Here is a 115,343-nt window from a genome sequence, read left to right as displayed (position 1 = left end):
CGGTCCGCGCGTCACCAACGATTGGGCGGGACTCGAGCACAGCCTGCGCACCGCGCTGTCCATCGGCGCCAGCGGCCTGCCGGTGCAGACGCACAACCTGGGCGCCATCGACGCCCCGCTCGAGGGCATGAGCGCCGAGCTGTACGTGCGCTGGCTTGCCGCGTGCGTGTTCTCGGCCAACTTCAGCTTCCAGGGCGTGCCCGGCCTGATGCCGTGGGCCTTCGGCGAAGAAACGCTCGGCCATGTGCGCACCTGGATGAACTGGCGCTATCGCCTGATTCCGTATGTGCTGGGCGCCATCGAGGACTCCGTGCGCACCGGCCTGCCGGTGCAGCGCTCGATGGCCCTGGCGTTCCCGAACGACCCCGAGGCCCATGCCTGGGACCTGCAATACCTGCTGGGTCCGGCGCTGCTGGTGGCGCCGATCACGCAGCCCGGCAACGAGGTGCGCGTCTATCTGCCCAAGGGAGAGGCGTGGTGGGACCTGAGCACGGGCCATCGCTACGAGGGCGGCTCCACCTGGACGCTGACCTGCGGTCCCGACAAGTTCCCCGTGTTCGGCCGCGAGGGCCACATGCTGTGTCTGGGGCCCATGGCGCAGCATGCGGGCGAGTTCAATTCGGCGCGCATCCTCGACGAAGTGTGGATGTTCGGCATGCCGGTGCACAACCCGGTCGTCATGCGCAACAAGATCCGCGTCATGCAGATGCAGGGCTCCAGCTACATCAAGGGGCTGGAAGGGCTGCGCATCCTGCCCTCGGAAGGGCTGGAGGTGAAGCGCCGCGGCGCCGAGGTGCGTATCTCGCGCGCACGTTGATCCCACGCGGCGGGCGGCCGTCATTCCCTCCGCCCTGACGGCCGGTCGTCCGCGGCCGCCGTCGTACGACCGCATGCCGGCCTTTCGCTGCCGCCTGTCCGGGGGCGCGCGCCCGGCTTTCATATTTCCAAAAGTGATTAAAGACGGAATAAACAGTCGTTCTCTTTAGAAGGACGGCGTTGGACAATTCCCCGCCATGATTCATATCGAAAATCTGTACAAGACGTACGCTACGCCGCACGGACGGTTCGAGGCGCTGCGAGGCATCGACCTGCGCATCGAGCAGGGCGAGGTCTTCGGCATCATCGGCCCCAGCGGCGCCGGCAAGAGTACGCTGGTCCAGTGCATCAACCTGCTCGAGCGGCCCGACCAGGGCAGCATCACCCTGGGCGGGCAGGCGCTGACCGGCCTGTCCGAGGCGCAACTCCGCGCCCAGCGCCGGCGCATCGGCATGGTGTTCCAGGGCTTCAATCTGCTGTCGCGCCGCACGGTGTACGCCAACGTGGCGCTGCCGCTGGAGATCGCCGGCGTGCCCGCGGCAGAGATCCCGGCCAAGGTCGAGCGGCTGCTGGCGCTGGTGGGCCTGGAGCATCTGCGCGACCGCTATCCCAGCCAGATCAGCGGCGGCCAGAAGCAGCGCGTGGGCATCGCGCGCGCGCTGGCCAACGATCCCGACGTGCTGCTCAGCGACGAGGCCACGTCGGCGCTCGACCCCGAGACCACGCACAACATCCTGGCGCTGCTGCGCGACATCAATCGCAAGACCGGCGTCACCGTGGTGATGATCACGCACCAGATGGAAGTGGTGCGCGAGATCTGCGACCGCGTCGCGGTGCTTTCCGAGGGGCAGGTGGTCGAGATGGGCCGCACGCAGGACATCTTCGCGTCGCCGCGCAACGAGGTCACGCGCGCGATGGTGTCGGCGGCCACGGCCACCGACCTGACCGACGGCACGCTGGCCGCGGCGCGCCAGCGCATCGCCGAGCGCGCCGCCGCGCGGCCCGGCCAGGCCGTGCGCCTGCTGCGCCTGTCGCTTACCGGCGGCGGCGCCGAGACCCTGCTGTCCGACCTGGCCCGCGTGCACGCGCTGGACATCGGGCTGGTGCAGGCCCGCGTCGAAGACATCCAGGGCGTGGCGGTGGGCACCTTGTTCGTGTTCGCCGAAGGCGCCCGCGAATCCATGCACGACGCGCTGGCCGAGCTGGCCCGCCGCAACATCCACGTAGAAGAAATCGCCAATGAGTCCGCAACTGATCGACCTGCTCATCACCTCGCTGCTTGAAACCCTGCTGATGGTGGGCGTGTCGGGCGGCATCGCGGTGCTGGCCGGCGTGCCGCTGGGCGTGACGCTGATCGTCACCGCGCGAGGCGCCATGCTCGAGAACCTGGCCGTGAACCACCTGTTGGGCCTGGTGGTGAACGCCACGCGCTCGGTGCCGTTCGTGATCCTGATGGTGGCCATCATCCCGTTCACGCGCTGGGTGGCGCAGACCTCCATCGGCACCACCGCCGCGATCGTGCCGCTGTCGGTGGCCGCCATCCCGTTCATGGCGCGCATCGCCGAGAACGCCATGCGCGAAGTCGATCCGGGCCTCATCACGGCCGCGCGCGCCATGGGCGCCTCGCCGCTGCAGATCATTCGCAAGGTGCTGCTGCCCGAGGCGCTGCCGGGCCTGATCGCCGGCGCCATCGTCACCCTGGTCAGCCTGATCGGCTATTCCGCCATGGCGGGCGCCATCGGCGGCGGCGGCCTGGGCGACCTGGGCATCCGCTACGGCTACCAGCGCTTCCTGCCCGAGGTGATGCTGGCCGTGGTGGTGGTGCTGATCCTGCTGGTGCAGGCCGTGCAGAGCCTGGGCGACTGGGTGGTGCGGCGCATGTCGCATCGCTGAATCCGTCTTCTTCTTCCTTCCCGTCTCGGAAACTTTCCATCATGCGTATCTCGTTCATCAAGTCCCTGGCCGTGGCGGCCTTGGGCGCCATCGCGTTCGCCCAGCCCGCGCTGGCGCAGGACAAGCCCATCAAGGTGGGCGTCACCGCCGGCCCGCACGCGCAGATCTTCGAAGTGGTCAAGCAGGAGGCCGCCAAGCAGGGCCTGAACGTGCAGATCGTCGAGTTCAGCGACTACGTGCAGCCCAACATGGCGCTGGCCGCGGGCGACCTGGACATGAACAGCTACCAGCACCAGCCCTATCTGGACAATGCCAACGCCGACCGCGGGTTCAAGCTGGTCAGCATCGGCAAGACCGTCATCTATCCCATCGGCATCTACAGCAAGAAGGTCAAGGACCTGAGCGCGCTGCCGCAGGGCGCCAAGATCGGCATCCCCAACGACCCCACCAATGGCGGCCGCGCATTGCTGCTGCTGCAGTCCAAGGGCCTGATCAAAGTGCGTCCCGAGGTCGGCCTGAAGGCCACCCCGATCGACGTGATCGAGAACCCCAAGAAGCTGCGCTTCATCGAACTGGACGCCGCCCAGTTGCCGCGTTCGCTGGATGACACCGACGCGTCGGCCGTGAACACCAACTTCGCCATGGAAGCCGGCCTGGATCCGCGCAAGGATGCCATCGCGCAGGAGTCCCCGGATTCGCCGTACGCCAACGTGCTGGTCGTGCAGGAGAAGAACAAGGACCGCGCCGACCTGCAGAAGCTGGTCGGCATCTATCACAGCCAGCCCGTGAAGGACTTCATCCTCACCAAGTACAAGGGCGCGGTGGTCGCGGCCTGGTAGGGCACGTGGGCCGGCGTTGGCGGAATTTCAGGACGTTTTGACTGACGTAACCTGAATGTGCCATAATCGCTGGCTTCGGTTGGGTCGATAGCTCAGTCGGTAGAGCAGCGGACTTTTAATCCGTTGGTCGCGAGTTCGAGTCTCGCTCGACCCACCATTACCGACCGAAGAATCAAGAATCTACGCCGCTCTCACGAGCGGCGTTTTTTCTTGTCCGAACGGAATTGATCCAGAGACGAACGTCCTTCGGTTCTTCATGTGCAGGCCTGTGGCCATGTTGTGCATCATTCTCTTGCAAGACTGGGACGGAGCGGCGATTGCACGCTCCGCGTCTGTCGGCTGCTTGCGCATGCGGGCCGCTGATAGGCCGGCATAGCATTCAAAGCTATGCGCGGACAGTGGTTCGGCTAACATCGGACGCATCACGTTACGTCTGGACTCACCGTTGAGTCAGCGAGGCCCGCGCGAGCCGGGTTCACCACACGAGTCGAAGTCGATGATGAGAAGGACTGTGATGTTCTGCGCCGCGGCTTCGGCGCTGGCCCGGCACGTTTTCCAGGCAACCATGTTGCTCTTCCTGATTTCGCTCGCGGCCGGCGCCGCAGCGGCGAACACTCCTTGCTCCGGCAGCAAGGGCGGCGTGTCTCATTGCGCCGCCGGCAAGTTCGTCTGCAATGACGGATCGATCAGCGCGTCCAAGCGCGTCTGCGACATGCCGGGCGGAGCGTCTGGAAAACTGATGTCGAAGCCGAGGGAGAGCGGCGCGTCGTGCCCGTGCCGAGACGGAAAGTTCTGCACTGGACCGCGCGGCGGCACGTTTTGCTATTCGGACAGCGGGAACAAGAGCTACATCAAACGATGATGGCTGCCGGACGATAACCGCGCCGTCCGGAACCTCGGGCGCAGTCGGACAGAGGCCCGCCACAGCGGCGATCATTACGAAAAGAGCCGCGTCCCAGGACAGGACGCGGCTCGTCAGCCGGCAGCCGCCGCCAGAGTCATCACTCCGCGTTACCCATCGCCGGATCGCTCACCGAATGCTCGCCCGTTTCGACACGACCGGCGAAGCGGCGGCGGTACGTGGCGTCGGTGTTCACCTCGACCTCGAAGTCGTACCAGCGGCCGCTGTCGGCCAGTTCCCAGTGCAGCTGCTCCTGGGCGCCGGCCGGCACGGTGACGGTCCAGGGGCCGTCCTCGCGGTAGGCCCTGGGCGTGACCGTGAACGTGCAGGGCTGGGTGCCGCCGTTCATCAGCTCGGCGTAGACGTTGCCATTGGCGATGTCGTAGCAGACGCGGATCTCGGGCTGCGTGCCGGTGTCGGCGATGCGCGCCGTGTCGCCCACGAAGTGGCGGTGAAAGCCGTTGGGGCCCAGCACCCACAGGTCGTAGCGGCCCAGGTTGTCCAGGCCGGCGTTCCAAGTGTCGTCCAGCGTCTTGCCGGCTTCCACCGTGTAGCGGCGCGGGACGCGGTCCAGGTGGTGGCGATCGTAGGCGTGGAACACGGCCGCCTGCGTGCCGGTGTTCGCGAACAGCAGCTGTACCTGGCCATCCTGGCCGGCGCGCGCGCTGGTGTGCAGTTCGTAGGGCAGGGCCCGCGACGGGCGCGTGCCGCTGGCCTGGATCGGCATCTGCAGGTCGGTGGGCAGGGGCACCGCGGGCAGCGCGGCCTGCGCATTGCGCAAGCTGTCGGCGGCGGCGCGCGTCAGACGTCCGTTCAGCGCGGGCAGCACTTCCTCGTTCGGCGTCGCGAAGTTGAACGCGCTGGTCAGGTCGCCGCACACGGCGCGGCGGAACGGGCTGATGTGCGGCTCTTCCACTTCGAAGCGCGCTTCCAGGAAGCGCAGCACCGAAGTGTGGTCGAACACCTGCGAGTTGACCCAGCCGCCGCGGCTCCAGGGCGAGATCACATACATGGGCACGCGCGGGCCGGGGCCGAAGACGCGGCCGTCCGGCGCGGGCTGGCCGGAACTGCCGGCCGGCGAGGCCTGCGTGTAGTACTCGTAGCCCATGTCCGCGTCCGGCAGCGTGGTCTTGCCCGCCAGTGTGCCATCCGCGTTGCGCGACGGCGCGGAGGGCGAAGGCACGTGGTCGAAGAATCCATCGTTCTCGTCGAAGTTGACGAGCAGCACGGTCTTGCTCCAGACCTCGGGATTGGCCGTGAGCGCGTCCAGGATTTCCTGGAGGAACCAGGCGCCCTGTACCGGGCTGGACGGGCCGGGGTGCTCGCAGTAGATCGAGGGCGCGTTGACCCAGGCTACTTGCGGCAGCCGGCCCTCGAGCACGTCGCGGCGGAAGGCGTCCAGGTAGGTGTCCGGCGTGGTGCCGGGCAGCGTGTTGGCGACGCCCTTGTACAAGGGGTTGCCCGCATTGTCCGTCGCCGGATCGTAGGCGTGATAGGGCAGCGCCTGTCCCGTGTCGGCGTAGGGCGAGTTCGGCGAGCCGCCGCTGGACACCGGAAAGCCGGAAGCCAGGTTGGCCTGGCGGAACTGGCGGAAGGCGCCCAGCATGTTGTCGCCCCATTCGTCCGGCATGTTCTGGTAGCAGATCCAGCTGACGCCCGCTTCTTCCAGGCGCTCGGCGTAGGTCTTCCACGTGTAGCCGGTGTTCACGTCGGCGGACAGACCGCTGATCCAGTCCCACTCGTTGTTGACGTAGGCCACGTTCTGCGCCGTGGGCCCGTTGGTGCCGGTCAGGTGGAACGAACGGTTGGCGTCGGTGCCCGTGTGCATCGAACAGTGGTAGGCATCACAGAGCGTGAAGGCATTGGCCAGGGCGAACTGGAACGGCACTTCCTGTTCCTTGTAATAGCCCATGGACTGGTCCTGCTTGTGGCGCGGCCACTGGGTCATGCGGCCGTTGTCCCAGGCATCCTGGCTGTCGACCCAGGTGTGGTTCGTGCCCGCGACGCGCTGCGCATTGTTGGCCGTGCTGTCCAGGTGGTAGGGCGTGAGCAGCGCGCCGCTGGCGCGCTCCTGCTGCCATACCTTGCGGCCGTTGATCATCGGGATGGTGAAGCGGTCGCCGAAGCCGCGCACGCCTTTCAGCGTGCCGAAGTAATGGTCGAACGAACGGTTCTCCTGCATGAGGATCACGACGTGTTCGACGTCCTTGATGGTGCCGGTCTTGTTGTTGGCGGGGATGGCCAGCGCGCGGCGGATGCTGGGCGGGAATGTCGCGAGCACGGCGGCGGCGATGCCGGCGCCCGTGGTGGTCTGCAGGAATTTGCGGCGGGAAGTCATGGTGATCCGTTGCGTGAGTCGTGGAGCGTCGTGGGCGTTACGGCGCGCAGCGCAGTTCGGGCTTCGGAGGGGCCGGCTGTTCGGTGCCGGGGTCGGGCGTCGGCGTGGGGTCGGACGACGAATCGTCGTCGCCGCCACAGGCCGCCAGGATCGCGGCCATGGCGAGAGCCACGGCGAGGGCTCGCGCAGAGGTCGAAGTGAGCATGGAAGGATAGTGGAAGTAGAGGATGCGACGGGCCTGACACGACATGCGTGCAGGCGTTGCAAGCCTAAAAAGCGCAAATGACAGCGGGGTGACTCGCGGTCGCCGGATGCGCAACGAAATGCAATGGTCCGCAGCGGTGTTGCAAAGAAGGGGTCACGCGGGCGTGAGATTCATGCGCGGGCTTGCGCGCGGAACACGCACGGCCGACAAGACAACGGCCGCGCCCAGGCGCGGCCGTGTGTGCATCTCGGATTGCAAGTTTTCGCTGCGGCGTAGAGGCTGGATGCTCGCCAGCCAGTTGAATCGCCTGCGGCTGCTTATTGCGGGTCGAACGGCCCCGTGACGGCAAACTTGCCGCCTTGCAGCGTCATCGAAGGGTCGTCCGGCGGGGGCGCCGGTTGCGCCTCGATCTTGTCTCGATAGATTTCGGAACTGTCGCGCGGCGTGAAGCCAAGCTTGGCGGCATGGCGGTTGTCCCACCACACCTTGCGGTTGTCCGACATGCCGTAGACCACGATGTGGCCGATGTCGGGCGTGTACAGGCAGCGGCGCAGCAGGTCGTCGAAGTCGTCGAGGCTGATCCAGGTGGACATCATGCGGCGGTCGGCAGGTTCGGGAAACAGCGAGCCGATGCGGATGCTGGCCGTTTCGATGCCGTAGCGGTCGAAGTACAGCTGCGCCATGTCTTCCCCGAACGATTTGGACACGCCGTAATAGCCGTCAGGGCGGCGCGGCGCGTGGGCGTCGATGACCTCGTCCTGCCGGTAGAAGCCGGTGACGTGGTTGGAGCTGGCGAACACCACGCGCTTGATGCCATGGCGACGCGCGGCTTCGTACAGGTTGAAGACTCCCTTGATGTTGGCCTCGAGGATTTCCTCGAAGGGGCGTTCGACCGAGACGCCGCCGAGGTGGACGATGGCATCGCATCCCGCGGCCACTTGCTCGAATGCCGCGCGGTCGGAGATGTCGCACGGCGCCGCCTCTTCGTGCGCGGCCAGGGCGGCGACTTGCGTTTGCAAGGGGCCGGCCAGGTCAGAAAGTCGCACGTGTCGGGCGTAAGCCGACAGGCGCGGCCGAATGGCACGTCCCACGCCGCCTGCGGCGCCAGTAAGCAGCAGCCGGTTGTACGGTTGGGTGGATGTATCGCTCATGGCATTGTCTCCGGTCGCTGCTCGCTGTCGTCGCGGCCGGGGTGGCGGCGCAACGGAGGTGTTGTCTTGTATGTCGTCGTACGAGTATCGGGATTCTAGCCCCGCGCTTGCGCCTGTCAATAGCGGCCTATGGGGGACGACGGTTCCGATGCCGCATCTCGGGTTCCGCGTCGAATGGGCCGGGCTACTTCCATCGTCATGTTGTAGGACGACTAGCCTCCGGCGCGATGGTGGATTTCCGGGGCGGGTTCCGGGCCGAACACGCTATGGCCGCCGTACGACGCGGAATCCTGGCGTTCCTGTTCCACGAAGTCCGGAAGCGACGGGCCGCGAGCGTCGCGTTCCAGCCGCCGCGCCTGGGCGTCCAGTCGCCGCAGGGCGTCCAGGCGTTCGTCGTTGCCCAGCCTGGCCTTCGCCACCGCCGATTTCAGCACTCCTATGGTCTGGTCGTAGACCGCCAGGGGCACCGGATAGGGGTGACGGTCCTTGCCGCCGTGCGCCAGCGAATAGCGCGCCGGATCGGTGAAGCGGCAGGGCGCGCCATGGATCACTTCCGCTACCAGCGCCAGCGACTGGATGGTGCGCGCGCCCACGCCCGGCACCAGCAGCAGTTCGCCGAAATCGGCCGGGCCGCGCTCGGCCGCCGCCGCCAGCGCGCCGTGCAGCCGCTTCAGGTTCACGTCCTTCGGGCGCACGTCGTGATGGGCCGGCATGACCAGATGCGGCAGGGCCAGCTGCGTCGGCTCGGGCTCCGGCGCGCGGGCCTGCGGCGCGCCGACCGCGCCGATCGCCGCGGCCTCGGCGGCGATGAAGTCGGGGCCGCGGTCGCGCAGCAGTTCCAGCTGGCCATGGCGCGAGGCCTCGGCGCGATGATCGGTCAGGTTCAGGATGCGCCCTTGGTTCACGCCGTCGATCGCGGCGTGCGGCGCGTCCACGAAACTCTTCAGCTCTTCGGACAGCCAGTGATAGCGTCGCGCGAGGCGGCTGTCGCCGTTCATGCCCTGCTGCACGACGGTCCAGCGGCCATCGTCGGAGACGATGAAACCGTGCAGGTACAGGTCGAAGCCGTCCTGGACGGCAGCGCTGTCCACCTTGGCCACCAGGCGGCTGGCGGTGGCCAGCGCCGCGCCATCCAGGCCGACGCGTTCGCCGATGTCGGCCAGTTCCTGCGGCGTCTTGCGCGAGTGCGCGCCGCGGCCGCCGCACACGTGCAGCCCCAGTTCGCCGGCCAGCGGCGAGAGGCCGCGCTTGAGCGCGCCGATCACGCTGGTGGTGATGCCGGACGAATGCCAGTCCATGCCCATGACGGCGCCGAAGGACTGGAACCAGAAGGGATGCGCCATGCGGCGCAGGAACTCGTCGCGGCCGTAGTGGTGCACGATGGCCTGCGCGATGACGGCGCCCAGGCGCGACATGCGCTGGCCCAGCCAGGCCGGCACCCGGCCGCCGTGCAGCGGCAGATCCGCACTGCCTGCCCGTCGCATTGCTCGCTCTCCGATGAAACCTGGGCGTTATCGTACTGCCGTCGCCGGCGTCGCGTTCAGGTGGGCGCGGCGCGCCATTGCGGCGCCGAGTTCGCGGTGCGAGGTTCGCCCCGGCGCCCAGCCGACGGCTTGCGCAGGAACACGAACTTGTGCCGCGACTTGTCCTCGATGCTGTGATGCGCGCGGCGTACGCCCTCGATGGCCGGCGTGAATTCCTCGAACAGGCGATAGCCGGCCGCCTGCTCGGCCCGGAACGGCAGCCGGTCGGGCCGGTCGTTGTAGCCCAGGACCAGCACGCCGCCCGGCACGAGGACGTCGCGGCACGCCTGCATCATGCGGTCGAAGTCGGCCTCCCGGTTCAGGCCATATCCGATGAGGCCGTTGGCCACGACGGCGTCGAAGCTTTCCGGGGAGTAATGCCGTGCCAGCTCAGTCGCGCATCCCACTACGTGCCGACCGGGCTGCCCGTACACGGCGTTTTCGGGCTTGATGTCGATGGAATGAAAGCCCGGTCCCAGCTTGCGGTGATAGTGCCAGTTGTAGCGGTCGACTCCGATGAAAAGGCAGCGGCCGCCGGTGCGGCCGGCCGCCAGGTGCCCGACCAGAAAGTTGAAGATCTCGTTCTCGAGAAACTCGCGGTTCGGCAGTTGCAGGCGGAATTCGACCTTGTATCTTTCCGCCAGTGCCGGCGATACCCTGAACAGCAGCCGTTTGCCCTTGTGCGCAAGCTTGTCTAGAAATCGGTTCATCTGCGGCTATCCCCTTTGGTTGCTGTTGATCTCAGCCGAAGTGCTGTAATCGTATCCGCCAAAAGGCGGGAGCCGTTGTAAAAAATGGCCCCTCTGTGCAACCGGGTGCGGCCGTTGTCAGGTCAATTGCGGGGCCCCGACTTCTTTTCGAGAATCGCCGGCGTATCGTCGCGCGGCTTGAACAGGCGCGGTGGCGCGTCCGTGCCCGGATTGGGGTTGCCGTCGAACTGGGTGGCCTTTTCCTCGGGGCTGTCCAGCTGGGGGCGCGGCCGGCCGCCGTGCGCGGGATCGTCCTTGCTGTTGGCCTCGCCCAGTCCCTTCTGGACGTCATGGCCGATGTCGGGCTGGTCCCGCTGGGTCTTGGTCGATGTGCTCTGGTGATCGGGGTCCTGCGGAGTCGGGGAGCGTTTTTCCATGATGATTCTCCTGAGTGGTAGACCGCTCGCGCAGCATTCCCCATGCCTGCTATCGCGCGACCACTTCGTCCTTGCACCGCAACTTCCTGCCGTCGCGCTTGCAGACGGTGCGGCGCTCGGCCCATGCCGCGCGCTCCGCCGATTCCGCGGCGCGGCGCGTGGCCTCGGCCGCCTCGGCGGCCCGCTCCTGGGCCGCCACGATTTGCAGCTGTTGCCGCAGTTCGACGCTCTCGCGCTCGTACAGGGCCACTATTTCCTGCCGGCCCTTGTTGTACTGGCCGAAAGTGAGCTTCCCCGCCCACAGCTCGGACAGCAGGGCACGTGACCGTTCGGCGCCGGCGACGTGGGCTGGGTAAGTGACCGACGAGTACCGGTTCTCAAGCCAGCCCTGTTTGATGCGGCAGTCCTGCAGCAGCTCGTCCAGCGCCTTCAGCGCGGCCTTCTGCCTGGCGTTGGGCCTGGTCTTGTCGGCCATCTGCACGATGGTCGGTTGCTGCGTCAGCGGCGGGATCTTTTGCCTCAGCACCGCGATCTCCGGGCGCTCGAACGGCTGTTCGCACGCCACCCGCACTTCCTCGTGGTCATCGACTTTCTGCTGGTAGGCCGCCAGCCGGCGGGCCTCCTGCTCCGCACGGTACTGCTCGATCAGGGCGCACCCGGGCAGTGTCAGGCACAGTGCGGCTGCCGTCAGGGAAAGGACCATTCTCATCGTTCTTCTCGCCTCGGATTTTCAGTGTGGACCGCGTGAGGACACTCTATGCAGGCGGTCCACGTCGCTCCATAACAGAGCCATTACGCGCAGCGCCCACACGTTTCGCTGCGTTACGATGCGGACAACGATGTTCCTTCCCGATCGCCATACCGATGACGTCTTCCCCGAATCCCGACCAGCTGTACCGCACTGCCACCGCGTGGTTGGCGCGCCGCCAGTCCTCCGGCTGGAACGATGCCGACGAACGTGAGCTGCAGGCCTGGCTGCAGGCCGATCCCAGCCACGAGCAGGCCTATCGACGCATGGTGGCCGCGCAAGGCGGGCTGGGCGATGCAGCGTCTTCCCGCGGCGCGGGCGGCGTGCCCGGCGGACGCAGCGTGCCGACGCAACGCAGGAGCGGCTGGGGCTGGGGATGGTGGCTGGCTTCAGCCGTGGGCCTGGCATTGGCCGTGTGGCTGACCGTGAGCTTCGTGCTGCGCGAGAGTTCGCCCCAGTTCACCGAGCGCGTGCGGGTGGAGGGCGGCCAGGCACGCGACTGGAAGCTTCCGGATGGTTCGGTGGTCTCGCTGAACAGCGGCACCGAGGCCGGTGTCGGCTTCTACTCGCGCCGCCGCGAACTGGTCATGTCGCAGGGGCAGGGGCTGTTCCGGGTGGCCTATGTGCCCCGCACGTCGTTCATCGTGCGGGTCGGCAATGAGGACGTCACCGTCGACGGCGGCCGCGTGCCGATTCCGGACACGGTGTTCGATGTGCGCTCGGCGCCCGGGGTGCTGGAAGTGGGGGTCGCGACCGGCAAGGTCAAGGTGCGCACGGTCAGTGCGGGGGCGCGCGAAGAGGTGGTGCTGGAGGCGGGCAATGTGATCCGCATCGACCTGGCCCAGCGCCGTCATGAGATCGCGCCCATCGCGCCGGAGGCCGTGGGCGCCTGGCGCACGCGTTGATACCGCCACGGGCATGCCGGCGGCGCGTCACGTCACGTATGAGCCCTCGATCGTTTGATCCGCCTGCCGGCGATGTCCGGTGATGCGGACTCGGCGCCAGCCGTGGTGCGTCAGGCCGCCTTGGGCTGATTCGGGTGGGCCGGGCCGTTGGGGTCATTTTCGGCCGGAGGCCGGGGAGGCAGGGCGGGCAGGCCCAGTTTCAATCGCAGGCGCTGGCAGTCGGGATTGACACTGCCGTCGGGCAGCCAGGTCTCGAACTCGCGGCAAGGCGTGGGGCGCAGCGGATAGATGTCGCAATGGATGCCAGGCCGTCCCAACTCGCCGCGCAAGGCCACGCAGCGCCCATGGCCGAGTTCGGTGCCGCGCATGCAGGCGCGCAGCGGGCCGACCTGGGCAACCAGGTCTTCGGGCACCGTGCCGCCATTGGCGCCGGCCACTTCGCCGCAGTAGAACGACACGCGGAAGTGCGCGCAGCAGGCGCCGCAGTCCAGGCAGGGGTTGGCCGCGATCGGCTGCGCGCCGGACGCGTCCAGAACGGGAAAGGCGGAGGTGACGGACATGGAAGCGGGCAGTGGGGCCGGCATGGAACCCGGCGGGCGCCGGGAGGCGGTCATCTTAGCAGCGGCCGCGGGAACATCAAGCCGGTCTTGCCGCCCATCGGCGCCGCTCTCGGGCGCTGGCGTGACGCCCGGAGCGCACTTGTCCGCTCGTCGCGCCGCTGCCTGGGGTAGGATCGCCGGCAATAACAATTCACCAGGGAATCCCATGGACGTACGTACCGATTTTCCGGATGGGCTGGCGCGCTGCGGCTGGGTCGATGGTTCGCCGCTGTACACGGCCTATCACGATGAGGAGTGGGGGCGGCCCGTGGCCGACGACCGCGCGCTGTTCGAGCAGTTGTGCCTGGAAGGTTTCCAGTCCGGGCTGAGCTGGCGCACGATTCTCAACAAGCGCGAGGGCTTTCGCAAGGCCTTCGAGAATTTCGACATCTCGCGAGTGTCGCGGTTCGACGCCGCCAGGGTGGAAGCGCTGCTGCAGGATGCCGGCATCGTGCGCCATCGCGGCAAGATCGAATCCGTCATCAACAATGCGCAACGCGCCCAGGCGCTGCTCGACGAGGCCGGGTCGCTGGCCGCGTTCATCTGGCGCTACGAGGCCGGGGCGCCGGCCGCCGGGACCATCCATGCGCCCGTGTCCGCCACCGCCGAATCGACCGCGCTGTCCAAGGCCTTGAAGAAGCGTGGCTGGTCATTCGTCGGCCCCACCACCGTGTATGCCTTCATGCAGTCGGTCGGCATGGTGAACGACCATCACCCGCACTGCCACCATCGTGGCGCCTGCGAGCATGCGCGGCAGGCATTCCAGCGGCCCGCCTGATGTGCCCCTTGCCACGCGCCGACACGAGAACGTCGCCGGAATTTGCGTTTTGTATCCATAGGGTGCTGAGGGTTCCGTCCCGCTTGCCCGCGCGCTACCCTGAGGCGAGCAGGCCGGATTAGACAGACCGACAGTATGTCCGGCCAAAGGAAGGCGGGCATGACACGCAAAAAGAAGGTTTTCCTCGGCGTCCTGGCGACCTTGGCCGTGCTGGTGGTCGCGGCTGTGATCGTCGTGGCCACGCTGGACTGGAACCGCTTCAAACCGACCATCAACGCGCGAGTGTCCGAGGCCATCGGGCGGCCCTTCGCCATCAACGGCGACCTGTCCGTGGCCTGGCGGCGCGAACCCGACGAGACGGGCTGGCGCGGCTGGGTGCCTTGGCCGCGGGTCACCGCCGAGGACATCACCGTGGGCAATACGGAGTGGGCCCGCAAGCCCGTCATGGCCAGCCTGCAGCGCGCGGAGTTCAGCCTGTCGCCGGTGCCCCTGCTGGCGCGTCGCGTGGTCATCCGTCACATACAACTCACGGGGCCGGCAGCCGACCTGCAGCGCATGGCCGACGGCCGCGCCAACTGGGTGTTCACGATGCCGGAAAGCGGCGGCGAGCCTTCGCCCTGGGAAATGGACATCGACCAGGTCGGTTTCGACAAGGGCGTGATCGGCTACCTGGACGAGGTGCAGAAGGCGGACGTGCAGGTGCAGATCGATCCGCTGGGCAAGCCCATTCCCTTCGCCGAACTGGCTGGCAAGGCGGCGGAGCCGGCGGACAAGGGCGCGCAGAAGAAGGAATCCGAAGGGAAGCGCCCGCGCCAGGAAGCGGCCGATGAAAAGGCGGCCCAGGCCGGACGGGACAAGGGCGGGAAGTCCGACGGCGCGGACGCCGACGAGGACGGCATGCCCGACGACGCCAACGCCAAGGCGCTGGAGCAGGCCGAGCGTGCGGGCGCCGTGCCGCGTCAACCGCCGCGCGACTATCGATTCGCCTGGCAGGTGGAAGGCCGCTACAAGGACCTGCCGGTGAAAGGCGAGGGCAGGGTCGGCGGCCTGCTGGCGTTGCGCAACGCGGATGAGCCATTCCCGGTGCAGGCCGACGTGTCGGTGGGCCGCACGCGCGCCACGGCGGTGGGGACGCTGACCGATCCCATGCGCCTGGGCGCGCTGAATCTGCAAATGTCGCTGTCCGGCTCCTCCATGGCCCACCTGTATCCGCTGATCGGCGTGGCGCTGCCCGATACGCCGCCGTATTCGACGGATGGCCGCCTGATCGCCAGTCTGCAGAATGCCGGCGGGGCGGTGTTCGAGTACCGCCGCTTCAACGGCAAGGTCGGGCAAAGCGACCTGCATGGCAGCTTGCGCTTCACCACGCAGCCTCCGCGGCCCAAGCTGGTGGGACGGCTGAGGTCCGATCAACTGCGCATGGTCGACCTGGGCCCGCTGATCGGCGTGCAGCCCGAGTCGGCGCAGAAGGCCGCCGCCAAGTCCGAGAAGTCGGCAGACGAGAAACAGGCATCGGGCAAGGTTCTGCCCACGCAGGAATTCCGCACGGAGCGTTGGCGCAGCATGGACGCCGACGTGCGTTTCGCCGGCGGGCGGATCATACACGGCAGCAAGCTGCCGCTATCCGACCTGGACACGCACGTCGTCATGGAGGACGGCAAGCTGACGTTGGACCCGCTGCGCTTCGGCATGGCGGGCGGCAGTATCGGAGGCACGGTGTCGCTCGACGGGTCGCGCACCCCCATGGGCGGACGGGTGCATGTGCGGGCACGAAGCCTGAAGCTGCGGCAGCTGTTTCCGCAGCTCGAATCCATGGAAAGCGCGCTGGGACAGATGCATGGCGAGGTGGCGCTGGCCGGGCGCGGCAATTCGGTGGCGGCGCTGCTGGGCACCGCAGACGGCGAGGTCCGCATGCTGGTGAATGACGGCGTCATCAGCCGCAGCCTGATGGAGATCGCGGGCCTGAACGTGGGCAACTACCTGGTCACCAAGATGTTCGGCGACGACGAGGTGCACATCAATTGCACGGCGGCCGACCTGGGGATGAAGAACGGCCTGATGCAGACGCGCGCGTTCGTCATCGACACCGACAACGCCGTGGTGACGATCGACGGTTCGGTGAACTTCAAGGATGAGTCGATGGACCTGGACATCTCTCCGGAGAGCAAGGGGTTCCGCGTGTTCTCGCTGCGTTCGCCGCTATACGTGCAGGGCACCTTCGCCAATCCGAAGGCCGGCGTGCAGACGGGGCCGCTGCTGGCCCGCGGCGCCGGCATGGTGGCGCTGGGCGTGGTATTGACTCCGGCGGCGGGCCTGCTGGCGCTGATCGCCCCCAGCTCGGACGAGCCGGAGAACCAGTGCTCGTCGCTGCTGGCGGAAGCGCGCAAGCCGGCCAAGGCGCCGGCCAGCAAGTAAGAAAGAAAAGGCGGCGCCCGCGTTTTTCCCGGGGCGCCGCCTTTCGTGCGGACGGCAGGCGCGTCACACGCGCTCAGTTCGCCGTCAATTCAAGCCGTTCGATCAGCGCGTCGATGCGCTTTTCCAACTCCGCCGTGGCCGGCATCATGGGCAGGCGATGTTCGTTCTGCTCGATGAGTCCGAGCCGCTTCATCATGTATTTCAGCGGGATAGGGTTGGTGTCCCAGAAGATCATCTTCATCAGGTCGAACAGCTTGAAGTGCAGCGCGCGCGCCTCTTCGAGCTTGCCGTCGCGCACCAGATTGCACAGCCGCGCGACCTCGGCCGGGGCCACGTTCGCCACCGCGTTCATGGTGCCGCCGGCACCCAGGCACATCATCGGGAAGGTGAATTCCTCCAGGCCGACGAACACGCGGAACTCGGGTCCGAAGCGATGCAGCATCTCGGTCACGAACGAATGGTCGTCCAGCGCGTGCTTGATGCCCACGAAATGCGGCACGGCCTCTGCGATCTGTTCGAGCGTGGCCAGGTCCGTCTTGAAAGCCGTTCGGCCGGGGATGTGATACATCATCAACGGCACGTCCACGCGCCGACCCAGGTCGACGAAATACGCCGCCACGCCGCGCTGCGGCGGACGGATGTAGTAGGGCGTGACGACCAGCAGGCCGTCCACGCCCGCGCGCGCGGCGTGCTCGGTCAGCACCACGCTTTCGGCGTGCGACTGCGAGCCGGTGGCGGCCACCACCTGCAGGCGGCCCTGCGCGGCCTGCACGGCCACGGTGACGGCCTGGTTGCGTTCTTCGGTGGTCAGCGTGGAGGGTTCGGAAGTGGTGCCGTTGATCAGCACGCCGTGCGTGCCGTTGCGCGCCTGGAAGTCCACCAGACCGGCCAGCCGGTCGTAGTCGACCTTGCCGTTCCTGAACGGCGTGACGAGGGGCGGGATGGAGCCTCTCAGGGCGTCCTTCTGCAGATCGATCATGCGTGTGTCCTCAGGCTGCCTTGCGGTTGGTGATGAAGCCTTCCTGCTTGCCCAGCACGGCGGCCGGGTGGTGCAGGTCTTCCTGCCACAGCAGCGATTCCATGTAGATGTTCAGCGGCTGGTCCTGCACGGTCAGTTCGTACACGTAGTCGTCGTACGAAGCGTGGTTGTGCACCGCCCAGCCGGGCGCGGACAGCATCAGGTCGCCGGCCTTCCACTCGTAGCGATTGCCGGCGACGCTGCTGTAGCCGCTGCCCGAGAAGTAGTAATTGATAGCGGCGGACACGTGGCGGTGCGGACGATCGATGATCTTCGGCGGCCGGATGGTCATGGTGGCGAAGAAGTTCGGCGTGATGCCGTTGAAGCGGCCGGTGGCCGGGTTGTAGTACATGTACAGGCGGCGGCCGACATACTCCTTGCCCAGCGCTTCCAGCTTGTCCAGCTGAGGCTTCACCTTCTCCCACGCGAAGTGCAGCGTGCGCGACTCGACGGCCGTGGGGTTGATCAGGGTCTCGTACGGCATCAGCAGCCCGCCGTCGTCGGTGATGGGAAAGATGCCGAACGGATTGCGGCGGCGGGGATCGTCCGACTCTTCGCGCTGTCCGGTGCCGATGGGCGCGCCGGCCGGCGGCTGCGCATCGGCGACGTACACGTCCATGAACTGCAGCAGCGGCACGTTGGAGTAGGTGAGCCGTACCTGCAGGTCGTTGCCGTCGTTGTAGTGGCTGTAGGGCGTGTAGCTGGGATGGTTCCAGACGTCGTACTGCCTGAAGCCGATGCGCTGTCCGCCCACGTCGGTCACGCCCTGGCCGCGGATGCAGAAGTTGACCTCGGTGGCGTTGTGGCGGAAAGGCGCGCTGCGTTCGCCGGGCTTCAGCACCGACAGGCGCACCTGGATGCCCGGCGCCATGCCGGGCGCGAACTCGCGCGCGGACGGATGCGCGATCAGCGACTCGCGGCGGCCGGATGCCGGCAGCGGCGACGAGGCCAGGCGTTCGACCTCGGCGTCGATCTCTTCTTTGGTGACGACGATGGGCGCCCACTGGGTGTTGTACGAGACGGGCGGTTCGCCGCCGCAGTCGATGAAGCGGCCGTTGACGCGCTCGAAATCGCGGTGATACTGGCTCATGGTTCAGTCTCCGTGTGTCGGTGTTCGATGTGTACGGGATTCGGCAATCACGCCTGCGCGGTGGCGGGCGCCGCGAAGAAGCGTGGCTTGCTCTTCACGGGCGCCGGCACGGCGCGTCCGATGCCCTGGGTGCGGGCCCGTCGCAGAATCTCCACGCCCAACGCCAGGTCGGACAACCCCATGCCCATGGCCTTGAACAGCGTCAGGTCGGCGGTGTCGGGGCGGCGCACCCCGTCCTGGATGCGCTGCGACAGCGTCTGCACGGCATCCCAGTTCTCGCCATAGCGGGTGCGGAACTCGCGCGACAGGCGCTGTACGCTGGACAGGTCATCGACCGCCACCACGTCGGCCCGGTCGAACACATCCTGGTGGAACTCTTCGCGGTCGGGGGCGATGGCGCCGATGGCATTGACGTGCGCGCCGCGCGCCAGCATGCCGGCATCCACGAAGGGTTCGCGAGCGCGCGTGGCCAGCGTGACGACGTCGGCGCCGTCGCAGGCCCGGCCCATGGTGGCGCAGGCCTCGGTGCGCAGGTCGCGCTCGGGAAACGTCTCGGCGATGCGCGCGGCGAAGGCCTCGCGCGATGACGCGGTGGGACTGTAGACGCGCACCTCGCGGATGTCGCGCACCGCCAGCACGGCGGCGACCTGCGACATGGCCTGCTTGCCCGTGCCGGCCATGGCCAGCACCCGCGCATCGGAACGGGCCAGCCAATCCGTGGCCACGCCGGTGGTGCCGCCAGTGCGCATGTTGCCCAGCGCGAAGGCCTCGATGATGGCGGCCAACTGGCCATCGGCCGCATTCCACAGCAACAGCAGCGGGCAGGTGCCGCCCTCGGTGTGCGCCCAGGTCTTGGTGCCCACGTAGTCGCCCAGCCGCGCGCCCAGCGCATGCAGGTTGTTGTGCCCGAACTGCAGCATGGTCTTGGGCATGCTGGCGGCCTTGCCCTGCGCTTGCAGGCTCAGGCCCTGTCCCAGCGCGGGAATGGCCTCGGCCAGCGTCAGCAGCGACGTGACCTGGGATTCCGTGATCCACACGGGTTCTGCATTCGTCATTGTTGCGATCCTTCTTTGGGGGCTGCGCCGGCGTTCGCCCGCGGCTCGCCGAAACCGTCTTCCCAGATGGAAGGAACGGGCGGCTTCAGGCCGAAGGTGTTGACCACCAGTGCGTGGGTGACATAGCGGCCGGCCAGCATGGCGACCGCCACGGCCTGCCCGGCGGGCAGTAGCGCCGCCAGCCGATCGAATTCGTCGCGGGCCTGCAGGCCGCGCGTGCGTACTGAAGCCATCACGTAGCGCTGCACGGCGCGCTCTTCGTCGGACAGCCCGCCGGCGGCGTCGGGGTCGAGGCGCTCGACCTCGCGTATCCACTCGCGCTTGAAGCCGATGCGCACGCACAGCCGCTCGTGCTGGTGGCGCTCGTAGGCGTTCTCCATCAGCGTGGCGGTGGTCAGCACGGCCACCTCGGCCAGGTTGTCGGGCAGCGCGTCCTTCAGGGCCTCGGTGAAGCGCATGAAGTGCAGCAGCACGTCGGGCGCATGGGCGCCGACCTGGAACAGTTCGCCCAGGTACCCGAGGCGCTTCACGCGCGGCATCAGGTACTCGGCCAGGTCCGGACGCATGTCGTCCAGTTTCAGGCGGGGAATGGCAAGACTCATGGTTCGACTCAATCGATGGTGATGCGGTATTGGTCGGCCAGCTTCTTCCACTTCACCAGGTCGTCGGCGACCTGCTTCTGCAACTGCGGACCGTCCATGGCCATGGGCACGAACAGGCGGTCGGAGAGGTCCTTGCGGGTCTTTTCCTCGCGCGCCATTGCCATGAATTCCTTGCGCAGCTGGTCGACGATGGGCTGCGGCGTTCTCGAGGTGACGAAGAAGCCCAGCCACACCGCGAAGTCGTAGTCCTTGAAATTGGGCAGTTCGGCCAGCGCCGGCACGTCGGGATGGAAGGGCACGCGATGCTTGGTGGCCACCGCCAGCAGCTTGATCTTGCCGGTCTTCAGCTGCGGGCTGATGTTGGAGATGGCGTTGAAGATCACCGGCACCTGGCCGCCCAGCCCGTCGGTAAGGGCCGGCGCGCAGCCCTTGTAGGGCACGTGAACCATGTCGATGCCCGCGCGGTTGGCGAACTCGACGCCGGCGAAGTGCTGCGCCGTGCCCGTGCCGCAGGACGAGAAACTGAGCTTGCCCGGGTTGGCTTTGCCATAGGCGATGAGCTCCTGCACGGTGTTGACCGGCAGGGTGGTGCTGACGGCCAGTGCCACGGGCGTCTCGGCGATGGCCATGATGGGCGTCAGGTCCTTCTGCAGGTCGAAGTTCTGCTTCACGCCCAGGGCCGCGTTCACGGTCATGGTGTTGTTGCCGATCAGGATGGTCTGGCCGTTGGGCTCGGAACGCACCACATACTCGCTGGCGATGTTGCCCGATGCGCCCGCGCGGTTCTCCACCACGAAGGTCTGCTTGAAGATCTCGCCGAGCCGGGGCGACAGCATGCGGCCGATGACGTCTGTGCTGCCGCCGGGCGGGAAGGCCGACACCATGGTGACGGGGTGTTCGGGATAGGCGGAGTAGGCGGCGCCGGCCAGCGCCAGGGACAGGCCCAGCCAGGCGGCATAGCGGCTTGCGAGGTGCAGCGGGCGGATGCGGCGATGAAGCATGTTTGTCTCCTGAAGATTCTCTGGTCTTGGTATGAATCCTGGGAGTATCGTAGGAGCCAAATCAATGTATGTATAGCTTGATTTACAATCAATCAACCATCACGATCTGGGCTACCATTTCGTCATCGCATTGGGCTCCGTGGGGCCCGCACCGGACAGTTCGCATGGAAAACCGACGCAGAAAGGTGGCCAGGCCGATCGCCGACCACCACCCCGAGGGCCACGGCGCCGGCGCCACGCTGGTCGATGCGCGCGCGGCCATCGAGCGCCTGGGCATCAAGATGCAGACGCTGTACGCCTACGTCAGTCGCGGGTGGGTGCGGGTGGTGCCGGCCGTGGGCGGCAAGGGCAACCTGTATTACGTCGAAGACCTGGACGCGCTGGCCGCGCGCGGCCGCGGCCGCTCGATGTCGGGCGCCGGCGCCGAACGCATGATCCGCTGGGGCGGCAACGCGGTCATGCAGACGTCGATCACGGCCATCGGGCCCGAGGGGCCGCGCTATCGCGGCAAGCCGGCAGCCGAACTGGTGCATCATCATCGTTCGTTCGAGGACTGCACCGAACTGCTGTGGAACGGCATGCTGCCGGACACCTCGGTGGCATGGCAGCCGGCGCGGCCCGGTGCGGGATTCCAGGCGCTGGCCGAAGGTATCGTGCAGGTGGCGGGACGCAATCACTCGCGCCGCCTGCTGTCGGTGGCGGTCGAGGCCTATGCGGCCAGCCTGGGGCGCAATCCCGAACTGGCGCTGGGCGCGCCCGCGCTGGCGGCGCGTCAACTGATACAGGCCATGGCGGCGGCCACCGGCTTGCTGACTTCCGAGCCCACCTACGTGCTGAACGATGCGCCGCAATCCATCGCGCAGATCGTGGCGCGCAATCTGCGCGTGGATGACAAGCCGGAGCGCTTGCGCATCATCGACGCGGCGTTGATTCTCAGCGCCGACAATGAACTGGCGCCTGCCACCTTCGCGGCGCGCATAGCGGCGTCGGCGGGGGCGGACCTGTTTTCGTGCGTGACGACGGCGCTTGGGGCGTTCGAGGGCATGCTGACCGGATTGGGATGCGAGCAGGCCGAGGCGGCGCTGGCGCAGTCGCAGTCGCCCGACGCGTATCTCGCGCATCTGAAAAGCCTGCTGGCGCGCAAGAGCCCGGTGCCGGGATATGGGCACCCGCTGTATCCGGACGGCGATCCGCGAGCCGTGCTGCTGCTGGAGTTGATACGCGAGGCGGGACCATTCGGGGCGCGCGGCAAGCGTGCATTGCAGGGCGTCGAACGTGCGGAAAGCGAACTGGGATTGAAGCCCAACCTGCCGATGGCGCTGGCGGTGTTGTCGGCGGTGCTGAATGCGCCGGTCGGGGCGTCGGGGGCGTTGATGTCGGTGGGCAGGGCGGCGGGGTGGGTGGCGCATGCGTTGGAGCAGCGGTTGGCGGGGTTTCTCGTGCGGCCGCGGGCTCGGTATATTGGGCCGTCTTAGGCGGGTGCCCTTGCACCCCGTCGGATGGCGCTTCGAAGGCGTCCTCGGTCAGGGGTGCTCGCCCGCGCCGGCCAAGTCGCTCGGCTCGGGCGCGCCATCAGGCGCCCTCGGTCCCCTTCGGGGACTCCCCTCGCTCCAATTGGCCGTCGGGGGCGACCACCCCTGACCGAGGACTCATTGCAGCGGCATGCGAGAGGTTTGTGGGTTGCGTCATGCGGAGGGCGGTGCGAGTGGGGCCAGTGGTGCTAGTGGCGCCGGTGGTGCCCGTCGTACGGTCTCGTCAATGGCCTCTGCCTAGCGCCTTTGCCATGGTTTTCGCGTATTCGCGAGCGACGTGTGCATCGATGACGGCGACCTGGCCGGCGCGTACGGCGGCGATGGCCTGGGGCAGGGTCTCGGCCAATTGGGCTGTTGTTCGTACCGGACCCCATGCTTGCGCGCCCTGGGCGCGCGCCATGCCTGCGATGTCGATCTCGGGACCTTCGATGCGTTGGCCGATCCACTTGTTTTCGACGGGGCGCGAGCGGATCTGCGCGACTTTTTCCTGGTGGACTTCGTCGTTGAAGAAGGAGCGGTTGTTGGCGACGATGATCAGCAGCGGGATCTTGTAGCTGACCGCGGTCCACAGCGCGGTCGCGCCCATCAGGAAATCGCCGTCGCCCAGCACCGCCACCGGCAGACGGGACGAGTCTTTGAGCCCCAGCGCCGCGCCTACGGCCATGCCGGGGCCCGACCCGATGCCGCCGCCGCCGTCGTAGCCCAGGTAGTCCAGCGGGTGCGCCAGCGGATGCGCGTCGCCGGGCCAGCCCAGGTTGGCGCGGATCAGGCAGGCGGGGGCGTTGCGGCGCAACTGATGGCTGATGGCGCCGGCGAAGGCGGCCAGCGACATGCCCTCGGGCGTGTCGGCCGACGGGCCGGGATTCCAGTCGGGCTCTTGCGGCAGTGGCTGCGGCGCCATGCGCGGCGCGCCGAGCGCACGCATGGCCTCGAGGGCCTGCGCGGCGAACTCGTCGGGGTCGCACATCAGATAGGTGTCGGCGCCCGCCAGGCCCTGGTGCTCGCCGCCGAAGCCGTTGTGCAGCACCTGGTCCAGCGACACCTGCACGACGTGCGCCGCCGCGCTTTCGGCGCCCCATGCGGTGCGCAGTGTGCCGGCCAGGTCCACCCAGTCCAGGCTCAACACCACGTCGGCCTGGCGCAGGGCCTGCAGGCCTTCGTCGGCCATGAAGAACGACGGCACGGTGCCGTGCAGCGGATGGCGGGTGGGGAAGGCAGCGCCGACCTTGAAGTCGGTCAGCACGGTCGCGCCGCAATGCTCGGCCAGCGCCACGCGGCGGCGCCAGTCGTCTTCGTCGCGCGAGACGCGGCCGGCCAGGATCACCGGCCGCCTGGCGGAATACAGCCGCTGCGCGACCTCGTGGGCGACGCGGTCGGCCACGCCGGGCCGCCGCGGCGGCGCATAGCGGTCCAGGGACAGGTAGGGCGGCGCCTCGCGGCATGCGGCTTCCTGCAGCGCGCTGTCGAAACACACGTACACCGGGCCCTGCGGCTGCGTGGTGGCGATCTGCCGGGCGCGCAGCACCGCATCGCGCGCGCCCTCGAGAGACGACGGTTCGGCGTCCCATTTGACGAAGGTGCGCACCAGCGCGCCCTGGTCCTTGGACGTGTGCAGCCAGTCGATCCAGGGACGGCGGCGCGCCGAGTCCACCGGACCGGTGGCGCCGAACACCATCACGGGCACGCGATCGCAGTACGCGTCGAAGATCGCCATCGATCCGTGCATGAGGCCCACGTTGGCGTGCAGGATGGCGCCCATGGGCCGGCCCGTCACCTTGGCGTAGCCATGCGCGATGGCCACGGCGTGCTCTTCGTGCAGCACCGTCAGCATTCTGGGGGATTCGTCGCCCAGGTAGTTGACCAGGCTGTCGTGCAGGCCGCGGTAGCTGGCGCCGGGATTCAGCGCGACATACTCCAGGCCGATGTGGCGCATCAGGCCGGCCAGATAATCGCTGCCCCATTGGGGCGTGTGTGGCGTGTCGATCGACATGGGGGCAATCAATCCAGGGTGACGTTGACGTTCTTCGTCTGGGTGAACTCGAACAGCTCTTCCTTGCATTCCTCGCGGCCGATGCCCGAGTGCTTGTAGCCGCCGAACGGAGCGCCGATGAAGTGCGCGGACGAACCGTTGATCCACACATAGCCGGCCTGCACGCGGGCCGCGGCGCGATGGGCGGTGCGCAGGTCGGTGGTCCAGATCGAGGCCGTCAGGCCGTAGTCCACGCCATTGACGGCGTCGTACAGCTCGTCCTCGCTCGACCACTTCAACACCGACAGGACTGGGCCGAAGATCTCTTCGCGCGCCACGCGCATGGCGGGCGTGACGCCCGACAGAATGGTCGGCTCGACGAAATAGCCCTGCGCCAACGCGGCATCCGCGCAGCGCCGGCCGCCGTGCGCGACCAAGGCGCCTTCCGACACGGCGGACCCGACGAAGGCCAGCGTCTTGTCCATCTGGTCGCGCGACACCAGCGCGCCCATGGTGGTGCGCATGTCGGTGGGCGGGCCGGGACTATGCATCTCGGCGGTCAGCGCGACGATGCGCGCCAGCACCCGGTCGTGGACGGACTCGTGCAGGAACAGGCGGCTGGTCGAGCCGCACGACTGGCCGCACCAGGTGAAGTTCATGCCGCGCACCGCGCCCAGCGGCACCTTCTCCAGGTCGGCGTCCGGGTACACCACCATCGCGTTCTTGCCGCCCAGTTCCAGCAGCACCTTCTTCAGGTCTTCGGCGGCCGTGCGCATCACCGCCTTGCCGGCGTTCACGCTGCCGATCAGCGCGACGGCGGCCACGGCGGCGTGGGCGGACAGGGCTGCGCCCGTGTCGCGATCGCCGCTGACGCAGTTCAACACGCCCGGTGGAAACAGGCCGCCTATCAGTTCGAACAGGCGCAGCGTGGACAGCGGCGCCTGCTCGGGCGGCTTGACGATGACGGTATTGCCCGCCGCCAGCGGCGCCGCGATCTTGCCCGCCGCGAACATGAAGGGATGGTTGAACGGGATGATGCGCGCCACCACCCCCAGCGGCTCGCGCAGCGTGTAGTCCAGCGAGCCGTTCATCGTGGGGATGGTCTCGCCCTTCAGCTCCATGACCAGGCCGGCGAAATACTCCAGCTGCGTGGCCGCGATGACGGCGTCGTCCAGCATCTGGCGCACCGGATTGCCGCAGTCGGCGGCGTCGATCAATGCAAGTTCCAGGGCGTGCTCGCGCACGACGGCGGCGGCCTGGCGCAGCAGGGCGGCGCGGGTCAATGGGGGCGTGTCGCGCCAGGCGGGGAAGGCGGTACGGGCTGCCGCGACGGCCGCGGCGACGTCGTCCGCGTTGCCCACCGCGTAGCGTCCGAGCTCGGCTTGCGAACCTGGGCTGATGCTGGATTGATATACCCCCGACAGCGGCGCGTGCCAGGCGCCGCCGTAATAAAGATCGCGCCGCGTGGGAAGCGCGGCGGCGACGTGCGATGAGAGGTCCGGGCCCTGTTCGGAAGTGATCATGAAAGCGCTCGCTGGCTATCCGGGGCGGCACGCGGGCGGTGCGCGCCTGCCGTGCGGCAAGGGGAGAGGAGCAGCTAGGCTATGCGTGTCGGTATATGTTGGTCAATCTTGATTTGAAATCAACTATGCCGGCTGCGGTGCGCCAAGGCCGTGGGCGTTGGATGTGGCATGGAGATGACGCCCGTTGGACAAGCGGAAAAATCCATGTATAATTTTTCGTCTTGGCTGGCCGCGCATCGTTTTGGCGTGATGTCAGCTAGGGGCTGTTAGCTCAGTTGGTAGAGCAGCGGACTCTTAATCCGTAGGTCGAGTGTTCGAGCCACTCACAGCCCACCAGAATTCCCGGATATTGCTTTGCGATATCAAGCACCTAGCCCATCGTTCGCGATGGGCTTTTGCTTTCCGGCGTCTGTCCATGGGCATTTTTTGCCGCAATGGCCGCTCGCTTGTTCGGCTTCATGCCTCTGCGCGGTCGCCGAGTGGGCCCAAAAGGCGTTCGCCTGCAAAGACCAGCGATCTTTGCCGCCATTCTCGAAATCCCCCGTTTCCGTCTGTGCCCGTACCTTGAACCCATAACGTGTCGAGGACGGCATACGACCATCAGGAAGCGCGGTGAGTGCATTCCCAAACAAAACATGCCGCTCCCGTCCGCCGGCTTCTACAATCGCCGCGCGCCGTCTGCATAGTGCGCGCCCAAGTCGCGGCGTTACCCACTGAACGACGTGGGCTGGATTTTCCCTCGTGCTTCGCCAATCCTGGCGTGCGATCGCGCACGCCGTTCCTGCCTTTTTCTCGCCGATATGAAAACGAAAAACACCTCGCAAGGAAATCGCATCACCCGGCATGGCCGAGCTGCCCACCTGCCCTTGTCCACGTTGAAACTTGCTCTGGGCGCCGCAATCCTGTCGGCTGCGGCGCCCATGGCGGCCTACGGCGCGCCGGGCGATATCGCCAGCGGCGGCGGACAGGGCGGTAAAGGCGGCGACTCCACCAACGGCAGTGGCGGCGGTGGCGGGGTGGGGGGCCTGGCGGGCGGTGGTGGCGGCGGCGGAGGGGGACAAGGAGGCATGATCCCCGCCACGCCGGTGGCCGGCGGCGGCGGCGGCAGCGGCGCGCCGCTGGGCGGTCTAGCCGGACCAGGCGCCAACGGGGGCAATTCCAGCTCCGCGGGCGGCTTTGGGGGCCTCGTCCTGGGCGGGGATGCCAGTTCGGCCGGTGGCGGCGGCGGCGGTGCCGGCGGCGTCGCCGCCCCTGGCGGCCCAGGGGGCAATAGTCTGACGCCGCCCGGCAACGTCAGCGCGAATCCGAACACGGTGCTATCCAGCGCGATGGCGGGGAACAACGGCGATCACGGTAGTGCGGGTTCCTTCGATTCGGGCGGTGGCGGCGGCAGCGGCGGCCAGGGCGGCCTGGTCCTGACCGGACCGAATGCCGTGCTCTCCACCGGCGGAACGTCTGTCTCGGGCGGCAATGGCGGCAACGGGGCCACGGCGGTAGGCGGACCCGGCGGCGGCGGTGGCGGAGGCGCCGCCGTGGTGCTGGTGTCCGGCGGGATCATTCAGCATGACGGCTCCGTGATCATCGGCGGCACCGGTGGCGCGGCCGGCCTGGGCCCGGACTCGGCCGGCGGCGGGGGCGGCGCGGGCGTGTTCCTGGTCGATGGCGGCACCCTGTTCAACAATGCCGGCACGGTTCAGGGCGGTTTGGGCGGCGACGCCACGAGCGGTGCCGGCGGCCAGGGCGGCTCGGCGGTGCTTGCCAACCGTGGGGCAGTAAATAACGCCGCGTTCATCCGGGGCGGCAATGGCGCCAGCGCCGCCGCGGCCGGGGCCGGTGGCGATGCCATCGTCGCCAACGGCACCGCGATTGCCAACGATGCCGGCGGGCAGATTCTCGGTGGCAGGGGCGGCGACGGCTTCGGCCCCAGCGGCCAGCCCGGCAACGGCGAGGCCGGCGTGCGCTTCATCAACACCGGAGGATCCCTGCAGAACGCCGGAACCATCACCGGCGGCGCAGCAGGCACCCCGAGCGGCGTCACCTCGGGGATCGGCGGGGCCGGTGTGATCGCCCAGGGCGGCGTCACGATCGCCAATAGCGGCACCATCTCGGGCGGCTTCAGCGGCGGGATCCGCGCCAATGCCGTCGAACTTGGCGGCGGCGCCAATCGCCTGACGCTGCAGGCAGGGTCCACCATCCTGGGCAACGTCGTCAGCACCAGCGGCACGACGCTCGGCGGGGATGTCCTCGCCTTGGGCGGCGATACGACGGATGCCAGTACCACCTTCAACGTCGGCCAGATCGGCGCGATGGGCGCCGCGGTCCAGTACCAGGGTTTCAACCGCTACGAGAAAACGGGCGCCAGCACGTGGACGCTGACCGGCTCCAACGCCGGCGTCACGCCGTGGACCCTGAGCGCCGGCACGCTGGTCGTCGCGGCGGACGCGGCCCTGGGCAACGTCGCTGGCGCCCTGGCCTTCAATGGCGGCACGCTGCGCAATACCGCGGCCATCGATACCGCCCGCGCCATCGTGGTGGACGCGGGCGGCATCCTCGATACGCCGCAGCCTTTGACGCTGCAAGGCACGCTTTCCGGCAGCGGCTCGCTGGCCAAGACCGGTGCCGCCACCCTGACGCTGAACGGCGCCAGTACCTCTTATACGGGCACCTTTGCGCTGCAGGCCGGCAAGCTGGTGGTGGGCGACGCCACGCACGCCGGCGCCGTCCTGTCCGGCATCGTGACCGTGGCCAACGGCGCCACGCTGGGCGGGCAGGGCACGGTTGGCGGCGCCGTGATCGGGGCCGGCGGCATCGTGGCGCCGGGCAACTCCATTGGCACGCTGCACGTTGCCGGCAACTTCACCATGGCGCCGGGCGCGGTCTATCAAGTAGAGGTGGATTCCGCAACCTCGTCCAGCGACCGCATCGTGGTGGGCGGCACGGCGACGCTGGCGGGTTCAGTCGTGCACGTGGGGCCGGACGGCAATTTCAGCCTGGCGCGCGACTACACCATCGTGACGGCGGCAGGAGGCCTGCAAGGAACGTTCGACAGCGTGGCCAGCAACTATGCCTTCCTGGATCCCAGGCTGAGCCACGGCGCGAACGATGTCACCCTGCGGATGCAGTTGAAGCAGGTGCCGGACGACGGCGGCTCGGGTGACGGGGGCGATGGCGGCAGTGGCGAAGGTGGCAGTGGCAATGGCGGCGGAGGCGACGGTGGCAGTGGCAACGGCGGAGGCACGCGGCCGATCCGCTTCGCCGATGCCGCGGAGACCCGCAACCAGCGTGCCGTCGCCAACGCCGTGCAAGGCATGCCGCAGGACAACGCGGTCTATTCCCAGGTGCTGAATCTTCCGGTTGGCGCGCCGCCGGGGGCATTCGATGCCTTGTCGGGTGAGGTCCACTCCAGCACCATCGCCGCGCTGCATGGCGTCGGCGACACGGTAGCGAGCCTGCCGATGGCGCACCTGCGCGCGAACCTGTACGCCGGCCAGACGGCTGGCGAACCCACGGCGCAAGCGGGCACGGCGGCATTGGGCGCGCCTGCCATGCCGAGGCCGGCCGCGCAGCCGCTATGGGCCGAGGTCTACGGCAACTGGCGCACGCTGGATGGGAATGGCAACGCCGGACGCGTGCGGCAGTCGGACGGCGGCCTGTTCGTAGGCGGCGACCGAGCGGTGGCCGCCGGCTGGCGGCTGGGCGGAGCGCTGGGCTACACCGGCAGCGATGTGTCGCTGCGCGACCGTGTCTCCACCGCGGACGTGGACAGCTACAGCGCCACGCTGTACGGCGGCAAGGCCTTCCAGGCCGGGCCGGGACACATCGAATGGACCGCGGGTGCGGCCTACACCTGGCACGATATCGATACGCGCCGCGATACCTCCGCCGCCGGACTGGCCGACACGCTGAAGGCCAGTTATCACGCCGGCACCGCGCAGATCTTCACGGAATTGGGCTACCGCTTGCCGGTGGGCGACCGCATGGCGGTGCAGCCCTTCGCCGGCGTCAATTACAGCGACTTGCGCGTGCGCGGGTTTTCGGAATCCGGCGGCGCGGCGGCGCTGGACGGCGAAAGCGAACGCAGCGCCGTCACCACCACCACGCTGGGGCTGCGCGGCGAGCTTCGCTTCGAGTCCGGCGGCATGCCGGGCCGCGTGCACGCCATGGCCGGCTGGCGCCATGCCTTTGGCGACCTCGATCCCGCCACTACCATGGCCTTCGGCGACAGCGTGCCTTTCACGGTGGCGGGCGCGCCCATCGCGCAGGATGCGGCCGTGATGGAATTGGGCATCGACATGCGGGTGACGAAATCGACGAGCGTGGGCGTGGCCTACAACGGCCAGTTCGGCGGCGGCAACCGGCAGAATGCCGGCAGCATCAACGTCGCATGGCGCTTCTAGCGGCGGTCGATCGACCGTCGCATATGAAACAGGTACGGCACCTGGCGCTGCCATCAGCGCTTGCGACGCACGCCAGAGTTCATATTGCTGAGGATGCTGGTTTGCAGGCCGTTCTGATTCGGCGGCAACGGACCGCACGCCCGGAGGCGCGTGCAGGGTCTGGAAAATCCGGATGATCGCGCCCACTAGATTGCGGCGGGGGCGCGAGTTGCCGAGACAAACAACCGTATGACGCGCTTCGGGCCTTGCCGACGTCTACCTCAATGCACGCTTCGGGGCTGGTTTCCTTTGCCGCAGACGCTTTGCTTGGCCGCCGCTTGGGCGGCCGCTGACTGAGCAAGACCGACCGCACCGGTAAGCAGTACGGTGCTCAGTGTCATGGACAACATAGAAAGCTCACCCTCGCGGACGTTTATTCACTGGCGTTAATTTACGCCCGCGCCTGCCTTTGACAATGACCGGTCAATGACGCCTTGTCGGAAGGATCACGTCCACGCTGACGGTCGCCCCACTGTCATGGATCAGTGCGTGGCCATCCGGGGATGAACATCCGGAACGTCGAAGGTCGTTATCGATAGGGTTTTTAATGATTGCTGCTTTTTCATGATGGCGCGGGATTATGGAAAGCATGATGAAAAAGAGCTTTCCGAAATGCTTGATTATTTTCATTCCGCGTGAATGCGTATGCGTGTTTATATATCTGGCATTCTCGATAAATTGACAATCGAAATGAACTGCAAAGCCGGATAATCCCCGGTCGTAGTAATTTCCGGGATCCGGAAAGTTAATATAGCGATCGCTTGTCTTTCTCACCGGTGGCTTGGCGAATAAAAACTCAAAAATACAGGTCCCCGGGCGAGGTCTATGACACAGAGCTGTCCCTACACAATGCAGATGACCGCGGTTCGAGACAAGTCGGCCCTGTCGGGCATGTCAGGCTTCGGCAAAACCATCGGCCATGGGCCAGGTTCTCACTCCTTCAACGCCACGCAGTCCTGTCGGCGCGCGGCTCTCCGGCGAGGTAGCGGCTGTCACGAAAAACCCCTTCATCATGCATGTTCCGTGCCGGAGAAGTGGACTGCACTGCCCATAAATATATAGGTTGCACTTATATTAAAAAAACGTCGTAATACCATTTACTACATTTAAAAATAGGTCTGCCATTACCGCATGTTGCGACTCCTGTAATCGGTGTAATTCATTACGACGCCTCTCCCTGTATTGTTGCGCCGCCGGGTAATTATTTCTGCAGCAAACGATAATTTTTAGAAAGATTATTGCTGCCCGGGCCGCCTACGATTCGTCGGCTCGCTGCCCGCCTGGTCCGGAAGGGTATCGAGACGTATCTTCCCCAATTGCGAAGCACCGAAAGATTGCGACGAGATGTTTCTGTCGTTCGCCGCTTCCCTGCGCTTCCCTGGGGGTCGACTTCTAGTGTCCGAGACACGACGAAAACAGCGAGGTAGTCCCGTGGTAAAGAGAATCGCAGTATGTGGCCTGGGTTATGTAGGCCTGCCGGTAGCCGTGGCGTTTTCCCGGCGTTTCGACGTCATCGGCTTCGATGTGGACAAGCGGCGTATTGCACGACTCAAAGAGGGCGATGACTGGACGGGCGAGATCGAGCGTGACGTACTGCAGGCTTCCAACCTGATGTTCACCGACCAGGTGTCGGAACTGGAGGGCTGCGACTTTTTCGTCGTGGCTGTCCCGACGCCGGTGGACGAACGCAACAATCCCGACTTTTCGCTGCTCGTGCGGGCGTGCCAGTCGATCGGCCCGGTGCTGCGCCCGGGCTGCATCGTCGTCTTCGAGTCCACCGTCCATCCCGGCGCGACCGAGGAAATCTGCGGACCCGAGCTGGAAAAAGCCTCGGGCCTGCGCTGCGGGGTCGATTTCAAGCTGGGTTATAGCCCCGAGCGCATCAACCCCGGCGATCGCGAGCATCCGCTGGAGAAAATCGTCAAGATCGTTTCCGGCCAGGATGCGGAATCGCTCGACGTGATCGCGGACGTCTACGGCAAGATCATCGAGGCGGGGGTGCACCGCGCGTCCTCCATCAAGGTCGCCGAGGCCGCGAAGGTTCTCGAAAACACCCAGCGCGACATCAACATCGCGCTGATGAACGAGATGTCGAAGATCTGCGACCTGGTCGGCATCCGTACCTCGGAAGTGCTGGCCGCCGCGGGAACCAAGTGGAATTTCCTGCGGTTCACGCCTGGCCTGGTGGGCGGCCACTGCATCGGCGTCGACCCGTATTACCTGACGTCCAAGGCCCAGGAGCTGGGCTACCACCCCGAGGTGATCCTGTCGGGGCGACGCATCAATGACGGCATGGCCAGCCATGTCGCCTCGCGCATCGTGCAGGAGCTGGCCCGAAACGGGCGGCTCAACGGCTCGACCCGCGTCGGCATCCTGGGCATGACGTTCAAGGAGAACGTGCCGGACATCCGGAACTCGAAGGTCGTCGATCTCTTCAATGCCCTCAAGCAGTACGGCATCACCCCGGTGGCCTGCGACCCGATGGCCGATTCGGCCCAGATGGAGCACGAGTACGGCATCAAGCTCGTGGACCGCAGCGAGTTCAAGAGCATGGACGTGCTGATTCTTGCCGTCCCGCATCGCGAGACCATGGAGTCCATCTGGGAAGACCTGCCGCATCTGGTCAAGAACGACGGCATGGTCTGCGACCTGAAGTCCGTGCTCGACAGCAGCCGACTCCAGCCCAACCTTCTGTACTGGACTCTCTGAGTCCCAGCCGTCACCCACCACCCTTGTACTGGACTTTCGAGTCCGGGCGGCCAATCCATTTCTATAGGTGACCTGAATGGCCTCTTTCACCATCGCTCCGATCGGCACCTGCCGGATCCACACGCCCCTGCGGGATGCCGTGGGCCGATACCCGGTCAAGCTGCAGCTCGGGCGCAACTACGGTTTCGTGCACACCAGCGCCGAGGCGCTGCAGCAGGCGCGCTTCATGTACGACCAGTGCGACATCCCCTCCGACGTCGAACGGCTGATCTTCCGGCCGTCGAACGGTGACCGCGCGCGCCGCGGGACGCACAAGCCCGCCGACCTGTACATGGTCGAACTGTCATCGCGCAAGCTGTTGACCATAGACGGCTATCCGATCCAGTCCAACTACCTGGTGCGCTACTTCAGCGAGTTCTTCGCCGACCGCGCGCGCGCCCGCACCTTCTGGTCTCTGGCGCTGTCCGATCGGCTGGGCGAAAGGCGCACGTGGCTGGATCAAGACCCGGTCTTCAAGGCCCTCTCGGCGGAGGACCGCGACCTGCTCGCGCGCATCGTGAAGCGCGATGTCGAGGACGACGAGATCGAAGGCGAAATGCGGCAGATCGTCGATCTGCTGGGCAAGGACAAGGTGATCTTCGTCACGCACGTCAACGCCCTGACTCCGGACAACGTGCCGATCGAACAGCGCCAGCAGCTGATCGCGACCGTCACCGCGGGGGCCGAACGGCTCGGCGTGCCTTGCTACGACCCGACGCCGCTGATGAACAAGATCGGCCAGGCCGACGCGATGGAGGACGGCGGGCTCGACCTTACGCATTACACCGCGCTCTTCGCCGAGCGCCTGTGCGCCGACTGGTACAAGAGCTATATCCGTCCGCGGCTTGGCGCCTCCACGCCGCAGCCCGTGGCGGCCAAGCTCTCCACCGACGAAGCCGCCGAACGCATCGAAAGGATCTGGGATTCGGGCGAATTGCGAGAGGCTTCGCGGCGCGTCCGCGAGGTGCTGCGCAGGCATCCCGGACTGCCCGACCACGTGCTGCTGCTGGCGCGGATGCAGGGCGAGCTGGGCGATTACGAAGGCTCCCTGGCCCTGCTGGAGAGCGCGGACGGCGCGCTGGCTTCCGGCAGCAAGGCCGAGCAGATCCTGATGCGCAATCACTTCAGGCTCGGGCGGTATGACCTGGCCTATTCGCTGGCGGCCGGCCTGCTTGGCGACGAGATCGAGACCCCGGAGATCGTGCGGACCGCGGCGGTCTCCGCCGCTCAGTTGGGGCACGTCGACGAGGCGCTGGGCAATTGGAAGCAGCTGTTCCGCATTTCGTCGGGCGACGAGCCCGGCGCGCTGGAGGCGGCCGACACGGTGCTGTCGATGCTGCAGGAAGGCGGCGACATGGAGGCCGCCATACGCTGGGTGCACGAAGTTCGTGCCGTGCTGCCCGCGTACGGCCGCGGCTTCGCCGTGCTGTGGCGCGACCGCCTGATCGCGGGCGACCGCGCGGCGCTGCGCGAACTGGCATCCGAATCGCCCGCGCTGTCGGACGTCGACGCGCTGGAACTGGTGAAGGAAGCGTCGTGGCGCGGATTCGTCATGGCCGGCGCCGCCTTGGCCGTATCGTGCGGCCTGGCCAAGAGCGAGCATGAGAACGTGCGCGCATGGCTGCTCTCGCAGTCGGCGGCATGGGCGGAAGAGGGCGCCCGCGCACTGGAGGAGGGACGCCTGCGCGACGCGGCCGAGAAGATTTGCGCCCATCGCCTGCTCGATCCCGGCGCCATGGCTGGCCTGCGCAAGCAGCGGGCGTTCGAGCGCGCGATGCGCCTGGGCGTGCGCTCCGCGCTGCTGGCGGGCAACCACAAAGAGGTGATCGAGCTCACCGATATCGCGCTCGATACCCAGGTCGATTTTCCCGAACTGGATGCGATGCGCGGCCGTGCCGCCGATGCGCTGGGCGACAAGCAAACCGCCATCCGGCATCTGAAGCAGGCGGCGGCCGGCGAGTCTGCCGCCTTCAGCACGCAGCTGTACTTCGCCAGGGCGGCCTTCAATGGCGGCTGGTTCGGCGACGCCATCGACGCGTATACCGCCATCCTGTCGCACGGGTCTGCCGACCAGAGCGCGAAAGAAGAGGCGCAGCGCCAGCTCAACAGGCTCGGTCCCCGCGCCATCCGCGCCGCCCGCGAACTGCTGGCCGCTGGCGACCACGAGGCCGCTTGGAAGCTGCTGGACCGCATCGCGCAGTCCTGGCCCGATATGCCTGAGGTCGCGCACGAGAAGCGGCGCATCATCGCGGTGCTGTATGCCGAAGCCCGGGCGCTGGATCCGTCCAGCACGACCGAGCGTCTTGCCCTCGGCGAGAAGATCCTGAAGCTCGTTCCCGACGATCCTATCGGCCTGCGCGCGGCCGCCGTCGGCGCGATGCGCCTGCACCGCTTCGAGCAGGCCCTGCCGTACTGGCAGGCGCTCAAGCAGCGTTCCGAGAATCCCGAGCAGTTCGATCACTACATCCAGCGGTGCCTGGTGTGGATCGAAAAGATGAATCGGAGGAAGGCGGCATGAGCGAGGCCCTGGATACCGAACGGGAGGTCGATACGTCCGATCTCCAACGGGCGCAAGCCCAGCTGGAGGAGATCGTCGCGGCCTCAGGGAGGGTTCAGGCCGCCCAAGGGAATCTGCCGCGCGCGCAGGAACTGGCGCGCGACCACATGGCGGATCCCAAAATACGCTATCTGCTGCTGCGCCTGAAGGAGCTGGCGGGCATCAACGAGGGCATGTTCGAGCAGTGGTCCGAGCTCCTGCGCGAGTGTCCGGACGATCTCAACATCGTCCGCCACAGCGCGACGCGCCTTGTGAAGAACAGGCAGGTCGAGGAGGCCCTGTCGCTGGTCGACCGCCATATTCCGGCGAGGACCCGCAATTCGGCGAAGCTGTTCGCCCGGGCCAAGCTGCTCAGCGACATCCGCGCCCATGAGCAGTCCGACGCGCTGTTCCGTCGCCTGATCGCGCGCGATGGGGATCGCAACGTGCGCGTCGAGTTTGCCAAGCGCCTGCGCAAGCGCGGATTGCTGGCGGAAGCGTTCGACACGATAAAGCCCGTCGCCGACCAGCTGGTTCCCGGCAGCAAGGCCGCGGAGCTTGCCAGCTCGCTGGCCGACGACTATGCCTTCTATCGGCAATTCGAGTCTGAGAAAGGCCTCGTCGGAAAGGACATCAGGATCGTATCGATGAAGCACGCGATCCTGCATTTCCGCGATCGCGACGTGCCCGAGCATTCGCCGGAGCGGCCTGTGTCGGTCGCGCTGGTCACGGGCAGCCTCGGTCCCGGCGGCGCCGAGCGTCAGCTGACGCGACTGGCCAGCGAACTGCATCGCATGGCGACCGTCGCCGACAGGCAGTCGGCCGCCATGCTGATGAGGCCGAAGAAGGTCGAAGTGATGGTGAAACAGCACACAGAGCCGTCGGGGTCGACCAAGAAGCAGGGCCTGGATTTCTTCCTGCCGGTGCTGGCCAGTGCGCAGATCCCGGTCACCGAAATCAACGGATTGCCGCCGATCTCGGTGTCTCACCAGCCCGTTCCGGATTCCGTGCTGGCGCGCTTGCTGGATCAGCTGCCGCCGCCGGTTCACTATGGCGTGACGCGTCTGGCGCCGCGGCTGCGCGAGCACGCGTTCGACGTCGTCAGCCTGTGGCAGGACGGCACGTGCCTGTTCGGCGCGCTGGCGGCGCTGTGCGCGGGCATTCCGACGATTCACCTGGTCTTCCGCGGGCTGCCGCCGAACATACGCAAGGACCGCTATCGCGAAGAGTATCCCGAGCTCTACCAGGCGCTGGCCCAGGTTCCCGGCGTGTACTTCGTCAGCAACAGCCGCACGGCCGCGGAGGCCTATGCGGACTGGCTCGGCATTCCGGTCGAGCGTTTCCACATCCTCTACAACGGCGTGCCCGAACTCTCGACCGATGCATCGGCCGAGGACGAGAAGAAGTGGAATGATTTCCAGGCGTGCACGTCGGATGCCACCGAGACCATCGGCGGCGTGTTCCGATTGGAACCCGACAAGCGCCCGCAGCTCTGGATCAAACTCGCCGCGCAATACCTGAAGCAGCGTCCCCAGGCCCGCTTCGTCATCGTGGGCGACGGGCGGCTGCACGATCACACGGTGGCGTTGGCCGAGGAGCTGCGCGTGACGGACCGGCTGCTGCTGGTCGGCCTTTCGAACCACGTCGGCTATTGGTATTCGCAGATGGACACGAGCGTACTGCTGTCCCGGTACGAGGGCTTGCCGAACGTGCTGATCGAGGCGCAGATGCTCGGGGTGCCCGTCGTGTCGACGCCCGCCGGCGGCGCAGGCGAGTGCTTCGTGGAGAACGTGACCGGGCATCTGCTCAGTGACGTCGAGCATCCCGACCTGCACGAGGCATGCGAGAAGGTCGCGTCCATGGTGGACCGGCTTCGCGACGACGAGTCGGTCAGGGAGCAGAGCCGCCATCGGGCGCGGGAACTGTTTTCGCTCAATGCGATGCTGACCAAGTTCCTGCGCCTGTGCGTGCCCGTCATGCCCACGTCGGAGAACGACGACTGCATCGGTGTGGGAGCGATGCGTCTGAAGGAGGCTTGATTGCCCGGCAATTCTTTCGCTTGCTTGGAAACAATGGAACTGACACAGAAGAACATCCCGGTCCCGGGCCTGAGGGCTCGAGGGCTGGTCACGGCGTTGCTCGCCGCCCTTTCATTGTCGGGATGCCAGCTGCCGCGTTCCGGTCCGATGTTGAGCGAGATGACCTCGGCGCATGATGCGAAGGACGTCGTGGTCATGCCCGTGTCGCCCGCGCTCGCGCGGGCGAGCAACGTACCAGAGGTCGCGGATTTTCCCGCCCGCTACCGGGACGACCGCCAGGGCGGATTCGACCGCCTGGTCCCCGGGGACGGCATCAACGTCACGGTATGGGAACGCGACGGCCTGGGGGTCTTCGCGGTCAATGCCGCCGGGGTCAGCGATCTGGGCAGCCAGGTCATAGACTCGTCGGGGAATATCCATTTCCCCATTCTCGGCAAGTTCCGGGCTGCGGGCCTGACGCTGGCGCAGCTGCATGACGCCGTCGTCGCCCGGCTGGCCAAGCTCACCGTCAGTTCGGACGTGAGCGTGACGCGCAGCGAGGCGCGCGGGCAGATGGTGACGGTGCAGGGCAACCTGGCCAAGCCGGGCATGTACCCCATCACGCAGACGTCCCAGCGCCTGAGCAGCGCGCTGGCGATGGCCGCGCCGGTGCAGACGAATCCCGAGCAGCTGGTGATCACTTTGCGGCGCGACAACGAGATCAGCTCGGTGCGGCTGTCAGACCTCTACCGCAACCAGAAGAACGACATCCTGCTGCGCGCGGGAGATGTGATTACCGCGCACGATGCCCGGGAGTACCTGACGGTGCTGGGCGCGGCCGGGATGCAGGGGCGCGTCGCCATCAGCAAGCGCAACTACAGCGTGCTGGACGCCCTGGGCGACTCGAAAGGTCTGGACGACAAGACGGCGGACCCGCGCTCCGTGTTCCTGTTCACGCCGGCGAAACCAGGCACCCAGGGGGCGCCGGATACCCTGCCCGTCGTCTACCAGTTCGACCTGACGCGCCCCGAGCAGGTGGCGCTGGCGGGCCAGTTCACGGTGCGCGAAGGGCAGGCCATCTACATATCGGACGCGCCCTTCACCCAGGTGCAGAAGGTTCTGTCGGCATTCCGGGTGACCATGAGCGCGGGCTTCAGCGCCACGCGGGCCATCGACAGCGATTCCGGCTCGAGCACGAGCGTCAACCAGAACTGATAGCGCGCCGATGAGCAACGAGGATCGCATCAGGGGCTGGCGCACACGCCGGCAGGACAGGAGCTACACCGTCGGCTCCGGCACCACGGCCTGGCGCCTGGACCTGACCGCGCTGTTTCGTGTCGAGTCCTCGCCGACCGCCGTGCTGAAGCAGCTGCTCGCGCGGCTGCGCGGCGAGCCGCATGGCAGCGTGGCGGCCCGGCGGGCGGTGTACGAGGCCTTGCAGTCGGAACTGCAGGCAGAGGTGGAGCGCGGCGGCCATGACGAAACGATGGCCGATTTTTCGCGGCGGCGCCTGCGCATCATGGTGCGCCTGCTCGAGCAGGATCTGCGCGCGGGCGTCGACGTGTTCGCGCCCGGTTATGCGCCCTCCAAGCTCGCGGCCGAGGACGAGCGCCTGGGCGCGGCGCACGAAAGGCGCATGCACCGGCGCAGGCTGGAAGAGGCGCAGCAGGCGCGCCGCGAGGCATCGCGCAACGACGTCGCCCTGCAGGTCGAACTGTCCCGGGACGAGGCCGGCGATCTGGCCGTCCTGCGCGGACGGCTGCGCGCCCTGCACGAAGCGCAGTATCCGCGCGATCTCGACGAGGGCGGTTCGCGCCTGCGCATCATGATGGCCATGTTCGTGTATCAACTGCACGTCATGCACGGCGAAAGCCGGATCGCGCTGCTGTGGGCGCTGGTGGGGCCGGTCGTGCTGCTGACGTTGATCTCATCGCTGTATTTCCTGATGGGAACGCACTACATCCTGGGCATGGACGTGCCGACGTTCGCCTTGCTGGGCGCGACCACGTGGATCATGTTCCGGCAGATCATCTTCAGAAGCAGCGCGAGCTATGTCTCGTCCCGCGGGCTGTTGAACTTCCAGGGGGTGACGCCGCTCATGGGGGCGCTGGTGCAGGCTTTCACGTATCTGTCGGTGTATCTGGTGGTCTTCGGGGTGCTGATCTACGCCGGCCACGCACTGGGGCTCATCACGCTGCCGCAGAGCTGGTCCGGGTTCGCTCTCTATGTCGTCCTGATGGGAGGCTGCGGCGCGGCGATGGGCGTGCTGTTCGGCGCGATCGCGACAGGCTGGCATTTCTTCCTGCGGCTTGCGCCGGTCATCGAGCGGTTCCTGCAGATATTCGCCAGCGTGTTCTTCGTCTCGGAACAATTGCCCGAGCACCTGCGTCCGTGGATTCTGTGGTCGCCGTTCGCGCACGGCATGCAGCTGCTGCGCTCGGCGTACTTCGACAGCTACGAGTCTTCGGATGCGAGCCTGGAGTATTTCCTGACGGCGCTGGTGTTCCTGGCGGTGGTGTCGTTGGCGGCGCAGCGGCTTGCCCGCAGCAACGTCCAGCCGATGTGAGGGGATGGCCATGATTCATCTGCATGGTGTCACCGACGAGCCGTACGCGTTCGGAAGCAGGCAGGCGCTGCTGGACCGCGTGGATCTCGACATACCGGTCGGGCGCTATGCGCTGCTGTCGCCCGCGCCGGAACTGCATCGCCAGGTCATCGACGTGCTGTGCCGCCTGCGCCCGCCGCGCCAGGGGTTCGTCAAGCATGGCGGCAGCGTGTCGTGGGCAATCGGCCGGCAGGGCTTCATCCGCGGCAAGGCGAACGGCCTGCGCATGATCGAATTCGTGGCCGAGATGTACGAACTCGATTCGGACGCCGCCTACGAATTCGTCGCGGACCTGATCAGCGATCCCAAATCCCTGGCCAGGCCCATGGAGCATTGGCCGCTCTACGTCCGGCAGGAGTTTTCATTCGCGCTGGCGCTGGTGCCGGCGTTCGATGTGTACGTGATCGAAGGGGCCATGCCTTTCGAACCCTGCCGCTTCACGCGCCTCTGGCTGGCGCTGTTCGAAGAGCGACTGGTCGGCCGCACGCTCATCTTTTCCAGTTATCGCCAGAATCAGTTGGCGGACTATTGCCTCAAAGGCTTGATCTATGAACGAAGCACTCTCAGAATCGAAGACGACCTCGACCAGTGCATCCGCAGGTTCCCCCCAAGAAGGTCCAGGAGCGAATCGGGCAGCGCAGGCGACGACGTCTTCGGAGGCGGCTTCGAGGAAAGCCAGCTCGGCTTCTGACACGGGATCCGAGATCCAGCGCCGCCAGCGCGAGCGCCAGGCGGCGCTGCGCGAGCGTCGCCGCCATCGCTGGATCAACGCCGCCATCGTCATCGCGCCGGTCGTGTTGGCCATGGCCTATGTGCTGTGGATCGCCACGCCCCGATACGAGGCGGAGTCGCGGTTCTTCGTGCAGTCGGCCTCGAACCAGCAATCCGGCGGGGCGGGGGCGGCCAGCCTGCTGACCACGGGCAACATGTCGGGCATGCTCGGCGGATTCGTGGATGGATGGGCGGTCAGCGATTTCCTCAAGTCGCGCGACTGCATGCGCCAGCTCGACCAGAAGGTCGGGCTGCGCCAGTACCTGGCCCATGCCGGACTGGACCCCTTCAACCGGCTGTCCGAAGACTCCAGCGAAGACGAGCTCTATCGCGCCTACCAGGCAGCGGTGCATGTGTCTTTCAACGCGCTCGAGCAGATCGACGTATTGCGCGTGAAGGCGTTCTCTCCAGCAGACGCGGAGACGCTGTCGAAAGCGCTGATCGGGCTGGCGGAAGACTTCGTGAGCCGGATGAACGAGAAAGGGGTGGCCGACAAGTTGAAGGTCAGCCTCGAGTCGGTGAAGCGCGCGGAGCGCAAGGCGCTCGATGCCAGGGAAGCGCTGACGGCGTGGCGCACCAAGCACGGCAATATCGACCCGACGGCCTCCGTATCGATGCTGCTGAATCTCTCGAGCCAGCTCGAGGGGGAACTGAGCAACGCCCAGGTCAATCTCGACAAGATCCGTGCGCTGGAGAACAAGGACCATCCCATGCTGCGGCCGGCCACGCTGCAGGTCGCGGCGCTGAAGAAGCGGATCGCCGAGGTGCGCCATCGACTGAGCGGCCAGGGAAACACCGAGGCGACCCAGCTGAAGTCGTACGAGGCGCTGCGCAACACCCAGGTCTTCGCCGACTCGAACCTGACCCTGGCGCAGCAGTCGTACCAGCAGGCCACGGTGGATGCGCTGCGATTGCAGCGATATCTGTCCATCATCGCCCAGCCGGTCCCGACGGACCGGCCCAGCAGCCCGCGCACGTGGGTCCTGCTGCTGGAGGCCCTGGCCCTGGGTTTCGTGCTGATGTTCCTCGCTCGCGCGGGCGTGGCGTTGTTCAAGGGGTTGCGTCATGGTTGAGATGGTCCTCGAGAAGCACACCGAAGCCTCCGATGCCGCCTCCCGGCTGCGCGAGGTCATCAAGGCTGTCCGCGGCGCGGAGGATCCCCTGCGCGAGATGGCCAGGCTCGACCAGTCGCTGGTGCAGGCGGCGGACGGGCGGAGGGATGTCCGCCGGTTGCTGGTATCTCCATTCGTCCGCGAGGGGGCGTTCGCGCCCGCCATCGCCGCGCTGGAGGTGCTCGTGGCCGCCTATCCCGCGCATGCCGACGATCGCCGCCTGCTGGCGAGCCTGCTGGGGCGGACGGAACAATGGGACCGTGCGATCTCCGTGGCGGATGGCGCCGCCGATATCGAACCCGATGCCGCGGCGCTGCACGCCGTGCGGATCCAGCTGCGCCTGCAGGCCGGCCGTGCGGCGCAGGCTGCGGCCGTCGCCCGCGCGACCGCCCGTCTGGCCGCGGGCGAGCCCGGCGACGCGTACTTCTGGATGCTGGCATTCATGCGCAACGGCGATGCCGCCGAGGCGGCGGACGTTGCGGCGGCGCTGGACTTGCACAAACTGCCGAACGAACGGGTGGCGGCAACGGCCGTGCGCGCCCTGTTCGAGGACGGCAGGTTCGATGCGGCGATTCTCATGGGCAATGCGGCGCTGGCCGCAAGCCACGACTGCGCGCAGCTGCGCACCTATCTCGGGCTGTCGCACCTGCGGCGCGGCACCGAGGAGGATCGCAAGGCGCACGCGCCGGCACATTTCGAGGCGGCCTTGAAGGCGGCGCCAAACGACGTGAGGCTGCTGTCGCTGCACGGTGAAACCCTGCTGCGCGCTGGGCGCTATAAAGCGGCGGTGGCTCCCTTGAAGCAGGCGCTCGACCTGGCGCCGGACCTGGAGCAGACGCGTACGCTGTACGCTCGCGCGCTGCGCTATTCGATGCAGTACGCGGATGCGGCCGAGCAGATGATGCAGCTGCTCGACAAGGCGCCGGACAAGCTGCAGTTGCAGCGCTCGACCATTGGCGCGCTATCGCAGGCGGGCCGCTCGCAGGAGGCCGAAGCGCTGTATCGGCGCTATGTGGCGCAGAGAAGCGAGCAGCTTCCGGACACCTTCCAGGAAGCCCTGGCCGCGCTGGAAGGCAAGCTGGCCAGCGCGCCGATACCGCAGGCGCGCCTGGACTGGGCGTGGTCGCTGCGCGGCGACGCCGCGGCCGACCGCGCGCAATGGGAGCGCGCGGCGCGTTGGGGTCATCTGGTGGACCATCTGCTGTTCGACTGGCTCGAATGCCGCGAAGAGCAGGCGGAAGAGGCCATGGAGCTGCTCGGCGAGCTGGACGCCGCCGAGCGTTTCTTCGCGCCGCTGCTTGCCGCGGGGCGGGGCGTCGTGGTCGCCACGGCCCACGTGGGCCCCATGTACGCGGGCCTGATGGCTTTGGAACTGCTGGGCATTCCGTCGCGCTGGCTCGCGACCGCGCCCAGCGTGGCCCAGTCCAGCTATGCCGCGGCCCTGATCTCGACCGCCGACCAGACGGAGGCGCAGGTGGCCAAGGCCTGCATGCGCGCGATCGGATCGGGCTACGTGCTGGGCTTGGCGGTGGACGGCGCGGCGAATCCCGCCGCGCCGCGCACGACTTTCGAGGGGCAGCAGGTGACGTACTCCAGCTTCGCCGCCCACATGGCGCACCGCCTTGGCGTTCCATCGGTCTTCTACGTCCCGCGTTGGGAGAACGGCCGCGTGGCCTATACGCTGGAGATGCTGCCCCAGCCGACGAGCGGCGAGGACGCCGAGGCCTATGCGCAGCGCTGGCAGCAAGCCTATTTCGAACGGCTGAGAGAGCACCTGGCCGGGCCGCCCGAGAACCTGCGCATGAGCGGTGGCATATGGCGGCATGTGCGGCCGGCGGATCGATCCGCGCGAGGATAGAGGACGACGTGATGGGAGTGCGGGATTGAGCAGAGCGGTCGGATTGCGGTTCGGTGTGGGAATCCCGTCGTTGCTGCTCGCAGCGGCGCTGCTGCTCCATGGCCGGGCCGCTGTCGCGGAGGAGCCCTGCAAGGTCGCGGACGAACACTGCCCATTCGTCTCGTCGCTGCTGCAGCAACGCGAAGGCTACGGAGAGAAGACCGTCGGCGGCCTCGGCGGGCGCGTCGTCGAGGTGACTTCCGACAAGGACTCGGGCCCCGGTACGCTGCGCGATGCGGTCAAGCGCGCCAGGAAGGAGCCCACCTGGATCCGCTTCGCTTCCGACATGACCATCGTGCTGGCCTCGCAGATCCGCGTGCCGTCCAACATCACCATCGACGGCCGCGGAAAGAAAGTCACCTTGATCGATGACGGGCTGGGGATATACGGCAGCAGGAACGTCATCGTCACGCACCTGACGATAGACGGGCGCCTCAGCCGCCTTACGCAGGCCGTGAACGTGGCCAATGGCAGCCGCGACGTGTGGGTGCACCACCTCGATCTGTCGCGATTCTCAGATCGGCTGCTCAACGTGAAGAATGGCTCCACGGACGTCACGGTGTCATGGACCAAGTTCCATGATTCGAACAAGGTGATGCTGCTCAACAACATCACTTCGGCCGATCTTTTCAAGAACTATGAGCGCGACTCTATCGCCCGCGTGACGCTGCACCACAACTATTTCCTGAACACGGTGCAGCGCAATCCCAGGGGCCAGTTCGGCACGTTCCACCTGTACGGCAATCTGCTCGAGAACTGGGACCTGTATGGCATGAGCTTCAGCCTCGAGGCCCGTGCGTTGATCGAGGGGAACATGTTCAGCAACGTGTCCCAGCGGGAGTGCACGGAGCCCGAGTCCACGCCGACGGTTCACGGCATCGACGTGAACTATTGCCGCTTCATCCCCGGCGCGCCGGCGAGAAGCGCGCTGCGCAACGGCGAATCCGACCGGCGGCATTACGAGAAATCGAAGGCCCGGCATGGGTATACGCGCGATTACAAGGCCTTCCTGCGCCTGAAGGACAATCTGTACCTTGGCGAGGCGAAACCCGTGCTCGAGGACTACCGTCCCGATTCGGTGCCGGCGCCTCCGTATTGCTATGGCTACGAGCCGCCGACGGCGGAGGTGGCGCAGAAGATCCGCCGGCTGGCCGGCAATACGGTTGGCGAGGCGCCGAAGGCCATGCCGCGTATCGGATCGGCGTGCCATTAGCGGGGCGATCCCGACACGACAGGCGATGCAACATCTCCGTGCGATCATTGCGCCGCAGGCCTGAACAATCTTGGAGGATCGAAGCGCATGATGAACACACTTGCCATAGTCGTTTCGCTGGCATTGCTGATGTACTTCGCCTATAGGGGCGTCACGGTGCTGCTGCTCGCGCCCATCATGGGCGCGGTGGCCGTGCTGCTGTCCGGCGATGGCGCTTTGCTGCTGCCGATCTACACCAGCACGTTCATGACCGCGCTCAGCGGCTACGTGTTGCAGTTCCTGCCGATATTCCTGCTGGGATCGCTGTTCGGCCAGTTGATGGCCGACTCCGGCGCGGCCAATACGCTGGCGCGCTGGATCGTGCGAACCGTCGGCGAAAGACGGGCCATCGTCTCGGTCGTGCTGGCCTGCGCGCTGCTGACCTATGGCGGTGTCTCGCTGTTCGTGGTGGCCTTTGCGCTATACCCCGTGGCGGTTAGCCTGTTCAAGGCGGCGGAGGTGCCGAAGCGGCTGATTCCGGGCACCATCGCGCTGGGCGCCTTTACCTTCACAATGACCGCGCTGCCTGGCACGCCCTCGATCCAGAACGCCATTCCGATCCCGTACTTCGGCACGAACGCGTTCGCCGCCCCGGGTCTGGGCCTGATCGCCGCGCTGTGCATGTTCACGGGCGGGTTGTGGTGGCTGCAGCGGCGCGCGGCGCAGGCCAAGGCCGCGGGCGAGGGCTATGGCCAGCACGAGGACGAGGCGGGCGAGGCGGCGCAGGCCGACGGCCATGCCGCACAGGGCCGCTGGTCGGTCATGCCCGTGCCCCTGGCGGTGCTGCCCCTGCTTTTGGTGGTGGGCATCAATGCGGTGCTGACCTACGTCGTGTTCCCGCAGGCCGATTTCGCATTCATCGGCGAGCGCTTCCCCGACGTCGACCCGCAGAAGGTCCTGGGCCTGTGGTCGCTCATCGTCGCGCTGGCCCTGGCCTGCCTGACGCTGGTCGTGATGCGCCTGGGGCGCTGGGCGAACCTGAAGGAGACGGTGAACAAAGGCGTGTTCGGCTTCATGCTGCCGCTGTTCAACACCGCGTCGGAAGTGGGCTATGGCGCGATCATCGCCAGCCTGGCGGGCTTCGCCATCATCCGGGATGCGGTGCTGAACGTTTCGCCCGGCAATCCGCTGATCTCGGAAGCCATCGCCATGAACATCCTGGCCGGCATCACGGGTTCATCATCGGGCGGCCTGAGCATCGCGCTTCAGACCCTGGGCGCGGACTATCTGCGCATGGCCAACGAGGCGGGCATCAGCCCCGAACTGCTGCACAGGGTGGCGGTGATGGCCGCCGGCGGCATGGACACGCTGCCGCATTGCGGCGCCATCATCACGCTGCTGGCCATCTGCAAGCTCAACCACCGCCAGTCGTATCGCGACATCGCGACGGTCACCATCCTGTTCCCCCTGCCGTCCCTGGCCCTGGTGATCCTGCTGGGCACCTTGTTCGGCAGCTTCTGAGGCGGCAGGAAAAGCATGTTGCCCGGTGGGGCACGCCCGGGCGACGTCCGAACGGCCTGGCGCTGGTCCGCTAACCTGCCCCCACCGCGCGCACATACTGCACCGGCCAGCGCGCCGGCGCATCCAGTTCGGCCGCCGCCCGCAAGGGCCAATAGGGATCGCGCAACAGCTCGCGCGCCAGCAGCACCATGTCGGCGCTGCCCTGCTGGAGGATCTCCTCGGCCTGCCGCGCCTGCGTGATCAGCCCTACCGCGGCCGTCGCGATGCCGGCATCATGGCGCACACGATGCGCGAACGGCACCTGATAGCCGGGCTCGGCCTTGCCCCTCGATCCGGGCAGGATGGAGCCGCTGGAGCAGTCGATCAGGTCCACGCCCAGACGCTTCATGCGGCGCGCCAGTTCGACGGACTGGTCCAGGTCCCAGCCGCCGTCCAGCCAGTCCGTGGCCGACAGGCGCACGAACAGCGGCAGGTCCCGCGGCCAGGCCTCGCGCACCGCGGCCGCCACTTGCAGCGGCGCCCGTACCCGGTTGTCGAACGAGCCGCCGTAGGCGTCGCCTCGGGCATTGCTCAGCGGGGAAAGGAACTGATGCATCAGGTAGCCATGGCCCATGTGCAGTTCCACCACCTTGATGCCCGCGGCCAGGCTGCGGCGCGCGGCGTCGGCGTACAGGTCGACGACCTTCGCGATGTCCGCATGCGTCATCTCGTTGGGTTGCGGGTATTCGTCGTTGAAGGGCACCGCGCTGGGCGAGACGACCTGCCATCCGCCTTGTTCCACCGGCACGGCGCGTCGGCCTTCCCATGGCACCTGTGTCGAGCCCTTGCGGCCGGCATGCGCCAGCTGGATGGCCGGGACCGCGCCCTGCTCGGCGATGAACCGCGCGATGGGGCGCAGGGCTTCCGCCTGCGCGTCGTTCCAGATGCCCAGGTCGGCCGGCGTGATGCGGGCGTCCGCGGCGACCGCGGACGCTTCGACCATGACCATGCCCGCGCCGCCCACGGCCCGGCTGCCCAGGTGCACCAGATGCCAGCTGTCGGCCAGCCCGTCCGTGCAGCAGTACTGGCACATGGGCGCGACGCCGATGCGATTCCTGAACTCCACGCCGCGCATTGCCAGCGGCGCAAACAGCTTGCTGCCCATCGTCAGTCCACCGTCACGTGAGCGTCGCGCACGACCTGTCGCCACTTGTCCGTTTCGCTTTTCAGGTACTGGCCGAACTCGGCGGGCGTGCTCGGACTCGGCTCGAGTCCCAGTTCGACGAAACGCTTGCGCAAGGCATCGGACTTCAATGCGCTTAGCACGGCCCGGTTCATCGTGTCGATGACCGAATCGGGTGTGCCGCGCGGGGCGACGAGGCCGTACCAGGGCGTCACGTCGTAGCCTGGCGCGCCGCTTTCCGACAGCGTGGGAACGTCGGGCAGCACGGGCACACGCTTCGTGCTGGTGACCCCCAGCGCGCGCACCTGCCCCGACTGGATGCGCGAGACGGCGGCGCCGACGCCGTCCACCATCAGCCATACGCGGCCCGGTACGAGGTCGGTATAGGCGGGCGCGGTGCCCTTGTACGGAATGTGCGTGATCTCCACGCCGGTCTGGTAGCGCAGCACCTCGGTGGCCAGGTGCGCCGAGCTGCCCGCGCCGGCGGACGCGTACGACACCTTGCCGGGGTTCGCCTTGGCATAGGCGATGAACTCGCCGAGCGTCTTGAAAGGGGCCTCGGTGCTGGACAGCAACACGTGCGGGGCCGTGGCGACCAGCGCGACGGGTGCGAAGTCCTTCAGATTGTCATAGGGCAGGTTCTTGTGCAGGCTGGCATTCACCGCCAGCACGCTGAACGGCGCCATCATGTAGACGTAGCCGTCGGGCGCGGCCTTGGCCGTCGCGTCGGCGCCGATGATGCCGCTGGCGCCGGGCCGGTTCTCGACGACCACCGGCTGGTGCAGTTCCGTGCTCAGCTGCTCGGCCACCGCGCGCGTCATCAGGTCCAGCGTCGCGCCGGGCGTGAAAGGCACAATGACGCGCACCGGGCGGTCCGGATAGGCAGCGGCGGCGGACGCCACCGTGCACGCGGCCAGTACGCCCGTCATGGCGCGCAGCCATGCGGTCCCGACCTTCGATGACGTGATCTTCATGTTCGCTCCTCCTTCTATCCCCCGCACCATGCCGGGGTCGCGCGCTTGTCGCGTCGCGTTGGGGCGAAAGTATGGAACGCCGCGGCGACCCGACACAGGCCGGCCGGCAAACGCCAGGTTTCCGGATTGGAAACCGGCGCTGGAAGACGCATGAGCTGGCCGAGAAGCCCCGGTCGTCATTCATCCGGCAGGCCGGGCGCGGCGCCGTCGTCCGCCGCGGGGGGCAGCCGCCACACGGTTTCCGCGGACGAGGCCCAGCCCGGCGGATTCTGCGCCCACTCCTTGAGGAACTCGATCAGGTGCCGCACCCGGTGCGTCATGTTGCGGCGCGTGGAGAAGACCACGCTGATGTCCAGCTCGTCGGGCCTGTACTCCGGCAGGACGGCCTGCAGCGTGCCCTGCTCCAAGGCATCGGCGACCATGTAGTGCGGATGCAGCGAGATGCCCGCGCCCATCAGCGCGGCCTCCTTCAACGAATCGCCGAGATTGCTGCGTATCGAGCCCCGGACCTTCACTTCGCAGGACTCCGCTCCGCTGAAGCGCCAGATGCCGCTGGCCGACTTGACCGTATGGACCAGGCAGTTGTGCTGCCTGAGATCCTGGGGCGTGCGCGGGGTGCCATGGGCGAGCAGGTAGCGCGGCGACGCGACCAGGCTCTGCGGCACGCGCAGCAGCGGCACGGCCACGTAGCTGGCATCGTCCAGCGCGGGCGCGATGCGGATGGAAAGATCGAGCGCTTCGGCGACGAGGTCGGACCGGCCATCGTCGTACACCATGGTGACCTCGATGTCCGGATAGTGATGCGTGAAGTGCGCCAGCACGCGCGTCAGGTGATAGGCCCCGAACGACGGCGGCGTTCCGATGCGGATCTCGCCGCGCGGCAGCAGCACCGCATTGCGCACGTCGCCCTCCAGCGCCTCGTAGCGGTCCAGCAGTTCGCGGCCGCCTCGCAGCACGCGCGTGCCGGCCTCGGTGAGCGCCAGATGCTTGGAATTGCGCTTCAGCAGCTGCGCGCCCATCTGCGCTTCCAGCGCGGCCACGTACTTGGTCACCGTTGCCTTGGACAACGACAGTTGCACGGACGCCTTGATGAAGCTGCCGCATCGTGCGACCTCGGCGAATACCTGCAGGCAGCGTAGCCTGTCCATCGGCTGTCTCCTCCGATGTTTCTTTTTTCGAAACCTTGGATTGTCGATTAGCACACTTTCGGGGTCAAGGCGCTGCTTACACTGCACGGGCATCAGCAACGCCATGAATCCGCTGCTCCATGACAGACGCCGTTCCGACTCCTGCCGGCCGCCATGACGGCGCACCCAGCCCCGCGGCCTACCGCGCCCGTCACGCGCCGCAGGATGAGCCATTGATCAATGGTTGGCTAGCTCCGCCGGTGCACTGAACCCATCCAACCCGATTTTCATTGTCCGTGTCGCCCGCGACGCGGACGGCGTCCGCTCGCGCCTGTGCCGCGCCGCGCCGCATCATCCATGGAGAAACGCATGAATTTCTTTCCTGAGAACGGCCGCTGGCCCAGCCCCTTCAACCAGGCCGCCAACCCGGCGGCCCTTGCCGGCAGGCGGATTCGCGTGGCCGACTGCACGCTGCGCGACGGCGAGCAGCAGGCCGGCATCGTGCTCAACAGCGACGACAAGGTTGCCATCGCCAGGTCGCTCGACGCGCTGGGCATCTACGAGATCGAGGCCGGCACCGTGGCCAGCAGCGAGGAAGACCGCGAGGCGATCGGCCGCATCGTGCAGGCGGGGTTGAACGCCAGGATCAGCGTGCTGTGCCGCGGCATCAATGCCGACATCGATCTCGCCCACGACGTGGGCGTGTGGGGCGTGCGCCTGAGCTTTCCGGTAAGCGACATCGAGCGCGAGTACAAGCTGAAGGGCGTGAGCGAAGACGAGTACCTGAGCCGCGCGCTGACCCTGGCCGAGTATGCGCGCAAGCGCGGCATGGCGGTGATCTTCAGCCCCTTCGACACCACGCGCGCCAGCCTGCCGTTCCTGCGCCGCATCGCCGCGGAGTTCTCGCGCGCCGGCACTGTCGACCGCATCCGCATCGTCGACACCACCGGCTGCGCGCTGCCGCAGGCGATTTCGCACATCGTGGGCGAGGTGGTCGACGCGGGCAATGGCGTGCCCGTGGAGATCCATTGCCACAACGACTTCGGCCTGTCGTGCGCCAACACGCTTGCCGGCATCCAGGCCGGCGCGGACTACGTGTCCAGCACCATCAACGGCATCGGCGAACGGTGCGGCAACGCGTCGACCGAGGAAGTGGTGATGGCGCTGGAAGTGCTGTACGGGTACGAGACCGGACTGCATCTGGAACGGTTGAAGGCCATGTCCCGCCAGGTGGAGGAACTGACCGGCATCCGGCTCAGCCCCAACAAGGCCGTGGTGGGCGAGAACGCCTTCCGCCACGAGGCCGGCATGGTGGTCGCGGGGCTGCTGAAGAACCCGTTCACCGCCGAGTCGTACGCGCCGGAGATCGTGGGCCAGCAGCGCGGCATCCTGCTGGGCAAGAAGAGCGGCGTCGTGTCCGTGCAGCACAAGGCGATGCAGCTGGGCCTGGACCTGCCGGAATCGGCCCTGGCGCCCGTGCTGGCCTTGGTGAAGGAGCGCGCGGTGCATCTGCGCCGGTCGCTGGACGACGATGAGTTCGTCCGCATCGTCGAAGCGACCCTGGCCGCCCATCAATCCTGATTCCGCAGCGCCGGTGGCGGGCGCCATCGGCCGCATTACCGCTTTGGAGACACACATGCAGATCATTGCATCGGGCGCCACGCTCGGCGCGCGCATCGAGGGCGTCGACCTCGCAACGCCTTTGTCGGAGGAACGACTGCACGAGATCGAACAGGCCCTGGGCCGGCACGGCGTGATCAGCTTTCCGCGCCAGGAACTGACGGCGAAGCAGCTGCGGGACTTCGCGGAACGCTTCGGCAGCCTGGAAATCAACGTGGCCAACCAGTATCACGAGCCCGGGCTGCCGGAAGTCATGATCCTGTCGAACCTGAAAGAGAACGGCAAGCCCATCGGCCTGGCCGACGCCGGCCAGGACTGGCATACCGACATGTCCTACAGCCGCACCATCGCGTTCAGCAATGTGCTGTACGGCATCCGCATTCCGATGCGGGATGGCCGCTCGCTGGGCAACACCGAGTTCTGCAACATGCATGCGGCCTATGACGAGCTGCCCGAAGCGCTGAAGCGGGAACTCGAAGGCATGACGATCACCCATGACTTCAACAAGTTCTGGGAGAAGATGCGCCAGGAGAAGGGCAGCACCCGGCCGCCGTTGACCGAAGAGCAACGCCGCCGCAAACCTCCGGTCTCGCACCCCGTCTTCCTGGTGCATCCCATCACGGGCCGCCGCGTGCTGTACGCCAACCCCGGGTATTCGATGCGCATCAACGAGCTGCCCGCGGACCGCAGCGACGAGGTGCTGGCATTCCTGTTCGAGCATCAGCTGCAGGACCGGTTCCGCTATCGCCACAACTGGACCGTGGGCGACGTGCTGATGTGGGACAACATGGGCACGATCCACAACGCGGTGGCGGATTACCGGCCCGACGAGCCCCGCCTGATCAAGCGCTGCCAGGTGATGGCGGACAAGTACTTCCCGGAGGCCTTCGCGCAATGAGCCGCGTCGACGCGTGCCACAGCATCGATGGCCTGCGGCGCGCGGCGCGCAGCCGTCTGCCGCGGCCCATCTACGACTTCTTCGAGGGCGGCGCCGAGGACGAGACGACGCTGGCCGACAACCGCGCCGCCTTTGCCCGGGTGCGGCTGTCGCCGCGCGTGCTGCGCAACGTGGCCAGCGTGGACCTGTCCACGCAATTGCTGGGCGGCCCGGCCTCGATGCCGCTTGCCATCGCGCCCACAGGGGCGGTGGGATTCGGCTGGCGCGGCGGGGACGTCGCGCTGGCGCGCGCGGCGGCGCAGGCCGGCATCCCCTACACGCTTTCCACGTCCGCGACCGCGTCCATCGAGGAGATCGCCGACCAAGCCCCGGGACGCCTGTGGTTCCAGGCATACATCCTGCAGGACAAGGAGCGGCTGCACGCGCTGATCGACCGTGCCGCGAGCGCGGCCTACGAGGCGCTGGTGATCACGGTCGACCTGCCCGTGGGCGGCAAGCGCGAGCGCGACCTGCGCAATGGGCTGGGCCTGCCCATGAAGATCGGACCGCGCAATTTCCTGGCCTTCGCCGCGCGGCCGGCCTGGTCGCTGGACATGGCGCTTCGCCGGCCGCCGGTGATGCCCAGCCTGCAGGGCATGCGCAAGATCGACCCGAACCGCAAGGCGATGGAGTCGGTGGCGGGGCGCAACTACGATCCCGCATTCGATTTCGAGGCGCTGGCCAGGCTACGCGAGCGCTGGCCGCGCCGGTTGATCGTCAAGGGCGTGGTCAATCCCCGCGACGTCGAGCCCTTGATCCGGCTGGGCGCCGACGCGGTCGTGGTGTCCAACCATGGCGGTCGCCAGCTGGATGGCGGAGTCGCCACGCTGGACGCGCTGGATGGCGTCGTCGAAGCGGCCGCGGGGCGCATACCCGTGCTGCTGGACGGCGGCATACGCCGAGGCTCAGACGTCTTCAAGGCCCTGGCGCTGGGCGCGGCCGGCGTGCTGACGGGTCGCGCCACGCTGTATGGCGTGCTGGCGGGAGGGCAGGCCGGCGCGCAGCGCGCGCTGCATATTCTCCGCGATGAACTCCAGCGCACGTGCCAGCTGTGCGGCGCGACGCGCGTGTCCGAGGTGGGCCCGGACATGCTGCACGGATGACAGTGGAACGCGGGACGGCGAGCCGGCCGGCCGCGGCCTCGCGGTTCCCGGCCGTGCCTATCTGGCCATGTCTGTGCGCGCCGGCGCGTCCGCGCTGAAGATCATGTAGCCTGCGATCGCCAGCATCATCGAGCCCAGCGCGCCTTCCTGCGCCCGCAGGAACCAGTCGTTGCGCGTCAGCCAGTTGCGGATGCGCGAGGCGCCCCACGCGTAGGTGGCGCCCGAGAACAGGCCGAAGACCTTCGAGGCGCAGGCCAGCACCAGCATCTGCAGCCACACCGGACCCTGCGCGGGATCCGTGAACTGCGGCAGGAAGGCGATCAGAAAAAGAAAGACCTTCGGGTTCAGCAGGTTGGTCATGAATCCCTGGATGAATACGTCGCGCCCATCGCCGCGAGCCGTGGCCGATGCCAGCGTGCGGGCGTGCCGGCAGCGCCGCAGGGCCTGGACGCCGAGATAGGCCATGTACAGCGCGCCCAGCAGTTTCACGGCCATGAACAGCCCTGGCGATTCCCTGAAGATGGCCGCCAGCCCCAGGACCACCAGCGGTATCTGCACGAAACCCGCGCAGAAGGTGCCCAGCACGCTCATCCACGCCACGCGGAAGCCTTGCGTCATGCCGCGGGTCAGGGTGAGGGCCATGTCGGGACCGGGAGTCAGCTTCAAGGCCAGGTCTGCGGCCAGGAAGAGCAGAAACATGTGCAGGGTGGGCATGGAATTTTGTGCGTGAGGGGCGGCGTGGCCGGCGGCTTGCGGGCGGCACGTGATGTGGCGCCGCGGCCCGCGCGCGGGCCGTCATGATATTCCTCTGCCGCGCGACTTGCCGCGGCACAGCAGTTGCTACGTCTTCCGCAGCGGCGGGCACCCTCTTGCCCGGCTCGATCCAAGGAGACCTTCGATGAAAGCCCTATGCTGGCAAGGCAAGCACGACATCCGCTATGAAACCGTGCCCGATCCCGCCATCGAACATCCGCGCGACGCCATCGTGAAGGTCAGTTCCTGCGCCATCTGCGGTTCCGACCTGCACCTGTTCGATGGATTCGTCCCCGACATGCACCATGGCGACATCATGGGCCACGAGTTCATGGGCGAGGTCATGGAGGTCGGGTCGGATACCACGACGCTGCGCGTGGGCGACCGTGTGGTAGTGCCGTTCACCATCGCCTGCGGCGAATGCTACCAGTGCCGCCGCGGCAATTTCTCGGTGTGCGAACGCACCAACCGCAATGCCGAGCGCGCGTCGAAGATGTTCGGCCATCCGACCGCCGGTCTGTTCGGCTATACGCACCTGACCGGAGGCTATGCCGGCGGCCAGGCCGAGTATGTGCGCGTGCCCTACGCGGACACCACGCACGTCAGGGTGCCCGACGGGCTCTCCGACGAACAGGTGCTGTTCCTGGGCGACATCTTTCCCACCGGCTGGCAGGCTGCCGTGCAGTGCGAGATCGAACCGACCGACACCGTGGCGGTCTGGGGCGCGGGCCCGGTCGGCCAGATGGCGGTGCGCAGCGCCTTGCTGCAGGGGGCCAAGCGCGTGATCTGCATCGACAACGTGCCCGAGCGGCTGGACATGGCGGCGCAGGGCGGCGCCGTCACGATCAATTTCGACCAGGAAAGCGTGCTGGACTGGCTGGGCGACCTGACCGACGGCAAGGGGCCCGACAAGTGCATCGACGCCGTGGGCCTGGAGGCCCACGCCTCGCGCTCGCTGGATTCGATGTACGACCGCGCCAAGCAGGCGGTGGGCGCCGAGACCGATCGGCCGCACGTGCTGCGCGAGATGATCTACGTGTGCCGACCCGGCGGCATCCTGTCCATTCCGGGCGTGTATGGCGGCGTGGTGGACAAGATCCCGTTCGGCGCCTCGATGAACAAGGGGCTGACGTGGCGCATGGGGCAGACGCACGTGCGCCGCTGGACGGACGAACTGCTCGGCATGATCGTGGAGGGCAAGATCGATCCGTCGTTCGTCATCACGCACACCGTGCCGCTGGAGGAAGGACCGGGCATGTACAAGACCTTCCGCGACAAGAAGGACGGTTGCATCAAGGTGGTGATGAAGCCATGAGCGTGGCAAGCCGCCCCAAGCGCGAGGCCCGCGGTGCGGCGCCCGAAGGCCGCGCCGTGCGCGGTCCGGTCCGGTCCGGCCACGATGGCGAGCCCGTCGCGCTGCCCGTGGAGCCCGCCGACGTGGACCCGCGGCAACAGCCGGCCTCGCTGGACGAGTGCCGCCGCTGCGGCCTCTGGAAGAACGCGACCCAGGGCGTGGGCGGGCAAGGCCGCCGCGCGCCCATCATGCTGGTGGGGGAGCAGCCCGGCGACAAGGAGGATCTGGCCGGCCTGCCGTTCGTCGGTCCCGCCGGCGAGCTGCTGGATGCCGCGCTGGAGGAAGCCGGCATTCCGCGCGACGAGGTGTATATCACCAACGCGGTGAAGCACTTCAAGTGGGAGCCCCGCGGCAAGCGGCGCATGCACAAGACGCCGGGACAACGCGAGGTGCTGGCTTGCCGCTACTGGCTGGATGACGAGCTGCAGCGCATCGGCCCGCGCGTGGTGGTGGCGCTGGGCGCCACCGCATTGGGCGCCGTGATGCCCGGCAAGAAGGTGCCCCTGACGCCCAATCTGGGCAAGGCCTTGCCGGCGGCGGGCCATACCGTGGTCGCCACGTATCACCCGTCCTACGCGCTGCGCACGCCGGACCGCGAGTCGCGGCGCCTGGCCTTCGAGGCCATCGTGCAGGCGCTGAAGCTGGCGCGCCGCCTGGAGCGGGACTGATCCGTGGTCGGCCGCCTGCCAGTCGGCGGCTTAGGGGGCGTCGTCCCCGGCCCGCGGCATCAGCGGTTCGTGGTGTCGTCCTCTCCGGAACGCGGATTGCCCGCGCCGTCGTCGGACCCGGGCAGCGTACCGTCGCGGGCCTGCTTCTGATGCGCCGTCTCCGCCTGGTCGAAGCCCGGCGTGTCGCCCTTTTCCCCCCGCGGCGGATGATCGATGTCCGGACGCGGATCATTGGCGTCCGGCTTGGTGGTGGGACGCAACGCCCCGGCGTTCACGTCGGGCTGGCCCGGGATGCGGTCCCGGCTGGTGGATGATGGTTTATCGGACATAAGACAGCTCCTGCGGCCGCCGGCCCGGCGGCGCGAAATCGAGCGGGGCGCGACCGCCCCGCGCCCCGGCCCTATCAGGCTATCGCGCCGGCCTTACCCGACGCGGCGGCAAGATTTACAAGGCCGACGGAGGACTGCTCCCATCGGGCGTCCAGCGGCGGCGCGCTGTCGCGCGCGCCGCGCCGTTTCTTCCGTGGACAATGGACCGGGTCGGATCCTGGGACCATGACCACGGCCGGGCACGCGCGCTTCTGCCGCGCCCCATCCGTCTGGTGCCGGTAGTCGGAGGGGCTTACCAAGGGGCAAACGAGACGACGACCGCGAGGACGAGGATGATGGCCAGGATGGTGATCATTTGCTTGTTTCGCATGGCTTCCTTTTCTGATGGTTGGAGCGGTCCGGGATACCGCTAGTCGCGCCAACGGATGGCTCTCCTGTTGCGCAAGCGGCGTGCCTGCGCATCGCGGCGAAGGCGCATCCGCACACGCAACGTCGCCAGCGAGGCTCGCAGCCGCAGCGGCAAGGCGCTGAGCCCGGGCAACTCGCCGATCATGTAAGACGCCGTGGGCGGTGCGGGCATGGCCCGCCACGAAGCAAAAGGCCAGCTCCGCGGAGCTGGCCTTTTGTCGTCGTCACCCGATCAGAGCGGCACTTTGCATTCAGTGTCGGAGTACGTCTGCTCGCTGACCTTCACCCAGTCCTTGCCCGGCGACTCGGGCTCGCAGACCGTTTCCCCGGTGGCGTTGTTCTTCCACAGGTAATACATGCTGGGCTGGGCCACGACGGCGGCGGACCATGCCAGCGCGGCGGCCAATAGTACGGTCTTGATGTTCATGATCGTTCCTTTGCGTCCAGGGTGTCATTCGGCCAGCATGGCTTCGCCGACCGCGATTGCCAGCTTCTTGGATTGTTCCACAATGGCCGTGCGGTAGGCCTCGAAGCGAGCGTCCGTGTAGGAGTTGTCGTCACGCGGGAATCCGCCCGCCGCCGCGGTGCCGTTGTAGAAGTTGTTCATCACCGGGATGTGGACGTGCCCCGCGGGAATGCTCAGGCCCATGATGTCGCGCAGCAGCGTGTTGCGATACGCGCTTTCGTTGGACAGGTAGTCGCCCCCGCCGCCGGTGCGCGCGCACCACGACGGATCCGGCGCATGCACGTCGGCCGGATTGGGCATGGCGTTGACCACGCCATGCCACGGCTCGGCGACGGTGTTGGTGCTGTCGCAGTTGGGAAAGTAGCTGTAGTTGGTGTGCCAGGTCACGTCGAAGCCCTCCGTGCCCGCGCTGGTGGCGCCGGGCGGGCGGATGACGCCGGTCTGCGTGTTGGCCAGCAGCATGAACTCCACCGGCAGCGATGCGGTGGTGAATTGCGGCGGAGTGTCCTTCTTCCATGCGCTGATCGAGTCGGCGCCCAGCCAGCGTTCCTGCACCACGGTATTGCAGCCCGAGCCCGGCAGCGAAATCGGATCCGAGCCCGGCGTGGTGACGGTGCCCAGCGGCAGGATGACGGCGGGCAGGCGCGTGCCGGTGGGGCAGTAGACAATGCCGTCGTTGCCTGCGGACGAGCCATGGAAACGGCCGTTCCACTGCTCGAGCCAGAAGATGTTGCTGCCGCCCTGGCTGAAGGTGAGCGACGCGTCGACGCGGCGCGGGCCGGGCTGGAACCACGGACCCAGCGTGTCTTCCTGCATGCCGCGGTTGAACGGGTCGTAGCTGACGGGCAGCACGTAGGCTTCGACGCGCAGCACCGAGCCATCGGAGAGGGTGTATTCGCGGCCGTCCATCTCGAGCGCCGTCGCGCCCGAGGGATTGCCGTTGCGCAGGCCGGTGTTGGGCGTGCCCGGGGTGCCCAGCGTGAAGACGTCGAAGCCGCTGATGATCATGCGCCGGTACGGCTGGCCCGATGCCGCGTTGCCCTCGGGCAGCGCGATGTCGTACTGGCCGCGCGAGGCGCGCTCGAACTCCCATTGCAGGTCGGACATCTGGCTGGCGGACAGGCCCCACTCGGGCGCCCACTGGCGCAGCGTCTTGGTCATCTGCACGCGCGTCCAGTACAGCATCCGGTCGTCGCTCTGCGGCAGCGTTTCGCCCGCCTGCGCGGCACGGCGTCCCTGCACGCGGTCGACGGCGGCTCGCCACAGTTCCTGGCCTTTCTCCTTGACCAGCGCCATGGCCTGCTCCTGCGACATCACCGAGGTCTTGCCGTCGTCGCCGCACAGCGACGTGGCGAATTGGGGGGCGAAGTTCTGGAAGCCGGCTGCGGTGACGATGCGCGTGGCAAGCGGCGTCTGGTCGGTGCCGATCACCGTGGCGCCGGTGTAGGGCAGCGACGTATCCAGCCGCCGCTCCTCGAACGCCAGCTGCGCGCCGGTATTCCACGTGCAGCTTGCCAGTTGTGCGGGCGGCTCGGGCGGCGGCCCCGATGACGAATCGTCGTCATCGTCATCGCCGCCGCACGCATTCAAGACCACCACGGATGCCGCGACCAGGGCCCATCTGTATGCGCTGAAAGTCCTCACTTCAATCTCCGATCGAAAGAGTGGGTTCACCACCGTGAACCCGACGTGCGCCGGTCCCGCCGTCGGACAGGGTCATCCTGTCCGCGACGCGGGGTCGGTCGCTTCCATGCGGATTTCGCCGCCATTCTCGCGATGCGGGCGGCGGCAAAAGCCTCAGTGTGCGGGTGCGATGTGCTGCGGATCGCCGGGGAGAACGGGGTCGGCGCAAAAAGTGGGGCGGGATTCGAGCCGGGAGGTCCGGACGCGATAACCCGGGTGGATCATAAATTTGCCGTGCATGACTTCCCCTATTGTTGAACAATTATTCTTTTATAGTCGTACAAAACGGGTAAATTGCCGCATCAAATTCATTATCAGGTAAGGTGGCCGCGTTTCCTCACTGGTGAAAACCCTGCGATAAGGGTCAATACCTATACCGTTGAATAACAAAATGAATTGTTTGTTCAACAAATGCTTACGGTCGGCTCGGGCTCCGGCGTGCTGGGGGACGGAGTCCGGCGCCTGACCTTGCGTTTGGTCTGACGGCGGTGTGCTACAAATCCGCCGTGAAATGGGGCGGCCAGGACGGCGCGCCGGCGTCTCCCGCCCGGAGACGCCATCAATGCGGGTCGATCGGCGAGGGCGACCGCCAAATCTTCTGGAGACAGCATGTCCGAGTCCGTTGCCAGCACGCTGACACTGATCGAGAAAGTCACCGAGCAGATCCGCGCGCAGCTGATCAGCGGCGAATTGCGCCCCAACCAGCGCCTGCTGGAATCCGCGCTCAGCGAAAAGCTGGGCATCTCCCGCAACACGCTGCGCGAGTCGTTCCGATTGCTGACCAAGGAAGGACTGCTGCGGCACGAGTCGAATCGCGGCGTGTTCGTCGCGACGCCGAGCATCGCGTCCATCATCGATATCTACCGGGTGCGCCGCGTGGTGGAGTGCCGCGCGCTGAGCCAGGCATATCCCCGCCATCCCGCGGGCAAGCGTATGCGGCAGGCGATCGAGAAGGCCTACGCCGCCCAGCAGCGCTCGGATTGGCGCACGGTGGGCACGGCCAATATGGAATTCCATGCGGCGGTGGTTGCGCTGGCCGACAGCGAACGGCTCAGCACGTTCTATGACCACATCGCCGCCGAGCTGCGGCTGGCGTTCGGGCTGGTGGACGATCCCGAGTACCTGCACGCGCCCTTCCTGGACCTGAACAACAAGCTGATCGAACTGTTCGAGGCCGGCCATGCCGAGGCCGCCGCGCAGGAGCTCGAGCACTACCTGACGCGTTCGGAGCGGATGGTGCTGGCGCTGTACGCCAAGTTCGCGGACTGAGCCAGCGACCGCGCCGCCGGGCAGGCGGAGCCGTCGGTCGACGCCGGGATCAGCGCGGCGGTCGCCGCGTGCGGCCTACGCGCCGGCGGGGGCACGCGGCCCGCGCGGCCCTTGCGGCAGATACGCGGCATATATCTGCACGATGCCGGCCGTCAGCCCGATGGCCGCGGCCAGCTGCCACGCCAGCGTGTAGTCGTGCAGCCACTGGTAGACCAGTCCGCCGCCCATCGCCCCCACGAAGCTGCCGATCTGGTGGCTGCAGAACGCCACGCCGGCCAGCATGGCCTGCCAGCGCAGGCCGAAGGTGTCCGCGATCCAGCCCGATACCAATGGCACCACGCCCAGCCACAGAAAGCCCATGACGGCGGCGAAGACCAGCGTCGACGTGGGCGTGGGCAGCGTGTGGAAATACCAGACCAGCGTGAGAGAACGCAGCACGTAGATGCCGCCCAGCAGGGCCTGCTTGTTCCAGCGTCCGCCGGCCCAGCCGAAGAACAGGCTGCCCAGCGCGTTGAAGCCGCCGATCACGGCCAGGGCCTGGGCCGACAGCATGGGGTCCATGCCGCACAGGTCCAGGTAGGTCGGCAGGTGGGTGGACAGGAATATCAACTGCATGCCGCAGACGAAATACGCGGTGGCCATCACGACGAACGGCACGTTGCGTCCGGCCTGGCGCAATACGTCGCGCGCCGTGGCTTCCTTGCCGTCCGGCATGGCGGGCGACGGCGGACGCGGCAGCGCGTCCACCCGCCCGGCGATCCACGCGGCCGGCAACATCACCAGCGCCAGCAGGATGAAGGTCAGCCCGCCCATGCGCCAGGTCGACTCCTGCATCACGTACTGGCCCAGCGGTGCGGCCAGCATCGCGCCCAGGGATCCGCATGACGACACCACGCCCAGCACCAGGCTGCGCAGCGCCGGCGGCACCGGCCGGACCGAGGCGGCCATGGCCACCGCGCTGCCCGTGGCCGCCATGGCGATCCCGACCGCGAAGCCTGCCCCCAGGATCACCCCCAGCAGGCCCTGCGCCGTAGTGAACAGCACCATGCCGCACAGGTACAGCGCGGATCCGGCCAGCATCATCGGCCGGAAGCCGATGCGCGTGACCAGCGCGCCCGCGAACGGCTGCACCAGGCCCCAGGTCAGGTTCTGGATCGAGATGGCGATGGTGAAGTCGCTGACCGAGATGCCCAGGTCGCGCGTCAGCGGAGGGATGAAGATGCCGAGGCTCTGGCGCAGGCCCATGGACAAACTGAGCATCGCGGCGGCGCCGATGAGGATGGGCAGGGCGGGCCGCAGCGCGGCCAGTGTCGAGGTGAAGGGCATCGGGAATCCGCGGCGGGGCGTGGCGGGCGACGCAGGTGCGGCGACCCGTGCGAGAAACAGTCGCGTAGTGTCGGCATGGTCGGCTTGCCTTGTCAATCCGGATGCCGTGAACGTGATGGGAATGGCGGTCGACGATCACTCGCCATCTTCCGGGCGCGCCGGCATGGGGGAGGAAGCGCCGTGCGCCGTCATGCCGGCGGCGTGGGTGGATTCTCCGGGCGTGGCCTCACACCGTCGACGACGGTTCCGGCTCGTTGCCGCGCTTGGCGGAGTCGGCCAGTCGGCTCAGGAGATCCCATTCGTACGACTCGCGCGTGGGGATCGTCGTTTCCATCACCAATTGTCCGCGCACGTACTTCCGGACGCGCTCCGACAGATCGACCGATTGCGACAATGAAGCCTTCACCAGCCTGCCGTCGTCGAACTCCAGGCGGGTGGTGCTGCGCGAGCGGTCTTCGATCTCGTGGTAGGAATAGTTCTGGCCGAGCGGATCGGCCGTCAGTGCCAGAGGCTGCTCGGACGAGAGGGATAGTCGGTAGCTGGCGGTGAGCTGCGCATGCTGTGTCTGCACGATGCTCGTGCCGCGCGGGGTGAGTCCGTCGGTGGCGGTCTGCTGCGAGGCCTGGAAGGCGAACGCGTCGGTTTCGCCGGGCTGCAGGGCGTTGGTGTGCTGCGCAATGGCCGAGACCGAGGCCTCGAAGTCGGCCAGGCCGCTGAGCATGCCACGGCTGGTGTCGTCCAGGCCGCCCGTGCGCGCCACCATGCCGGTCTGGCGGGCGGCGGAGCCGTAGTCGCCGTGCAGGCTGGCAAAGGCGCTCTTGAACATGTCGACCAGCGCCGAGCTGCCCCGGCCGCGGGCGCCGGCATCGTCGATCTGCCGCAGATAGCCGTCCAGCGCGCGCTGCTGCTGCGCCGCGCTGCCGAGCAGCGAGGCCTTCGACATGTCGACGCGGACGTCCACCCTGCCTTCGGGGCCGTTGGCGCTGATGGCGCGCGTCTGGCCGTCGGCATGGAATTCGAGCGTCTGGGTCTGGTTGCTCGCGGTCTTCACGCTGGCGCGCAGGTCTATCGAGGCGATCTCCTGCGAGTCGTACTGCGTCAGCGCCGTCAGGTCCAGCTTGGGCGACCGTGCCGTCAGCCCGTCGATGGCCGCCTGGAAGCCCTTGGTCAGTCCCGCCAGCGCGGCCTCTTCATCGGCATCGAGCGTGCCGCCCGTGACCTGCGTCTGGACGGCCATGCCGTCTTCGTTGCTGCCCATGACGACCTGGACCGTGGCGCCTCCGGCGGTCTTGATGTCGAGGGAGATGTAGCTGCCGTACTGGGGCAGGTTGTCGGCGTCCACGCCGGCCAGCGAGATGCCCTGCGACCCTGCCCGATGCACGGACTGCGAGAAGTCGCCCGTGGCCGTGGCCGCGCGTTCGAGCAGCGCCGCGCCCAGCCCGCTGAAGCGCCCGGCGGTGCCGAGCATGTCGAAGTTGGATCCCATGACCGCGGTGACCGGGTCGTTCGCGCTGCGCGACCAGATGGCGGGCGGGGCGGCGAGCTTGCCATCTTCCGTGTAGACCGACACGCCGTTCTCCGCGCGGCCCAGGGCGACGCGGGTGGAGGGTTGCGGGACGGCGGCGTGCGCGACGGCGCCGCGGGCCGCCGGAGCGGCGGTGGCCGCGACGGACGGGACCGGTGCGTTGCGGCCCAGCGAGGAAATGGTGGTCATGTCGGCCCGAGCTGGTGGACGTCGACGCGGCGGAAAGCGGCGGCGATCTTTCCATATACGGCATCCCGGCGGCGCACTTTAGGCGCGATCGGCCCGGCCCAGGGGCGGCCGCGCCTGCGCGTCGGTCGCCGGGACTCCGTGGCGGCTGCGCTATGCTGGCGGACAGGCCCGGCCGCCTTGCATGGCGGCCGGCCGTTCCGTCTTGAGGCCCGACGTGGGCCAGGCTGCTTCAGGAGACGCATCATGCCCGACATCGCGGCGCTGGCCTGTGCCTTGCCCAAGGCCGAATTGCATCTGCACATCGAGGGCACGCTGGAACCCGAACTGGCTTTCGAACTGGCGCGTCGCCACGGCGTCACGCTGCCCTGGCGCGATGTCGATGCCCTACGGGCGGCCTACGATTTCTCCGATCTGCAGTCGTTCCTCGACCTGTACTATGCCGGCGCCGACGTGCTGCGCACCCGCGACGACTTCCGCGACCTGACCTGGGCCTATCTGCAGCGCGCCCGTGCCGACAACGTGCGCCATGCCGAGATCTTCTTCGATCCGCAGACCCACACCGCGCGCGGCGTGCCGATGGTGGAGATCATTGAAGGCATCCACGGCGCGCTGCTGCGCGGCGAGCGCGAACTGGGCATCAGCTTCCGCCTCATTCTTTCGTTCCTGCGGCACTTGCCCGAAAGCGATGCGCTCGCCACGCTGGAACAGGCGCGTCCGTTTCTAGACCGCATCCATGGCGTGGGGCTGGACTCCAGCGAGCGCGGGCATCCGCCTTCGAAGTTCCGCCAGGTCTTCGCGCAATGCCGCGAGCTCGGGCTGCCGGTGGTGGCACATGCGGGCGAGGAAGGTCCGCCCTCATACATCGAAGAGGCGCTGGACCTGCTGCAGGCGCGGCGCATCGATCACGGCGTGCGCGCCGTAGAAAGCGAGGTCCTGCTCGATCGCCTGGCGCGCGAGCAGATTCCGCTGACGGTATGTCCGCTGTCCAACGTGCGCCTGAAGGTCTATGCGGGACTCGAGCAGCACCCGCTGCGCGATCTGCTGGCTCGCGGCCTGAAGGTCACGATCAATTCCGACGATCCCGCGTACTTCGGCGGCTACGTCAATGCCAATTTCGTGGCGTGCGTGCGGGCGCTGGACCTGGGCGCGGACGAGGTGACGAGGCTGGCCCGCAACAGCGTGGAGGCCAGCTGGCTGGACGCCGGCAGGCGCGGCGCCCTGTTGGACGAGATCGACGCCGTGGCGCAAGACTGGCGGACCGCGGCGTAGCGGCGGCGGCCGTTGCGGGGTCGCGTCGTCAGGCGTCCGGCAGCTTGGCGCCCAAGGGCGCCAGGCGCTCTGCCGCGGGCCGGCGGCACGTGGCGGCCGCAAGCAGCAGGCCGCCGATCAGGGCCACGTGTTCGATGGCGAAGAACATTTCCATCATGGCCTGCTCGCCGGTCAGACGCCAGAAATGGTGGGCGATGGGGATGGTCAGGACGGTGAACACGATGAGCATGCCCGCGCCGAGCCATGCGGCGCGGCCGCTGATGACCAGGGCCGACCCCACCAACTGAGTCACGATGGTGGCGATGGCATAGGCGGCCGGCGGCTGCAGGCCGAAGTGCTGCATCTCGGCCACGGCTCCTGTGAAGTCCACGGTCTTGACGATGCCGCTGAGCCAGAAGGGAAAGGTGATCAGGATGCGCGCCAGCGGCGCTACCCAGGATTGCGCCAGCAGCGCGTTGATGGATGTGCTCATGTCTTCGGCCCCGCGGTCCATGAAGGTGGCGCGATAGTAGCCGAGAACGGTGAAGGCGGGGACGGCGGCGCACGTACTTTTCGGCACGCCCAAATGGAGTGGGCCTCCCTTGCGGGAGGCCCGACCCTTCTTTGCACACGGCGCGCCGGCACAGGCTATTCGGGGGGATCGCTGCTTGTCACTCGCGGCCCACGGAGATAGGCCGCATGTGTCCGGATCGCCCGGTCCGGCGCGCCTGGGGGGTTCTGCTCAACCCCCCGTGCTTGGAACCTTAGAAGCGGTGACGCACGCCCACGGCGAAGGCCGTGCTGCGCAGCTCTTCCTGGAAGGCGTAGTTGTCGGCGTACGACGCGTAGGCGTACAGGTTGGTACGCTTGCTCAGGTCGTACGTCGCGCCCAGGGCGAAGATGTTGGTGGTTTCATCGTCGCCGGTCAGACGCTCGTTCTTGGGATCGACGCGCTGCCACGAGGCCATCAGCTTCGAAGCGCCCAGCGGCACGGTGGCGCCGACCATCATCGAGTCGGCGCGGAAGCCGTCAGCCACGTCCAGCGTCGAGAAGCCGTCGTCGTTGCCGGTGGTGCCCGGGTTCACCGAGGTGAACCAGCCGTTGCGGGTCTGGCCCCAGGCGGCGGCGAGCTTGACCACTTCGAAGTCGTACGAAGCGCCAATGATGTAGGCACGAACCTTCGGCACGTCTTCGCCGCTGGCAGTCGATTCCTTGAACTGGTCGTACGTACCGAACACGTTCAGCGGACCGTTGTTGTAGCGGATGCCGGTCGTGATGGCGCGGGTGTTGTCGTTCGTGGCGAAGTTGCCGCTGCCGCTGGCGTTGAACGAGTAGCCGGCGGCCACTTCGAAGCCCGCGAAGCTGGGGGTGCGGTACATGACCATGTTGTCGTAGCGGGTCGACTGACCGGCGCTGAAGGCGGCGCCGGCGCTCGACAGACCGTAGTCGGTGCCGAACGGCGAGACGGCTTCCAGGTACTTCGAAGCAACGTTCTTCTGGCGACCGAATTCCAGCGTGCCCCAGGCGTTGCTGGACAGGCCGACGGTGGCTTGGCGGCCGAACAGGCGGCCGCTCTGGCCCGATTGGCCGGTCTGGTTGTTGAAGCCGGATTCCAGCGTGAAGATAGCCTTCAGGCCGTCGCCCAGGTCTTCGGTACCGCGCATGCCCCAGCGCGAACCGCTGCTGACGCCGTTGCGGGCGCCGATGTTGCTGCGATCGAAGCCGTCGCTGCCCTTGACCTTCTCGTAGCCGATGCCGGCGTCGATCAAGCCGTACAGGGTGACCGAGGTTTCAGCTTGAGCTGCACCAGCGAAACCCATTGCCAGGGCGGCAACAAGTAGCGATTTTTTCATGATGGACTCCTGAGTTGTTTTGGCTCTGGTCGCTTGCGCCACGCACCGGCGAGGCATGCCAATCGAGCTGGAACGGAGTCTAGGGTTTACACGGGGGTACCGAGAAGGTTGGTTATTTGAAAAGAGTTTTCCAATTTGCTACCCAATCGCGGCGCAGGGATATTCCTGAACTTCGCGGGCAAGCGGGCGTCTTTCGCGCGCGTGCGCGTCTAAGTTTCACGCGTGAGCGCGCGCCAGCGTGCACGCGCGTATGCATGCGCGTTCGCGCGCTCGCGCGTAAGGCCTCATCATGACGCAATCGTTGCAGTTCCTGGTTGTTGCGTAGGGGCTGCAACACAGGATGCGGGTGTGGTGCGAATGCCGCATTCGCAAGCCTTGCCGGCAAGTACCCGCCGGGCCGCATCTGGCAAAATAAATGACATTAAACATATAAATGGATGCCATGGCGCCCTGCGCGCCGCGACACGCAAAGGAGACGTGGATGAGCATGGTGGAAGAAATCGGCAGCGGGCTGGATGGCCTGGCCCAGCTGCGGGCCCTGATGGGTTCCGGCCGCAAGCCCGGCATCATGGTGTCGCTGGATCTCGACTTCATCGAAGTCGAGGCGGGCCGCGCCGTATTCGCCGGCGTGCCCGGCGACCATGCCTACAATCCCATCGGCATGGTGCACGGCGGCTACGCCGCCACACTGCTGGATTCGGCCTGCGGTTGCGCGGTCCATTCGCGCCTGCAGGCGGGGCAGGGATACACCACGCTGGAACTGAAGGTGGCCTATCACCGCGCCGTCACGCGCGACAGCGGCCTGTTGCGCGCCGAGGGACGCGTGCAGACCCTGGGCCGTCGCGTGGCTTTTGCAGAGGCCGCGCTCACGGATGCGCAAGGCCGGCTCTATGCGACGGCGACGTCGACGTTGCTGGTGTTCGAGCAGGCGGGCGGGCCGTCGGCCACATCGGGCTGAACGCGTTGTCCGGCTAAGGCTTGCGGCGGGCGCCGCCTCGGGGGGGGGCCGAACGAGGCTCGTCCGCTGGCGCCAGAGCGTCGCGCGCCGCTGCCAGGATCTGGTTCGAGATGGGGTCGCCGCGAGTGGCGCGCGCCAGCGTCAACGCGCCGACCATGGTTGCCAATTGCGCCATGGCGGAACGCGTGCGCGTTGTAGGGTCGTCGCCTTCCTGCATGCTGGCCAGTGCCGCCAGGAACTGCTTCAGGCCCGCGACGTAGGCATCCTGCAAAGGGCGCTCGCCGTCATGCCGCGCCACGTCGGCGGCCAGTGCGGCCGCGGGGCAGCCCTTGCCCGGATGGTCGCGGTGGGCGCCGCTGAGGTAGGTCTCGATCATGGCGCGCGGCGTGGTCCGCCCGGCGGCCACGCCGTTCCAGCGTTCCACGGTTTCGGCGAAGGCTTTCTCGCACGCCACGGCCGCCAGCGCGTCCTTGGATTCGAAGTGCCCGTAGAAGCCGCCGTGGGTGAGGCCGGCGGCCGCCATCAGGTCGGCCACGGTGACGCCGTCTATGCCGCGCTCGCGGAACAGCCGGGACGAAGCGGCCTCGATGGCGAGGCGGTTGCGGTCGGCCTGTTCCCGCGAGACCCGAGGCATGGTGGTTCAGCCGCGCACGTAATAGATGCGCATGGCCTGCTGGCGCGATTGCGGGTCGATTACGCGGACCGTGACCGTGCGGGCGGTGAAGCCCTCGGGCAGCGCCATGGAGCCCTGAGCGTGGGTGTAGCGGTCGAGCTTGATCGCGACGGGCTCGGACGTGACGTTGTCGCGGCGGCCGTTCTTGTAGTTGCCCGAGACCTCGAAGGTGACGGCGCCCTGGAACGTCTGGCCGCCTTCCTTCTCGCGCATGATGAGCGTCTGGTAGCCCAGCTGGCCGGCCTGCTGGCGGAACTCGCCCCAGCGCACGCCGATGTCGCCGCCGCGCGGATCCGGCGGTACGGCGTCCTGGAAGATGGCGATCTCCTGCGTCAGCGCCTCGATGCGCGAACGGGCCTGCGCCAGTTCGGTGGTCTGCTGCTGGTTCGCCGTTTGCGAGGCGTCGCGTTGCGCGCGCGTTTCATCCAATTGCGACTGGAGGCGCTGGCGTTCGAGATTCGCGGCGCTGAGCTCGGAATGCAGTTGCTCGGATTGCTCCGCGGTAAGCCGTTGCGGACCGTAGTTGGTCTGCAGGAACAGCACACCGCCCGCACCCAGCACGATGCCTACCAGCAGCAGCACCAGCCAGCGCGGCATGCGCCGGGTGCGCTTGCCCGGTTGGTAAACGGAGGGCTTGAAGACAGCCCGCTGCGATCGTCCGAATGCCATGCAAGAAATTCCTATGCCTGTATGTGCGGCCGGGGCGGCCACTTTCTCTTGACCGGGCCAGGCGCGCGCCTGCCGGGTGAAAACGTCAGAGGATACCGCGTTGCGCAGCGCGCGGGCGCAGCGGACAAACCTCGTTGCTTACGCAGAAACCGTGAAATGCTTCGCGTTGCCGGCGCCCAACGCCGCATCGAGTTCGGCCAGTCGCTGCGGCGTTCCCACGTCGACCCACTGGCCGGGATGATGCGAAGCGAGTACGGCGCGGCGCGCCATCGCCTGGCGCAGCAGCGGCGCCAGCGGCGCGGCTTGGCCGGCGGCCATGCCTTCGAACAGCCGCGGCCGGTACACGCCAATGCCCGCGAAGGTGAGTCGCGACGATCCTTCGTCGGACGCGCGGCCATCGGGCGTCAAGACGAAGTCGCCCGCGGGATGGTGCGCCGGATTGTCGATGAGCAGCAGCCATGCGTCGGCGGCCTCGTCATCCAGGCGCCGCGCTGCGGCGCTCGCCCGGGCCGGATCCCAGTCGCACCAGATGTCGCCGTTGATCACCAGGAAGGGCTCGTCGCCCAGCATCGGCAGGGCCTGCACGATGCCTCCGGCGGTTTCGAGCGCGGCCGGTTCGGCGGAATGGCGGATGCGCAGCCCCCATTGCGCGCCATCGCCCAGTCCCTGCACGATCTGCTCGCCCAGCCAGGCGTGGTTGACGACCACGTCGCGCAGGCCGGCCGCCGCCAGACGTTCGAGGTGCCATACGATCAGCGGCTTGCCGCCGGCGGTCAGCATGGGCTTGGGCGTATGGTCGGTGAGCGGGCGCATGCGTTCGCCGCGTCCCGCCGCCAGGATCATGGCCCGCATCAGAAGGTGTACCCCACCGTGGGCTGGCGCTGCTCGAGCCGGTCGAGCAGGCGCACCAGCGGCGCGAACACGCCATAGCGCTGCGCCACCTGGCGCACGTACGCGTTGACCCGAGGCATGTGCGCCAGATAGGCCGACTTGCCGTCGCGGTGATGCAGCCGGGCGAACACGCCCAGGATGCGCAGATTGCGCTGCAGGCTCATCCATTCGTATGAGCGGTGGAACTCGGCGAAGTCCGCGTCCACCGGCAGGCCGGCGGCGCGCGCCATTTCCCAGTAGCGAATGGCCCAGTCCAGTTGCTGCGGTTCTTCCCACGTGGTGCGCGCGTCGGTGACCAGCGACGCGAGATCGTAGGTGAGCGGCCCGGCCAGCGCGTCCTGGAAATCCAGAATGCCGGGGTTCGGGCCGTGGCGCGGGTCTTCGCAGACCATCAGGTTCGGCGAATGGAAGTCGCGGTGGACGAAGACCGCCTGCTGGCCGGCGGCGCTGCCGGACAGCAGCTGGAACACCTGGCGCAGCGCCGCGTTCTCCTTGTCGTCCAGCGTCGCGCCGAAATGGCGTGCCACATACCACTCGGGGAACAGTTCCAGTTCGGCGGCCAGCCGCGCGCCGTCATAGGCGGGCAGCCCGGAGACGTCGGCCTGCTGCATGCGCACCAGCGCGCCGAGCGCCTCGCGGTAAAGCGTCTGCAGGCGGGCGTCGTCCATGCCCGCCTGGATGCGCTGGTAGTAGGTGTCGTTGCCCAGGTCGGACAGCAGCAGCAGCCCTTGCTCGGGCGCCTGGGCAAGCACGGCGGGCACATTCAGCCCCGCGTCGCGCAGCAGTGCGCCGGCATGCAGGAACGGCCGCACGTCCTCGTGCGGGGGCGGGGCGTCCATGACGATGGCGGTGCCGTCGCCGGCGTCCAGGCGGAAATAGCGGCGGAAGCTGGCATCGCTGGACGCGGGACGCAAAGAGTCGGGTTGCAGCGCCAGGGATGCGGGCAGGCTGCGCAGCCAGGCCTGGAGCTGCTCCAGGCGGGAATCGGAAGGGGTGCTCAAGGGGCCGTCTCGGGTGGATTGGCGGTAAAGCCGGCGAGGACCGGGGGCGTGCAAGCCCCAGGGTTGGGCTGTCGCGCGGCTTCTCTATAATACCGGGTCCCTCCAGCCCATGCGGCTGGTCGCTTTCCCTCAACGATAAGGTCGACTCGTTCGTGCGCATGGTCCGGTGCATCATCCTTTCCGCAATCTGCGTCGCCGGGGCCGTGCAGGCGCAGAACCGCCCGGATTCGACCCCGCCGGCGGCCGCGCAGCAAGTCCAGGTACACGGGCTGCGCACCACCTCCGAACTGCGCACGTCGCCGCGGCTGCAGGTGCACCGCCTTACAGACGACCAGATCCCGGCCTACCTCGAGGCCGACGACATGCAGGGCAGTCCCGATTCGCGCCTCGTGCTGAAAGGCAATGCGCAGGTGCGCCGCATCGACGGCATCATCAAGGGCGACAGCATCACCTACGATCGCGTCACCGGCGACGTCGACATCCAGGGCAATGCGCGCATGCTGCGCGAGGGCACGCTGATCACCGGCCCCTCGGCGCGCATGAACGTCGACACCTACAGCGGCGAAATCCGCGAGCCGCACTTCTGGGTCGGCGCCACCGGCGCCTCCGCCACGGCCTCGCACGCCGACATCTTCAGCCAGTCGCAGATGCGCCTGAAGCAGGTGACCTACAGCGGCTGCCCCTGCGAGTCGCCCGCCTGGTACATCAAGGCCGACACCGTCGACCTGGACTTCGACGAGAACGAGGGCGTGGCCCGCAGCGGGGTGCTGTATTTCAAGGACGTGCCCATCCTCGCGTCGCCGTATCTCAGCTTTCCCATCAAGGCCGAGCGCAAGTCGGGCTTCCTGATTCCCACGTACGGCACGTCCAGCAACAGCGGCCTGGACATCTCCATTCCGTACTACTTCAACCTGGCTCCCAACTACGACATGACGCTGACGCCGCGCTACCTGGGCAAGCGCGGCCTGCAGCTGGGCGCCGAAGGACGATACCTGGGGGCCACGTATTCCGGCATCATGCAGGGTACCTATCTGCCGGACGACAACGAGACGGGTGAAGACCGCTGGATGTACCGCTGGGCCCACTACCAGACGCTGGGCAATGGGTTCTACACCAGCTGGGACCTGGCCGACGTGTCCGACGACGACTACTTCCGCGACATGTCGGCGCTGGGCCTGAACGAAGCGTCCACCACCTATCTGCCGCGCCAGGCGATGGTGGGCTGGGGCAGCACGTACTGGCAAGCGTATGCCCAGGTCTACAAGTACCGCACGCTGCAGGATCCCGACGCGCCCATCGTCCCGCCGTTCGACAAACAGCCCGAATTGTTCCTGAAGGGCGCGCGCTACGACTGGGGCGGCTTCGACGCCGAATGGGAATCCACCGCCGTGCGCTTCCGCCGGCCCTTGTTCATGGGCGAGCGGGTGGGCCCCGAAGGCGACCGCCTGCAGACGTATCCCACGGTCTCATATCCCATCGTGCGGCCCGGCTGGTTCGTCATTCCCAAGGTCGGCGTCAACTACACGCAGTACAACACCGACTGGCACAACGGCGACTGGAACGGCCTGGGCAGTACCGCGCCGTACCGGGGCAGCCAGTCGCGCACCGTGCCCATCGGGTCCATCGATGCCGGCATGGTGTTCGAGCGCGACAGCTCGCTGTTCGGCAAGGCCGCGGTCCAGACCCTCGAGCCGCGCGTGTATTACCTGCGCGTGCCGTACCGCAACCAGTCCACGCTGCCGGTGTACGACACCACCTTGTCGGACTTCAGCTTCGCCCAGGCCTTCCAGGAAAACCTGTACGTGGGCGGCTGGGACCGCATCGCCAACGCCAACCAGATCACCGCCGGCCTCACCACGCGGTGGCTCGACGCGGACACCGGCGTCGAGCGCCTGTCCCTGTCCGCGGCGCAGCGCCTGTATTTCGAAGACCAGAAGGTCACGCTGCCCTACGAGACGCCGCGCGAGAACGTCCGGTCCGACTTCCTGTTCGGCGCCAGCGCCGCGCTCACCGATACGCTCAGCACCGACGTGGCCCTGCAGTACAACCCGTACGACGACCGCTGGTCGCGCACCTACTTCGGCGCGCGCTGGTCGCCGCAGCGGCTTACCACCATTTCGCTGGCCTATCGCTATCAGCGTGATCCGCTGCCCGGCGTGGCGTACCAGCCGCGCGGCCAGAACCAGATCAGCCTGGGCGTGCAGTGGCCATTCAGCAATCGCTGGTATGGCGTAGGCCGCGTGGATTATTCGTTGCGATCCGAAGAATCGACCGACGCCTCGATCGACGAAAGGCCCCGCGTGACCCAGGCGATCGCCGGCCTGGAGTACAAAGGCAATTGCTGCTGGACCGGGCGCGTGGTGTTCCAGCGCTACGCGGTCTCGGCGGCGGATACGAATACCGCGGTGTTCTTCCAGCTCGAGCTTACCGGCCTCGGCGCCCTGGGCACCGACCCGATAGGGTTGCTCAACCGCAGTATCCCGGGCTACCAGCCGGTTACGCCGCGCCCCGTGCCCGGCACGTCATTTGAAAGGTATGAGTAATGCGTAGATTTCAGAACCAGCGCCGCCTGTCCGGCAACGTGCTGGCGCTGACCCTGTGCGCGGGCCTGGCCTGCGCGCCGGCCTTCGCCCAGCAGGGCAGCCAGCGTCCCGCTACCCCTGCAGCGCCGGCGCCGGCAGCGTCCAAGCCGGGCTCGCAGCAGCCCGCCCCGGCGCCGGCGGCCGCACCGCAGGGCGAGCAGTTCGTCGACGGCATCGCCGCCGTCGTCAACAAGGACGTCATCACCTTGCGCGAAGTGCGCGACGAGTCGCGCCAGGCCGTCACCGACCTGCAGCGGCGCGGCATCCAGGTGCCCGACGCCGAGACGCTGCAACGCCAGGTGCTGCAAAGGCTCATCATGGACCGCCTCGAGCGCCAGGAAGCCGATCGTCTCGGCATCCGCGTGGACAATGCCCAGGTCGACCAGGCCGTCACCATGGTGGCCACCCGCAACAAGCTCACCGTCGACCAGTTGCGCGCCGAGGTCCAGAAATCCGGCGTGAGCTGGGAGGAGTACCGTCGCACGCTGCGTGACGAGATCCGCATGGACCGCCTGCGCCAGCGCACCGTCGACTCCAGCATCGTCATCACCGACGCTGACGTGGACGCATTCCTGAAAGACCAGGCGCGCAGCCAGGGCGGGCAGTTCACGGGCGCGGCCGCCGCGCCGTCCCAGCCGCAGGCCGCGGCGTCGGGCGGTCCGGTTTCGCTGACGCTGGCGCAGATCCTGGTGCGCGTGCCCGAGGGATCGAGTCCCGAGGCCATCGCCGCATTGCGCAAGAAGGCCGAAGACCTGCTGGCCCGCGCGCGCAAGGGCGAGGACTTCGGCAGCCTGGCGGCCGCCAGTTCCGACGGCCCGGAGGCCCTGCAAGGCGGCCAGATGGGAACCCGCCCGCTCGACGGCTGGCCTGACCTCTTCATCCGTGCCGCGGGCTCGCTGCAAGGCGGGCAGGTGGCCGACCTGGTGCAGAGCGGCAACGGTTTCCACATCCTGAAGGTGGTGCAGCGTAGCGGCGGCAGCGCGCCGCAGGCGCCGGGCCAGCAGCCCGTGGCGCAGCCGGGCGCGCCGTTCGGCGCCGACACGCAGGGCCGACAGGGTCCGGTGCGCGTCACGCAAACCCATGCGCGCCACATCCTCATCAAGACCTCGGCGGTGATGAGCGACCAGCAGGCCCGCGACCGGCTGGAGCAGGTGCGCCAGCGCATCGTGGCGGGCGGCACGTCGTTCGAGGCCATGGCTCGCCAGTATTCGCAGGACGGCACCGCGCCGCAGGGCGGCGACCTGGGTTGGGTGAACCCGGGCGACATGGTGCCGACGTTCGAGGCCGCCATGAACGCGCTGGACGCCAAGCAGATCAGCCAGCCGGTGCAGTCGCCGTTCGGCTGGCACCTGATTCAGGTGCTCGAGCGCCGTGAGCAGGACGTCACCGACGAAATGCACCGGCTGCAGGCGCGCCAGATCCTCTTCGAACGCCGTGCCGGTCCGGCCTTCGAGGATTGGCTCGAGACGCTGCGCGGCCAGGCCTACATCGACAATCGCCTCGAGAAGCGCGACACGATGGAGCAGCGCTATCGCTAGGCCGCCTGCGGCGTCGCGCCCGGCGTCGCGGCGCGGGCGCGGCGCGCACCGACAGGCAAGGTAGACCCATGTCCCAACATCAGGCGCGCAAGCGCTTCGGCCAGCATTTTCTTACCGACGAGAGCGTCGTGGACGGCATCGTGCGGGCCATCGGTCCGGCGGCCGACGACCGCGTCATCGAGATCGGCCCCGGGCTGTCGGCGCTGACGCGGCCGCTGCTCGAGCGGCTGTCGCACCTGACGGCCGTCGAGATCGACCGTGACCTGGCCGCCCGGTTGCGCAAGCAGTATCCGCCCGAACGCCTGACGGTCGTCGAAGCCGACGCCCTGACGGTCGACTTCGCCGCCTTTGGCACCGCGCTGCGCGTGGTGGGAAACCTTCCCTACAACATCTCCAGTCCGCTGCTGTTCCACCTGATGACGGCGGCCGACCGGGTGCGAGACCAGCATTTCATGCTGCAGCGTGAAGTCATCGACCGCATGGTGGCCGAGCCGGGCAGCCCGGACTATGGCCGGCTGTCGGTAATGCTGCAGTCGCGCTACCGCATGCACAAGCTGTTCGACGTGCCGCCCGAGGCCTTCGATCCGCCGCCGCGCGTGGTTTCCGCCGTGGTGCGCATGCTGCCGCTGCCCGATGACCGTCCGCGGCCGCGCAGCGAGGCCGCATTCGAACAGGTGGTGGCGCGCGCGTTCTCGCAGCGGCGCAAGATGCTGCGGCGCGTGCTGGCCGATTGGGCCGCGCACGTGCCCTGGGAAGAACTGGACATCGCACCCACGGCGCGCGCCGAGGAAGTGGGCGTCCAGAAATTCATCCGGCTGGCCGACGCGCTGGTCGAGGCGGGGCGGGTTTCCTGAGTGTGCCGGTTCGGCGGGCGGGGCAAGGGTCCGCCTGCCCGCCGCGCGGGGCGCCTGCGGCAATGGCAATCGCCGGTTACAGCCTGCGCCTGGCCGCTGCCATCCACAGCCGCATCGCATCGCGCGCGCGGTCGGCCAGTAGCGCTTCGGCCTGCTGGCAGGCCTGCTGCAGCGTCATGGGTCCGCTGGCCAGGCTGAACGCGGACGTGATGCCTGCGCCATACAAAGCGTCGTAGCCTTCGCCCAGCGATCCGGCCAGGGCGATCACCGGCACGCCCGCCCGGCTGGCGATCCGGGCAACGCCCGCGGGCGTCTTGCCGCGCAGCGTCTGCGCGTCCATGCGGCCTTCGCCGGTGAAGGCCAGCGCCGCGCCTTCCATGGCCTGTTCCAGGCCACCCAGTTCGGCCACGATTTCCACGCCCGGCCGGAAGGCGGCGTCCAGGAAGGCCAGGGCGGCATAGCCCAGGCCGCCCGCCGCGCCGGCTCCGGGCGTGTCGCGCAGGTCGCGCGACAGGTGCGCGGCGCAGACGTCGGCCAGTCGCGCCAGACTGCGGTCCAGTTCCAGAACCTGCTCCGGCGTGGCGCCCTTTTGCGGGCCGAACACGTGCGAGGCGCCCTGCGGGCCGCACAGCGGGTTGTCGACGTCGCAGGCGACTTCCACCTGCACGTCGCGCAGCCGCGGATCCAGGCCGCTGGTGTCCAGGCTTGCGAGCCGGGCCAGCGCCGCGCCGCCGGGCGGCAGTTCCGCGCCCTGCTCGTCGAGCAGCCGCAGGCCCAGCGCCGCCAGCATGCCGGCCCCGCCGTCGTTGGTGGCCGAGCCCCCCAGGCCCAGGATGATGCGGCGGGCGCCGGCATCCAGCGCGGCGCGCACCAATTCGCCCACGCCATGGCTGCTGGCGCGCATGGGATCGCGTTCGGCGGGCGGCATCAGTTCGAGCCCTGCCGCGGTGGCCATCTCGATGACGGCGGCGCCATCCGGCAGCCACCCCCAGCCCGCCTGGCGCGGCTCGCCCAGCGCACCGCGCACCGCGGTCTCGCGCCACTGGCCCCCCGTGGCGGCCAGCACCGCCTGCACCGTGCCCTCGCCGCCGTCGGCCATGGGTATGCACACGGTTTGCGCGCCGGGGAACGCCTGGTGCACACCGCGGGCTATGGCCTGCGCCGCGGCGGGGGCGGACAAACTTTCCTTGAACGAATCGGGGGCGATGACGATCTTCACGAGCGCGTCTCCTGGCGCGGGCGCCCGCAGGCGCACGGTTCTGTCATGTGCTGGCATGATACCTGCCGCAAAGTCGGGGCGTACCATACGCTATGCACTCGACCGTCCGTCCATCAGGAGACAGCATGACCGTATTGCGCCGCACCAAGATCGTCGCCACCCTGGGACCCTCCACCTCCACGCCCGAGCGGCTGGACGCGCTGATCCGCGCCGGCATGGACGTGGCCCGCCTGAACTTCTCGCACGGCAGCGCGGACGATCATCGCCAGCGCGCCCGCCTGGTGCGCGAACTGGCCGCGAAGCAGGGACGCTTCGTGGCGCTGATGGGCGACCTGCAAGGCCCCAAGATCCGCATCGCGCGCTTCACCGAGAAGCAGGTCACGCTGCAGGCGGGCCAGCCGTTCACGCTGTCCAACGCCCATCCCAAGGAAGAGGGCGACGCCACGATCGTCGGCATCGACTATCCCGAGCTGGTGCGCGACTGCAAGCCCGGCGACGAACTGCTGCTGGACGACGGCCGTGTGGTGCTGCAGGTGGAGCGCATCGAAGGCGAGGCGGTGCACACGGTCGTCACGGTGGGCGGCCCGCTGTCGAACAACAAGGGCATCAACCGGCGTGGCGGCGGCCTGTCGGCCCCCAGCCTGACCGACAAGGACCGCGCGGACATTCAGCTGGCCGCCGAACTCGAGCTGGACTACGTGGCGGTGTCGTTCCCGCGCTATGGCCAGGACATCGAAGAGGCGCGGACGCTGGTGCGCGCGGCCGGCAGCCCGGCGTGGATCGTGGCCAAGATCGAGCGCGCCGAAGCCGTGGCCGACGACGAGGCGCTGGACGCGCTGATCCGCGCCAGCGACGGCGTGATGGTGGCGCGCGGGGACCTGGGCGTGGAGGTGGGCGATGCCGAACTGGTCGGCATACAGAAGCGCATCATCCTGCACGCGCGCAAGCTGAACAAAGTGGTGATCACGGCCACCCAGATGATGGAATCCATGATCTCCAGCCCCATGCCGACCCGGGCCGAGGTGTCGGACGTGGCCAACGCGGTGCTGGACTATACCGACGCGGTGATGCTGTCGGCCGAAAGCGCGTCGGGCCAGTATCCGGTCGAGGCGGTGCAGGCCATGGCGCGCGTCTGTCTGGGCGCCGAGAAGCATCCCACCAGCACCAAGTCGCATCACCGGTTGGGCGAGGTCTTCTCGCGCTGCGACGAGACCATCGCCCTGTCGGCCATGTATGCCGCCAACCACTTCCCCGGCGTGAAGGCGATCATCGCGCTGACCGAAAGCGGCCATACGCCTCTGATCATGTCGCGCATCCGCTCGGGCGTGCCCATCTACTGCTACTGCCCGCATCCCGTCACGCAGCACCGCGCGGCGTTGTTCCGTGGCGTATACACGGTGCCGTTCGCGCCGGCCGACTACGATCCGGCCCAACTGAGCGACGCGGCCATCGACGAACTGAAGAAGCGCGGCCGCGTGCAGCCGGGCGACTGGGTGATCCTGACCAAGGGCGACTTCTACCGCGACAGCGGCGGCACCAACGGGATGAAGATCCTGAAGGTCGAGTGATTTAGCGTTAACAGGTCCTAGCCGAAGAACCAGTAGCACACGCCGATCGAGGCCAGCACGCCGGCCAGGTCGGCCAGCAGCGCGCAGCCCACCGCATGCCGGGTGCGTATGATGCCGACCGAGCCGAAGTACACGGCCAGCACGTAGAAGGTGGTTTCGGTGCTGCCCTGCATCACCGCGGCAAGCAGGGCAGGGAAGCTGTCCACGCCGTAGTGGGTCATGGTTTCCAGCATCATGGCGCGGGCCGCGCTGCCGGAGAACGGCTTGACCAGCGCGGTGGGCAGGGCATCCACGAAGCGGGTGTCCCAGCCCGCGGCATGCGCCAGCCAGCGTATGCCGTCCAGCGCGAAATCCAGGGCGCCCGAGGCGCGCAACACGCCCACCGCGCACAGCATCGCGACCAGATAGGGCAACAGGCCGCGAGCGACGTCGAAGCCCTCCTTGGCGCCTTCGATGAATTTCTCGTAGACGGGCACCTTCTTCCAGGCGCCGACCAGCAGGAAGGCCAGCAGCACGCCGAACAGCGTCAGGTTGCCCAGCAACGAGGACAGCGCGGCGATGGCGCTGGCCGTCATGCCCGCCAGCAGCGCCATGAAGCCGCCCAGCACCAGCGCCGCGCCGCCCAGCCAGGCCAGCGCGACGGGGTCGTGCAGCCGCAGGCGCTGGCAAGCGGCCACGGCAAGCAGGCCGACCAGCGTGCTGGCGCTGGTGGCCAGCAGGATGGGCAGGAACACCAGCGTGGGATCGGCCGCGCCCTGCTGCGCGCGGAACATGAACAGCGTGACGGGCAGCAGCGTCAGCGACGACGCGTTCAGCACCAGGAACAGGATCTGGGCGTTGGTGGCGCTTTCAGGGGTGGGGTTCAGGCTTTGCAGCTCGCGCATGGCGCGCAGCCCGATGGGCGTGGCCGCATTGTCCAGGCCCAGGCCGTTGGCGGCGAAGTTCAGCGTGATCAGGCCGATGGCGGGGTGGCCGCGCGGCACCTCGGGCATGAGGCGCGCGAACAGCGGGCCCAGCAGCCTGGCCAGCCGCTCGACCAGGCCGGCCGCCTCGGCGATGCGCAGAAAGCCCAGCCACATGGTGAGCGTGCCGAACAGCAGCACCATGACTTCCACCGAGACGCGCGCCATGTCGAACAACGCGGCCACGATGTGCCTGAAGACGTCGGCATCGCCGCCGCCGATCCAGCGCACCAGGCCGGCGGCCGCGGCGACCACGAAGAACGCCAGCCAGAGTCTGTTCAGCATGAGGGACTAGTCGTCCTGGTTCGGGTCCATGCCGGGAAAGAGGATTTCCGTGAACCCGAACCGGGAGTAGTCCTGGATGCGCGAGGGATACAGGCGGCCGATCAGGTGGTCGCATTCGTGCTGCACGACGCGGGCATGGAAGCCCTCCGCCTCGCGGTCGATGGGCGCGCCCTGCGGGTCCTGGCCTGTGTAGCGGATGCGGCGGTGGCGCGGCACGACGCCGCGCAGGCCGGGCACCGACAGGCAGCCCTCCCACCCATCTTCCATTTCATCCGAAAGCGGGGTGATGACCGGGTTGCACAGCACCGTCAGCGGCACCGCCGGCGCGTCGGGATAGCGCTCGTTCCGGTCGAAGCCGAAGATGACCAACTGCAGGTCCACGCCGATCTGCGGCGCCGCCAGGCCCACGCCGCGGGCGTGCGCCATGGTCTCGAACATGTCGCGGATCAGTTCATCCAGCGCCGCGGTGCCGAACTCGGTGACCGGCGCGGCCACACGCAGCAGCCGCGGGTCGCCCATTTTCAGGATGGGGTGGATCATCGCCGGCTCAGTCCTGGCGGCCGCTTTTCTGGATGAACTCGATCTTGTAGCCGTCCGGGTCTTCGACGAAGGCGATGACGGTGCTGCCGTGCTTCATCGGCCCCGCCTCGCGCGTGACCTTGCCGCCCTTTTCCTTGACCTTGGCACAGGCCTCGTAGGCATCCTCGACTTCGAGCGCGATGTGGCCATAGCCGTTGCCCAGTTCGTACTTGTCGGTGTCCCAGTTGTGGGTCAGCTCGATGACGGCGCCTTCGCTTTCATCCTGGTAGCCCACGAAGGCCAGCGTGAACTTGCCGTCGGGGTAGTCCTTGCGCCGCAGGACGCGCATGCCCAGGACGTTGGTGTAGAAGTCGATGGAATGGTCCAGGTTGCCGACGCGCAGCATGGTATGCAACAGGCGCATGATGTGTTTCCTCGGTACCGATCTACGGCCAAAGCCGTCATCGTAGCAAGAAAGCCGGGGCGCACTACGTCGTCGCGGCCGCCGCGCGCGTCTTCCACAGGCCGCGTACGTTGGTCACGCCGAGAAACAGCTGCAGCACCACCAGCGCGTAGGCCGCGGCATAGATGCCCCAGATGATCCACAGCACGTTGCTGACCACGAAAATCCAGAATCCCGCGTGGCGCCGGATTCTGGTGCGGGATGCGACCAGATAAGCCGCCACGATGGTGACCGCCATGGCCACCCATTGAGTCGCATCGAGTACTGCTTCCATGCTTGTCCGTGCAGGCCTGCCGGCCCCGCGCTATCCATGTCCACTGGACTATATCGGCTCGGCGCGCGGGTGGAGCAACGGTGTGCAACCAGTTTCGTCAGCGCGGGGCGGCCTGCCCGGGCGTTTTCAGAACTGCGGCAGCGAGGCCGGGTCGTGGCGGCGCAGCTGGTTCTTCGCGTCTTCGAAGCCGGGCAGGATGTTGCCGACCTCGGCCCAGAAATCGCGGCTGTGGTTCATCTCGCGCAGGTGCGCGAGTTCGTGCGCGATGACGTAGTCGATGATGGCCGGCGCGAAGTGGATCAGGCGCCAGTTGAGCATGATGTTGCCGTCGCTGGTGCACGAGCCCCAGCGCGTGGCCGCCGACGACAGGCGCCAGCGGCGGATGGTCAGGCCGGTGGCCTGCAGGAAGTGGCCCAGGCGCGCGCCGAACCAGTCCCCCGCGCGCTGCTGCAGCCACGCCTGGGCGGCATCGCGCACGCGCGACTGGTCGGCGTCCGCGGGCAGCGGCAGCCACAGCACCGCGCCATCGTGCGGAGCCGCGGCGTCGCCTTCCAGGCTGGTCTGGCGCCGGTCGGCCGCCAGGCGCAGCACGATGCGCTTGCCCAGGTAGGGCAGCTCGCCGCCGTCCTGCCAGCGCGTGTCGGTCATGGCCAGTTGCTGCCTGCGCGCATGCCAGTCGCGCAGCTTGGCGAGGATCCACCGCGCCTTCTCGCGCACGGCATCGTCGACCTGGCTCAGCGTCACCCAGTTCGGCGCGGTGACGCGCAGGCCGTCGTCGGCGATGACGAACCCGATGGTGCGCCGACGCGAGCGCAGCAGCACGAAGCCGATGACCTGCTGGGGCGTGGCCACTTCGCGCCAGCGCGCGCCTTCGGGCAGCGGCTCGGGGCGCGGCGTGGGCACCTGCGTGGCGGTGACGGGCGGAGCAGAAGGCGGGGGAGGGACCAGGCCCGGCGCGGGACGCGCGGCGGGCGGCGCCTGCGGCGGCGCGGGACGGGCGATCAGCGGTGGCGCGCCGTCGTCCGCTGTAGGCGGCCCGTCGGGGCGCCCGAAGTCGAACGACAGCTCGAGCTGATCAGATCTGGCCATATCTCTCGGGGTTCAGGACGCGCATCTCCCCTTCGATCCAGGCTTGCACCTTGGCATTCAGTTCTTCGGGGGAGAGGCCCTGTGATTCTATCGCGGGACCCACGGACACCGTGATCAGGCCCGGCCGCTTGACGAAGGCGTTGCGGCGCCAGCATTCGCCTGCATTCAGCGCAATGGGGATGACCGGCGCGCCCGTCACGCAGGCCAGCCGCGCGCCGCCCGTCTTGAACCGGCCGATCTGTCCCGGCGGCACGCGCGTGCCTTCGGGGAACAACAGGGGCCAGCGGCCTTCCTCGAGGCGCCCGCGGCCCTGGCGCGCGACCTGGTCGAAAGCGTCGCGGCCCCGCGCGCGGTCGATGGGGATCATGCGCAGCAGGGCCAGGCCCCAGCCGAAAAACGGCACCCGATGCAGCTCTTTCTTGTACACGAAGCACACTTCGCGCGGCATGTGGGCGGGAAAGAACAGCGTTTCCCAGGCCGACTGGTGCTTGGACAACAGGATCGCGGGCCCGTCGGGCAAGTTTTGCGCGCCCTTGATCTGCCAGCGGATGCCGCAGATGACGCGCGCCCCCCAGATCGCCAGGCGCGGCCAGCCGATGGTGAGACGATAGCGCGCGTGCAGCGGCAGCGGCGCCCAGAGGATGCAGGCGAAAGCGTACGGAATGACCGTGACCGTCAGGAACACGGCGTAGAGGAAAGAGCGCAGCCATGCCACGAGGGAGGCGTCCTGGCCGTCCTGCGACGGCGGGCGCGATGCGGAGGGGGATTCTTTCATGCGGCGTCCCGCAGCAGCAGATCGGCGAAGGCGGCCAGGTCGTCGCAGACCTGGGTGCCGGGCGGCAGGCCGCCCTTGTCCAGCGTCCTGCGGCCGTTGCCGGTAAGCGTCAGCCACGGCGAGCAGCCCGCCGCGGCGGCCGCCTGCAGGTCGCGCAGCGAATCCCCCAGCGCGGGCACGCCGGCCAGTTCGACGTCGTAGCGCCGCGCGATGTCGTGGTACATGCCCGGCAGAGGCTTGCGGCACGAGCAGCCGTCATTGGGCCCATGCGGGCACAGGAAGATGGCGTCCACGCTGCCGCCCGCCTGAGCCACCTCGTGGTGCAGCTTGGCGTGGATGGCGTTGAGCGCGGCCATGTCGAACAGTCCGCGCGCCAGGCCGGACTGGTTGGTGGCGACCACCACGGTCCAGTCGGCCTGCGTCAGGCGCGCGATGGCCTGCACGCTGCCGGGCAGCGCGATCCACTCGTCGGGCGTCTTGACGAAGGCATCGCTGTCCTGGTTGATGACGCCGTCGCGGTCGAGAATGACGAGTTTCACTGTGCCAGCCTGGAAATGTCGGCCACGCGGTTCATCAGGCCGTGCAGCTGGCCCAGCAGGGCCAGGCGGTTGGCTCGCACCGCGGGATCGTCGGCCATGACCATCACGTCGGCGAAGAACGCATCGACGGGCTCGCGCAGCCGCGCGAGCGTGCGCAGGCTGGCCGCGAAGTCGCCGGCCGCGGCCTGGGCCTCGGCTTCGGGGCGCAGCCCCGCCACGGCATCGGCCAGGGCTTTTTCGGCCGGCTCGACCAGGCGGGCCAGGTCGACCTGGCCGATGTCGCCTTCCGCCTTCTTCAGCAGGTTGCCGATGCGCTTGTTGGCGGCAGCCAGGCTGGCCGCCTCGGGCATGCCGGCGAACGCGGCCACCGCGCGCACGCGTTCGGCCACCTGGTGCAGCGGCGGCGCCAGCGCGATGACCGCCTCGACCGCGTTGCGGTCGGCGTCGGCGATGAGCTGGTTGCGATAGCGTTCGTAGATGAACGCGCGAACCTCGCCGATGGTCTCGGCCGGGATCTTGCCTTCGGGGAAGGCGCCGGCGGTCAGGGCCAGCAGCCCGTCCAGCGACAGCGGACCGTCGGCATCGATCTTCAGCCAGCCGCCGGCGGCCAGTTGCTCGAACGCGCTGATCAGGCCCAGCGCGGCGCGGCGCAGGCCGAAGGGATCGCGTTCGCCGGTGGGCGCCAGGCCGATGGCCCAGATGCCGACCAGCGTCTCGGCGCGTTCGGCGATGAACAGCACCGCCGCGGTAAGGGTGTCGCGCGTGACCGGGGCGTCGCAGCGGTTGCGGTATTGCACGCGCAGCGCCTGGACCACGTCGGCCGGCTCGCCGTCGCCGGCGGCATAGTAGGCGCCCATGATGCCCTGCAGCTCGGGGAACTCGCCCACCATGTTGCTGCCCAGGTCGGCCTTGGCCAGCAGGGCGGCGCGGTCGGCGGCATTCTGGTCGGCGCCCAGCGCCTGGGCCACGCCGCGCGCGATGGCGCGCACGCGCTGCACGCGCTCGAGCTGCGTGCCCAGCTTGTTGTGATAGACGATGCTGCCCAACTGGTCGACGCGCGAGGCCAGCGGCGTCTTGCGGTCGGTCTGGAAGAAGAACTGCGCATCGGCCAGCCGCGGACGCACCACGCGCTGGTTGCCTTCCACGATGTTGACCGGGTCGGCCACCTGCATGTTGCTGACGATGAGGAAGCGGTGCGTGAGCTTGCCGCTGGCCGGATCGAACAGCGGGAAGTACTTCTGGTTCAGGCGCATGGTGAGGATCAGGCATTCCTGCGGCACCTGCAGGAACTGCTCTTCGAACTCGCCCACGTAGACGGTGGGATGTTCGACCAGCGCGGTCACTTCGTCGAGCAGGGCGGCGACTTCGGGATCGTCGCCCAGCGTCGCGCCCAGGCGCGCCGCATGTTGGTCCAGCTGGCGCGAGATCTCGGCGCGGCGGCCCTCGAAGGAGGCGATGACGCGGCCCCGCTCGGCCAGGGCGGACACGTACGAGTCGGAGTCGGGGATGTCGATGGCGCCGCTGCTCATGAAGCGGTGGCCCATGGTATAGCGGCCGGCCGACAGACCCAGCGCGCGCACCGGCACGATGTCGCCGCCGTGCAGCGCGGTCAGGGCGTGGGCGGGGCGCACGAACTTGACGCTGGTGACGCCGTCGTCGAGCTGATAGCGCATCACCTTGGGGATGGGCAGGCCATCGATGGCCGCGTCCAGGGCCTCTTGCAAGCCATCGGCCAGGGCCAGGCCGGGGGCGGTGCCGCGCGCGACCAGGTATTCCTGCTTGCCGTCGGACTCGCGTTCCAGCGTGGACAGGTCGATGTTCTCGAGGCCCTTGGCGGCCAGTTTCTTCGCCAGCGCCGGCGTGGCCGAGCCATCGGCGGCCAGGCCGACCTTCACGGGCATCAGCTTTTCGGCGTAGGCCTGGTCGGGGGCCTGGGCCAGCACGGCCGGCAGACGCACCGCCAGCCGGCGCGGCGTGGCATAGGCCTCGGCCTGGCAGCCGTCGGCCAGCAGGCCATGTCTGGCCAGGCCGGCGCGCACGCCTTCGGCAAAGGCCTGGCCCAGCCTGTTCAGGGCTTTGGGCGGCAGTTCCTCGGTAAGCAGTTCGACCAGCAGGGGGCGGACGGGGCTCATCATTGCGCCTCCACGTTCGTACGCTGCAGCATGGGGAAGCCCAGACGCTCGCGCGAATCGTAGTAGGCCTGCGCCACGCTGCGCGACAGGTTGCGGATGCGGCCGATGTAGGCGGCGCGCTCGGTGACGCTGATCGCGCCGCGCGCGTCCAGCATGTTGAAGGTATGGGCGGCCTTGAGGGCGGCTTCGTATGCCGGCAGGGCCAGCGGCACGTCCATCAGGCGCTTGGCCTCGGCCTCGTAGTCATTGAAATGGGCAAACAGCATGTCGGCCGAAGAGTGCTCGAAATTGTAGGTGGACTGTTCGAATTCGTTCTGGTGGAACACGTCGCGGTACAGCACGCGCTTGCCGCCGGCGCCTTCGGTCCAGACCAGGTCGTAGACGCTTTTCACGTCCTGCAGGTACATGGCCAGGCGTTCCAGGCCGTAGGTGATTTCGCCGGTGGTCGGGTTGCAATCCAGGCCGCCGACCTGCTGGAAATACGTGAACTGCGTGATTTCCATGCCGTTGAGCCAGACCTCCCAGCCCAGGCCCCACGCGCCCAGCGTGGGGTTTTCCCAGTCGTCCTCGACGAATCGGATGTCGTGCTGCGCCGGATCGATGCCCAGCGCCTTGAGCGAGCCGATGTACAGCTCGAGGATCTCGGGCGGCGCGGGCTTGAGCACAACCTGGTACTGGTAGTAGTGCTGCAGGCGGTTGGGGTTCTCGCCGTAGCGGCCGTCCTTGGGGCGGCGCGAGGGCTGCACATAGGCGGCGCGCCAGGGCTCGGGGCCGATGGCGCGCAGGAACGTGGCGGTGTGCGACGTACCCGCGCCGACTTCCATGTCGTAGGGCTGCAGCAGGGCGCAGCCTTGCTTGTCCCAGTAGTCCTGGAGCGTGAGGATGATTTGCTGAAAGGTGAGCATAGAAGGCTTGTAGGCGGGCCGGGTCGCAGGCGCCCGGGCTTTTTTGGGAACTCGGCATTTTAACTGCCCGCGTCGGATTTGCCTGGCCCGCTCTTGCCGTAAACCTCGCAGGGTGCCGCGGATGCGCGGGAGAGCCGGCGGGTGGGACAAATCCGCCCAATTTCGCTGCGCGGACGGCGTTGCTAGAGTCGCGCTTCCGTATCTCGCCAGGAAAGCCGCCATCGTGTCTCCGTTGTCCGCCCGCCTTCCGGCCACGCTTCCGCGCCTGGCCCTGTCCAACGATCTGGTATTCAAGGCGCTGTTCTCCCGCTGGCCGCACTTGCTGTCGGATCTGATCAATGCGGTGCGCCATCCGGCGCCGCCCATCGCGATCGCGCGCATCCTGAATCCGCACGTGCTGGCCGACGATCCTGCCGGCAAGCGTGTCGAGTTCGACATCCTGGCGCAGGATACGGAGGGCGGCCTGTACGTGGTCGAGATGCAGGCACGCTGGCAGGCGCATTGGCCGGCGCGCAATGTGTACTACGTGGCGCGCGGCCTGGCCGGGCAATTGCGGGCCGGGCAGGGGTATGAAGAGCTGCGGCCGTCCATAGGCATCAGTCTGCTGGGACAGAATTGGGACGCCGGCGCGTCGGACCAGGCTGATTGGCACTTCAGTGTGCGCGATGCGCGGCGCCCGTCCATAGAATTTGGCAACGAGCTGCATTGGCATCTCGTCGAACTGCCCAAGGCAGACATGCTCGCCACCGGCTCGCCTCAATTCCAGGCGTGGGTGGCCTGCCTGCGCCACAACCTCAACGAGGAAGTCATGAACCAGATCACTCACCCTCCCGTCCGCGAAGCGCTCTTCCATCTCGAATCGATGTGTTCCGACGAAGAACTGCGCATCCGCGCCATGCTGCGAGAGATGGCGCGGATGGATCACCAGGCTGAACTCAAGGCTGCGCGCGACGAGGGCAGGGAAGAAGGCATCGAACGCGGTATCGAGCGGGGGATCGAGCAAGGTATCGAGCAAGGAATCGAGCGAGGTATCGAGCAAGGAATCGAACAAGGCCGGGTACATGCCCTCCGTGAAGTCCTGGAACGGCAGGTCGTCCACCGCTTCGGCGCGCTGTCCCCGGCTGCTCGCGACACGCTGCAGAATGCGCCGGCCGACGTGCTCTCGGCCTGGACCCTGAACCTGTTCGAGGCCACGTCCATCGAACAGCTGTTCGGCCAGACTCCGCCCGGCACCGCGTCGCACTGAACCGGCCCGCGGTGCCTGCGCGCTGGCTGCCTTGCCCCGGATGCCGAGTTGCCAGCCCCGGGCACCGCTCGTCCGCGCACCCACGCGGCGTATCATTCCACCTGGGCAGTCCCATATACCTATCCGCGGGCTCGCGTGCCGGCCCGCCCTCAGAGGAGCAACAGCATGTCCGACCTGGTGAAGGTGGAAATCGCCGACGGCATCCAGACCATCACGATCAACCGGCCCGAGGCCAAGAACGCCATCAACCTGGAAACCGCCCAGGCCCTGGCGGCGGCTTTCGACCAGATGGACGCCAACGGCGACGTGCGCATCGGCATCCTGACCGGGGCGGGCGGCACGTTCTCGTCGGGCATGGACCTGAAGGCTTTCGCGCAAAGCGGACAGCGGCCGCTGATTCCCGGCCGCGGGTTCGCGGGCCTGAACGAGCGCCCGCCGAAAAAACCGCTCATCGCGGCCGTGGAGGGCTATGCGTTGGCCGGTGGCTGCGAAATGGCGTTGGCGGCCGACCTCATCGTGGCGGCCAGCAACGCCAAGTTCGGCCTGCCCGAGGTCAAGCGCGGCCTGGTGGCCGGTTCGGGCGGCATGATGCGCCTGCCGCGCCGCCTGCCGTATCACGTGGCCATGGAGATCGTGCTGACCGGCGACATGTTCGAGGCCCAGCGCGCCCATGCCCTGGGGCTGGTCAATCGCCTGGCCGAGCCGGGCAAGGCGCTCGAGGCCGCGCGCGAACTGGCGCGGGTCATCGTCGAGAACGGCCCGCTGGCCGTGCAGACCGCCAAGTCCATCGTGGCGCAGGCCGGCGACTGGGAACAGGACACCATGTTCGACCGCCAGCGTCCGCTGATCGCCCACATCTTCACCTCGGCCGACGCCAAGGAAGGGGCCACCGCGTTCGCCGAGAAGCGCAAGCCTGTCTGGCAGGGCAAATAAAAGGGGCGCACCACAACCGCGCCGCCCCGCCGTAGCGCGAGCCGCCCGGGCAGCGCACCCCCGCCCGATTTATGATTGCGGGGTGCGCCCGCCGGCGCGGGCACCCCTCGCCATCTTTCCGAACTTCTCTCTTCTCCCTACTCATCAGCGAAACCGGCGGCATTCCGTGCCGCTTTCCCATCATGACCACGCTCATCAAAGAAGAAGACCTGATCCAGTCCATCGCGGACGGCATCCAGTTCATCAGCTACTACCATCCCGTCGACTACATCCGTCATCTGGCGCGTGCCTACGAGCGCGAGGAAAGCCCCGCGGCGCGCGACGCCATGGCGCAGATCCTGACCAACTCGCGCATGTGCGCCGAGGGCAAGCGTCCGCTGTGCCAGGACACCGGCATCGTCAACGTGTTCCTGAAGGTGGGCATGGACGTGCGCTTCGACACCAAGCGCAGCCTGCAGGAGGTCTGTGACGAGGGCGTGCGCCGCGGCTACCTGAACCCGGACAATCCGCTGCGCGCCTCGGTGCTGGACGATCCGCTGTTCGCGCGCAAGAACACCCGCGACAACACCCCCTGTATCCTGCACGTCGAGCTGGTGCCCGGCGCCAAGGTCGACGTGCAGATCGCCTCGAAGGGCGGTGGTTCCGAGAACAAGTCGAAGTTCGTCATGCTGAATCCCAGCGACTCCCTGGTCGACTGGGTGCTGAAGACGGTGCCCACCATGGGCGCGGGCTGGTGCCCGCCGGGCATGCTGGGCATCGGCGTCGGCGGCACGGCCGAGAAGGCCATGCTGATGGCCAAGCAGTCGCTGATGGAAGACATCGACATGTACGAGCTGCTGGCGCGCGGCCCGCAGAACAAGCTGGAAGAGCTGCGCATCGAGCTGTATGAAAAGGTCAACGCGCTGGGCATCGGCGCGCAGGGCCTGGGCGGTCTCACCACCGTGCTGGACGTGAAGATCAGCACATTCCCCACGCACGCGGCCTCCAAGCCCGTGGCCATGATTCCCAACTGCGCCGCCACGCGCCACGCGCACTTCGAGCTGGACGGCTCGGGCCCCGCGCGCCTCGATCCTCCCGCATTGTCCGAGTGGCCCGAAGTGCACTGGGCGCCCGACTACAACAAGTCGAAGCAGGTCAACCTGGACACGCTGACGCGCGAGGAAGTGGCCAGCTGGAAGCCGGGCCAGACCCTGCTGCTGTCGGGCAAGATGCTTACCGGCCGCGATGCCGCGCACAAGCGCATCCAGGACATGCTGGCCAAGGGCGAGAAACTGCCTGTGGACTTCACCAACCGCGTCATCTACTACGTGGGCCCGGTCGATCCGGTGCGCGACGAGGTGGTCGGCCCGGCCGGTCCCACCACGGCCACCCGCATGGACAAGTTCACCGAGATGATGCTGGCGCAGACCGGCCTGATCTCGATGATCGGCAAGTCCGAGCGCGGTCCCGTCGCCATCGACGCCATCCGCAAGCACAAGTCGGCCTACCTGATGGCCGTGGGCGGCGCCGCCTACCTGGTGTCCAAGGCTATCCGCACCGCCAAGGTGCTGGCGTTCGAAGACCTGGGCATGGAAGCGATCTACGAGTTCGACGTGAAGGACATGCCGGTGACGGTGGCCGTCGATGCCGAAGGCACATCGGTCCACAACACCGGTCCGAAGGAATGGCAGGCCCGCATCGGCAAGATCCCCGTGGCGGTGGCCTGATGAGGGTCGAGCGGGCGGCGCGGGCACGTGCCCGGACCGCCCGCTCGTTCCCGGCCCGGCAGCGATAGCATGACGCCATGAAATCCTCGCCCGCCACGCATTTTTCCCAGCACGAGATCCGGGTCGACACGCCGGGCCGTGCCTTCATGGACCTCACGCCCGAACTGCGCGCCTTCTGCGCCGCCAGCGGCGTGCGCGACGGCCTGCTGAACGTCTTCGTGCGGCATACCAGCTGTTCGCTGCTCATTACCGAGAACGCGGATCCCGACGTGCACGGCGACCTGCAGCGCTTTTTCGCGCGGCTGGTGCCGGACGGCGATCGCCTGTATGCGCACGATGCCGAGGGCCCGGACGACATGCCGGCCCACGTGCGCAGCGCGCTGACCTGCGTCAGCCTGGGCGTGCCCGTTCGCGGCGGACGCTTGGCCCTGGGCACCTGGCAGGGCGTGTACCTGTGGGAGCATCGGCTGCGTCCGCATCGGCGCGAGGTGATCGCCACGCTGGTGGGCGTCGGCTAGTCCGCCGCGGTCGTCGGCCGGGCGGCGGCTGGCGCGGCAGATGGTGCTGCAGATGGCGCAGATTCCGGCGCCCCGAACCCCGCCTTGGTCAAAAACGAATTCACAACGATCCCGCATTGCTGCATCCTGCGCCGTGGAGCCCACACATAGGATGAACCGGCATGACCAAACCTGATCCCACCGCCTGGATCGGCAGCAGCGAGCGCAAGGCGGACGCGCTCGACCCGGGCCACGCGCAGCGCGTGGCCGCCGCGCTGGGTGCGCCCGCGCCCGCGCAGGGCGAGCCGTTGCCGCCCTTGTGGCAATGGGCGTTTTTCATTAGCGCCGTCGACGCCGAAGGCCTGGGCCTGGACGGCCATCCGGCCCGTGGTGGCTTCCTGCCCCCGGCCGATGGCCGCAACCGCATGTGGGCGGGCGGGCGCGTCACGTTCATCCGGCCGCTTACGGTCGGCGTGCCGGCCGAACGGGTGTCCACCGTGCAGGACGTCAAGGAAAAGACCGGCCGCACCGGCGCGCTGCTGTTCGTGACCGTGCGCCACGAATACCACCAGGAGGGCCGCCTGGCCTTTCATGAAGAGCAGGACATCGTGTATCGCGAGCCCTCGCCGCCCAAGCTGGCCGGCACCGAGCCCGCGCCGCAGGCGCAATGGCGCGATGCGGTCGAACCCAGCCCGGTGCTGCTGTTCCGCTATTCGGCCGTCACCTTCAACGGCCATCGCATCCACTACGACCATCCGTACGTCACGGGCACCGAGGGCTATCCGGGCCTGGTCGTGCACGGACCGCTCATCGCAACCGAAATGGTGGCCGCCTTCGTACGCGCGCGTCCCGGGGCGAGGCTCGAACACCTGGCCTATCGCGGCCTGCGCCCTTTGATCGCGCCCACGCCGTTCCACGTGGCCGGCAACGTGTCGGACGCGGGCCTGGCCAGGCTGTGGGCCGAGCAGGACGGCACCCTGGCCCATCAAGCCGAACTGAGGTTCTCCGAATGAGCAATGAGGCTCCCCGTCCGCTGGACGGCATTACCGTCGTCAGTCTCGAACACGCCATCGCCGCGCCGTTCTGCACGCGGCAGCTGGCCGACATGGGCGCGCGCGTCATCAAGATCGAGCGGCCCGGCGTCGGCGACTTCGCGCGCGGCTACGACGAGCGCGTGCGCGGGTTGTCCTCGCATTTCGTCTGGACCAACCGTTCGAAGCAGAGCCTGTCGCTGAACCTGAAGCATCCCGAGGCGCAGGACGTGATGGAACGCCTGCTGGCCTCGGCCGACGTGCTGGTGCAGAACCTCGCGCCCGGTGCCGCCGAGCGCCTGGGCCTGTCGTTCGATGCGCTGCATGGCCGTCATCCGCGGCTGGTCGTGTGTGATATCTCGGGCTACGGCGAGGGCGGCCCGTACCAGGACAAGAAGGCCTACGACCTGCTCATCCAGAGCGAGAGCGGCTTCGTGTCGGTCACCGGCACGCGGCAGGACCCCGCCAAGGCGGGCTGCTCCATCTCCGACATCGCCGCCGGCATGTATGCCTACTCGGCAATCCTGAACGCACTGCTGCTGCGGCATCGCACCGGCAAGGGCAGCCGCATCGACGTCTCCATGCTGGAAAGCATGGTGGAGTGGATGGGTTTTCCGATGTACTACGCCTTCGACGGCGCGCCGCCGCCGGTGCGGGCCGGCGCAGCCCACGCCACCATCTATCCGTACGGACCGTTCCCGGTAGGCGGCGGCGCCACCATCATGCTGGGCCTGCAGAACGAGCGCGAGTGGGTGGTGTTCTGCGACAAGGTGCTGGGGCAGCCCGGCCTGGCGCAGGACGAGCGGTTCTCGTCGAACTCGCGCCGCGCCGCCAACCGCGAGGCGCTGCGCGAGCTGATCGTGGCGGCCTTCGTCGCGCTGGACGTGCAGGAGGTCGCCGACCGCCTGGATGCGGCGCAGATCGCCAACGCGCGCGTCAATGACATGGCGGGCGTCTGGGCCCATCCGCAGCTGCAGGCGCGTGGGCGATGGCGCGAGGTCGACAGCCCCTCGGGGATGCTGCCGGCGCTGCTGCCGCCCGCCACCAGCAATGCCTTCGAGCCGCGCATGGACCCGGTGCCGGCGGTGGGCGAACACACCGATGCGGTGCTAGCATCGTTGGGGTACGCGCCCGCCGAAGTCGCGCGCCTCCATGATGCTGAGGTCGTCTGATGCCGTCTTTGCTACGTACCGCCCTGTTCGTTCCCGGCACGCGCCCCGAGCGCATCCCCAAGGCGCTGGCCAGCGGCGCCGATGCCGTCATCGTCGACCTCGAGGATGCCGTCGAGCATCTCGCCAAGGACGCCGCCCGCGAGGCGCTGTGCGACTTCCTGGGCACGCAGCCGCAGGCGCGCGTCTGGGTGCGCATCAACGACGCGTCCACGCCGTGGCACGACGACGATCTTCGCGCCTGTCGCGGCCGCGCTGCCGTGGCGGCCATCCTGCTGCCCAAAACCGAAAGCCAGGCGCACGTGCGCCACGCCGCGCAAAGCGGCATCCCCATCGTGCCGCTCATCGAGACCGCGTGCGGCGTACTGAACCTGGCCGAGATCGCCGCCGCGCCCGGCGTGGCGCGGCTGTCGTTCGGCGGCCTGGACTATGGCGTCGACCTGAACCTGGTGCCGGGCACCGAGGGCGAGGCGGCGCTGCTGGACCAGGCTCGCGGCCAGGTGCTGCTGCACAGTCGTGCGGCGGGACTTGCCGCGCCGCTGGACGGCGTGTACCCCGACATCCAGGACATCGTCGGCCTGCGCGTGGCCGCCACGCGGGCGCACGACATGGGATTCGCGGGGATGATGTGCATACACCCCAGCCAGATCGCGGTGGTGCACGACGCGTGCAAGCCCGCGCAGGCCGAGGTCGAATGGGCGCGCCGCGTGGTGCAGGCCTATCGCGACAACGCCGCGGGCGCATTCCGGCTGGACGGCAAGATGGTGGACGCGCCGGTCGTGGCGCGGGCGCGCCAGGTGCTCGAGCGCGCGGGCGAATAGCGTTCGTCCTCCGGCCGCCGAGGGCACGTCAGGAACGGCGAGCGAGCATCGTCGTCGTCGCGCGGCGCCGGCTCCGTCAAGCTGCCTTGCCGTTCGGCGGCGTATCAATCGATTCTGGTGATGTCCTGGTCCGGCAGGGCGGCGATCAGGTCTTCCACGCGGCGCTGGCCCAGCACCAGCGCGGGCGCCAGGTCGTGCAGCGGCAGCAGCACGAACGCGCGTTCGTGCATGCGCGGATGCGGCAGGGTCAGCCTGTCGCTTTCGATACGCTCGCCGCCATACAGCAGCAGATCCAGGTCCAGCGTTCGCGGCGCGTGGTAGTACGGCCGCTCGCGGCCATGGCGCAGTTCCAGCGCCTGCAGCGCGTCCAGCAGCTGCAGGGGAAGCAGGGTGGTATCGAGCGCGGCGACGGCATTGACGTAGTCCGGACCGTCGGCATCGACGGGTGCGCTGCGATACATGGGCGAGGCTTTGCACGACAGTATGCCGGGCAGGGACGCCAGATCGGCCAGGGCCGCCCGCAGCGTGCCGGCGCTGTCGCCCAGGTTCGAGCCCAGCCCGACGTAGGCCAGCGCGGGCGCGGCGCCCGGTCGCGTCATGCGGCGTCCGGCGCGCCGGACGATTCGCCGCCGGCATTGCCATCACCGCCGCCCGCGCGACGGCGGCGCCGGGGACGGCGCTTGCGGGCGGGCCCATCGCCGCCGGCCTCGCGAGGCAGCCTGGCGGTGTCTTCGATCATCTCGGCGCGGGTCGCGTCGTCGGCATTGGCCAGGTCCATCCACCATTGCGCCAGCACGCTGTCGAACTCGCCGGCGGCGGCGCGCAGCTGCAGGAAGTCGCAGGCGGCGCGGAAGCGCGGCTGCTCGATCATGCGGTAGGTCGCCTTGCCCTGGCGGCGCTCGAAGCGCGGCTGCATGAACCAGATCTCGCGCATGTCCGACGAGAAGCGGCGCTGGATGGCCAGCTTCTCGGTCTGTTCGTCCAGCACCGAATCCGCGGCCTGCACCAGGGCGGGCATGGTGTGTTCGCCTTCGGCGCGCAACTGCTTCCAGCGCGCGTCCACCAGGCGCCACAGCAGCGCCGCGAACAGGAAGCTGGGGCTGATGCCCTTGCCCGCCCGCACGCGCGCGTCGGTGCGTTCCAGCGCCTGTTCCACGAAGTTCTCGCCGCCCGGCTGTTCGAGCACGACGTCCAGCAGCGGCAGCAGGCCGTGGTGCAGGCCCTCGCCGCGCAACTGGCGCAGGCAGTCCATGGCGTGTCCGCAGGTCAGCAGCTTGAGCATTTCGTCGAACAGCCGCGAAGCGGGCACGTTCTCGACCAGCCCTGCCATGGTGCGGATCGGCTGGCGCGTGGCCGGCTCGATGGTGCCGTTGAGCTTGGCGGCGAAGCGCACGGCGCGCAGCATGCGCACCGGGTCTTCGCGATAGCGCTTGATCGGATCGCCGATCATGCGGATCTGGCGCTTCTTGAGGTCTTGCACGCCGTCGTGGTAGTCGATGACTTCCTCGGTGTGCGGATCGTAGTAAAGCGCGTTCATGGTGAAGTCGCGCCGCGCGGCGTCCTCGGCCTGCGTGCCGAACACATTGTCGCTGAGGATGCGGCCGTGCTCATCCGTCTTCTGGTCCACGCTGGCCGGGGCGCGGAACGTGGAGGTCTCGATGATCTCCTGGCCGAACACCACGTGCACCAGCTGGAAGCGGCGGCCGATGATGCGTGCGCGGCGGAACAGCGGTCGGATCTGTTCGGGCGTGGCGTTGGTGGCCACGTCGAAGTCCTTGGGCTCGAGGCCGACGATCAGGTCGCGCACCGCGCCGCCCACGATGTAGGCTTCGTAGCCATGCTGGCGCAGTACGTCGCAGACCTTGATGGCGTTGCGCGATACGTTGCGCCGGTCTATGCCGTGGCGCTCGCGCTCGATGCGCAGGGGGCCGCCGGCGACGGTGGGCCCGAACAGGCGGCCGACGAATTTTTTTATGGTGGTTGTGATCATGTGTCTACGACTTGGCGTCCTGGGTGTGATCGAACAGGTCGATCACCTCCCAGCCCTGGCGTTGCGCGATGGCACGCAGCGTGGGGCTGGGGTTCGTTGCGATCGGACGCGTGACCTGCTCGAGCAGCGGCACGTCGTTGACCGAATCGCTATAGAAAAACGATTCCGCGAAATCCGCAAGTTTCAGGTCCATGCCGGCCAGCCAGTCGCGCACGCGCACGACCTTGCCTTCGCGGAAACTGGGCGTGCCGAGGATGCGGCCGGTATGGCGGCCGGCGGCGTACTCGGGATCGGTGGCCACCAGATGCGGCACGCCGAAGGCGCGCGCGATGGGGGCGGTGACGAAGCTGTTGGTGGCGGTGACCACCGCGCACAGGTCGCCGGCCCGCAGATGGCGGTCGACCAGTTCGATGGCGGCGGGCGTGATGGCGGGGCGTATCACCTCGGCCATGAATTCCTCGTGCCACGCGGCCAGGTCGTACGGCGTGTGCGCGGCCAGCAGGCCCAGCATGAACTCGGCGGCCTGTTCGGCCGTGAGCTCGCCGCGGTTGTAGCGCTCCATCAGGTCGTCGTTGCGGCGGCGCGCCTCGACCGGATCGCCGGCCCTGCCTGTGCGCGCCAGGAAGTCAGCCCACTGATAGTCGCTGTCCAGCGGCAGCAGCGTGTGGTCCAGGTCGAACAGGGCGAGGCGGGGAACGGTCATGTCGCTTGCGAATCGGGGTCTGCCAGCATGGCGCGCAGCAGCGGGATGGTGATGGGCCGGCCGGTGGCCAGCGAGTAGCGGTCGAGCGCGTCCAGCAGCGCCGCCAGTTTGCGGATGTCGCGCTCGTGATGGGTCAGCATCCAGTTGACGACTTCCGGGCCCAGCTGCAGGCCGCGCTCGGCAGCCTGGGCGGCAAGGGCGGCCAGCTTGTCGGCATCGGACAGCGGCTCGAGCCGGAAGACCAGGTCCCATCCCAGGCGGGTGCGCAGGTCTTCGCGCAGCGGCATGGACATGGGCGCGCGGTCGCCCGAGACGGCCAGGGCGAAGGCCCGGCTGGTGGCCGTGGTTTCGCGCCAGCGATTGTACAGGGCGAACAGGGCCGCCTGCTGGTCGCCATCCATGCGGTGTACGTCGTCCACCGCGACCAGCCGCGGCAGCGCCGCCGGAACGGAGTTGGCATCGCGAGCGTGGGGGCTGTCCGGCAGCGCCGCCGGGCCGCCCCAAGGCGCTGCCCGCCCCCCCGGGGGGCAGCGAGCATCGCGAGCGTGGGGGCCGTCCGGCAGCGCCGCCGGGCCGCCCCAAGGCGCTGCCCGCCCCCCCGGGGGGCAGCGAGCATCGCGAGCGTGGGGGCCGTCCATCATCGCGTCGGGTTCGGCTTCGGCCAGGGCGCGCAGCGCGCCGGCATCGCTGCCGGCGTCGAGGAAGATGCTGCCGGGTTCGGCGGCCAGCGCGCGCAGCAGGTGGCTGCGGCCGCAGCCGGCGGGGCCCCACAGGTAGATGGCGCGGCCGGCGGCCAGCGCGCGCGCCGCCGCCAGCGCCTCGCCATTGGGGCCGGCGATATAGTTGGCCAGCGAGGGCGCTGGCACGGCAAGAACGTCAAGCAGCAACTGGCGGGTCATGAGAGGCGATCAACGGGCTTTCCGAAAGGGCATGGCGAAGGGGTGCGCGCAGGGCCGTGGCGCCCCGGGGGACAAGCTGGTCCGGCGGCGTCGTAAAATCGGAAAGTTCCACCCAAATCCCGCAATTTTTACATAGCCCACGGTTTTTCTCATGACGAATCCTTCCTCCGCTCCCCTTACCTACCGCGATGCCGGGGTCGACATCGACGCGGGCGACGCGTTGGTCGATCGCATCAAGCCCCTCGCGGCGCGCACCATGCGCCCCGGCGTGCTGGCCGGCATCGGCGGTTTCGGCGCGCTGTTCGAGGTGCCCAAGAAGTACCGCGAGCCCGTGCTGGTATCGGGCACCGATGGCGTGGGCACCAAGCTGCGCCTGGCGTTCGAGTGGAACCGCCATGACACCGTCGGCATCGACCTTGTCGCGATGAGCGTGAACGACATTCTGGTGCAGGGCGCCGAGCCGCTGTTCTTCCTCGATTACTTCGCCTGCGGCAAGCTGGCGGTGGACACGGCTGCCGCCGTGGTCGGCGGCGTCGCCCGCGGCTGCGAACTGGCAGGCTGCGCGCTCATCGGCGGCGAAACGGCCGAGATGCCCGGCATGTATCCCGACGGCGAATACGACCTCGCGGGCTTCGCCGTGGGCGCGGTCGAGAAGTCCTCCATCATCGACGGCAAGTCCATCCAGCCCGGGGACGTGGTGCTGGGCCTGGCGTCCAGCGGCGCGCATTCCAACGGCTACTCGCTCGTGCGCAAGATCATCGATCGCGCCGGCGCCAAACCCGACCAGGACTTCCACGGCCAGCCGCTGGTCGACGTCGTCATGGCCCCGACCCGCATCTACGTCAAGCAGATGCTGGCCGCCATCGCCAAGCATGGCGCCGCCATCAAGGGCATGGCCCACATCACCGGCGGCGGGCTGCTGGACAACGTGCCGCGCATCCTGCAGAACGGCCTGTCGGCCCGCTTGCAGCGCGACGCGTGGCAGATGCCGCAGCTGTTCCAGTGGTTGCAGCAGCAGGGCGGCGTGGCCGACACCGAAATGCACCGGGTGTTCAATTGCGGTATCGGCATGGTGGTGGTGGTGCCGGCCGACCAGGCCGACGCCGTGGCCGCCACGCTGCGCGAGCAGGGCGAAACCGTCAGCGTCCTCGGCGAGATCGTCGAGCAGCAGGACGGCATGGCGCAGACGGTGGTGGTGTAAGCCGTCTCTTCACGAATGGCAGACCAGGCCATCCTGCAGCGCCGCGACTTCCAGGTTCACCAGGCCGGCGCGCTGCTCGCGGGCCTGCTGCAGCGCCCCGCTGGCTTTCCAATAGCGCACCACCTTGTCCAGGTAGCCGGCCGATGTCGCGTCGGCCCGTGCCAGCAAGATCTGCGGCTGGCGGGCGTCGGGCTCGATCCCGATGGGCAGGCGCTGGTAGAAGCGCCACTCCTGGCGCGCCATTAGCCGTTGCAGCACGGCTTCATCCTCGGCCAGCACTTCGCATTGGCCGCTCATGAAGGCATAGGCGGCATGCACGCTGGAAGGATACGGACGTGGCTTCGCGCCGTGTTCGCGCGCCAGGCGGCCGGCGTAGGGGCTGCCTTGCTGCACGCAGACGCTGCGGCCTGCAAGCAGGCCGGGCGCGCCGGGCCGTGCCGCCAGATCGCGCCAGGCCTGCGCCGCGGCGCGCAGCGCCACTAGCGATGCGCGGCCCGTGACGTAGGCGGCCGACACGGTCCGGTCGGCGGACATCGCCAGTCCCTTGTCGATGGGCATGCCGTAGCGCGTGCCGGCCAGAATCAGGTCGGCCTGCGGACCCGCCAGTGTGTCCAGCGCAGAGGTCTTCTCGTCGGGCGAGGCCAGAGGGACGATGCGCGCCTGCACGCCGAGCGTGTCGGCGATGTGGCGGGCCAGCGCGGTGTCGTAGTCGTCCGGTTCGGGCGGCGCGGGGGCGCCGGCGGGAGCCGGGCGCGGATAGGCGCGCACCGCCACGACCAGCGCGCCGCGCTGACGCGCCTGTTGCAGCAGGGGCCCCAGCGGCTGCGCGCGCCAGTCCGGCGCGGGCGTCCAGGCGGCCAGCCAGCGTTGCGCCCGCTCCCGCAGATGGCCGACCAGCTCCGGAGCGCGGGCGGACAGGCCTGCCGATACGGCGGCGCAGGCCGCAAGCAGCAGCGTCGCCGCGCCCAGGCGGCGCAGGGTTCGCTTGGCGCCCATGCCGCCTCAGATCTCCGGAGCCAGGCCGCGGCGCCACCGCGTGCGCCAGCGCTCGATCAGCGCCAGCACATAGTTCAGCGCAAGGCCCAGCAGCGCCAGCAGCAGGATTCCGGCGTACATCGACGGAATCTGGAACACCTCCTGGGAATTCAGCGTCAGAAAGCCCAGGCCAGAATGCGCGCCGATCATTTCGGCGGCCACCAGCGCGGTGATGCAGTAAGTGCCCGCCAGCCGCACGCCGGTGAAGATCGACGGCGAGGCCGCCGGCAGCACCACCTTGCGGAACACGAAGGCGCCGGACGCGCCCATCGAGCGCGCCGCGTTCACCAGCAGCGGATCGACCTGCTTGACGCCGCCGATGGTGTTCAGCAGCACCGGCCAGAACGACGCCCAGAAGATGATGGCCACTTTCGACAGTTCCCCTATGCCCAGGAACAGCACGAACACCGGGAACAGCGCCAGCGCCGAGGTCTGCCTGAACAGTTGCAGGATGGGATCGACCACGCGCTCGAAGCGGGCGAAACGGCCCATGGCCAGGCCCAGCGACACGCCCAGCGCGATGGCCAGCAGCAATCCCCACAGCGAACGCTGCAGGCTGGCCAGCACGTGCTTCGCCAGTTCGCCCTGCCCGGCCAGGCCGGCCACCGCCCGCAGCACTTCGGACGGCGGGCTGAGGTAGGCTTGGCTGACCACGCCGGCGCGCGGCAGCAGTTCCCAGGCCAGCAGGAAGCCCGCGATGCCGATCAGGCCCAGGCCGTGGTCGCGCCATCTCATGGCGCCGCTCCCGCCAGCGTGTCCCGCTCGGCCGGGTTCGCCGTCGCACCCAGCGGGCGCGGCGTGGCGGCGGGGTCGAGGAACTGCACCTCGCTTTTCAGGATGTCCCATGCGCGCTGGCGAAGACGCACGAACGCCTCGGTGTTGCGCAGTTCCGGGCTGCGGGGGCGGAGCAGCGGCACGTCGATGATTTCCTTGATGGTGCCGGGGCGGCGGGTCATGATGGCGATCCGGTCGGACAGGAAGATGGCCTCGTCCAGGCTGTGCGTGATGAACACGATGGTCTTGCGATGGCGCTCCCACAGGCGCAGCAGCTCGTCCTGCAGGATCTCGCGCGTCTGGGCGTCCAGCGCCGCGAAGGGTTCGTCCATCAGCAGCACGTCGGGCTTGTAGGCCAGCGAGCGCGCGATGGCCACGCGCTGCTTCATGCCGCCCGAGATCTCGTGCGGATAGCGATTGCCGAAGCCGTGCAGGCCCACCTGCTCCAGGTGCTCCTGGGCGATGCGCCGGCGCTCGGCCGCCGCCATGCCGCGAATCTCCAGTCCGACCTCGATGTTCTCCAGCACGGTGCGCCACGGAAACAGCGCGTAGCCCTGGAACACCACGCCCTGGTCGGGGTTGATGCCGTGCAGCGGCGTGCCGTCGATGGCGATGCTGCCGGCACTGCGCGGGGTCAGGCCAGCCAGGATGCTGAGGAACGTGGACTTGCCGCAGCCGGACGGCCCGAGAATGGAGATGAACTCGCCCTCGCGCACGCGCAGGTCGAAGTCGCGCAGCACCGGCAGGGTGGCGGGCCGTCCGTCCTCGCCGCGCACCGGATATGCCTTGCCCACGCCCTGGGCGACGATCTTGTCCGCCATCGCTTCAGGCCCGCGCGTAAGGGTTGAACGCGTTGGTGTAGATGTCCGTGGCTTTCACCTTGCCCCTGGGCAGCTTGCCTTCGGCTTCCAGCACGTCGATGTAGTACTGGATCGGCGGCTCGGTCACCACCAGATTGTCGACGTAGGCATATCGGTCCACGTATTCCAGCTGCAGGTTGATGCGCTTGGACACCAGCTTGCGCGCCTCTTCGGGATTGGCGTTGACCCAATTGGCGGCGCGGGCGATGGCGGTCACCACGTCCCGCACGGCCTGCGGATGCTCGCGGATGAACTTGCCGTGCGCGCTGTACGGCTGCATGCCGCCCAGGCCGCCGTCCAGGTCGTAGTCGCTCCACAGCCGCGTCAGCGTCCCGGCCTGGTCCGCACGGCCCGAGAACGGAGCATGGATGATGGCCAGGTCTGTGTTCCCCGTGGCCAGGGTCTGTTCGGCCTGGTCGTCCGGAATGACCACGAAGTTGATCTTCTTCACGTCCACGCCCTGCTGGCGCAGCCACGTCTTGGTGACGAACTCGGCGCATGCGCCGAAGCTGTTGAAGCCGACGGTCCTGCCTTCCAGGTCCTTGGGAGTGCTGATGCCGGAATCCTTGCGCACGAAGTACTTCATGTGCGGCGCGTCACGCAGCGTCTTGTTGCCCGCGGCCACCACCTTGATGTCGCCGCCGGCGGCCACCGCCGAGATCACCAGGGGCACCATGCGCGAGCCGAAGTCGATCTCGCCGATGCTGGTGAGCGGGATGATCTGCGGCGCGGCGATCTTGCCGATGTATTTGGGACGGGTCTGCGTGCCCTCGAAATAGCCCAGGTCGTCGGCCAGGTAGACCAGGTCGAAAGAAGGGTTGTCGGGATACTTGAAGGCGACGCGTTCGCCAATCCGTGAGACCACGGCCGGCGCGGCGGCCTGCGCCAGGCCGCGTGCGGCGTAGCCGAGCAGGCCGGCGCCCGCCACGGCCAGTCCTGCGGCCTGCTTGAGCGCACGGCGGCGCGACACGGATGCGCCCTGGCGGGCAGTGGATGAAGGCATGGCGGTGTCCTGGCGATGAGTGGCAAGGCGCGCGCCTGGCGGCGACATTGCCTTGATGGGTGTCGGACACTGTATTGCGAGGGCTTTTCGGCGCTAACTATTTTTCCGAAGAAAAAATATTCTTGCCGGATATTGATATATGTGCCGTGCGCGGCACGCGTGCCATACCGCGGGCATGCGCTGCGAAGCGGCTGGCAGGCGGGCCGGGCGGTGCGCCGCCTACGCGGCGGACGGCAGCAGCCGCGCCATCGCGTCCACGACCTGCGATGCGGCATCGGCCGCCATGCAGTCCACCACCGTGCGTTCCGGCTGCGCGCGCAGCCAGGTCAATTGCCGCTTCGCCAATTGCCGCGTGGCCGCGATGCCCTGTTCGCGCGCGGTGGGCAGGTCCACCTCGCCGTCCAGGTAGCCCCACAGCTGGCGATATCCCACGCAGCGCATCGAGGGCAATTCGGGGTGCAGGTCTGGCCGCGCATGCAGGCCGCGCACCTCTTCCACGAATGCCGCCTGCAGCATGGCGTCGAAGCGCATGGCGATGCGCGCATGCAGGCCCGCGCGATCCGAGGGTTCCAGGCTGATGGTGTGATAGCGCGGGCCGCCCTGCTGGCCGGCCGTACGTGCGCCGCCCAGCAGTTCCGACATGGGCTTGCCGCTCAGCTGGCAGATTTCCAGCGCGCGCTGGATGCGCTGGCTGTCGTTGGGAGACAGGCGTGCCGCGGTGGCGGGGTCGAGCTGCGCCAGTTCCGCATGGAGCGCTGGCCAGCCGCGTTCGGCGGCGCGCGATTCCAGTTCCGCACGCAGCGCGGGATCGGCCTGCGGCAGGTCGTCCAGGCCGTCGCGCAGGGCCTTGTAGTACAGCATGGTACCGCCGGCCAGCAGCGGCACGTTGCCGCGTGCGCGGATATCGGCGATCAGCCGCAGGGCATCGGTGCGGAATTCGGCCGCCGAATACGACTGCGTGGGGTCGCGGATGTCCAGCAAGTGCTGGGGCACCTGGGCGCGCTCCTGTGCCGAGGGCTTCGCGGTGCCGATGTCCATGCCGCGGTAGATGGTGGCGGAGTCGACGTTGACGATTTCCAGCGGCCAGCGCCGCGCCAGCGCCAGGCAGGCGGCGCTCTTGCCGGCGGCGGTGGGGCCTGCCAGGCAGATGACCAGGTCGTCGTTGAGCATGGGCATCAGGCGCGACGGTCCGGCGGGCAGCGAACCGGCGACGGCGATGGAAAATGGCGGCGACGCATCGTCGCCGCGGCGTGACCGGGCGCGTGCATCATTGGCCCCGCAGGAACAGCTTGTCCAGGTCTGACACCGACCACTGCACCCAGGTGGGCCGGCCGTGGTTGCACTGGTCGGCGCGCTCGGTGGCCTCCATCTGGCGCAGCAGCGCGTTCATCTCTTCTATCGTCAGTTTGCGATTGGCGCGCACCGAGCCGTGGCACGCCATGGTGGCCAGCAGCTCGTTGCGCTGCTCGGTCAGCAGCTGCGACACGCCTACGTTGTCCAGATCGCGCAGCACCGAGCGCGCCAGGCTCTCGATGTCGCCGCGCGCCAGCAGCGCCGGCACGCAGCGCACTGCGATCGAGTTGGGGCCGGCGGGCCGCATCTCGAAGCCCAGATCCGAGAGCTGCTGTTCGTACTCCTCGACCAGCGCCACGTCCTTTTCGGCGGCATGGAACACGACCGGCACGAGCAGATCCTGGCGGGGCAGGCTGCGCGCGTCCAGCGCGTGCTTCAACTGCTCGTACACCACGCGTTCGTGCGCGGCGTGCATGTCCACCAGCACCAGGCCGCGCGCGTTCTGCGCCAGGATGTAGATGCCGTGCACCTGGGCCAGCGCCATGCCCAGCGGATGTTCGCCGTCGGGCAGCGGACGCGGCGCCGGTTCGCGCAGCATCGGCACGGCGGCGGGTTCGGGCAGCGGGTAGGGGGCGGCGGCATGGTCGACCACGGCGGCCTCGGGCTGGCCGGAGTGGGGGCTGCGCGCCGGTTCGGCCAGCGGACGATACAGCGCCTGCCAGTCGGAAACGGGAATGCCGGCGGGCTCGGCATGCAGGCGGAATGGCACCTGCGTATGCGGGCGCTGCGCCGAGCCGGTGGAGGGCGCTGCGGCCGCGCGACCCGCATACGCGGGCGCGGCACGCGCAGGGCCGATGGCGCCTGGATTCGCGGTCTCGCCGCGCGGGGCAGCGGATGCCGGTTCGACGGTCGTCTGCGCGGCCGGCGCCGCGGCCTGCGCGCCACCCGTCTGGGCCAGGGCCTGGCCCACGACCTGGCTGACGTAGCGGTGCACCGCGCCGCTGTCGCGGAAGCGAACTTCGCTCTTGGCCGGATGCACGTTGACGTCCACCGCGCCGGGATCGACGTCCAGGTAGAGCACATAGGCGGGCTGGCGGTCGCCATGCAGCACGTCCGCGTAGGCGGCGCGCAGCGCATGGCTGACGGTGCGGTCGCGCACGAAGCGGCCGTTGACGTACAGATACTGGCGATCGGCGCGAGCCCGCGCCGCCGTGGGACGCGACACCATGCCGGCCAGCGCGATGGCGCCGATGGCGTTCTGCAGCGGCAGGGCCTGCGAGGTGAACTCGGCGCCCAGCACGTCGCGGATGCGCTGCGCGGGCTCGGCGGGCAGCCACTGGCGCTGCGCGCGGTCGTGGTGGAACAGGCGGAAGGCGATGTGCGGGTTGGCCAGCGCGATGCGCTCCAGCACGTCCAGGCAGTGTCCGAATTCGGTGGCCTCGGCGCGCAGGAACTTGCGGCGCGCCGGGACGGAGTCGAACAGCTGCCGCACGTCCACCGTGGTGCCCACCGGGCCCGAGGCTGGCGACACCACGCCGCTGGAACCGTCGATCTGCCAGGCATGGTCGCCGTCGCGCGTGCGCGAGATGATGGTGACTCGCGCCACCGAGGCGATCGACGCCAGCGCCTCGCCGCGAAACCCCATCGAGGCCACGGACTCCAGTTCGCGCAGGTTGCGGATCTTGCTGGTGGCGTGGCGCGCCAGCGCCAGCGGCAGCTCTTCGGGCGGAATGCCGCTGCCGTCGTCCGTGACCGCGATGCGGCGGATGCCGCCGCCTTCCAGCCGCACCTCGAGCGCGCGGCCGCCCGCATCGATGGCGTTCTCCAGCAGTTCTTTCAGCACCGACGCGGGCCGCTCGATGACCTCGCCGGCAGCGATCTGGCTGATGAGCAGGTCGGGCAGGGCGGCAATGGAGCGGCGTTCGGACATGGATGGGCAGGACGGACAGGGATGTGGAACCAGGTCGATTTTAGCCCTTGGCACCAGCCCCTCGCGAACGCCATCGGCCATCTGGCGGTGTCGCGGTCGCACCGGCGCGCGGGTTTCCGTGCGCTATAGTCCGGGGCGTTCCGGACATTTCAGCCGCTGCCTGCCCATGCTCGATTTCTTCAACATGATTCTGCACATCGACCAGACCCTGGGCGTGTGGGTGGCGCAGTACGGGGCCTGGGTGTACCTGGTGCTGTTCGCGATCGTGTTCGCCGAGACCGGCCTGGTGGTGTTCCCTTTCCTGCCCGGCGATTCGCTGCTGTTCATCGGCGGCGCGTTCTGCGCCACGGGCAACATGGACGTGATCACGCTTTGCGTGCTGCTGGTGTTCGCGGCGGCGCTGGGCAACACGGTGAACTACGGCATCGGACGCTACATCGGGCCGAAAGTCTTCACGCTGAACGTGCGCTTTCTCGATCGCGCCGCGCTCTTGAAGGCGCATATCTTCTACGAGCGGCATGGCGGCAAGGCCGTCGTGTTGTCCCGCTTCGCGCCCGTGCTGCGCACCTTCGCGCCCTTCGTCGCCGGGGTGGCGTCCATGAACCTGGCGCGCTTCCAGATGTTCAATATCGGCGGCGCGCTGCTGTGGGTGGTGGGTCTGGTCACGATGGGCTATTTCTTCGGCAACATTCCCATCGTGAAGGATCACCTGAATGCCATCGTGCTGGCCGGACTGGCCGCTGCCGTCGTGCCGGTGGCGCTGGCCGCGCTGGTGCGCCTGTGGCAGCGTCGCGGCGGGCGGCCCGCCCGCTGAGCGCTCGGGCGGGGGCGGTCCCCGCGTGTCACCGCTAGGTCATATTCCGCCACTACGATGCGGTGCGCCCCGGCCAGGGCGCTTCTTCCCTCTTGGCGCCGGGCGCGCTGGCTTTCCCAGAACATCCTATGACAGGCCGCAGCGCATCGGTCGGTTTGCTTGCCTTGGTGGCGCTTCTGGCGTGCGTGCCGCCGTGGTTCGCGAATGCCCATGCACAGGCGGCGGCCGCTGCCGCTTCCTCCATGGCGTCCGACCAGACGATGCTCGACTTCGATATCCCCGCGCAGGGTCTGGGCGATGCCCTCGAAGCCTACAGCCGGCAGACCGGCATGGCCGTGCTGCTCGACGACCGCCATGCCGAGCTGCGCGCCAACGGCGTGCGCGGCCGCTATGCCGCCGGCCGTGCTCTGCAATTGCTGCTGACCGGCATGGACCTGCGGGTGCGCTACCCCGATTCGCGCTCGGTCGTGGTGCATGTGCCCGAGCCCGATCCGGCGTCCGCGGCGCCCGCGCTGCGGACGCCCGCACTGGTGGCGGCGGCGGACATTCCCGGCGCTTCCGGCTCGGGCGCCGACACCGCGGCCTATATCGGATTGATCCAGAACACACTGAGCCGCGCCTTGTGCGCCTCTCGCACGACGCGGCCGGGCGGCTACCGGCTGGCCCTGCAGCTGCGCCTGGACGCCCAGGGCGCCGTACAGCGGATGCGCCTGCTGGACAGCACCGGCGACTCCGCTCGCGACAGCGCCGTGTCGAACGTGGTGCGCCGCCTGCGCATCGGGGCGCCGCCGCCTCCGGCCATGCCGCAACCCGTTTCCATCCTGGTGCTGCCGGCCGGACCGCACAGCGAACCCGCCTGTCCCGCCGTGGCGTATTCCGGAAACGCGAGGCCATGAACGACAGCCCCCGCGCCACGCTGCGCCTGCGCCTGGCGGCCCGCTACGCCGAACTGCGCGGGCGGCTCGAGCGCATCGTCGGGTCGCGCGATGCCGCCGCCGACGCGCTGCAGGAAACCTGGTTGCGCCTGGAGGCCACGGCGCAGCCCGCTGGACCGGTGCATAATCCCGACGCCTATCTGCTGCGGATGGCGGCCAACATCGCCACCGACGCCTATCGCCGCGACAACGCCCTGGTCTCCGACAGCGAACGCGAGGCGCTGATGCACATCGCCGACGAGGCGGCCGATCCGGCGCGCATCGTCACGGCCAGGCGCGACCTCGCCGCCCTCGAGGCCGCGCTGGCCGAACTGCCGGCGCGCCGCCGCGCGATGCTGGCCGCGGCGCGCGTCGACGGCCTCTTGAATGCCGAGATCGCCGAGCGCTTCCAGGTGTCGGTGGCCACGGTCAAGAAAGAGTTGCAGCAGGGCATGCAGCACTGCCGTGCGCGACTGGCCGATACGCAGGCCGTGCAGCGCGGCAGCACCATCGGCCGCCGCAAATTCTGAGTTCCGCCATGACTGCCCGCCCCGAGTCCTACGCCACGATCCAGCAACAGGCCGATGCCTGGTGGGTGGAGCTGCGTTCCGAGCGGCTGACGCGCGCCCAGGCCGACGCGTTTCGCCAGTGGTGCGCGCGCAGCCCCCAACACGCGCGCGCCTGGCGCGAGGTGATGGAGGCATGGCAGGCAATGGCGCCCGTGCTGGACGAAGCCGCTCGCCGCGACCCGCGGCTGGCTCATCCCGCGCGGCCTACGCGCGGCGCCGCCTGGCGGCCGGGCCGGCGCGCCTTCATCGGAGCGGCCCTGGCGGCGCCCGCCTGCGCCGTGCTGGCCGTGCGACCGCCGTTCGCGCTGTGGCCGTCCGTCATGGACCTGGCGGCAGACTATCGCACGGGCACCGGCGAGCAGCGCCAGGTGGCGCTGCCCGAGGCCACCGTGCGGATGAACACGCAGACGCGCATCGATCTGCATGCCGAAGACATCGAACTGCTCGGTGGCGAAGTCGAGGTCCAGACCAGCCCCGGCCTGCGCCGGCCGGTCACCGTGCTGGCCGGCAACGGGCGCCTGTCCGCCCAGGCGGCGCGTTTCAACGTCCGCTACACCGGACGCTCCGTGTGCGTCACCTGCCTGGACGGTGCCGTGGACCTGCTGTATGGCGCCGAGCGGCGCCAGCTGCAGCCCGACAGGCAACTGAGCTACGACCAGCGCGGCATGGGCGAGGTCGATGCCGTCGATCCGGCCGTCGTGTCGGCCTGGCGCACCGGGTCGCTGAATTTCGTCGGCCGGCCGCTGGCCGAGGTGATCGACGAGATCAACCGCTACCGGCCGGGCCGCGTCGTGCTGCGCAATGCCGAGCTGGGCCGCCAGTCCGTACGCATGCGCTTCGCCATCGACCAGACGGACGCCGCGCTGCAGATGCTGCGCGATCTGTACGGCGCCCGGCTGACGGAGCTGCCGGGCGGCATCGTGCTGATGAGCTGACGGCTTGCCGCCCCCTGCGGGGGCGCTTTCGCGTTGGGGCGGCCGTCGACAAAAGTATGCCGGGCGAAATGGCGTTATCCCTTTTGCCTGTGGGATTCGTCTTGGGATGGAAGCGCGGCTGCCGGCCATGAGGCGGGCAGGGACCGCGCAGGGCGGCCGCCGGCGCGCCGCCCGTGGCTCTCATCAGGAAAAGGCATTCCATGAATTTCCCGTCCCCGCGTTTCCGTCGCCATGCATCCGTTTCCGCCGCAAGGTTGACACCGTTGGCCCAGGCGCTGGCGGCGCTGCTGATGGCCGGCGGGCTGTCGCTTCCCGGTTCGGCGCAGGCCCGCGCCTGGTTCGCCGCGGAAGGAGCGGGCAAGACTGCCGCCGCGGGAGCCTCGGCCAGGGCGCAGGCCGGCCGCGCCGGCCCGGGGCCGAGCGGCTCGGCCGCGCAGCAGGCGGCGGCGCGCCAGAAGCTCGCGCGCTCCGTCGAGAACCTGAACCGTACGGCCGGAGCGATCGCGGCGGCGCAGGCCGCCCAGGCGGCTGCCCGGCAAGCGGCTCAGGCCGCCGGGTCCCCGGTGCCCGACGGCCTGGCCGAAGGCGGGCTGAAACTGGCCGCGGGCGCGGCCGACGACGCCCTGGCGCCTTCCGCGGTGCGCGACGCGGCCCTGTGGCAGAACGCCAGGCTGCCTGTGCAGAGCCGGGCGAACGGCCACACGACCGTGCAGGTCGAGCAGACCGCCGACCGCGCGATCCTGAACTGGGAGACCTTCAACGTCGGCAGGGACACCACGGTGCGGTTCCAGCAGGACGACAGCTGGGCCGTGCTGAACCGGGTCGTCGATCCCGCGGCGCGGCCGAGCCAGGTCCTGGGCCGGATCCAGGCCGACGGCACGGTGCTGGTCGTCAACCGCAACGGCATCGTGTTCGGCGGCGCCAGCCAGGTCGACGTGCGCAATCTCGCCGTCGCGGCCGCCCACATCTCCGATGCGCAGTTCCGTGACCACGGCCTGTATGGCGCCACCGCCGACACGCCCAGCTTCACGGACGCGGCGGGCAAGGTCACGGTGCAGGCCGGCGCGCGGATTTCCACGCGCGAGCCTGCCTCGGTGACGCAGGGCGGGGGCTACGTCCTGCTGCTGGGCACGGAAGTCTCCAACGCCGGCGCCCTCGCCACACAGAAGGGGCAGGCGCTGCTGGCCGCCGGCGACCACTTCATCCTGCGCAAGGGCATGGGAACCGAGGGCGTCACGCATGCCACCACGCGCGGCAGCGAGATCGCGGCGCAGCGCGATCCCGACGGCCTGGACGTCGACGGCAACCTCGTGCCGAACCCTTCCGGCGCCGTGCTCAACACAGGCCTGATCCTGGCGCGCGAGGGCGACGTCACGCTGGCCGGCCACGACGTGCGCCAACAGGGCGTGGCGGTGGCCACCACCACCGTGAACACGCGCGGCACCATACACCTGCTGAACTCGCACGGCGACGCCGCCGGCAGGGTCGCGCTGGGCGCGGGTGCGATCACGGCGGTGCTGATCGAGGACGACGGCCAGACGGCGCTGGACAGCCAGCGCAGCGCCTTGCTGAGCGAATCCGCCGCGCAGGACCGGCTGCGCACGCTGGCCGCGCCCGGCGCCTTCGACAACTATTCGCGGCTGGGCGATCGGCGCGACCAGTCGCGCATCGAGATCGTCTCGGGCGGCGAGGTGGCGTTCGAGGGCGGCAGCCTGACGCTGGCCACGGGCGGCCAGGTCGTGGCCGACGCCAAGGGCCGCAGCGTGCTGGCCGATCGGGCGCAGGTCGACGTATCGGGCGCGGTGGGCGTGCGCGTGGCGATGGAGAGCAACAGCATCCAGGTCAACGTGCAGGGCAACGAACTGCGCGATGCTCCCGTGAACCGCGACAGCGGCAGACTCATCAACAACGATGTGTGGGTCGACCGGCGCCGCCTGGTTCTGCTGCCCGCGGGCACGGGCGGCTATGCGTCGGATCGCTGGTACACGGCCGGCGGCCTGCTGGAGGTCGGGGGCTATCTGGGCAACCAGGGGCATACGGCGGGCGAATGGGCCGCGCAGGGCGGCACGGTGACGCTGGCCGGCGGCCAGGTGGTCACCCAGACGGGCTCGACGGTGAACCTGGCGGGCGGCACGCTGGACGTACAGACGGGCTATGTGCGGCAGTCATGGCTGCGCGGCGCGGCGGGCGGGCTCTACAGCCTGGACTCGGCGTCCGCGGACGTCGCCTATCGCGGCTTCTACAAGGGATACGAGGCCGCCAGCCCGCGCTGGGGCGTGACCTCTTACTATCGCAGTCCCCTGATCGGCCCTTCCCAGTGGCGCGAGCCCGGCTATACCGTCGGTCGCGACGCGGGAACGCTGATCGTCAGCGCGCCGGCCGCGGTGCTCGACGGCGATATCGACGCGGCGGTCTACAACGGACCGCGCCAGTTCCAGGCGCGCCCCGCCGGACTGCAGGACGGCTACCTGCTGGGCCAGACGCAGGTGGCGCGCGCGGCGGGCCTGGTCGTCGGCCGCGTGGCCGGCGTGGGCTTCCAGTCTCCCTACGACAGCCGCATCGTGGTGGGCGGGGCGCAACAGGGCGAGCCGCCGGCCGACACGCTATGGCTGGACGCGGCCCACCTGAGCGGCATGGGACTGGGCCGGCTGGAGCTCGCCAGCGCCAGCGGCATCGCCATCACACAGGACCTGGCGCTGGCCGAAGGCGGAGCGCTTCAACTGATCGCGCCGGACGTCGACATCGCCGCCACGGTCACCGCGCGCGGCGGAGCTGTCGACGCCACCAATGTCTTCGACCACGATCAGCGTTGGGGGCCGGCGAGCCCGCTGCTGGACGTCGACGGCGGCTCGCGGATCTCGCTGCGCGCAGGCGCGGTGCTGGACCTGCGCGGCGTGCGGGCCGATGCCGCGCAGGATGCCGCCGGCGCGAGCCGGCGCGGCTGGATCGACGGCGGCGAAGTCCACCTCGCCGCCACGGGGGACCTGGCGCTTGCGGCGGGCAGCCGGATCGACGTGTCCTCGGGCGCGGCCATCCTGGAGGACGGGCAGGTGCGGGGCGGCAAGGGCGGCGACATCACCCTCGCGGCCAATCTCTACGTCAACAGCGGCGGCGCGGCCGCGGGCCGGCTGACGCTGGACGGCGCCTTGCTCGGCCATGGCGTCGCGGGAGGCGGCACGCTCAGCGTGGGCGGCTTGCCGGTGCTGGTCGCCGAGGACGGCGCGGCGCTGCAGGCCGGGCAGGTCCTGCTGAGGCCCGGCCTCTTTCGCAGCGGCTTCGCGCACTACGAGATCGGGGGCGGGGCGCTGCCCACTTCCATCGCCGTCGCGGACGGCACGGTCGTGGACGTGGAAATGCCGGTGTACCGGCTGGCCGAAACCGGTGCTGCCGCGCCGGCGGAGGGGGACGACTTCCAGGTGTGGACGCCGCCGCTCTACCAGGCGGATCCCACAGGCGCGGCGTTCGCGCAGCGCAAGGGAGCCAGCCTGTCTTTCGTCAACGCCGCGGGGGTGACGATCGGCACCGGCTCGCGCATCGAAGTCGACCCCGGCCAGTCGATCGCCATCTCGGCGAACGGGCAGGTCACGATCGACGGCCGGCTCGACGCGTGGGGCGGCACGATCGCCATCAACAGCGGGCTGGGCATCGGCCAGCCGGGCGATCCCGTGTCGGGGCGCTCGATATGGATAGGCGGCAATGCCGTGCTCGACGTAGCCGGGCGCGCGGTGAGCGGACGCGACGAGCCGGGCGGCCGGCCTTTCGCGCACGTCCATGACGGCGGCACGATCCGCATCGGCACCGATGCCAGCTCGCTGGACGACCCCGCGCTGCCGGCATCGCTCACGCCCTTGCTGGTGATCGTCCGTCCAGGCGCCGTGCTGGACGCGTCCGCGGCCAGCGCGACAATAGACCTGGACGCCGGCACGGCCGGTCCGTCGACGCGTTCCGGCTTGCGGACCCTGGCGGGCAAGGGCGGCACGATCACCCTCGCTTCGTCCACGGGGCTTGCGCTGGACGGCGAGATGCGCGCGGCCGGCGGCGGCGCGGGCGCGGCGGACGGCAGCCTCAACCTGGTGCTCGAAACGCGCTTCTACGGCGACGGCGTCCCCGATGCGGTCAAGGCGCCGCGCATCCTGAGCGTGTCGCAGACGCGCCAGCCGTCCTTACTGCCCGCCGGGCTGGCGCCGGGCGAAGACCACGCGGCGCTGGGCTATGCGCAGGCGCGGATCAGCGCCGAACAGGTGCGTGCCGGCGGCTTCGGCAGCCTGTCGTTGTGGAGCGCCGACGTCATCCGCTTCGAGGGCGACGTATCGCTGCAACTGAACCAGGGCCTGGCCCTGCGGCGCGGCGTGATCGCCGTGGCCGACGAGACGCCCGGCGCCCATGTCGCCCTCTCGGCGCCAGTCGTGCGTCTGGACGGCTCGGTGTCGCGCGGGGTGAGCGGCATGGAGGGGCTGCACTCCGGCCTGCGCAAGGTGAAGGGGGGTTCCTGGCAGCCGGCCGTGACGGCCAACGCCGCCACCCTGGCGGTCGAGGCGGACCTGATCGATATCGGCAACTGGCTCGCGTTCGGCGCCTCCGACAGCTACGACATCGCCTTCGTGCCCGGATCGAATTTCGCAACCATCACGCGTCCGTTCGAGGCGGCGGGCTTCGCGGACATCCATCTTTCCAGCCGGGGCGACATCCGCCTGCGCGGCGGGTCGATCGCCACGGCGGGCAACATGACGCTGACGGCGTCGCAGATCTATCCCGTGACTGGCGCGAAGGCGACGATACTCGCCGGCGCCGTCAAGCAGGACGGCAGTGTCCGGCCCCGCCCCGACAGCGTCCTGGCCATCCGGAGCAACGGCCGCGCCGCGCCGGCGCCCATGTCCATCTTCGGCTCGCTCGGCCTGCTTGCCGGTCTCATCGACCAGGGCGGCGTGCTGCACGCGCCGCTGGGCGACATCCGCCTGGGCGTCAGCGTGGGAGGCGCGGGGTTCTACGAATATCAGAACGGCGGGCGCGTACTGTTGCGCGACGGCAGCATCACTTCCGTCAGCGCTGCAGGGCTGGCCATCCCCTATGGCGGCACGGTGGACGGTCTCAAGTACCACTACAACGGCCGGGAACTGACTCTGCCCAATCTCATGGCGCTGGACGCCATGGGCAGGGTCGAGATCGTCGCGGACAGGTTCGAGGCCGAACCCGGCGCCGTGCTCGACCTCTCGGGCGGCGGCGAGCTGGCCGGGGCCGGCTTCGTCGCCGGCCGCGGCGGTTCGGTCGACATCCTCAGGACGCCGCTGGCGGCGGCCAATCCCAGTTTCGGCTTTAGCGCGGCCGGCAACCGCGTCTACGCCATCGTGCCCGGCTATACCGCGGACTACGCGCCTCTCATGCAGGAAAAGGGGGCGGGCGACCCGGCCGTCGGCCAGCAAGTCCAGGTGCCCGCGGGCATTCCCGGACTCGCCGCGGGCACGTATACCTTGCTGCCGTCGAACTTCGCCCTGCTGCCCGGCGCCTTTCGCGTCGAGATCGGCGCCGGGCTGCGGCGCGATCCGGGCGTGATCGCGCTGTCCAACGGTTCTTACTCCGCGGGCGGCTATCTCGGTGTCGCCAACACCGGCATCGGCGCCGTCCTGCCCAACCAGATCGTGGTGACGCCCGCGCAGGCCGTGCGCGCGCATTCGCAATACAACGAGGCCAGCTACAGCCGCTTCGCGCTGGAGCAGGCCGCCCGGTTCGGCACCACGCGGGCCCGCCTGCCCCTGGACGGCAAGCAACTGGTGCTGACGTTCGAGGAGGCCGGCGAAGCCCTGGACTTCAAGGGCGTCGCGCGCTTCGGGCCGGACGAGGGCGGCTATGCCGGCTCGCTGCTGGTCCAGGCCCATAAGGACGTGGAAATCAAGGCCGCCGGCAGCGCGGCCACGGCGGGCATGGTGTCGCTGGACGCGGAAGACCTGTCGCGCTTCGCCACCGGAACCCTGTTCGTCGGCGGCGGATACGATTACCGCTCGGGCGGCAACGTCTACCTGCGGGGCCGCCTGTTCACGGACGCTGACATCGCCGTGCGCAAGGGCGCAGTGCTAGAGGCCGGGCAGATCCTGCTGGCGAGCAACAACGTGTCCGTCGAGGACGGCGCGGTCCTGGACACCACACGCAATACTTTCGCGGTCCCCGACTCCACGCTCGGCTATGTCTTCGCCAACGGCAATACGCCGGATGACACGCAATTCGGCTCGGTGCTCGTGGTGGCCAACGGCTGGCTCAATCTCCTGCCGGCCG

95 protein-coding genes and 2 tRNA genes (2 of these 97 running past the window's edge) are annotated in these 115,343 nt (G+C 68.4%); 47 read left to right on the top strand and 50 right to left on the bottom strand.

Translation table 11 applies throughout. The features are described 5' to 3' along the window. From CAL15_RS19885 to CAL15_RS19860, 6 genes are all read left to right on the top strand, one after another. Positions 1–817 carry the final stretch of a glycoside hydrolase family 31 protein gene (locus CAL15_RS19885; RefSeq protein WP_086080073.1) on the top strand. The gene continues 1,409 nt to the left of window position 1, outside the view, so the window shows 817 of its 2,226 coding nt (coding positions 1,410–2,226); its start codon lies beyond the left edge, outside the window; its stop codon occupies positions 815–817. Positions 818–1,013: 196 nt separating this feature from the next. Beyond that, positions 1,014–2,099 (top strand): methionine ABC transporter ATP-binding protein, encoded by a 1,086-nt coding sequence (locus CAL15_RS19880; RefSeq protein WP_086080072.1) that lies wholly within the window; start codon positions 1,014–1,016, stop codon positions 2,097–2,099. Next, positions 2,056–2,709 carry a methionine ABC transporter permease gene (locus CAL15_RS19875; RefSeq protein ID WP_086080071.1) on the top strand — a complete coding sequence of 218 codons (654 nt, stop codon included), beginning with the start codon at positions 2,056–2,058 and terminating at the stop codon, positions 2,707–2,709. Before CAL15_RS19880 ends, CAL15_RS19875 begins: the two co-directional genes overlap by 44 nt. Positions 2,710–2,750: 41 nt before the next feature. Beyond that, positions 2,751–3,548: a MetQ/NlpA family ABC transporter substrate-binding protein gene (locus CAL15_RS19870; RefSeq protein ID WP_086080070.1), complete on the top strand. Its 798-nt coding sequence runs from the start codon at positions 2,751–2,753 to the stop codon at positions 3,546–3,548. 81 nt (positions 3,549–3,629) lie between these two features. Further along, a tRNA-Lys gene (locus tag CAL15_RS19865) sits at positions 3,630–3,705 on the top strand. A gap of 339 nt (positions 3,706–4,044) precedes the next feature. Further along, a complete protein-coding gene (locus CAL15_RS19860) occupies positions 4,045–4,410 on the top strand; it encodes a hypothetical protein (RefSeq protein WP_232468042.1) in 366 nt (121 codons plus the stop codon). A gap of 139 nt (positions 4,411–4,549) precedes the next feature. Here CAL15_RS19860 and CAL15_RS19855 read toward each other — a convergent pair whose 3' ends face one another. The 7 genes from CAL15_RS19855 to CAL15_RS19825 all read right to left on the bottom strand — a co-directional run bounded on the left by CAL15_RS19855 (position 4,550) and on the right by CAL15_RS19825 (position 11,495). Further along, on the bottom strand, positions 4,550–6,787 hold the full coding sequence (locus CAL15_RS19855; protein ID WP_086080069.1) for a phosphocholine-specific phospholipase C: 2,238 nt from the start codon (positions 6,785–6,787) through the stop codon (positions 4,550–4,552). Positions 6,788–6,824: 37 nt separating this feature from the next. Further along, entirely contained in the window at positions 6,825–6,959 is a 135-nt protein-coding gene (locus CAL15_RS24810) for a hypothetical protein (protein WP_269768283.1), read from the bottom strand. A 350-nt stretch (positions 6,960–7,309) separates the two neighbouring features. Continuing rightward, positions 7,310–8,143 (bottom strand): NAD-dependent epimerase/dehydratase family protein, encoded by an 834-nt coding sequence (locus tag CAL15_RS19845; protein WP_086080067.1) that lies wholly within the window; start codon positions 8,141–8,143, stop codon positions 7,310–7,312. A gap of 212 nt (positions 8,144–8,355) precedes the next feature. Beyond that, positions 8,356–9,627 (bottom strand): DUF763 domain-containing protein, encoded by a 1,272-nt coding sequence (locus CAL15_RS19840; RefSeq protein ID WP_086080066.1) that lies wholly within the window; start codon positions 9,625–9,627, stop codon positions 8,356–8,358. Between the two features lie 56 nt (positions 9,628–9,683). Further along, on the bottom strand, positions 9,684–10,376 hold the full coding sequence (locus CAL15_RS19835) for a class I SAM-dependent methyltransferase (RefSeq protein ID WP_198299092.1): 693 nt from the start codon (positions 10,374–10,376) through the stop codon (positions 9,684–9,686). A 122-nt stretch (positions 10,377–10,498) separates the two neighbouring features. Beyond that, positions 10,499–10,792 carry a hypothetical protein gene (locus CAL15_RS19830; RefSeq protein WP_086080065.1) on the bottom strand — a complete coding sequence of 98 codons (294 nt, stop codon included), beginning with the start codon at positions 10,790–10,792 and terminating at the stop codon, positions 10,499–10,501. Between the two features lie 49 nt (positions 10,793–10,841). Further along, entirely contained in the window at positions 10,842–11,495 is a 654-nt protein-coding gene (locus CAL15_RS19825; RefSeq protein WP_086080064.1) for a hypothetical protein, read from the bottom strand. 161 nt (positions 11,496–11,656) lie between these two features. Here CAL15_RS19825 and CAL15_RS19820 point away from each other — a divergent pair, with 161 nt between their 5' ends. Next, on the top strand, positions 11,657–12,445 hold the full coding sequence (locus CAL15_RS19820) for a FecR family protein (RefSeq protein WP_086080063.1): 789 nt from the start codon (positions 11,657–11,659) through the stop codon (positions 12,443–12,445). Between the two features lie 110 nt (positions 12,446–12,555). Here the strand turns inward: CAL15_RS19820 and CAL15_RS19815 are convergent, their stop codons facing one another. After that, entirely contained in the window at positions 12,556–13,005 is a 450-nt protein-coding gene (locus CAL15_RS19815) for a YkgJ family cysteine cluster protein (protein ID WP_086081201.1), read from the bottom strand. A gap of 205 nt (positions 13,006–13,210) precedes the next feature. Here CAL15_RS19815 and CAL15_RS19810 point away from each other — a divergent pair, with 205 nt between their 5' ends. Next, a complete protein-coding gene (locus CAL15_RS19810) occupies positions 13,211–13,822 on the top strand; it encodes a DNA-3-methyladenine glycosylase I (RefSeq protein ID WP_086080062.1) in 612 nt (203 codons plus the stop codon). Positions 13,823–13,981: 159 nt separating this feature from the next. Then, positions 13,982–16,237: an AsmA family protein gene (locus tag CAL15_RS19805; protein WP_086080061.1), complete on the top strand. Its 2,256-nt coding sequence runs from the start codon at positions 13,982–13,984 to the stop codon at positions 16,235–16,237. A gap of 73 nt (positions 16,238–16,310) precedes the next feature. Here the strand turns inward: CAL15_RS19805 and dapA are convergent, their stop codons facing one another. The 5 genes from dapA to CAL15_RS19780 are packed head-to-tail and all read right to left on the bottom strand — an operon-like array spanning position 16,311 to position 21,003. Then, the gene (gene dapA / locus CAL15_RS19800) at positions 16,311–17,216 is read right to left on the bottom strand and encodes a 4-hydroxy-tetrahydrodipicolinate synthase (RefSeq protein WP_086080060.1); all 906 of its coding nucleotides are present in this window, start codon (positions 17,214–17,216) and stop codon (positions 16,311–16,313) included. A 10-nt stretch (positions 17,217–17,226) separates the two neighbouring features. Next, on the bottom strand, positions 17,227–18,345 hold the full coding sequence (locus CAL15_RS19795) for a cupin domain-containing protein (protein ID WP_157666698.1): 1,119 nt from the start codon (positions 18,343–18,345) through the stop codon (positions 17,227–17,229). A gap of 47 nt (positions 18,346–18,392) precedes the next feature. After that, on the bottom strand, positions 18,393–19,400 hold the full coding sequence (locus CAL15_RS19790) for an ornithine cyclodeaminase family protein (protein ID WP_086080059.1): 1,008 nt from the start codon (positions 19,398–19,400) through the stop codon (positions 18,393–18,395). Further along, entirely contained in the window at positions 19,397–20,002 is a 606-nt protein-coding gene (locus tag CAL15_RS19785) for a hypothetical protein (RefSeq protein WP_086080058.1), read from the bottom strand. The genes CAL15_RS19790 and CAL15_RS19785 overlap by 4 nt, the downstream gene beginning before the upstream one ends. An 8-nt stretch (positions 20,003–20,010) precedes the next feature. Beyond that, on the bottom strand, positions 20,011–21,003 hold the full coding sequence (locus tag CAL15_RS19780; RefSeq protein WP_086080057.1) for a Bug family tripartite tricarboxylate transporter substrate binding protein: 993 nt from the start codon (positions 21,001–21,003) through the stop codon (positions 20,011–20,013). Between the two features lie 164 nt (positions 21,004–21,167). Between CAL15_RS19780 and CAL15_RS19775 the strand changes: the two genes are divergently transcribed. Continuing rightward, a complete protein-coding gene (locus tag CAL15_RS19775) occupies positions 21,168–22,478 on the top strand; it encodes a citrate/2-methylcitrate synthase (RefSeq protein WP_157666697.1) in 1,311 nt (436 codons plus the stop codon). 280 nt (positions 22,479–22,758) lie between these two features. Here the strand turns inward: CAL15_RS19775 and CAL15_RS19770 are convergent, their stop codons facing one another. Then, a complete protein-coding gene (locus tag CAL15_RS19770; RefSeq protein WP_086080055.1) occupies positions 22,759–24,525 on the bottom strand; it encodes a thiamine pyrophosphate-binding protein in 1,767 nt (588 codons plus the stop codon). Between the two features lie 8 nt (positions 24,526–24,533). After that, the gene (locus CAL15_RS19765) at positions 24,534–26,027 is read right to left on the bottom strand and encodes an aldehyde dehydrogenase family protein (protein WP_086080054.1); all 1,494 of its coding nucleotides are present in this window, start codon (positions 26,025–26,027) and stop codon (positions 24,534–24,536) included. Between the two features lie 260 nt (positions 26,028–26,287). Here CAL15_RS19765 and CAL15_RS19760 point away from each other — a divergent pair. The 12 genes from CAL15_RS19760 to CAL15_RS19700 all read left to right on the top strand — a co-directional run bounded on the left by CAL15_RS19760 (position 26,288) and on the right by CAL15_RS19700 (position 46,863). Further along, positions 26,288–26,363: transfer RNA gene (locus CAL15_RS19760), tRNA-Lys, on the top strand. A 464-nt stretch (positions 26,364–26,827) separates the two neighbouring features. Beyond that, positions 26,828–30,424, top strand: coding sequence for an autotransporter family protein (locus CAL15_RS24805; RefSeq protein WP_157666696.1), 3,597 nt, complete (start codon positions 26,828–26,830; stop codon positions 30,422–30,424). A 1,470-nt stretch (positions 30,425–31,894) separates the two neighbouring features. After that, positions 31,895–33,172 (top strand): nucleotide sugar dehydrogenase, encoded by a 1,278-nt coding sequence (locus CAL15_RS19745; protein ID WP_086080051.1) that lies wholly within the window; start codon positions 31,895–31,897, stop codon positions 33,170–33,172. A 76-nt stretch (positions 33,173–33,248) separates the two neighbouring features. Next, a complete protein-coding gene (locus tag CAL15_RS19740; protein ID WP_086080050.1) occupies positions 33,249–35,729 on the top strand; it encodes a tetratricopeptide repeat protein in 2,481 nt (826 codons plus the stop codon). Next, a complete protein-coding gene (locus tag CAL15_RS19735; RefSeq protein WP_086080049.1) occupies positions 35,726–37,786 on the top strand; it encodes a glycosyltransferase in 2,061 nt (686 codons plus the stop codon). Before CAL15_RS19740 ends, CAL15_RS19735 begins: the two co-directional genes overlap by 4 nt. Positions 37,787–37,819: 33 nt before the next feature. Then, positions 37,820–38,980, top strand: a complete 1,161-nt coding sequence (locus CAL15_RS19730; protein ID WP_086080048.1) for a polysaccharide biosynthesis/export family protein — start codon at positions 37,820–37,822, stop codon at positions 38,978–38,980. Between the two features lie 10 nt (positions 38,981–38,990). Beyond that, positions 38,991–40,331 carry an ABC transporter permease gene (locus CAL15_RS19725; protein ID WP_086080047.1) on the top strand — a complete coding sequence of 447 codons (1,341 nt, stop codon included), beginning with the start codon at positions 38,991–38,993 and terminating at the stop codon, positions 40,329–40,331. A gap of 10 nt (positions 40,332–40,341) precedes the next feature. Beyond that, entirely contained in the window at positions 40,342–41,061 is a 720-nt protein-coding gene (locus tag CAL15_RS19720; RefSeq protein ID WP_086081198.1) for an ATPase, read from the top strand. Between the two features lie 121 nt (positions 41,062–41,182). Further along, on the top strand, positions 41,183–42,214 hold the full coding sequence (locus CAL15_RS19715) for a sugar ABC transporter (protein ID WP_086081199.1): 1,032 nt from the start codon (positions 41,183–41,185) through the stop codon (positions 42,212–42,214). Next, on the top strand, positions 42,207–44,111 hold the full coding sequence (locus CAL15_RS19710) for a Vi polysaccharide transport protein VexE (RefSeq protein WP_086080046.1): 1,905 nt from the start codon (positions 42,207–42,209) through the stop codon (positions 44,109–44,111). The genes CAL15_RS19715 and CAL15_RS19710 overlap by 8 nt, the downstream gene beginning before the upstream one ends. A 61-nt stretch (positions 44,112–44,172) precedes the next feature. Then, the gene (locus tag CAL15_RS19705) at positions 44,173–45,363 is read left to right on the top strand and encodes a pectate lyase family protein (RefSeq protein WP_420042563.1); all 1,191 of its coding nucleotides are present in this window, start codon (positions 44,173–44,175) and stop codon (positions 45,361–45,363) included. 90 nt (positions 45,364–45,453) lie between these two features. Next, positions 45,454–46,863 carry a GntP family permease gene (locus tag CAL15_RS19700; protein WP_086081197.1) on the top strand — a complete coding sequence of 470 codons (1,410 nt, stop codon included), beginning with the start codon at positions 45,454–45,456 and terminating at the stop codon, positions 46,861–46,863. A gap of 70 nt (positions 46,864–46,933) precedes the next feature. Here CAL15_RS19700 and CAL15_RS19695 read toward each other — a convergent pair whose 3' ends face one another. The 3 genes from CAL15_RS19695 to CAL15_RS19685 form a co-directional block, all read right to left on the bottom strand. Further along, the gene (locus CAL15_RS19695; protein ID WP_086080044.1) at positions 46,934–48,007 is read right to left on the bottom strand and encodes an NADH:flavin oxidoreductase/NADH oxidase; all 1,074 of its coding nucleotides are present in this window, start codon (positions 48,005–48,007) and stop codon (positions 46,934–46,936) included. Positions 48,008–48,009: 2 nt separating this feature from the next. Further along, positions 48,010–48,999 (bottom strand): tripartite tricarboxylate transporter substrate binding protein, encoded by a 990-nt coding sequence (locus CAL15_RS19690; RefSeq protein WP_157666695.1) that lies wholly within the window; start codon positions 48,997–48,999, stop codon positions 48,010–48,012. A gap of 176 nt (positions 49,000–49,175) precedes the next feature. Next, positions 49,176–50,147 (bottom strand): LysR family transcriptional regulator, encoded by a 972-nt coding sequence (locus CAL15_RS19685; protein WP_086080042.1) that lies wholly within the window; start codon positions 50,145–50,147, stop codon positions 49,176–49,178. A gap of 348 nt (positions 50,148–50,495) precedes the next feature. Here CAL15_RS19685 and CAL15_RS19680 point away from each other — a divergent pair, with 348 nt between their 5' ends. From CAL15_RS19680 to CAL15_RS19670, 3 genes are read left to right on the top strand one after another with little or no spacing between them, the layout of a single operon-like run. Then, a complete protein-coding gene (locus CAL15_RS19680) occupies positions 50,496–51,707 on the top strand; it encodes a homocitrate synthase/isopropylmalate synthase family protein (RefSeq protein ID WP_157666694.1) in 1,212 nt (403 codons plus the stop codon). A gap of 55 nt (positions 51,708–51,762) precedes the next feature. Further along, a complete protein-coding gene (locus CAL15_RS19675) occupies positions 51,763–52,644 on the top strand; it encodes a TauD/TfdA dioxygenase family protein (protein ID WP_086080040.1) in 882 nt (293 codons plus the stop codon). Then, entirely contained in the window at positions 52,641–53,786 is a 1,146-nt protein-coding gene (locus tag CAL15_RS19670; protein ID WP_086080039.1) for an alpha-hydroxy acid oxidase, read from the top strand. Before CAL15_RS19675 ends, CAL15_RS19670 begins: the two co-directional genes overlap by 4 nt. 57 nt (positions 53,787–53,843) lie before the next feature. On the opposite strand, the gene CAL15_RS19665 is transcribed toward CAL15_RS19670, so the two are convergent. Further along, positions 53,844–54,500 (bottom strand): LysE family translocator, encoded by a 657-nt coding sequence (locus CAL15_RS19665; RefSeq protein WP_198299090.1) that lies wholly within the window; start codon positions 54,498–54,500, stop codon positions 53,844–53,846. Between the two features lie 184 nt (positions 54,501–54,684). On the opposite strand from CAL15_RS19665, the gene CAL15_RS19660 reads away from it, so the two are divergent. Beyond that, positions 54,685–55,854 (top strand): zinc-dependent alcohol dehydrogenase, encoded by a 1,170-nt coding sequence (locus CAL15_RS19660; protein ID WP_086080038.1) that lies wholly within the window; start codon positions 54,685–54,687, stop codon positions 55,852–55,854. Continuing rightward, positions 55,851–56,561: a UdgX family uracil-DNA binding protein gene (locus tag CAL15_RS19655; protein ID WP_086080037.1), complete on the top strand. Its 711-nt coding sequence runs from the start codon at positions 55,851–55,853 to the stop codon at positions 56,559–56,561. The genes CAL15_RS19660 and CAL15_RS19655 overlap by 4 nt, the downstream gene beginning before the upstream one ends. Positions 56,562–56,620: 59 nt before the next feature. Here CAL15_RS19655 and CAL15_RS19650 read toward each other — a convergent pair whose 3' ends face one another. From CAL15_RS19650 to CAL15_RS19640, 3 genes are all read right to left on the bottom strand, one after another. After that, positions 56,621–56,890 (bottom strand): hypothetical protein, encoded by a 270-nt coding sequence (locus CAL15_RS19650; RefSeq protein WP_086080036.1) that lies wholly within the window; start codon positions 56,888–56,890, stop codon positions 56,621–56,623. 640 nt (positions 56,891–57,530) lie between these two features. After that, positions 57,531–57,725, bottom strand: a complete 195-nt coding sequence (locus tag CAL15_RS19645; RefSeq protein WP_086080035.1) for a hypothetical protein — start codon at positions 57,723–57,725, stop codon at positions 57,531–57,533. A gap of 24 nt (positions 57,726–57,749) precedes the next feature. After that, positions 57,750–59,408: a hypothetical protein gene (locus CAL15_RS19640; RefSeq protein ID WP_198299089.1), complete on the bottom strand. Its 1,659-nt coding sequence runs from the start codon at positions 59,406–59,408 to the stop codon at positions 57,750–57,752. 648 nt (positions 59,409–60,056) lie between these two features. Between CAL15_RS19640 and CAL15_RS19635 the strand changes: the two genes are divergently transcribed. Beyond that, entirely contained in the window at positions 60,057–60,716 is a 660-nt protein-coding gene (locus CAL15_RS19635) for a GntR family transcriptional regulator (protein ID WP_086080034.1), read from the top strand. A gap of 75 nt (positions 60,717–60,791) precedes the next feature. Here CAL15_RS19635 and CAL15_RS19630 read toward each other — a convergent pair whose 3' ends face one another. Together CAL15_RS19630 and CAL15_RS19625 are read right to left on the bottom strand one after the other, a co-directional pair. Beyond that, complete coding sequence (locus tag CAL15_RS19630) at positions 60,792–62,042, bottom strand: MFS transporter (protein ID WP_232468040.1); 1,251 nt, start codon at positions 62,040–62,042, stop codon at positions 60,792–60,794. Positions 62,043–62,268: 226 nt separating this feature from the next. After that, positions 62,269–63,756, bottom strand: a complete 1,488-nt coding sequence (locus tag CAL15_RS19625; protein ID WP_086080033.1) for a hypothetical protein — start codon at positions 63,754–63,756, stop codon at positions 62,269–62,271. Positions 63,757–63,999: 243 nt separating this feature from the next. Here CAL15_RS19625 and CAL15_RS19620 point away from each other — a divergent pair, with 243 nt between their 5' ends. Beyond that, positions 64,000–65,025 (top strand): adenosine deaminase, encoded by a 1,026-nt coding sequence (locus CAL15_RS19620; protein ID WP_086080032.1) that lies wholly within the window; start codon positions 64,000–64,002, stop codon positions 65,023–65,025. A 28-nt stretch (positions 65,026–65,053) separates the two neighbouring features. Here CAL15_RS19620 and CAL15_RS19615 read toward each other — a convergent pair whose 3' ends face one another. Then, positions 65,054–65,497 carry a DoxX family protein gene (locus CAL15_RS19615; protein ID WP_086081193.1) on the bottom strand — a complete coding sequence of 148 codons (444 nt, stop codon included), beginning with the start codon at positions 65,495–65,497 and terminating at the stop codon, positions 65,054–65,056. 271 nt (positions 65,498–65,768) lie between these two features. Beyond that, positions 65,769–66,857 (bottom strand): porin, encoded by a 1,089-nt coding sequence (locus tag CAL15_RS19610; protein WP_086080031.1) that lies wholly within the window; start codon positions 66,855–66,857, stop codon positions 65,769–65,771. Positions 66,858–67,338: 481 nt separating this feature from the next. Here CAL15_RS19610 and CAL15_RS19605 point away from each other — a divergent pair, with 481 nt between their 5' ends. Continuing rightward, the gene (locus tag CAL15_RS19605) at positions 67,339–67,815 is read left to right on the top strand and encodes a PaaI family thioesterase (protein ID WP_086080030.1); all 477 of its coding nucleotides are present in this window, start codon (positions 67,339–67,341) and stop codon (positions 67,813–67,815) included. A gap of 13 nt (positions 67,816–67,828) precedes the next feature. On the opposite strand, the gene CAL15_RS19600 is transcribed toward CAL15_RS19605, so the two are convergent. The 4 genes from CAL15_RS19600 to CAL15_RS19585 all read right to left on the bottom strand — a co-directional run bounded on the left by CAL15_RS19600 (position 67,829) and on the right by CAL15_RS19585 (position 71,049). Then, positions 67,829–68,449 carry a TetR/AcrR family transcriptional regulator gene (locus tag CAL15_RS19600; protein ID WP_086080029.1) on the bottom strand — a complete coding sequence of 207 codons (621 nt, stop codon included), beginning with the start codon at positions 68,447–68,449 and terminating at the stop codon, positions 67,829–67,831. A gap of 6 nt (positions 68,450–68,455) precedes the next feature. Further along, positions 68,456–69,157, bottom strand: a complete 702-nt coding sequence (locus tag CAL15_RS19595; protein WP_086080028.1) for a DUF6776 family protein — start codon at positions 69,155–69,157, stop codon at positions 68,456–68,458. 138 nt (positions 69,158–69,295) lie between these two features. Then, a complete protein-coding gene (gene murU, locus CAL15_RS19590) occupies positions 69,296–70,009 on the bottom strand; it encodes an N-acetylmuramate alpha-1-phosphate uridylyltransferase MurU (RefSeq protein WP_086080027.1) in 714 nt (237 codons plus the stop codon). Next, positions 70,009–71,049: an aminoglycoside phosphotransferase family protein gene (locus CAL15_RS19585; RefSeq protein WP_198299088.1), complete on the bottom strand. Its 1,041-nt coding sequence runs from the start codon at positions 71,047–71,049 to the stop codon at positions 70,009–70,011. Before CAL15_RS19585 ends, murU begins: the two co-directional genes overlap by 1 nt. A 152-nt stretch (positions 71,050–71,201) precedes the next feature. On the opposite strand from CAL15_RS19585, the gene CAL15_RS19580 reads away from it, so the two are divergent. The 3 genes from CAL15_RS19580 (at position 71,202) to rsmA (ending at position 76,023) form a co-directional block, all read left to right on the top strand. Next, the gene (locus CAL15_RS19580; protein WP_086080025.1) at positions 71,202–73,592 is read left to right on the top strand and encodes an LPS-assembly protein LptD; all 2,391 of its coding nucleotides are present in this window, start codon (positions 71,202–71,204) and stop codon (positions 73,590–73,592) included. Next, positions 73,592–75,169 (top strand): peptidylprolyl isomerase, encoded by a 1,578-nt coding sequence (locus tag CAL15_RS19575; protein WP_086080024.1) that lies wholly within the window; start codon positions 73,592–73,594, stop codon positions 75,167–75,169. Before CAL15_RS19580 ends, CAL15_RS19575 begins: the two co-directional genes overlap by 1 nt. Positions 75,170–75,237: 68 nt before the next feature. Continuing rightward, a complete protein-coding gene (gene rsmA, locus CAL15_RS19570) occupies positions 75,238–76,023 on the top strand; it encodes a 16S rRNA (adenine(1518)-N(6)/adenine(1519)-N(6))-dimethyltransferase RsmA (RefSeq protein ID WP_086080023.1) in 786 nt (261 codons plus the stop codon). A gap of 76 nt (positions 76,024–76,099) precedes the next feature. On the opposite strand, the gene CAL15_RS19565 is transcribed toward rsmA, so the two are convergent. Beyond that, positions 76,100–77,242 (bottom strand): glycerate kinase, encoded by a 1,143-nt coding sequence (locus CAL15_RS19565; protein WP_086080022.1) that lies wholly within the window; start codon positions 77,240–77,242, stop codon positions 76,100–76,102. 125 nt (positions 77,243–77,367) lie between these two features. Between CAL15_RS19565 and pyk the strand changes: the two genes are divergently transcribed. Next, positions 77,368–78,810, top strand: a complete 1,443-nt coding sequence (pyk, locus tag CAL15_RS19560; protein ID WP_086080021.1) for a pyruvate kinase — start codon at positions 77,368–77,370, stop codon at positions 78,808–78,810. A 17-nt stretch (positions 78,811–78,827) separates the two neighbouring features. Here the strand turns inward: pyk and CAL15_RS19555 are convergent, their stop codons facing one another. From CAL15_RS19555 to glyQ, 9 genes are all read right to left on the bottom strand, one after another. Beyond that, the gene (locus CAL15_RS19555; RefSeq protein ID WP_086080020.1) at positions 78,828–80,057 is read right to left on the bottom strand and encodes a nucleoside recognition domain-containing protein; all 1,230 of its coding nucleotides are present in this window, start codon (positions 80,055–80,057) and stop codon (positions 78,828–78,830) included. 6 nt (positions 80,058–80,063) lie between these two features. Beyond that, entirely contained in the window at positions 80,064–80,597 is a 534-nt protein-coding gene (gene def / locus CAL15_RS19550; RefSeq protein ID WP_086080019.1) for a peptide deformylase, read from the bottom strand. A gap of 7 nt (positions 80,598–80,604) precedes the next feature. After that, positions 80,605–81,000, bottom strand: coding sequence for a lactoylglutathione lyase (gene gloA / locus CAL15_RS19545; RefSeq protein WP_086080018.1), 396 nt, complete (start codon positions 80,998–81,000; stop codon positions 80,605–80,607). Positions 81,001–81,064: 64 nt separating this feature from the next. Next, complete coding sequence (locus CAL15_RS19540; RefSeq protein ID WP_086080017.1) at positions 81,065–81,313, bottom strand: hypothetical protein; 249 nt, start codon at positions 81,311–81,313, stop codon at positions 81,065–81,067. Between the two features lie 126 nt (positions 81,314–81,439). Continuing rightward, a complete protein-coding gene (locus CAL15_RS19535) occupies positions 81,440–82,402 on the bottom strand; it encodes a M48 family metallopeptidase (RefSeq protein ID WP_086080016.1) in 963 nt (320 codons plus the stop codon). Continuing rightward, a complete protein-coding gene (locus tag CAL15_RS19530; RefSeq protein WP_086081192.1) occupies positions 82,389–83,117 on the bottom strand; it encodes a lysophospholipid acyltransferase family protein in 729 nt (242 codons plus the stop codon). Before CAL15_RS19530 ends, CAL15_RS19535 begins: the two co-directional genes overlap by 14 nt. Positions 83,118–83,173: 56 nt before the next feature. Continuing rightward, complete coding sequence (gmhB, locus tag CAL15_RS19525; RefSeq protein ID WP_086080015.1) at positions 83,174–83,716, bottom strand: D-glycero-beta-D-manno-heptose 1,7-bisphosphate 7-phosphatase; 543 nt, start codon at positions 83,714–83,716, stop codon at positions 83,174–83,176. Beyond that, positions 83,713–85,851 (bottom strand): glycine--tRNA ligase subunit beta, encoded by a 2,139-nt coding sequence (gene glyS / locus CAL15_RS19520; protein ID WP_086080014.1) that lies wholly within the window; start codon positions 85,849–85,851, stop codon positions 83,713–83,715. The genes gmhB and glyS overlap by 4 nt, the downstream gene beginning before the upstream one ends. After that, positions 85,848–86,753: a glycine--tRNA ligase subunit alpha gene (gene glyQ / locus CAL15_RS19515; protein WP_086080013.1), complete on the bottom strand. Its 906-nt coding sequence runs from the start codon at positions 86,751–86,753 to the stop codon at positions 85,848–85,850. The genes glyS and glyQ overlap by 4 nt, the downstream gene beginning before the upstream one ends. Before the next feature lie 223 nt (positions 86,754–86,976). On the opposite strand from glyQ, the gene CAL15_RS19510 reads away from it, so the two are divergent. The 7 genes from CAL15_RS19510 (at position 86,977) to CAL15_RS19480 (ending at position 94,156) form a co-directional block, all read left to right on the top strand. Beyond that, the gene (locus CAL15_RS19510) at positions 86,977–87,999 is read left to right on the top strand and encodes an Rpn family recombination-promoting nuclease/putative transposase (RefSeq protein ID WP_157666693.1); all 1,023 of its coding nucleotides are present in this window, start codon (positions 86,977–86,979) and stop codon (positions 87,997–87,999) included. A 165-nt stretch (positions 88,000–88,164) separates the two neighbouring features. Then, positions 88,165–88,932, top strand: coding sequence for a crotonase/enoyl-CoA hydratase family protein (locus tag CAL15_RS19505; RefSeq protein ID WP_086080011.1), 768 nt, complete (start codon positions 88,165–88,167; stop codon positions 88,930–88,932). Between the two features lie 182 nt (positions 88,933–89,114). Continuing rightward, on the top strand, positions 89,115–90,638 hold the full coding sequence (locus CAL15_RS19500; RefSeq protein ID WP_086080010.1) for a fumarate hydratase: 1,524 nt from the start codon (positions 89,115–89,117) through the stop codon (positions 90,636–90,638). A 77-nt stretch (positions 90,639–90,715) separates the two neighbouring features. Beyond that, positions 90,716–91,156 (top strand): secondary thiamine-phosphate synthase enzyme YjbQ, encoded by a 441-nt coding sequence (locus tag CAL15_RS19495; protein ID WP_086080009.1) that lies wholly within the window; start codon positions 90,716–90,718, stop codon positions 91,154–91,156. 161 nt (positions 91,157–91,317) lie between these two features. Beyond that, positions 91,318–92,148, top strand: coding sequence for an FAS1-like dehydratase domain-containing protein (locus CAL15_RS19490; protein WP_086080008.1), 831 nt, complete (start codon positions 91,318–91,320; stop codon positions 92,146–92,148). Continuing rightward, positions 92,145–93,338 (top strand): CaiB/BaiF CoA transferase family protein, encoded by a 1,194-nt coding sequence (locus tag CAL15_RS19485; protein WP_086080007.1) that lies wholly within the window; start codon positions 92,145–92,147, stop codon positions 93,336–93,338. Before CAL15_RS19490 ends, CAL15_RS19485 begins: the two co-directional genes overlap by 4 nt. Next, the gene (locus tag CAL15_RS19480; protein ID WP_420042513.1) at positions 93,338–94,156 is read left to right on the top strand and encodes an HpcH/HpaI aldolase/citrate lyase family protein; all 819 of its coding nucleotides are present in this window, start codon (positions 93,338–93,340) and stop codon (positions 94,154–94,156) included. The genes CAL15_RS19485 and CAL15_RS19480 overlap by 1 nt, the downstream gene beginning before the upstream one ends. Before the next feature lie 104 nt (positions 94,157–94,260). Here CAL15_RS19480 and CAL15_RS19475 read toward each other — a convergent pair whose 3' ends face one another. From CAL15_RS19475 to hda, 4 genes are read right to left on the bottom strand one after another with little or no spacing between them, the layout of a single operon-like run. Then, positions 94,261–94,755, bottom strand: coding sequence for a 2-amino-4-hydroxy-6-hydroxymethyldihydropteridine diphosphokinase (locus CAL15_RS19475; RefSeq protein ID WP_086080005.1), 495 nt, complete (start codon positions 94,753–94,755; stop codon positions 94,261–94,263). After that, entirely contained in the window at positions 94,752–96,146 is a 1,395-nt protein-coding gene (gene pcnB / locus CAL15_RS19470; protein WP_086080004.1) for a polynucleotide adenylyltransferase PcnB, read from the bottom strand. The genes CAL15_RS19475 and pcnB overlap by 4 nt, the downstream gene beginning before the upstream one ends. A gap of 4 nt (positions 96,147–96,150) precedes the next feature. Beyond that, positions 96,151–96,849, bottom strand: a complete 699-nt coding sequence (locus CAL15_RS19465; protein WP_086080003.1) for an HAD family hydrolase — start codon at positions 96,847–96,849, stop codon at positions 96,151–96,153. Beyond that, positions 96,846–97,748, bottom strand: a complete 903-nt coding sequence (hda, locus tag CAL15_RS19460; RefSeq protein ID WP_232468039.1) for a DnaA regulatory inactivator Hda — start codon at positions 97,746–97,748, stop codon at positions 96,846–96,848. The genes CAL15_RS19465 and hda overlap by 4 nt, the downstream gene beginning before the upstream one ends. A gap of 151 nt (positions 97,749–97,899) precedes the next feature. Here hda and purM point away from each other — a divergent pair, with 151 nt between their 5' ends. After that, complete coding sequence (purM, locus tag CAL15_RS19450) at positions 97,900–98,949, top strand: phosphoribosylformylglycinamidine cyclo-ligase (protein ID WP_086080002.1); 1,050 nt, start codon at positions 97,900–97,902, stop codon at positions 98,947–98,949. A gap of 9 nt (positions 98,950–98,958) precedes the next feature. Here purM and CAL15_RS19445 read toward each other — a convergent pair whose 3' ends face one another. From CAL15_RS19445 to mutL, 6 genes are all read right to left on the bottom strand, one after another. Then, positions 98,959–99,945 (bottom strand): substrate-binding periplasmic protein, encoded by a 987-nt coding sequence (locus CAL15_RS19445; protein WP_086080001.1) that lies wholly within the window; start codon positions 99,943–99,945, stop codon positions 98,959–98,961. 6 nt (positions 99,946–99,951) lie between these two features. Then, positions 99,952–100,719 carry an ABC transporter permease gene (locus CAL15_RS19440; protein ID WP_086080000.1) on the bottom strand — a complete coding sequence of 256 codons (768 nt, stop codon included), beginning with the start codon at positions 100,717–100,719 and terminating at the stop codon, positions 99,952–99,954. Next, entirely contained in the window at positions 100,716–101,579 is an 864-nt protein-coding gene (locus tag CAL15_RS19435) for an ABC transporter ATP-binding protein (RefSeq protein ID WP_086079999.1), read from the bottom strand. The genes CAL15_RS19440 and CAL15_RS19435 overlap by 4 nt, the downstream gene beginning before the upstream one ends. Before the next feature lie 4 nt (positions 101,580–101,583). Continuing rightward, positions 101,584–102,621 (bottom strand): ABC transporter substrate-binding protein, encoded by a 1,038-nt coding sequence (locus CAL15_RS19430; RefSeq protein WP_086079998.1) that lies wholly within the window; start codon positions 102,619–102,621, stop codon positions 101,584–101,586. Positions 102,622–102,840: 219 nt separating this feature from the next. Further along, the gene (gene miaA, locus CAL15_RS19425) at positions 102,841–103,791 is read right to left on the bottom strand and encodes a tRNA (adenosine(37)-N6)-dimethylallyltransferase MiaA (protein WP_086081190.1); all 951 of its coding nucleotides are present in this window, start codon (positions 103,789–103,791) and stop codon (positions 102,841–102,843) included. 97 nt (positions 103,792–103,888) lie between these two features. After that, positions 103,889–105,844 (bottom strand): DNA mismatch repair endonuclease MutL, encoded by a 1,956-nt coding sequence (mutL, locus tag CAL15_RS19420; protein WP_086079997.1) that lies wholly within the window; start codon positions 105,842–105,844, stop codon positions 103,889–103,891. A gap of 166 nt (positions 105,845–106,010) precedes the next feature. Here mutL and CAL15_RS19415 point away from each other — a divergent pair, with 166 nt between their 5' ends. The 5 genes from CAL15_RS19415 to CAL15_RS19395 form a co-directional block, all read left to right on the top strand. Then, complete coding sequence (locus tag CAL15_RS19415; protein WP_086079996.1) at positions 106,011–106,658, top strand: VTT domain-containing protein; 648 nt, start codon at positions 106,011–106,013, stop codon at positions 106,656–106,658. 242 nt (positions 106,659–106,900) lie between these two features. Then, on the top strand, positions 106,901–107,554 hold the full coding sequence (locus CAL15_RS19410) for a TonB family protein (RefSeq protein ID WP_157666692.1): 654 nt from the start codon (positions 106,901–106,903) through the stop codon (positions 107,552–107,554). Next, on the top strand, positions 107,551–108,102 hold the full coding sequence (locus CAL15_RS19405; RefSeq protein WP_086079994.1) for an RNA polymerase sigma factor: 552 nt from the start codon (positions 107,551–107,553) through the stop codon (positions 108,100–108,102). Before CAL15_RS19410 ends, CAL15_RS19405 begins: the two co-directional genes overlap by 4 nt. Before the next feature lie 8 nt (positions 108,103–108,110). After that, entirely contained in the window at positions 108,111–109,076 is a 966-nt protein-coding gene (locus CAL15_RS19400; RefSeq protein WP_086079993.1) for a FecR family protein, read from the top strand. 200 nt (positions 109,077–109,276) lie between these two features. Next, a protein-coding gene (locus CAL15_RS19395; RefSeq protein WP_086079992.1) for a filamentous haemagglutinin family protein crosses the window boundary here: on the top strand, positions 109,277–115,343 show its 5' portion. 5,450 nt of this gene lie beyond the right edge of the window; 6,067 of the gene's 11,517 nt are visible here — the first part of the coding sequence; its start codon is at positions 109,277–109,279; the stop codon falls past the right edge of the window.

Origin of the sequence: Bordetella genomosp. 13 (genome assembly GCF_002119665.1) — a bacterium.
Taxonomy (GTDB): domain Bacteria; phylum Pseudomonadota; class Gammaproteobacteria; order Burkholderiales; family Burkholderiaceae_B; genus Bordetella.
Note: the sequence above shows the minus strand (reverse complement) of the source record. Positions and strands in the feature narration are given on the sequence as shown.

Bases quoted from the DNA above. Each gene is read 5' to 3' on its own strand.
- CAL15_RS19785 (WP_086080058.1), bottom strand. From the start codon at position 20,002: ATGAGTCTTGCCATTCCCCGCCTGAAACTGGACGACATGCGTCCGGAC.
- CAL15_RS19485 (WP_086080007.1), top strand. From the start codon at position 92,145: ATGAGCAATGAGGCTCCCCGTCCGCTGGACGGCATTACCGTCGTCAGT.
- CAL15_RS19690 (WP_157666695.1), bottom strand. From the start codon at position 48,999: ATGAAGATCACGTCATCGAAGGTCGGGACCGCATGGCTGCGCGCCATG.
- CAL15_RS19490 (WP_086080008.1), top strand. From the start codon at position 91,318: ATGACCAAACCTGATCCCACCGCCTGGATCGGCAGCAGCGAGCGCAAG.
- CAL15_RS19840 (WP_086080066.1), bottom strand. From the start codon at position 9,627: ATGCGACGGGCAGGCAGTGCGGATCTGCCGCTGCACGGCGGCCGGGTG.
- CAL15_RS19505 (WP_086080011.1), top strand. From the start codon at position 88,165: ATGTCCGACCTGGTGAAGGTGGAAATCGCCGACGGCATCCAGACCATC.
- glyQ (WP_086080013.1), bottom strand. From the start codon at position 86,753: ATGCTCACCTTTCAGCAAATCATCCTCACGCTCCAGGACTACTGGGAC.
- CAL15_RS19685 (WP_086080042.1), bottom strand. From the start codon at position 50,147: ATGGACAGGCTACGCTGCCTGCAGGTATTCGCCGAGGTCGCACGATGC.
- CAL15_RS19770 (WP_086080055.1), bottom strand. From the start codon at position 24,525: ATGTCGATCGACACGCCACACACGCCCCAATGGGGCAGCGATTATCTG.
- CAL15_RS19415 (WP_086079996.1), top strand. From the start codon at position 106,011: ATGCTCGATTTCTTCAACATGATTCTGCACATCGACCAGACCCTGGGC.
- CAL15_RS19735 (WP_086080049.1), top strand. From the start codon at position 35,726: ATGAGCGAGGCCCTGGATACCGAACGGGAGGTCGATACGTCCGATCTC.
- CAL15_RS19820 (WP_086080063.1), top strand. From the start codon at position 11,657: ATGACGTCTTCCCCGAATCCCGACCAGCTGTACCGCACTGCCACCGCG.
- murU (WP_086080027.1), bottom strand. From the start codon at position 70,009: ATGCGGGCCATGATCCTGGCGGCGGGACGCGGCGAACGCATGCGCCCG.
- CAL15_RS19855 (WP_086080069.1), bottom strand. From the start codon at position 6,787: ATGACTTCCCGCCGCAAATTCCTGCAGACCACCACGGGCGCCGGCATC.
- CAL15_RS19825 (WP_086080064.1), bottom strand. From the start codon at position 11,495: ATGGTCCTTTCCCTGACGGCAGCCGCACTGTGCCTGACACTGCCCGGG.
- CAL15_RS19810 (WP_086080062.1), top strand. From the start codon at position 13,211: ATGGACGTACGTACCGATTTTCCGGATGGGCTGGCGCGCTGCGGCTGG.
- CAL15_RS19870 (WP_086080070.1), top strand. From the start codon at position 2,751: ATGCGTATCTCGTTCATCAAGTCCCTGGCCGTGGCGGCCTTGGGCGCC.
- CAL15_RS19645 (WP_086080035.1), bottom strand. From the start codon at position 57,725: ATGAACATCAAGACCGTACTATTGGCCGCCGCGCTGGCATGGTCCGCC.
- CAL15_RS19535 (WP_086080016.1), bottom strand. From the start codon at position 82,402: ATGGCCAGATCTGATCAGCTCGAGCTGTCGTTCGACTTCGGGCGCCCC.
- CAL15_RS19430 (WP_086079998.1), bottom strand. From the start codon at position 102,621: ATGCCTTCATCCACTGCCCGCCAGGGCGCATCCGTGTCGCGCCGCCGT.
- CAL15_RS19680 (WP_157666694.1), top strand. From the start codon at position 50,496: ATGAATTTCTTTCCTGAGAACGGCCGCTGGCCCAGCCCCTTCAACCAG.
- miaA (WP_086081190.1), bottom strand. From the start codon at position 103,791: ATGCTCAACGACGACCTGGTCATCTGCCTGGCAGGCCCCACCGCCGCC.
- gloA (WP_086080018.1), bottom strand. From the start codon at position 81,000: ATGCGCCTGTTGCATACCATGCTGCGCGTCGGCAACCTGGACCATTCC.
- CAL15_RS19880 (WP_086080072.1), top strand. From the start codon at position 1,014: ATGATTCATATCGAAAATCTGTACAAGACGTACGCTACGCCGCACGGA.
- CAL15_RS19445 (WP_086080001.1), bottom strand. From the start codon at position 99,945: ATGGGCGCCAAGCGAACCCTGCGCCGCCTGGGCGCGGCGACGCTGCTG.
- CAL15_RS19700 (WP_086081197.1), top strand. From the start codon at position 45,454: ATGAACACACTTGCCATAGTCGTTTCGCTGGCATTGCTGATGTACTTC.
- CAL15_RS19790 (WP_086080059.1), bottom strand. From the start codon at position 19,400: ATGACGAATGCAGAACCCGTGTGGATCACGGAATCCCAGGTCACGTCG.
- pcnB (WP_086080004.1), bottom strand. From the start codon at position 96,146: ATGATCACAACCACCATAAAAAAATTCGTCGGCCGCCTGTTCGGGCCC.
- CAL15_RS19835 (WP_198299092.1), bottom strand. From the start codon at position 10,376: ATGAACCGATTTCTAGACAAGCTTGCGCACAAGGGCAAACGGCTGCTG.
- CAL15_RS19845 (WP_086080067.1), bottom strand. From the start codon at position 8,143: ATGAGCGATACATCCACCCAACCGTACAACCGGCTGCTGCTTACTGGC.
- purM (WP_086080002.1), top strand. From the start codon at position 97,900: ATGACGAATCCTTCCTCCGCTCCCCTTACCTACCGCGATGCCGGGGTC.
- CAL15_RS19595 (WP_086080028.1), bottom strand. From the start codon at position 69,157: ATGGCATTCGGACGATCGCAGCGGGCTGTCTTCAAGCCCTCCGTTTAC.
- CAL15_RS19635 (WP_086080034.1), top strand. From the start codon at position 60,057: ATGTCCGAGTCCGTTGCCAGCACGCTGACACTGATCGAGAAAGTCACC.
- pyk (WP_086080021.1), top strand. From the start codon at position 77,368: ATGACCGTATTGCGCCGCACCAAGATCGTCGCCACCCTGGGACCCTCC.
- CAL15_RS19795 (WP_157666698.1), bottom strand. From the start codon at position 18,345: ATGAGCCAGTATCACCGCGATTTCGAGCGCGTCAACGGCCGCTTCATC.
- CAL15_RS19405 (WP_086079994.1), top strand. From the start codon at position 107,551: ATGAACGACAGCCCCCGCGCCACGCTGCGCCTGCGCCTGGCGGCCCGC.
- CAL15_RS19625 (WP_086080033.1), bottom strand. From the start codon at position 63,756: ATGACCACCATTTCCTCGCTGGGCCGCAACGCACCGGTCCCGTCCGTC.
- CAL15_RS19665 (WP_198299090.1), bottom strand. From the start codon at position 54,500: ATGCCCACCCTGCACATGTTTCTGCTCTTCCTGGCCGCAGACCTGGCC.
- CAL15_RS19660 (WP_086080038.1), top strand. From the start codon at position 54,685: ATGAAAGCCCTATGCTGGCAAGGCAAGCACGACATCCGCTATGAAACC.
- CAL15_RS19440 (WP_086080000.1), bottom strand. From the start codon at position 100,719: ATGAGATGGCGCGACCACGGCCTGGGCCTGATCGGCATCGCGGGCTTC.
- CAL15_RS19620 (WP_086080032.1), top strand. From the start codon at position 64,000: ATGCCCGACATCGCGGCGCTGGCCTGTGCCTTGCCCAAGGCCGAATTG.
- CAL15_RS19725 (WP_086080047.1), top strand. From the start codon at position 38,991: ATGAGCAACGAGGATCGCATCAGGGGCTGGCGCACACGCCGGCAGGAC.
- CAL15_RS19465 (WP_086080003.1), bottom strand. From the start codon at position 96,849: ATGACCGTTCCCCGCCTCGCCCTGTTCGACCTGGACCACACGCTGCTG.
- def (WP_086080019.1), bottom strand. From the start codon at position 80,597: ATGATCCACCCCATCCTGAAAATGGGCGACCCGCGGCTGCTGCGTGTG.
- CAL15_RS19540 (WP_086080017.1), bottom strand. From the start codon at position 81,313: ATGGAAGCAGTACTCGATGCGACTCAATGGGTGGCCATGGCGGTCACC.
- CAL15_RS19720 (WP_086081198.1), top strand. From the start codon at position 40,342: ATGATTCATCTGCATGGTGTCACCGACGAGCCGTACGCGTTCGGAAGC.
- CAL15_RS19500 (WP_086080010.1), top strand. From the start codon at position 89,115: ATGACCACGCTCATCAAAGAAGAAGACCTGATCCAGTCCATCGCGGAC.
- CAL15_RS19600 (WP_086080029.1), bottom strand. From the start codon at position 68,449: ATGCCTCGGGTCTCGCGGGAACAGGCCGACCGCAACCGCCTCGCCATC.
- CAL15_RS19780 (WP_086080057.1), bottom strand. From the start codon at position 21,003: ATGCTTCATCGCCGCATCCGCCCGCTGCACCTCGCAAGCCGCTATGCC.
- CAL15_RS19695 (WP_086080044.1), bottom strand. From the start codon at position 48,007: ATGGGCAGCAAGCTGTTTGCGCCGCTGGCAATGCGCGGCGTGGAGTTC.
- CAL15_RS19555 (WP_086080020.1), bottom strand. From the start codon at position 80,057: ATGCTGAACAGACTCTGGCTGGCGTTCTTCGTGGTCGCCGCGGCCGCC.
- CAL15_RS19805 (WP_086080061.1), top strand. From the start codon at position 13,982: ATGACACGCAAAAAGAAGGTTTTCCTCGGCGTCCTGGCGACCTTGGCC.
- CAL15_RS19575 (WP_086080024.1), top strand. From the start codon at position 73,592: ATGCGTAGATTTCAGAACCAGCGCCGCCTGTCCGGCAACGTGCTGGCG.
- CAL15_RS19740 (WP_086080050.1), top strand. From the start codon at position 33,249: ATGGCCTCTTTCACCATCGCTCCGATCGGCACCTGCCGGATCCACACG.
- CAL15_RS19615 (WP_086081193.1), bottom strand. From the start codon at position 65,497: ATGAGCACATCCATCAACGCGCTGCTGGCGCAATCCTGGGTAGCGCCG.
- CAL15_RS19860 (WP_232468042.1), top strand. From the start codon at position 4,045: ATGATGAGAAGGACTGTGATGTTCTGCGCCGCGGCTTCGGCGCTGGCC.
- CAL15_RS19775 (WP_157666697.1), top strand. From the start codon at position 21,168: ATGGAAAACCGACGCAGAAAGGTGGCCAGGCCGATCGCCGACCACCAC.
- CAL15_RS19730 (WP_086080048.1), top strand. From the start codon at position 37,820: ATGGAACTGACACAGAAGAACATCCCGGTCCCGGGCCTGAGGGCTCGA.
- CAL15_RS19410 (WP_157666692.1), top strand. From the start codon at position 106,901: ATGGCGTCCGACCAGACGATGCTCGACTTCGATATCCCCGCGCAGGGT.
- CAL15_RS19495 (WP_086080009.1), top strand. From the start codon at position 90,716: ATGAAATCCTCGCCCGCCACGCATTTTTCCCAGCACGAGATCCGGGTC.
- CAL15_RS19675 (WP_086080040.1), top strand. From the start codon at position 51,763: ATGCAGATCATTGCATCGGGCGCCACGCTCGGCGCGCGCATCGAGGGC.
- CAL15_RS19400 (WP_086079993.1), top strand. From the start codon at position 108,111: ATGACTGCCCGCCCCGAGTCCTACGCCACGATCCAGCAACAGGCCGAT.
- CAL15_RS19630 (WP_232468040.1), bottom strand. From the start codon at position 62,042: ATGCCCTTCACCTCGACACTGGCCGCGCTGCGGCCCGCCCTGCCCATC.
- CAL15_RS19480 (WP_420042513.1), top strand. From the start codon at position 93,338: ATGCCGTCTTTGCTACGTACCGCCCTGTTCGTTCCCGGCACGCGCCCC.
- mutL (WP_086079997.1), bottom strand. From the start codon at position 105,844: ATGTCCGAACGCCGCTCCATTGCCGCCCTGCCCGACCTGCTCATCAGC.
- dapA (WP_086080060.1), bottom strand. From the start codon at position 17,216: ATGATCGATCTGCAGAAGGACGCCCTGAGAGGCTCCATCCCGCCCCTC.
- rsmA (WP_086080023.1), top strand. From the start codon at position 75,238: ATGTCCCAACATCAGGCGCGCAAGCGCTTCGGCCAGCATTTTCTTACC.
- CAL15_RS19830 (WP_086080065.1), bottom strand. From the start codon at position 10,792: ATGGAAAAACGCTCCCCGACTCCGCAGGACCCCGATCACCAGAGCACA.
- glyS (WP_086080014.1), bottom strand. From the start codon at position 85,851: ATGATGAGCCCCGTCCGCCCCCTGCTGGTCGAACTGCTTACCGAGGAA.
- CAL15_RS19655 (WP_086080037.1), top strand. From the start codon at position 55,851: ATGAGCGTGGCAAGCCGCCCCAAGCGCGAGGCCCGCGGTGCGGCGCCC.
- hda (WP_232468039.1), bottom strand. From the start codon at position 97,748: ATGACCCGCCAGTTGCTGCTTGACGTTCTTGCCGTGCCAGCGCCCTCG.
- CAL15_RS19710 (WP_086080046.1), top strand. From the start codon at position 42,207: ATGGTTGAGATGGTCCTCGAGAAGCACACCGAAGCCTCCGATGCCGCC.
- CAL15_RS19475 (WP_086080005.1), bottom strand. From the start codon at position 94,755: ATGACGCGACCGGGCGCCGCGCCCGCGCTGGCCTACGTCGGGCTGGGC.
- CAL15_RS19435 (WP_086079999.1), bottom strand. From the start codon at position 101,579: ATGGCGGACAAGATCGTCGCCCAGGGCGTGGGCAAGGCATATCCGGTG.
- CAL15_RS19605 (WP_086080030.1), top strand. From the start codon at position 67,339: ATGAGCATGGTGGAAGAAATCGGCAGCGGGCTGGATGGCCTGGCCCAG.
- CAL15_RS19815 (WP_086081201.1), bottom strand. From the start codon at position 13,005: ATGTCCGTCACCTCCGCCTTTCCCGTTCTGGACGCGTCCGGCGCGCAG.
- CAL15_RS19610 (WP_086080031.1), bottom strand. From the start codon at position 66,857: ATGAAAAAATCGCTACTTGTTGCCGCCCTGGCAATGGGTTTCGCTGGT.
- CAL15_RS19875 (WP_086080071.1), top strand. From the start codon at position 2,056: ATGAGTCCGCAACTGATCGACCTGCTCATCACCTCGCTGCTTGAAACC.
- CAL15_RS19650 (WP_086080036.1), bottom strand. From the start codon at position 56,890: ATGTCCGATAAACCATCATCCACCAGCCGGGACCGCATCCCGGGCCAG.
- CAL15_RS19670 (WP_086080039.1), top strand. From the start codon at position 52,641: ATGAGCCGCGTCGACGCGTGCCACAGCATCGATGGCCTGCGGCGCGCG.
- CAL15_RS24805 (WP_157666696.1), top strand. From the start codon at position 26,828: ATGAAAACGAAAAACACCTCGCAAGGAAATCGCATCACCCGGCATGGC.
- CAL15_RS19765 (WP_086080054.1), bottom strand. From the start codon at position 26,027: ATGATCACTTCCGAACAGGGCCCGGACCTCTCATCGCACGTCGCCGCC.